The organism is Xanthobacter dioxanivorans, assembly GCF_016807805.1.
Taxonomy (GTDB): domain Bacteria; phylum Pseudomonadota; class Alphaproteobacteria; order Rhizobiales; family Xanthobacteraceae; genus Xanthobacter; species Xanthobacter dioxanivorans.
This window is the reverse complement of record NZ_CP063362.1, coordinates 6115021-6228859: the sequence shown is the minus strand read 5'-3', so window position 1 is coordinate 6228859 and position 113839 is coordinate 6115021. Positions and strand designations below refer to the sequence as shown.

Here is a 113839-nt window from a genome sequence, read left to right as displayed (position 1 = left end):
GGTAGTTTGATCGCACGACCATTTCCCGCGTGCCGTCGACGCGGCCGGGGCGGTAGAGCCTCGGATGCTCAGGCAACTTTGACGTCTTCGCCTCTATGTCATCCTTAAGCCGTTGGGAGGCATCGGGGTTGTCGTCGGAAATGAAATCGACAATCGCCAGCAGATCGGCGCGTGCGTCCTCGCGCCACTCAAGCCTTCGCACGGCGCTTCCTATCGATCAGCGCCTGTGTCTCATCCATCACCTGCCGGTGCGGCACCGATGGCCGGGTGTCGTCCAAGGCTTCTCGCACCTTGGCCCGAAACCACGCGTCATGCGCTTCCGGGTCCGTGGTCAAGCCCGCCGGCAACGCGCCCTCTTTTACGACGCGCGTGAGCAGAATCCGGACGGCATCGGAAACCGTCAGGCCGAAGCTGGCCAGCTTCTCGGTCGCGTCGGCCTTCAGCTTGTCGTCGACGCGGATGTGCAGCATCGAGGTTTGAGCGGCCATTTCCGACCCTCCTATGTTAAAAGCATTATGTCTCTCATTTGAGATACATTCAACACCTATTGGTGATTGAGGCGGATCCTTTCTTACCCCGCGTCGCCGACTTGAGAGGCATCCCCTGAGACGAAAAGTTCGCAGGCCATGGATCACACTTTGACGAAACGATTGGCCTTGGCCTGCTCGCTCATGTCCCTTCGCCGGAAATAGATTGCGCGCCCGCAGCGGATGGGGCTCCGCCCCTGCACGATGATAATTTGCTCGTCCTTGCGCATCGACTGGGTGATCTCGTGGGGCATGATGAGCGGCCGTCGTTGGAAGCTGATGCTTTCCGAGTTGCGGCTGCTATTACTCGAGCTGCTCCAGCCCACGTTGCGTGATCGGCCCTGAACCTCGACCGTCATCTCCCCGCACTGCGCCGAGACGTTGCGAGCGGTCTCGAGCGCCTTGATCGCTGCATAGGAGGCGAAGGCGCAGCCATCGATCCATGAGGTCGCGCCGGCCTTCCCGAAATGCTGCTCGAGTTGGCCCACCGACTGGTACATCAGCATCAGCGTGATGCCGTACTTGCGGCCGCGATCGCGAGCCTCCTCCAGCACCCGCATGTACCCCAGCAAATCCACCTCATCGAGCATGAAAAGGGTGCGCGAGGTGAAGGCGCCATCAGCCTGCACCATGGCGTTGATCAGCGAACCGATGATCACCCGACCGATCCCGGGATAGGACCTGAGGATCGCTGCCGGGATGTTCAGGAAGACGTCCTTCTTTCCGGAGACGATGTCGCGCGACCTGAAGGCATTGCCGCAGACCAGGGCGGCATAATTGTCGAGGGAAAGCCATTGGGTGTCCTTCGACGCGGTGGAATAGACGCCGGAGAAGGTCTGCTCGGTCATATTGGTGAAGACGCCGAGTGTCTCGCGAATGAAGGTCGATCCCGAGTGCTCCTGGATGTCTCGGAGCATGGCGAGGACCGAAGGCTCAGGCTCAGAAACGATCTGGCGCAGGCTGCGCAGAGTGCGACGGCCGGCATATTCCGGCGAGAGCATCACGTGCGCCAGCAGGCCGGTCAGAAGGTTGTGCGCCTGGTTCTGGAAATAGGCGCCGGTCGAGGATTCAAAGCGTGCGCTCTCGGACAGCAGCATGTGCGCGATCCCGACGATGTCTTCCTCCTTTTTCTGCGACGCCTCGATGCCGTCGAGCACGTTGAATCCGCCGATCGAATTGACGGGATCGAGCACCATCACCTCGCGACCGAGCGCGCGCATGCGATGCTCCCGCACCATCGGCGCGACCTCGGTCGAGGGGTCGAGGCAGATCAAGGGGCCGGAATAGCGCAACGCCGTTGGGATCACGTTGCTCGTGGTCTTGAAGCCCCCCGACCCCGCGAAGAACAGCATGTGGGTGCTGTCGAAATCCTGCTTATAGGTCAGGAGCGGAGCGCGGCCGCCCTGACCCCAGGTCGAGCGGTCCGCGGGGTCGAATGGCAGCTCATGGATGATCTCCCGGTCAACGCGATAGCGCTCACCGACCACGACTTCGCCGTCCGCGGGGAACAGCCGCGCGGCCGCCGACATGGGCAACCAGTCCGCGTCTCCGAAGGTTGCTCGCTTTGCGCGCCTGATCGGTACGAGGACGACGACGGAGATCCGTGCCGCCGTGGCCACGACGAGGAATCCGACAATGGCGCCTGCGACGGCCAAGGCATCGAGGTAGGAAAGGGCGCGGTCCCACGTAACCGCCCCGCTCTCGACGAAGGGTGCGAGGCGATCATATTCGCGCAGGGCGTAGAAGCCGGCCACCCCGAGAAAGCAGATGAGCGTGACCATGGCAATCGGCCGGCGCCGATGCATTGGTTGCGCCCAGACGGTCACGAGCCCGGCAAGGGGGCCGAACAGCAGGGCAGGGAGCGGCGACGCGCGCAAGAACCAATAGGCGATCTTGCCCGACATGCCGATGGCGAGGCCGTGCCATCGCCAGTTGGTGACGAAGACAGCCGCAGCTGTGACGACGATCGGAACGAGGACGAGGAGCAGCGCTGGGTGCAGACGTCCCTTCATGGCCGTCCCCCGTCCACTTGATCCGGCACCTGCAGATCCTCCATGGGCCGCTGTCTGAACGCCTCCAACCCGATCGCCTTCAGCCGTTCATGGTGATCGGATCCGGCCACGAAGCCGCTCGCTTCGATCAGCGCGCCGAACAAGAAGGCTCGATCGGCCTCAGCCAGTCCCGCGCGCACCACCAGCCCACCCAGCAGGAACTTCTGCCGAGCCTCACGCTTGCGTGCTTCGCTCATAATGGCCCTGCGTCGTCGCTCGAGCCGGGCCAGCTCCTGATCGATCCGCTCAAGGGGCTGATGGACCGGTGGGCGCCTTGCCTTTGGCGGTCTTGCGAAATCGGGCGGCGATTTCCTCGCAGATCGCGTCGAGCTGATCGTCGGGGATCTCCATCTCCACCAGGCCGGCCTTCGCGGCGGCCCGGGCGAAACGCTCGCCCGCTTTAACGACCAGAGTTTTCCTGCGTTCCCGCAGCTTCTCGATCTGGGAATCGATCTCGGAAAGTGACGATTTTACGCGCATTGAGAGACCTCACCTCACCTGAAATTAGGGCGGCATAGGTCGATTATATCGACTTATATAAATCAGTTAAATAGGCTAAATTGTTGGTGAGCCGAACGGCTCACTGGCGGCCGGTCCCCCGCAGGGCCGGCCGTTTGAAGCGGCATCGGCCCTGCGGTCCGATCTGTTTGAGGGCGCAATATACGTCGCTGGCGCGACGTGCTTGGGATGGGTGGAAGCGATAGTGGCCATCATGTTCGTCAGGGCGCAGGTGATCAGCCGGGGGACCGGGCGCAGCGTCGTCTCGGCCGCCGCGTATCGCCACCGCACCAAGATGATGGACGAGAAGGCTGGCACCACGTTCCGCTACGAGGGCGGGGCGTCCGAGCTGGTGCATGAGGAGCTGGCGCTTCCGGAGGAGGCGCCGGCCTGGCTCTCGGCCAGGATCGCTGGCAAGAGCGTCGCCGGCGCCAGCGAAGTCCTGTGGAATGCGGTCGAGGCCTTCGAGAAAAGGGAGGATGCGCAGCTCGCACGCGAGCTGATCATTGCGCTGCCGGAGGAGCTCAGCCGAGCTGAGAACATCGCGCTGATGCGCGAGCTCGTCCGGGAGCACTTCACCTCAAAGGGGATGGTCGCCGACTGGGTCTATCACGACAAGGATGGCAATCCGCACGTGCATTTGATGACGACGCTCCGGCCTCTTGCGGAGAACGGCTTCGGCCCGAAGAAGGTGCCGGTGCTCGGAGAGGACGGGAAGCCGCTCCGCGTCGTCACGCCCGACCGGCCGAGCGGCAAGATCGTCTATCGGCTGTGGGCGGGCGATCGCGAGACGATGAAGGCATGGAAGATCGCCTGGGCGGAGACGGCGAACCGGCATCTGGCACTCGCCGGCTTCGACATTCGCCTCGACGGGCGCTCCTATGCCGAGCAGGGCCGTGGCGGCATCGCTCAGAAGCATCTCGGGCCGGCGAAGGCAGCGATGGTGCGCAATGGCAGTCGAATGTTCCTGGCGCCGGCGGAGCTCGCCCGCCGGCAGGACATGGCCGATCGCCTTGCCACCGATCCGGGCCTTCTCCTCCGGCAGCTCAGCAACGAACGGTCCACCTTCGACGAGCGTGATATCGCCCGCGCGCTCCACCGCTATGTCGACGATCCCGAGGACTTCGCCAACATCCGGGCCCGGCTGATGGGTTCGCCCGATCTTGTCACGCTGCGCCCGCAGAAGCTCGATCCTGAGACGGGGAGAGCGGCGGAGCCTGCGGTCTTCACGACGCGCGAGATGCTGCGTGTCGAGCACGGCATGGCGCGCTCGGCGCTCAATCTGGCGGCGCGTGATGGCTTCGGTGTTTCCGCAGCGCGCGTCGCCGGAGCAATCGAGGTCATCGAGACACGAAACCCCGAAAAGCCGTTCAAGCTCGATGCCGAGCAGGTCGATGCGGTCCGTCACGTCACGTCGGATGCGGCGATCGCGGCGGTTGTCGGGCTTGCCGGCGCCGGCAAGTCCATCCTCCTCGCTGCGGCGCGCGTCGCCTGGGAAAGCAATGGGCGTCGTGCGCTCGGCGCGGCGCTGGCCGGCAAGGCGGCGGAGGGCTTGGAGGACAGTTCGGGCATTGCCTCGCGCACGCTCGCGTCCTGGGAGCTGGCCTGGGCCAGCGGGCGTGAGCAGCTCGAACGGGGCGACGTCTTCGTCATCGACGAGGCGGGGATGGTATCCTCGCAGCAGATGGCGCGGGTGCTGAAGGTCGTCGAGGACGCCGAGGCGAAAGTCGTCCTGGTCGGTGACGCGATGCAGCTCCAGCCGATCCAGGCGGGCGCGGCCTTCAGGGCGATCGCGGAACGGATTGGCTTCGCCGAGCTTGCCGGCGTGCGGCGCCAGCGGGACGAATGGGCGCGCAATGCGTCTCGGCTGTTCGCGCGCGGCGAGCTCGAGACGGCACTCGATGCCTATGCACAGCATGGCCATATCGTCGAGGCCGCAACGCGCGAGGATGCCATTGGCCGGATCGTCACGGACTGGACCGGGGCGTGGCGCGCACTCACCGGAAAGACGGCGGCCGAGGGTGAGCGACAGCCGCCGCGCGGGGATGAACTGCTTGTCCTCGCCCATATCAATGAGGATGTGAAGCGTCTCAACGACGCGCTGCGCAAGGTGCTGGCGGACGACGGTGCGCTTTCGGCGAATCGCACGTTCACGACGGAACGTGGAACGCGTGAATTCGCTGCCAGCGACCGCATCATCTTCCTCGAGAATGCGCGGTTCGTGGAGCCGCGGGCGAAGCACCTCGGACCACAGCACGTCAAGAACGGCATGCTTGGCTCAGTGACCTCCACCACCGATGAAAGGGGCCGGACGCTCCTCACAGTTCGTCTCGACAATGGACGCGAGGTCGTCTTCGGCGAGGACACCTATGGCAATGTCGATCACGGCTATGCGGCCACCATTCACAAGGCCCAGGGCGCGACGGTGGACCGGACCTTCGTGCTCGCCACAGGCACGTTGGACCAGCATCTGACCTATGTGGCGATGAGCCGTCACCGCGATCGGGCCGACCTCTATGCGGCCTGGGAAGATTTCGAGCCGCGTGGCGAGTGGGGGCGCAAGCCTCGTGTTGATCATGCCGGAGGCGTCACCGGCGAGCTCCTCGAGATCAGCCAGGCCAAGTTCCGGGAGAGCGAGGATATCGCGCCGAGCCCCTATGCCGATGTTCGCGCGGATGATGGATCGACGCAACGTCTGTGGGGCGTCAGCCTACCCGCCGCGCTTGAGAAGGGCGGCGTGAGCGTGGGAGACACCGTCACCTTGCGCAAGGACGGTGTCGAGACGGTCACCGTCAGGATCCCGGTGATCGACGAGGAAGCGGGTGAGAAGCGGCTTGAGGAGCGCCAGGTCGAGCGCAACGTCTGGACCGCGAAGCAGGTCGAAACCTTAGAGGACCGCACAGCGCGCATGGAACGGGAAAGCCATCGTCCGGATCTCTTCAAGCAGCTCGTGGAGCGCCTGTCGCGGTCCGGCGCGAAGACCACCACGCTCGACTATGAGAGCGAGCCGTCGTACCAGGCCCACGCCCGTGACTTCGCGCGGCTGCGCGGCATCGACCAACTCGCCGAGGCCGCATCCGGGATAGGGGAGGGGGCGGCGCGGCGGCTGGCGTGGCTGTCTGAAAAGCGGAACGAGCTGGCGAAGCTGTGGGAGCGGGCGAGCGTCGCGTTGGGCTTTGCGATTGCCCGCGAGCGCAGCGTCTCCTACAGCGACCAGCGCATCGAAGCGTCGGCCCGGGAGCCTGCCGACGAGAGGCATTATCTGTTGGCGCCGGCGACGCGCTTCGCGCGATCGGCCCAAGAGGACGCGCGTCTGGCGCAGCTCTCCTCGCCCGCGGCGAAGGAGCGGGAAGGGGCCCTATGGCCGGTGCTGGGGCGGATCTATCGTGATCCGGACGCGGCGATGATCAAGCTCCACGATCTGGCATCGGCGTCAAAGGTCGGCGCGCGGGGACTGGGAGAAGCCCTGGAGCGAGACCCAGGGCAGCTTGGCGCCCTGCGCGGCGGCGAGCACCTCATCGATGGACAAGCTTCTCGTCGCAAACGCGGCGATGTGCTGAAGGCCGTCACGGAGGAACTGGTTCCGCTCGCCCGGGCCCATGCCGCGGCTTTCAAGACGAGCGCGTCATCCTTCGAGATCCGCGAGGAGCAGCGTCGCGTACACATGGCGTTTTCGGTGCCTGCACTGTCGATAAAGGCGACGGCGCGGCTAGGTGAGATCGAGGCCGTGCGCGCGCAGGGCGGGGAGGGTGCCTACAAGGCCGCCTTTGCTCTGGTCGCCGAGGATCGCGCGGTCGTGCAGGAGATCAAGGCGGTCAGCGAGGCGCTGACCGCGCGCTTCGGCTGGAGCGCCTTCACCGAGAAGGCGGATGCCATCGCGGAGCGAAACATGGGCGATCGCGTGCCGGAGGACATGGACGCGCAGAAGCGGGCGGAGCTGAAGGCCATGTTCGAGTCCGTCCGCAGGTTTGCCGACGCGCAGCATCAGGCGGAGCGACAGGACCGCTCCCGCATCGTCGCGCCGGCGCCCTATCGTGCCGATGCCGGAAACACCGTTCCACCCATGCTTGCCGCTGTGACCGAGTTCCGTCAGCCGGCGGAGGAGGAAGCGCGGCAGCGGGCGCTGGACGCCTCTCATTATCGGCAGCAGCGGGCCGCATTGGGGGAAATTGCATCGCGCATCTGGCGCGATCCGGCGGCTGTGGTCGCGAAGATGGAGGATCTCCTTGTCAAAGGCTTCGCGGCGGAGCGCATCGCCGCCGCCATGTCCAACGCCCCCGACGCCTATGGCGCAGTCCGAGGCTCCGGGAGGATGGTAGATCGGCTGCTTGCAACCGGCCGCGAGCGCCGGGATGCCACGGCCGCGCTGCCCGTGGCGGCGGCGGAACTGCGTGCGCTCGGCTCAGCCTACGCCGGTGCCACGGAGGCCCAGCGACAAGCCATCGCCGAGGAGCGGCGGCTGATGGCGCTCGCCATCCCCGGTCTCTCCCGGCCGGCGCAGGACGCTTTGGAGAGGCTCACCGCCGAGGCGAAGCAGAATACCCGCGGCCTGAACGCCATGGTCGGCGCGCTCGATCCGAAGATCCGCGAGGAGTTCGCGGCCGTGAGCCACGCGCTTGATACGCGCTTCGGGCGCAATGCAATCGCGCGCGGCGAGAAGGATGCGGCCAACCGCGTGCCGCCGGCGCATCGGGAGGCCTTCGAGACAATGCGCGCCTCGCTGCGCGTGCTGCAGCAGTCGGTCCGGATCGACGCCGACGAGAAGATCCTCTCCGAGCGGCGGATACGGACGATCAACCAGGCCAGAGGGCTCACCAGGTAGAGAAGGAGAAGGCCATGGATGTAGAGACCTTTCACGAGGCGATCGGCCGTACCGAGATCCCGATCGAGATCCTCACTGTCCCGGCTATCTTACAGTAAATCGAGGCTGCGGCGCCGGGTTCGGCGATCTGCATCTCCCGCACTTGTCGCCTTCCGCATGCCGTTCATGTGGGCGGCGCGGTGAAGACGTGCCGGATCGGAGACGAGCGCCTTGGTGGCCTCGTCCAGCTCGGACGGGGCTGGATGCGGCCCAGCCGCCGCCCGACCGCGACCCGAGGGATATGGCGCGCGCTTCGACCCGGAGGGAATCGGGGCGCCTCGCGCCAACGGAAGGCCCTGACGCGGGCCGGCGTGGCCGGTCGCACCGCGACGACGACATGACGGGGCACGGAAATCGTCCGCCGCGCCGCCGATCTGGTCTCGCCGACAACAGTCTTCGCAAGTGCGAGACAGATCGAATGGGCGATCGAGAGGCCGCTGAACCGATCCGCATCTCCCCCATTGCGTAAATCGCACACTTATGTCGAGTGGCCGGAGTCCCTTGTCCAGGCTGCTGTCCCCCGGGAAGATTAAATCCGATACGCGGTTTCGGGAGAACACGATGAGATTTCGTCAATGCCTGCGTGCGAGCCTCATTCTGGCGGCGTCAACGCTCCTCGGCCAGGGGGCCCGCGCGGCGGAATCCATCCGCGTCCCGATGATCACGCCCCTGACCGGATCGATTGCCGTGCTCGGCCAGGATTCCAAGAAGGCCGCGGAAATCGCCCAGGAGACGATCAATGCGGCCGGGGGCATCGGCGGCAGGCCCCTGACGCTCGAGATCGTCGATACTCAGGGCCGACCCGAGATCGCGCGACGCGAGATGGAGCGGCTGACGCGCGAGGGGCGGGCGCCGGTCGTTCTCGCCTGCGACATCAGCGCCGGCACCTCGGGCGCCGCGCAGTTCGCCGAATCCGCGCAGGTTCCCTTGCTCAACGGCTCGGCCGTATCCGCCGACATTCTCGCCCGCGGCTACAAATGGTATTTCTCGCATCAGATCAGCAGCGATGACGAGGCGACCACCGCCTTCGCCTACATGCAGACCATCACGGGGGCGAAGCCGCTCGCCGACCGGCGGATCGCCTTGCTCTACGAAGACAGCCCGCGCGGCGCCGGGACCGGAGAACGCCTGCGCAAGCTGATGGATGCGAAGGGGATCAACGTCGTCAGCGAGACCACCTACAATCGCGCTGACCGCAACCTTCTGCCCGTCATGCGCAAGGTGCAGGACAGCACGCCCGAGCTCGTGGTCTGGATCGGCTACACCGAGGATGTGGTGGCCGGGCTGAAAGCGGCGCGGCAGCTCGACTTCAAGCCCTTCGTGCTCGGCATTGGCGGCGGCCTCGGCGATCCGCGCCTGCCGGAACTCGTGGATGCGGCCGTCATCGACCAGCTCCGTGTGGCCAACGTCGACTACTTCAATCCCGACATCAAGCGCGCGGCCGCGTTTCGCGAGGCCTACGTCAAGAAGTTCGCCAGCGAGCCGTCGAGCTACGCCGGCACCTGCTACGGCGCCATCATGACACTGAAGGTAGCCCTGGAAGCCGCGCTCAAGACCTCACCGGACCTCACTCCCGCCTCCGTCCGCGATGCGCTGCGCACCCTCGACATTCCCGGCGACGATACGATCACCCCGTTCAGGTTCATTCGCTTCGACCCGGCGAACGGCCGCAATCTCGGCGCCGAGGAGTTGGTGGCGGCCTGGGTGGACGGCAAGCGCAAGGTGACCGTGTTCCCGGCCGGCATCGCCGTCGGCAAGCCCGTCATGTTGCCCTGAACGAGCAAACCCAGCGCATGTCTTTCGCAACCCTCCTCCAGGCCGTCATCTCCGGTCTGCTGCTCGGCGGCATCTATGCGCTCGTCGCAATGTCGCTGGCTCTCGTCTTCGGCGTGATGCGAGTGCTGAACTTCGCCCATGGCGACCTCCTCATGGCCGGCATGTACGGCATCGTCATCCTCAACCACGCGTTCGGGATCAACCCGTACGCCGCCATCGTCCTCGTGGCTCCCGTTCTCGCCCTGATCGGCATGGCCGTCTATTTCGTGCTGATCCGGCGGGTGCTCGGCGCCGGTCCCCTGATGCAGGCGCAGGTGACGCTCGGACTGTCCTTTGCCATCCAGAGCACCGCGCTTCTGGTCTTCGGCGCAGACCTTCTGAACGTGCGCACATCGCTCGATGGTGCGGCGTTCCGGATCGCGGGCGTGGTGGTCGGAAAGCCGGAGCTGATCGGGTTCCTCATCTCGATCGTCGTTTGCGCGGCACTCACCTGGTTCATCCTGAGCACGGAATTCGGCCGCCGCCTGAGGGCGGTGGCTCAGGACCCGACAATGGCCATTCTCTGCGGCATCCCTGTCCGTTCGGTCCAGATGATGGTCTTCGTCGGGTGTACAGCGCTTCTCGCCGTGCCGGCAGGCTGCCTCATGGCCTTCTCGCAGCTCACGCCGACTGCCGGCATCCAGTACAGCCTGCTGTCGCTGATGGTCGTGGTGCTCGGCGGCCTCGGCGACCTGCGGGGCGCATTCGTCGGCGGCCTGCTGATCGGCATCGTCGAAGCCGTGACAAGCGCGCTCTTCAACAATCCCGCGGCGCCCGGCATCATCTACCTGGTGTTCGGTCTCGCTCTCCTGGCCCGCCCCCGTGGCCTGTTCGGACGCGGGAGCGAAGCATGAACATTCTCTCCCGTTTCATCCGCAGCCAGACGGCGGCGGCCCTCGTCGCCATGTGGCTGGCCATCACGGCTGCCGCGCTGTTCCTGGACGGCTACTGGATCGGCATCATGGTCGGCCTGCTCGGCTGGATCCTGCTGGCGGCGTCCTGGAACATGGTCGGCGGCCTGCTCGGTCAGGTCTCGTTCGGACATTCCGCCTTCTTCGGATTGGGCGCCTACACCGCCGTGTATCTCGCAACCGCCCACGGCGTGAGCCCCTGGCTCGGCATGCTGGTCGGCGGACTGCTGGCGGCCCTGTTCTCGATGATCGTGGGGTATCTGCCGTTCCGTCGCGGCCTCAGTCCCCTCGTCTTCTCGCTCCTGACGCTGGCATCGTCCTACGTCCTGCTTTTCGCGGTCAGCGGCATCCCGGCGCTTGGCGGAACCAATGGCCTGTTTCCACCAGCGGTGGGGCAATCCGTGTGGGACATGCGCTTCGACAGCCCGGTGAGCTATCTGCTCCTGGCGGGCGCCCTGACGACCTTCGCCCTGGCCACCATCCAGATCCTCTTTTCGGGCCGGCTCGGCTTCTACTGGCGCGCGATCCACGACAGCGAAGCCGCCGCCGGCGCCATCGGCATCAACACGATGGCGGTCAAGCTGTTCACGTTCGCGGTCAGCGCCTTCTTCGCGGCGATGGCCGGCACCTTCAGCGCCCAGCACACAGGGTTCATCGATCCGCAATCGGTGTTTGGCGTCGAGATCACCATCTATCTTCTTCTCTTCGCCGTCGTCGGCGGCGCCGGCAGCCTGCTCGGACCGGTGCTCGGTCCGCTGGTGCTGGTGCCTGCGGGCGAGTATCTGCGGACGGCGCTTGCCAATGCAGGCGGATCGAGCGCGCATCACCTCATCTACGGCATCGCGCTCATGCTCGCCATTCTGAGCTTCCCCGGAGGCCTCGTCGCCGGCCTCAGACGCTTCGGCGTGACGCGTGGCGCGCTCTCGCTTCCCGACCTCCCGCGGGCGGCAGGTCCCGCGCCGGATGTCCGTCGGAGTGATGCCGCCAAGGGCAAGGAAATTCTGAAGGCGAGCGGCGTGTCGAAGAACTTCGGCGGCGTGTTCGCGGTTCGCGATGTGTCGATCGAAGTGCGATCGGGCGAGATTCTCGGCATCATCGGACCGAACGGCGCCGGCAAGACGACCCTGTTTTCGCTGCTTGCCGGATCGCTCAAGCCCACGAGTGGCAGCATCACCTTTGACGGGCGGGAAATCGCCGGCCTGCCACCACACGAAATCTGCCGAGCCGGCATCGGGCGGACGTTCCAAATCACCCGCGCCTTTCCCACGCTGACCGTTGCCGAAACGGTCTATGCGGCGGCCCTGGTCGGCCGCCCGGAGGGTGAAGCCGCCGCCATCGCCGGCTCTGTCCTCTCTCTCACGCGCCTCGATCAGTATCGCGACATGGCGAGCGCGGATGTCACGCTCGCGGTGCAGCGCCGCCTCGAGATCGCGCGGGCGCTGGCGACCTGTCCCCGGCTCATCCTCCTCGACGAGATCATGGCGGGCCTCACCCCCCGCGAGATCAACGACGCGATCGAGCTGATCCGCTCCATTCGCGACTCGGGCGTGACGGTGATCTTCATCGAACACCACATCCGCGCTGTCATGGCCCTGTCGGACCGCATCGTTGTACTGGACGCGGGGGAGCTGATCGCGGAAGGGGTGCCGAGCGACGTCGCCCGGGACCCGCGCGTCGTGGAAGCCTATCTTGGCCGTCCGACCGAGGAGCCGGCTCTTCCCCCGCTCGATAAGGTCAAGGCACGATGACGCTACTCTCCGTCGAAGGTATCCGCTCCGGCTACGGATCGCTTCAGGTCCTGAGCGAGGTGTCCCTTGAAGTCGCGGAGGGCGAAGCGGTCGCGATCCTCGGCCCGAACGGCGCAGGCAAATCGACCCTGCTGCGCACGATTTCCGGTCTGATCACTCCGACCGCGGGCGCCATTTCGTTCGATGGCCATGACCTCCTCGCCATGCCCGCCCACCGTATTCCACATGCGGGCCTGGTGCAGGTGCCGGAAGCCCGTCATATCTTCCCGTCCCTCACGGTGCGCGAAAACCTCCTCGTGGGCGGCACGCCGCTGCCGTCGCGCGCCGCCAAGGAGGCCGCCCTGGAAGACATCTGGCGCATCTTTCCGATGCTCGTCGCAAAGCGTGATGCGCCGGCGGGAACCCTGTCGGGGGGCAGCAGCAGATGGTGGCCATTGGGCGCGCCCTGATGTCCCGGCCCCGGCTGGTGATGCTGGACGAGCCTTCCCTGGGGCTGGCGCCCATTGTTGTGCGCGAGCTCTACGAGGTTCTGCGCAACCTCGTTCTAAACGGCCTGACCCTGCTTCTCGTCGAGCAGGACGTCCCCATCGCGCTGGGATTGGTGTCACGCGCCTATGTCATCGAGAACGGAGCCATCGTGCTTTCGGGAACGGCCGTCGAGCTGCGGAACAGCGATCACGTTCGCCAAGCCTATCTCGGGATGTGACGGAGTTCCTTTGAAATCACCACAGCGCGGCTTCCCGAAGCGGGCGCCGCTTCTCCCGAGCTGAGACGTTGCGGTTCTCGCGCAAGCCCTCCGTCCGGCCGGCGATGCCCGGGAACCCGCTGATCGTCCACCAGGCAGCGCACCCTCCCGGATGCGGACCGGGCAGCCTGCGGCCGAGGTCGAGACGCGGCAGCGGATCAGGCGACGGCTTCGGCTTCCCGGTGGCCGAGCGCCTGTGACGCGCGGGCGGCGGCGCGGATCACTTCCTGGCGCAGATGGGCCCGGTTCTGCTCGGCGCGCATGGCCGGGGCGGCGACGAGAAGAGCCGCGACCACGGTGCCGTCGGCATCGCACACCGGCGCGGCGATCCCTGCCGCGCCATCCACCGCCTCGTTCGAGCTGTAGGCGATGTTGGTGCGCCGGATTTCGGCGATGATGGTGCGCAGCTCCGGCACCTTCGTCACGGTGCGCGCGGTGAGCGGCTTCAGCTCCGCGCGCTCGAAATAGGCGTCCCGCCAGCTTTCTGGCTGGAACGCCAGCAGCAGGCGGCCGGCGGCGGAACAATAGAGCGGGCGGGTGACGCCGGCCGGCACGGAATAGCGCACGAGCTGGGGGCTCTCGATCACGTCCACATAGGCGGCGAGGTCGGCGGCGAGGTCGAGCGCGGCGACGATGACCGTCTCGTGCGTCGCCTCCGCCAGTTCGTGGGCAAACTGGCGGATGAGCGAGGGTTGCTTGCGGACGCCGAGGATGCCCGACGCAAGGCTGAAAGCCCTCGGGCCGAGCGTGTAAACACCGTTGCCATAGGAGAGATAGTCTTGTGCGACCAAGGGGCGCAGCAAATTCAAGAGGCTGCTTTTGGGAGATTCGAGCAACAGGCTCAGCTTTGCGAGCGTCAATCCGCCGGACGCCTGCGAAATGACATCGAAAATGCCAAGAACCCTCAGCGTGGATTTAGGCGCGCTTTCGATCACCATGTTTCATCCATTGCGTCGACGGGCAGGCTATGCGTTTCGTCGGCCGGAGCGGCCGAGAGCACGATTAGCGCACCACCAATCCAGCAGCAAGCCGGGGCCCAATGCGTGGTTCAGGGACTTGCCGGCGGCAAATCGGGGAAGGACCATTCCAGATGGCGGCGCGGCTCTCGTCGGCGCGACGGGACGGGCCGCGCCAGCGCGCGTCGTCACCACCGAAACCCTTCAGGGTGCCGGCCGGCCCACGGGCCAGCCAGCATCCGCGACGGACCGGACGCGCGGGGACCCGCCGGCGGCAGGGCGCTCATGCGGCCTGCTCCTTGCCGTCGGTGCGCGCCTTCACCATGCGGGCCGGGGTGTAGACCATCACCACCTCGCCGCGCTGGTTCCTGACGGTGTTGCGCGTGCGCACGATGCCCCGGGTGGGGCGGCTCTTGGAGCGGCGGGATTCGATGACCTCGACTTCCACGTGGACGGTGTCCCCGGCGACGGTGGGCCCCTTGATATCGAGCTCCATCCCGAGGAAGGCGAAGCCTGTGTGCTGCATGGAGCACTGGGTCAGGAGGCCCTCGATGAAGGCGTAGACGAGCGCGCCGGGCGCGACACGGCCCTTGATGTCGGATTCCTTGTCCTGGAACTCGAAGTCCGTGAACAGAACCTCGACCATTCCGGTGCAGGTGACGAAATTGATGATGTCGGTCTCGGTTATGGTGCGTCCGATCGTCCTGAACGTGCGCCCTATCGGAAGATCTTCGTAGAAAAGCCCAAGGCCCAGGACGTCCATTTCGTTTTCTCCTTCAGGTTCGGTGCGCGGCCCCCGCTTGCTCAGTCGAGCACGTTGCGGGCGATGATGTTGCGCTGGATCTGATTGGTGCCCTCGACGATCTGGAGCACCTTGGCGTCGCGGAAGTAGCGGTTGATGGGATATTCGTTGGATATGCCCGCCGCGCCGAACAGCTGGACCGCGTCGGTGGCGACCTTCATGGCCGTGTCGGTCGCGTGGCACTTGGAGATGGCGGAGAGCTGAGCGAGCGCCTTGCCCTTCACCCCGGCATCCACCGCCGCCGCCGCCTCGTAGACCAGGTTGCGCGCCGCCTGGGTCTGGATCACCATGTCGGCGATCATCCAGCGCACCCCCTGGAAGTCCGAGACCGCCTGCCCGAACGCCCTGCGGGATTTGATGAATTCGATGGCGTGGTCGATTGCGCCCTGGGCCAGGCCGACGCCGCGTGCGCCGATGATGGGGCGGGAATCGTTGAGCGCCGCCATGGCCACGCGAAAGCCGGTCTCCTCGTCACCGAGCATGGCGTCCGCGGGCAGGTGGCAATTGTCGAGAAAAAGGGCGTGGGAGGGCACGCCGCGCGCGCCCATCTTGTCCTCCTTGCGGCCCACCTCGAAGCCGGGCGTGCCCTTCTCGACGATGAAGAGGTTGATCTTGCCGCGCTGGTTGTCCTCTCCGGTGCGGGCGGCCACCAGCACGAAGTCGGCCATGCCGGAGTTGGTGCACCAGATCTTCGATCCCGTCAGCCGCCAGCCGTCGCCGTCGCGCTTCGCCCGGGTGCGGATGCCGGCCACGTCCGAGCCGCTCTGCGGCTCGGTCAGGGAGAGCGCGCCGCGCAATTCGCCGGAGGCGAGGCCGGGCAGGTATTTCTGCTTCTGCTCCGGCGTGCCGCCGGCGAGGATCGCGCCGATGGGCACCCACTGGACGACCAGGAGATAGGCGGTATTGTAGCACACCCGGCCGAGCTCCTCGATGGCGACGCAGGCGGAGAGCATGCTGCCGGTTCCGCCGTATTCGGGGGGAAAGGGCAGGGTGAACAGGCCGAGCTCCTTGATGAGCTCGAACATGTCGTGGGGATATTCCGCCTTGAGATCGATCTCCTGCGCGCGTGCGGCGACGCGCTCGCGAGCGACGCGCCGCACGAGGTCCTGCACCTGAAGCTGGTCTTTGCTCAACCACCCGTTCACAGCCGTCCTCCCGACCTTCATCGCGCATCCCCCAGGGTGGCGCCGCTATGCCGCGAGGCGGGCCGGCGCGATCCGGAGGGAATGGCGTTCCTCCAATTCGTTAGCAAAGCAAACCGGGGGTAACCATGCCACCGCGCCATTCCGCGCATATGTGGCGGTTTCGTTCCCGCCGCGCCCCCGTGCCGTCGAAGGCGAACCGGCTTCATGGCACGCCCATCAGAACGGCATCGCGCAGACGGCCCGCGTGCTTGCGACCGGCCACTTTCCGACTTCAGTCGGCAGCGGGGGAGACCGCCGCGAGGGAATCCTTCGCGGCGGCCGCTCCGGCGCGCTCCGCGCGGAACTGGTCGATGACCTCGCGGGTATGCTCGCCGAGGCGCGGCGGCAGGCGGCGCACCCCCGCAGGCGTGCGGGAAAAGCGCGTGGGCACGGCCATGGTCACGAACCGCCCTTCGCTCGGATGCTCGACGCGGTGGAAGAAATCGGTCTCGGCGAGGTAGGGGTCGTCGTAGATCTGCTCGAGGGTCAGCACCGGGCCGTTCGGGATGTCGGCCGCGTCGAGGCGCTGGCGCCAGTCCTCGGTTTTGCGCGTCGCCATGGCCTCGGTCAGGATGCCGTAGAGCATGTCGATGTTCTGCGAGCGGGGCGTGATCTCGGCGAAGCGCGGATCGCCCACGAGGTCGGGGCGGTCGATGACGCGGAACATGCGACGCCACTGCTCGTCGGTGTTGGCGAGGAGGCAGATGTAGCCGTCGAGGGTGCGGTAGGGCCGCCGGTGGGGGGTCAGCATGCGGCTGTAGCCGAGGCCGAGCTCGGGCTGGTCGAGCACGCCGGCCCACAGGTGCTCCAGCATGTTGAAGCCGACCATGGTCTCCATCATCGGCACATGCACTTCCTGGCCGAGGCCGGTGCGCGCGCGGGCGTAGAGCGCCATGCCGATGGAGGAGGCGAGCACGTAGCCGCACAGCTTGTCGCAGATGACGGTCGGGAAGTAGCGCGGCTCGCCGGTGACATGGGCGTTCAGCGCGGCGATCCCGCTCACGCCCTGGATCACGTCGTCGAAGGCCGGCCATTCCGCGCGCGAGGAATTCTGCCGATAGCCGCCGGCCGAGGCGTAGACGATGTGCGGGTTGCGTGCCGCCACCGCCTCGTAGTCGATACCGAGGCGCCGTGCCGCCCCGAGCCGCATGGAGTGGACGAAGACGTCCGCGGTCTCGATGAGATCGAGCAGCGTCGCGCGGTTCTCCGGCTGCTTGAGATCGAGCATCACGGAGCGCTTGTTGCGGTTGATGTTGAGGAAGAACGTCCCCATTCCCTCGCTGCGGGAGGGACCCACGAAGCGCGTGTAGTCCCCTTCGGGCGCCTCGATCTTGATCACGTCGGCGCCCATGTCGCCGAGGATCTGGGTGGCGACCGGGCCGAGCACGTTCACTGTGAGGTCCAGTACCCGGATGCCGGAAAGCGGCCCGGCTCCCAGCTTGGCATCAGTTTCGTTCACGGGTGTGGCTCCCAACGTGGATGGCCCGAAGTGCTTCAGTGCGGCCGCCGCGAGCAGCCGCGCGGCCGGGTCCGCGGCGCCGGGTCCGCGGCACGGCTTCCGTGCCGCGTGGACCGCGTCCATGTGGAATGGGATCGCGCCCGCCATCGGGTCGTCGAACGCCGGGCCCCCGCCGCGGGAGAACACAGAACAATGGTCGGATCATCAAGCTTCGAAGCCCCTTCTTCGATTGCCGGCAGGCAGATGCCACGACACCAGAAGAAGTCCTCCGCCCGCCGCGATCAACCGGGAATGGACGCACCCGGGAGATGAACATGAATGTGTCGCCGGGCGGCGTGGCTCCAATTGAGCATATCCGTGCGATTGGCCCCGCCGCGATTGACTCGGCCGCGGGGCGATCCCCCAAATCGCACCGCATCTGCCCCGTTCGAGGCTGGACGACGATCCCTCGCCGCGCACGCGGCGAGGGGCAGGAGGCCCCGGCGCCCGCAGGGCCAGGCGAAGAGCGCATCGCGGGGTGGCTCCGCGGCGGGCGCGCGCCGTCCCGCCCCCTGTCCCAGGCCGAGACTGCGCCATCTGGAGTTTCGCACGATCGCTTTGGACGGGAGAGCGGCACCACGGGCGGGCACCGAGCCCAGGGGCGTGTTCGCCCCGGGTCCCGCACCGGCGAGGATGAAATGAGCATGCCCACGAGCGGAACCTTCTGTGACCTTGCCCGGATCCAGGCGCGGCTCGACCGCACGCCCTTCAATGCGTGGCTGGGGCTGCGCGCGGTGTCCGCGTCGGCGGACGGCGTGGCGTTCGAGCTTGAGGCGCGGCAGGAATTCGTGTCCACGCCGGAACGCCAGATCGTCCACGGCGGCGTGCTGGCGAGCCTTCTCGACGCGGCGGCGATCTACGCCGTCATCGCCGCGACGGGCCGCCTCCAGACTACCGTCGACCTGCGCGTGGACTATCACGCGTCCGCGACGGTAGGGCTGCTGCGCGCGCGCGGCACGGTGGTGCGTCTCGGCAAGACGCTGTGCTGCTCGGAAGCGCGGGTGCAGGACCATGCCGGCAAGCTCGTCGCCAGCGGGCGCGGCACCTTCCTCAATCTCGGCGTGCCGGCCTGATCCGTTCCTTCCGAGGGAGATCCACTTCCTCCCTCGCCTGCGGGCGGTGCGAAAGCGCCGTCCGCTTTTTTGCCTCCCGGGATTCCCGCCTGGCGGCACCGGCCCGCGGCGCATGGTGGCCAGATCGCCCCATGCGTGTCCGATCGAGTGTCTTGGCGCCGCGGCCCGGCCTGCGGCCTTCGCCCGTGTCCGGGCAGGCGGGAAGGTTCAGGCGATCTGCGCCCTGCCGTTGCCGATGGCGAGGACGCCGCGCTCCACCACGCGGGTCTCGAAGCTCACGACGTCCCCGTCGCGCCAGATGCTGACCGCGAAGGTCTCGCCGGGGAAGACCGGCGCCGTGAAGCGCGCCGAGATGGCGCGCAGGCGGCCGGGGTCGTAGCCGCACACGCCCTTCAGCAGGGCGTGGCCCGTCACCCCGTAGGTGGCGAGACCGTGCAGGATGGGCTGCGGGAAGCCTGCCTTCGCGGCCACGTCCGGGTCGCTGTGGAGCGGGTTGTGATCGCCGCTCAGGCGATAGAGGAGGGCGGCGTTGGCGTTGGTGCGCAGTTCGCAGACCATGTCCGGTGCGCGGTCGGGTACCTTGTGGAGCGCCGGCCTCGGCCGGGCCGGGCCGCCGAAGCCGCCGTCGCCGCGGCAGAAGGTGCTCTGGGTGATGCTGGCGATCAGCTCGCCAGTCACCGCGTCGGTCAGCAGGCGCTCCGACAGGACGACGGCGCCCTTGCCCTTGCCCTTGTCGATGACGTCCACCACCCGCGTGCGCCCCACCAGCGCGCCTTCCGCCGCCAGCGGGCGATGGAGCACGAGGCCCTGCTCGCCGTGGACCACCTTCACATAGTCGACGCCGGTGTGGAGCCGGCGCATCCACGGGCCGGGGCTCGCGAGCACCACCGCCATGGTGGGCAGAGCGGCGAGGTCCTTCTCACAGACGAAGCGCAGTTGGTCGCGGTCCGTCGGATCGTGGCCGAGTCCGACGCCGAGCGCATAGAGCATCGTATCCTTGGCGGTGTAGGAGTGGCGGGCATCGGGGATGGCCAGCGCGATGAGCTTGTCGTAGTCGATGGCCATCAGATCGGATCCCAGGTGAAGACGTCGCTCGATCGCTCCAGCGGCGTGAGGCTGGCGGCGAAGGCGCCCTTCGCGACCGTGTCCACCAGCTCTGGCGTCCACCCCGCGCCCATGTGAACCGAACGCATCGGGCGGGGTTGGTTGAAGAGGTAGATCTCGTTGTTGCGCACGCCGAAGACCTGCCCGGAGACGTCCTGTGCCCGGTCCGAGGCCAGCCACACCGCGAGCGGGGCGATCTTCTCCGGCGTCATCTGCTGGAAGCGCTCGACGCGGCGGCGCTGCTCCTCGGTCTCGGTGGGCAGCGAACTCGTCATGCGGCTCCAGGCGAACGGGGCGATGCAGTTGGAGCGCACGTTGTAGCGCCCCATGTCGAGGGCGATGGACCGCGACAGGCCGACGATCCCCATCTTGGCGGCCATGTAGTCTTACTGAGTCAGAAAGTCACGGGTGCGGGGGGATTCGCGCTGGTCGGGGATTTGTTAGGGTGCTGCTTCGTGATTAGGGAAGTGCCCCGCCATGCCCGACTGGACAGCCGAGAGTGAAGCAGCATTCGACGCTTATGTCGATGCTTTGATCGGGGTGATCGGCCGCGCCGACCGCGCCGAGCCGCTGAAGGATTATTGCCTGGGACTTCTGATGCCGATGGAGCGCAAGAGCGTGGAGCCGTTGGCTGCCGTCACGGCGCCATCGCGGGTGGCGGCCAAGCATCAGTCTCTGCTGCATTTCGTGGGACAGGCGCCGTGGTCGGACGCGGCCTTGCTGGCGCGGGTTCGCGACTGGGTCCTTCCACGGATCGAGCAGCGTGGACCGATCCGGGCGTGGATCGTCGACGACACGGGCTTTCCCAAGAAGGGCAAGCACTCGGTGGGCGTAGCGCGCCAGTATTGCGGCCAGTTGGGCAAGCAGGACAACTGTCAGATTGCGGTCAGCCTATCGATCGCAAATGACGCAGCCTCGCTTCCGATTGCCTATGAATTGTATCTCCCGCACAGCTGGGCGGAGGATCCGGAACAACGCAAGAAGGCCAAGATTCCGGCACAGATCACGTTCCGGACCAAGCCGCAGATCGCGCTCGAGCAGATCAGGACGGCCAAGGCCGAGGGCGTCGCGCCCGGCGTGGTTCTGGCCGACGCCGGATATGGCGCCGACGGCGGTTTCCGCGCGGGCCTGTCCGAGCTCGATCTGACCTATGTTGTCGGCGTCCAGCCCACACTCAGCGTCTGGCGCCCAGGCGAGAGCCCGCTGCCGCCCAAGCTTTGGAGCGGAAGAGGCCGGCCGCCGTCTCGGGTCGGCCGAACCGACAAACACAAGCCGATCTCGGCCAAGGCCCTGGCCGAGGAGTTCGACGCCGAGACCTGGCGCACGATCGCCTGGCGTGAAGGAACCAACACCGAGCTCAATTCCCGCTTCGCCGCCGTGCGCTTGCGGCCGGCATCCAGGGACTACAATCGGCCCGAGGCTCACGCCGAAGAGTGGCTCCTGATCGAGTGGCCTGAAGGTGAGGTCGAGCCGAGCAAGTATTGGCTCTCCACCTTGCCGGCTGACGCTACGATCACCCAGCTGGTCAACACCGCCAAGCTGCGTTGGCGGATCGAGCGAGACTATCAGGAGCTCAAGCAGGAGCTGGGACTGGGCCACTACGAAGGCCGAGGGTGGCGGGGCTTCCACCACCACGCCAGTCTCTGCATCGCCGCCTATGGCTTCTTGGTCTCTCTGAGGGAGACGATTCCCCCCTCAACTCCAGCTCTCGCCCAGGGCCGCCAAACACCTGGTCTTCCCGACCGTTATCGATCCCGCGGATCCTCCGATCCGACCAGAGCGGCACGTCCCGACCTCAATCCCGACCATCAGGCGACCCCTGACTGTGGCCCTGGCCAACCGTCTGCAACGATGTCCGTGCTGCACAAGAGCCATGGACAGTCCGCGTCAGCCTCGCAACTTATGACGCAGTAAGAGTAGTTGGCCTGGCCGAAATTGCCGATCAGCCCCGACGTGGAGGTCATGTGGACGTAGGCGCCGGCGTTCTGCTCGCGGAACTGCGCGGCCGCCGCTCGGCTGAGCAGGAAGCTGCCCGTGAGATGGACCTGCAGCACGTCGCTCCAGTCCACGAAGCTCATCTTGTGGAACATGGTGTCGCGCAGGATGCCGGCATTATTCACCACCGCGTCGAGGCGCCCGAAGCGCGCCACCGCCGCGGCGACGATGCGCTCGCCGTTGGCCGGCTCCACAATGGAGAGCGTGCTCGCGAGCGCTGCGCCGCCCATCGCTTCGATCTCGGCGACCACCTCTTGGGCGGGGCCCGCGTCCTCGCCGCCGCCCGCAAGGCTTGCGCCGATGTCCACCACCATCACGGCCGCCCCCTCGGCGGCCATGCCGAGGGCGATCGCCCGGCCGATGCCGCGTCCACCGCCGGTGACGATGGCGACCTTGCCGGCGAGCATGTTGGTTCCGCTCATCCCAGCCTCCTCACCCGTGCATCGTCAGGCCGCCGGAGACGCTGATGGTCTGGCCCGTGATGAAGGCGGCGTCGTCCGAGAGCAGGAAGACGATCATGCCGGGATAGTCGTCGGGCCTGCCGAGCCGGCCGAGGGGAATGGCGCGCGCGAGGCCTTCCGCGATCTTGCCGCCCGTGGGCGAGCTCCTGGTGAAGGCGTCGAACAGGGGCGTGTCGGTGGGGCCGGGGCAGACCACGTTCAGCGTCACGTTCTTGCGCGCCATCTCCCGCGCCACGGTCTTGGTGAAGGAGGCGATGCCGCCCTTGCAGGCCGAATAGACCGCCTCGCCGGACGAGCCCACGCGCCCCGCGTCGGAGGCCACGTTGACGACGCGGCCGAAGCCGCGCGCGGCCATGCGCGGCACCACAACGTGGTGCAGGTTGAGGGGGCCGTAGAGGTTGATGGCGATCACCTTGTCCCAGAACGCCCTGTCGGTGTCGACGAAGGGGATGGGCTGGTCCCAGCCCGCGACGTTGGCGAGCAGTTCCACGGGACCCGCCTCGGCCTCGAACGCGTCCACCGCGGCGGCGACTGCGGCGCGATCCGCGATGTCGCAGGCATAGGCATGGGCCTTGCCCGGGCCCGCCGCGAGGCGGACCGTCTCCTGTGCCCCCGCGAGATCGCGGTCCAGGATGCCGACGACGCATCCCTCCTCGACCAGGCGCAGCGCGGTAGCGCGACCGATGCCGCTCGCCCCTCCGGTCAGAATCACGCGCCGATCCTTCAGACCTCGCATCTGCTTCTCCCTCTTGTCCGGTCGCGGGCGCTGCGGCGCCCGCGTGCTGTCCGACGCCCGAGCCTCGCGGTCGGTGGCCCCTGCGACCGCGCTCAAGGCACCGTTCCCGCGCATGGGGCGATGCGCCGGAAGGTGACGGCCCGAGCCGGCTTCGCCAAGGGAGAGGTGCGGCGCGCGGCGCGTAAAACACGTATGTGCGGGTCTGTGTTGGCACGCCGGCTCCCCCTGTCGAGTGGCGGCGTGCCGACCTATCGTACGCCGCGTCCCACGGACGTGGGACGCGAGAGGAGGCATGCTCCATCGGAGCATTCGAGCCGCAGGTCGTGCTCATGCCCGCGCGCGGGAACGGCGCGGCGTTTCCCGCCTGCGCCCGGCGCAGGCTCTCGCGCGTCTTGTGGGACGGCATCATCGGGAGACAAGGATGGGACCCCTTAAGGGCATCAAGGTGGTGGAACTGGCGGGATCGGGCCCGGGCCTATGTGCGCCATGCTGCTGGCCGACCTCGGCGCGGCGGTGCTGCGGGTCGAGCGTCGGACGCCGGTGAAGCTCGGGATCGAGCGGCCGCTGAAGTACAATCTGCTGCTGCGGGGCCGTCCGCAGATCGCGGTGGACCTCAAGGATAAGTCCGGCATCGACTTCGTGCTTGCGCTCGTCGAGGAGGCGGATGCCCTCATCGAGGGCTTCCGCCCGGGCGTGACCGAGCGCCTGGGCCTTGGCCCGAACGCCTGCCTCGCGCGGAACCCGAAGCTGGTCTACGGCCGCATGACCGGGTGGGGCCAGGCCGGCCCGCTGGCGCAGGCCGCGGGGCACGACCTCAACTACATCGCGCTCACCGGCGCGCTCGCCGCCATCGGCCGCAAGGGGGCACCGCCGACCCCGCCGCTCACCCTCGCCGGCGACCTCGGCGGCGGCGCGCTCTATCTCGCCTGCGGCGTGCTCGCGGCCATCGTCGAGGCGGGCCGCTCCGGTGCCGGGCAGGTGGTGGACGCCGCCATCTCCGACTGCGCCGCCCACCTGATGACGAACTTCTTCGGCATGCACGCGGCAGGCATCATGTCTTTGGAGCGGGGGACGAACTTCTCCGATTCCGGCGCGCCGTACTACGATTCCTACGTCTGCTCCGACGGCCACTACATCTCCATCGCCCCCATCGAGGAGCGTTTCTTCGCGCAGCTGGTCGAGACGCTTGGTTTCAAGGCCGCGGCCTTCCCGCCGCAGAACGACCGCGCGCAATGGCCCCACATGCGCCGCCTCTTCGCGGAGCGCTTCCTGGAGCGCACGCGCGCGGAATGGTGCGCGCTCCTCGAAGGTACGGACGCGTGCTTCGCGCCGGTGCTCAACGTGGCGGAAGCGCCCGGCCATCCGCACATGCAGGCGCGCCGCGTCTTCGTCGAGATCGACGGCGTCACCCAGCCTGCGCCCGCGCCGCGCTTCAGCCGCACGCCACCCGCCGATCCCGTGGCCCCGAAGGCGGCCGCCGACACGCCGCCGGCGGAGGCCCTCGCCGGATGGCGCATCGCCGACGCCGTCGCCGATTGGATCGGGCGCGGCGCCATCGGCGGCGCGTAATCGAGGAGCAACTGTGCGCGGCGCCGTTTCGGACCCTGCGCGAGGCGGTGCTCATGGCGAGCTGGGGGCATGCAGGCCGGCGGATGGCCGCGCCGAAGTCCGGAAGGGTGCGGCGCCCTTCCGGGACAGGCGCGCCCCGCGCTTCGAGGCGCACGAGGAGGGACGGCGGTGATGGCGACTTTGATGCAGGCTCTTCTCGTGACCGGCTACGGTGGGGCGGCCGCGGTGCGGGTGACGCGGGTCCCCGTGCCCGCGCCCGGCGCCGGCGAGGTGCTGATCCGCACCGGGGCGGGCGCCCTCAATTTCCTCGATCTGCTGATGCTCGAGGGCAAGTATCAGGTGAAGCCCCCCTTGCCGTTCGTGCCCGGCCGCGACCTCGCCGGCGAGATCGTGGCGCTCGGCAGCGGCGTCGAGGGACTTTCGGTGGGGCAGCGCGTGGCGGCGCAGCCGCCGTTCGGAGCGTTCGCGGAATATGCGGTGGCTCCGGACCACGCGTGCCAGCCTCTGCCGGACACGGTGGACGATGTGGCCGGCGCGGCCAGTGGCATCGTCCTGGCCACCGTTGTCGGCGCGCTCAGGCTCAGGGGGCGCCTCGGTCCGGGGGAATGGGTGCTGGTGACCGGGGCCGCAGGCGGGGTGGGCACCGCGGCCATTCAACTGGCCCGCCACCTCGGCGCCCATGTGGTCGCGCTCGTCTCCTCCGCCGCCAAGGCCGAGGCGGTGCGGCGGCTCGGGGCGGAGGTGGTGCTGCGCTCCGATCTGCTCCCCGCCGGCACGACCGCCTTGAGGGACGCCCTCAAGGCCGAGGACATCGGGGGCGTCGACGTGGTGGTGGACATGGTGGGCGGGCCCGACGTGGACGGCCTGCTGCGCTGCCTCAGGCCGGGCGGGCGCTTCGTGATCGTGGGCTTCGCTTCCGGGCAGATCCCCCAGATCCCGGCGAACTACCTGCTGCTGAAGGACATCGAGGTCCACGGCTCGTCCCTGGACCGCCTGTTCCGCACCCGCGACCCGAGGCTCAGGGAGGGCATGCGCGCGGCGTTCGAGCTGTTGGGGGCCGGTCGCATGACCGCGGCCGTGGACGCGGTCATGCCCTTCCGGGACTTCGCCGAGGCTTCGCGCCGCCTGGTCCGGCGCGAGGTGGTGGGCAAGATCGTCTTCCAGGGGTTCTGAGGCGTGTGGCGAGATAGGCGAACCGCCCCATCTCGCCGGCGGATATTCAGACCGTCTCCTGCTCGGCCCGTGGCCGCACGGCGGCCGGCTGGTCCGACACGAGGCGCAGCCTGAAGCCGCCTTCGTCCCCGGGGCGCTTGCCGGCGAGATAATGGGCCATCTCCTCGCGCGCGACGGTGACCAGCTCGCCTTCGCGCGCCTGGAGCGCGTCGACGCAGCCGCCGATGCCGATGACGAGCAGCCGGGAGGTGAACTCGGACGGCAGCTTGACGGCGATCATGCCGTAATTCTCCACCACCCGGTGCTTGGAGAAGGCGTATCCGCGCCGCCGGACGCGGGCGAGCTGAGCCAGGAGCTCGGCGATGTCCACCTTGTCCTGCGGCGCGCCGGCATAGGCGTTCATACGATGGACGAGGCGGCGCACGTCGTGGTCCGGGAGCGCCGAGAGCAGCGCATGTCCAACGCCGGAGGTCGTGATCGGCCGCTTCATGCCGGTCTGGATGTGGTGGGCCACCGCCTGTGGCTGCTTGAGCACATGGACATACTGGGCGAAATCGCCGTTCCGCGCGCCGATGAGGACGAGCTGGCCGGTGCGGCTCTGGATCGCCCGCACCATCCGCAGGAGCGCGCCGTCCTCGAACAGCGGGGGGCAGATCCAGCTTCCGAGCAGGGAGACACGATCGGTGGGCATGTAGGTGCGCGCCCGTGCGTCATATTGCAGATAACCCATGGTCACCATGCTGCGCAGCAGGGCCGCCGTGCTGGACTGGGGATAGCCGAGCGCATCGGACACAGTCACCACGTTCGCCGGCCGCCGCACCTCGTCGAAGAACTCGAGGATTTCCAGGGTCCGGACGGCTGATTTCACCACATGTGTCTGATCTCCGCCGGTCGCGGATATCGGAACGAGCATCACAACCCTCCCTTGAAACCGCAGCTTGCCGCCGCTCTTATGAACGTCGTTTATATACGTGAATGCCGCCGCCAGGGGCTGTCAAGTTGCGGCCTGCCGGGGACGGCGTCCCGTGGAAGGCAATTGCGCATGGTTGTGTGTTTTGCTCTTCCGCGAGGTCCGCGCCTTGACGCGCGTGCTCTGTGATTATTTTGGGAGGCGATTCACCGAGCAAATCAGGGGAATCGGGTGAACGCCTTTAAGCGGCGATGAGGCTGATCAGGAACTCGTCGTCCCAGGCGGCGACCTTGCGTCTGAGGCGGATGGAGTCCTTGGACCTGGCACGTCGGATGAGGTTGAGGGCCATGTGTTTGAGGGTGGTGAAGTTGGCGGGGGCGTGGTCGGTGCGCAGGCGGCATTCGTCGTCGCGGAAGACCATGTCTAGGACCCAGTGGAGGCTGTTCTCGACGGCCCAGTGATCGCGGACGAAGGTGCCGATGTGGACGGCCATGAGGGTCAGCGAGGTGATATAGAAGCGGCTTTCGCGCTCGATCTTGTCGCCGGTCTCGCGGGTGCTCTCGACGATGACGAGGCTCGCCAGGCCGGGCCATTGGTGACGCTCTTGCAGCCAGCCGATGTCGTGAATGACGGTGACGGCGCGGGTCTCGATGCGGCCGTGGTCGCCGTCGATGCTCTCGTGCCGGCTGATGGCGGCGTCCTTGAAGTCATTGGCTTTCTGCTCGTTGGCGAACAGCTCGACATCCTGGCGCAGCGAGCCTTGATTGCCCTTCAGGGCGAGGATGTAGTCGGCCTTCTTGTCCAGGATTTTCTGGGCGATGGCGCGCTGGCAGCCCATGGCGTCGAGGGTCACGACGGCGCCTTCGATGGCCAGCATGTCCAGCAGCTTGGGGATGGCGACGATCTCGTTGGCCTTGTCGGACACCCTGACCTGACCCAGCACCAGGCGCTGGCGGGCGGCGAAGGCCGAGACCATGTGGATGGCCTCCTTGGCGTCCTTCGAGCGGCGAGAGGTCTTGCCGTCGATCGCCACCACACCCACGGGAACCCCGATCATGGCCGCCACCCAGGCCACGAAGCAGCGCTGGACCGCCTCGGCGTCGAGGGTGGCGAGGATGTCGCCCAGGTGGTCATGGGCTGGCGTGCCCGCGGCGAACGGCCGGAAGCGGCGCAAAAGATCGAGCTTCTTCTCACCAAAGCGGGCGATGTCGGTGATGGTCTCTGCCCCGGCCAGCACCGCCAGCAGACACAGGAGCAGCACCTCGGCAAGCGGATACATCACCTTACCAGGCTGGCGCGGATCCGGCAGACCCTCGAAATAGCTCAAAAATACAACCGTCTCGGCGACCGCCTCGTCGCCATCAGCCGCCAAATCCATCGAACCTGTCCTCTAGCGAATCAGAGGACCTCGACAGATTCAGCACTTCACCCGCATGTCACGCCCTTCTTCACCCGATTGCCCTGGGACATCACGCAAGCGAGCTTGGCAGTTGATTTGACATGGATTTTAATGCGGAGCGCAGGGGCTCTTGAAGCGACATCTTCCAAAAACCAGTCCCTCGCTTCGAGGCGGCAATCGGATGCGAGCGTTTCATGGCCCGCTCCCTCGCGCATCGGCGCATATGAATTTTGTCGGGCCCGCTCCCATCGCGTCAGCCTGCCACGAAACCAGTTGACGGCGCGACATGAAGGGGGCGTCGGATCGTCGGCGGCAGGGACCACGCCTCGGCATTTGAGCCCGCCCGCCGGCACCATTTGACGACCGCTGCCGCGGTCAGCCTTGGCGCCGTTGCCGGAGGCCACGGCGGAAGGCTTTCCCCGCCCGGATGCCTGCCTTTCAGGGCCGGCGCATGACCTTGACAGAGAATTCCCGCTCCACGGAGAAGCTACCGTCCGCGGCCGCGCGCTCACGGTAGGCGTCTTCGGTGGCTTGCCGCATCTGGGGGGTGATCGGCTGGACGAGGGTCGGCAGCGTCATCATGCGCCGCTCGAAACTCGCGAAATCCGGGAAGGCGATCGGCGAGAGGAAGATGAAATCCTCCATCACGCGCAAGGCGCCCACCCGCCGCAGCGCATCCTGCGCGGCGGCGCGCACCTGCGCCTCATCGTGAAAATTGCGCATGATCTCGTCGAACGGGCCACGGGCCACAGGCTCGGACACGTAGAGCGCACCGCCGGGTCGTAGCACGCGCGCCACTTCGGCAAGGGCTTCATCCATGTGATCCACCGGCACGTGATGCAGGGATTTCAGCATCAGCACGCCGTCGCAGCTGGCATCCGCCAGATCGAGGGCTTCGGCCCGCCCGGCGCGAAAAGCGACGCCCGCCACCGGTGCGGCCTGAACGGGCACGGCCGCCTCGATGTCCAGCCCCAGGGCCGAGGCCGCTCCGCCTTCCGTCACGAGGCGCCGCGTCATGTCCCCGCTGCCGCAGCCGAGATCGAGGAGATGGCCTCCCTGAACGGGCACGTGGCGCTTGATCAGCTCCAGCTCGTCCGTGATGCGCTCGGGATGGGTCATCTTGTTGTTTTCTCCCACACTTTTTTGGCCCGTCAGAACGCCTGGGCGAGCAGGCGGCGCGCCCGTTCCACCACTGGCCGGTCGATGAGCTGGCCGTTCAGCCGCACCGCGCCGTTGCCGGCGCTGTCGGCGGCAGCGACGATGGCGGAAGCCTTGGCGAGCTGGGCCGCATCGGGCGCGAAGCCCCGGTGCACCGCCGCCACCTGCTTGGGATGGATGCAGAGCTTGCCGGCGAAGCCGAGCCCGCGGGCGGCCCGCACGTCGGCCAAAAGGCGCTCCTCGTCGTCCAGGGCGACGGTGACGCCGTCCACCGGGGGCGCGATACTCGCCGCGGCGGAGGCGATCACAAGGCAGGAGCGGGCATAGAGAAGGCTGATGATATCATCCTCGATGCCGGTGTCCAACTGGAAATCCACCGAGCCGAACGCCAGCTGGCGCACGCCCTTCACCGCCGCCAGCGCGCGCGCCTCGCACAGGCCCACGGCGCTCTCGATGAGCGGGACGATGGGCAGCCCCTGGGGCAGCCGGGCGGCGAAGGCGGCCAGGGCCGCCGCGTCCTCCGCCTTGGGCAGCATGACGTGGGTGACCCCGGGGGTGGCGAGGAGTGCCACATCCTCCTCGTGCCAATGGGTGCCGATGCCGTTTATCCGGACCGCGGCGCGGCCGCCGGCCGCCAGCCAATCGCGGATGGCCGAGCGGGCACGCCCCTTGGCGTCCGGCAGCACGGCGTCCTCGAGATCGAGCACCGGCACGTCGGCACCGGCCGCCACGGCCTTGTCGAACCGCTCCGGCCGGTCGCCGGGCACGAAGAGATAAGTGCGATGGGTCAATGTCCTGCCTCCGCGGAGTGGTTCCGACGGTTCAGATGGGCTGCGGGCGCCGGCTGGGGCCGGACCGCGTCAGGATGAGGAAGAGGCCCACCAGCACCATGACGCTGCCGATGGCGAGATAGGCCACGGAGAAGCTGTCCGTGCGCGCCACCACCTGCGCGAAGGCCGGCGGACCGACCACCACGCCCGCATAGGTGATGAAGAGGCTCGCACCCGACACGGTCGCCGCCTGCCCGGCGGGGGCGAGATTGGCCACCTCCGCAAGGAAGACGCCGTTCCAGCCGATGGCGCTCGCGCCGAAGATGGCAGCGAGGAGCATGAAGGCGGCGACAGGCCAGGTGGTGCCGGCGGCGGCGAAGGTCATGCCCGCCGCCCCCATGGCAAGGCCCAGAAGGCCCAGAAGCCGGCGGGGCGGGATAAAGCGGTCGGAGAGCCAGCCCCAGCCGATGCGCCCCGCCACGCCCGCCACCTGCGCCACCGCGAGGATGGTTCCCGCCAGCGCGAGCCCCATGCCCTGGGCGGTGGTGAGGTAGATCACCAGGAAGGTGGTGAGACAGAGCTGCATGGCACCGAAGAAGAAGGAGCACACGCCCATGTCGCGGATGGCCGGCGTGGTCAGCACCAACTGGAGCGCGCGCAGCGGCGCCTTGGCGGAGATGGCCCGGGCGGGATCGCGGTCATCGTCCAGCCGCGCGCGGATGCTCTGGGTGACGATTGTCGCCACCACGCACAGGCCGGCCACCACCAGCGCCGCCATCTGCCAGCCCAGGCCGCCGATGAGCGGCGGCAGGAAGAGGCCGGCCAGCATGCCGCCCAGGGGCACACCCGTCTGCTTCAGGGAGAAGGTGAGCCCCATGCGGTGGCGCGGTGTGGTGCGCACCAGGATGTGCGAACTCGCCGGCGTCACTGGCCCGTAGCCAAGGCCGATCAGCACGGCCGCGAGGAGGATCATGGCGGGCGTACCCGTGGCCGCCGCAGAGAGCCCGAGGGCGCAGAGCAGGAGCGAGACCTGGCTCATGCGAATGGCGCCCCACCGGCGCACCATATCGCCCGAAACGAGGCTCGACAGGCTCGCAGTGGCGTAGGCGATCCCCACGAAGAGGCCCACCATCTCGGCCGCCAGCCCCGTGGTCCGCGCCGCTGCCGGCGCCATGACCGGCGCGGCAAGGGAGGCCAGGGACACCAGCGCCTGGATGGTGATGGTCACGGCGAGCGGAAACAGCGCCCCGCCACCCGGCGGGGTTACCCCTTGCGCCCTCATGCGCCGCGTCCCGGGGCCTGGTCGCTCTCGAGGCGCAGCGTCATGGAATGGCTGAAGCGGTCGCCCGGATGAAGGTTCACCGCGACCTCCATGATGTTGCCTGCCGCATTGAGATACTTGCGGATCACCCTGAGGCCCGCCGTTCCCGGCTCCACGCCCAGCACCCTGGCACTCTCCTCGTCGATGGCCACGGCGCTGATCTGCTGGCGCACCTCGGTGACCACCACCCCATAGCGCTGCTCGATCATGGCATAGAGCGGCAGGTCCGGCGCATTGACGCCCTTCAACACGTCGCGATAGGGCCACATGATGAAGACCTCGGAGAGCGCGATAGGCTGGTCTTCTCCGGCGACGCGGCGTTCACCCGCAACCTTGAGCCAGGCTTGGCCCGGCTGACACTCCAGAAGCTCCGCCAGATCCTCGTCGGCGATGACCTCGATCTGCTGCGCGACCACCAGCTTCACGTCGCGCACATACTGGAACAGGTCGCCCGATCCCGTGCTCGAATGCACATAGCGCGAGGCGCTCTTCATGGCGCGCACGCGCGTGCCCACCCCCGGCTGCCGCGTCACCAGCCCGAGATCCGCCAGGCGCCGGATCGCTTCGCGGACGGTATGGCGGCTGACGCCGAATTGCGCGCACAGCTCGTGTTCCGTCGGCAGAAGCGAGCCGACCGCATAGCGGCCGGAAGTGATGTCGTCGATCAGCGTCTGGGCGAGGGCATGGTAGCGGGGCTGCCCTGCGCCGAGGGGCTGGGGAGAGGACTGGGTCATGAGGCGTCGCCATACACCGGTTGTCTGGGCCGCGCCTTCGCTGTGTCGAGCGGCCCGAGGATTTCCTCGTTGTGCGCGCCGAGCCTGGGCGCCGGCCGCAGCGGCAGGTCCTCGCCGGGGCAGCGCACCGGGCAGGCGAGCGTCTTGATGGTGCCGCGCGCGGGGTGAGGCACGTCCGCGATCAGGCCCTGCTCCTGCACATAATCGCTATCCATCGCCTGCGCCACGTCATAGACGGGGGCCGCAGGCACCTTTCCGGCAAACAGCGCGATCCATTCGGCGGTGGTGCGGGTGGAAAGGGCGGCATCGAGGTCGGCGGTGAGCGCATCCCGGTTGGCAAGGCGCGCCTTGAAGCTGGAATAGCGCGGGTCGCTCGCCCATTCCGGGCGCTCGATGAGCCGCACCAGGATCGGCCAGAACTTCTCCTTGTTGCACATGATGAAGAGCCAGCCGTCCTTCGTCCTGTACATCTGGCTGGGCGTCAGTGAGGGGTGGGCGCCGCGCGGCAGGCGGCCGGTCTTCACCCCCTCGTTCAAGTACCAGGTGCCGAGATAGTTCACATTGTGGATCGCCACGTCGAACAGCGAGGTATCGATGTCGCGCCCCTTGCCGGTGGCACGGGCCGAAACCAGGGCCGCAAGCAGCGCCATGGCGGCGGTGGTGCCCGTCATCATGTCGATGATGGAAACGCCGAAGCGCGCGGGCGGCCCGTCCGGCTCTCCGGTGAGGGAGCAATAGCCGGCTTCGGCCTGCATCAGGTAGTCATAGCCCGGCCACGCCTTGCGCGAGCCCTCCCGGCCATAGGCCGAGAGGTGGCAGCACACGATGGCCGGATTGACGGAGGAGAGGGCGTCATAGGTGACGCCCAGTTTCTCCGGCAGGTCGCCGCGCAGGTTGTCGAACACCGCATCCGCCGTGGCCACCAGCGCCTTGAACATCTCCTGGCCCTCGGGGCTCTTCAGGTCCAGGGTGACGCTCTTCTTGTTGCGATTGAACGACTGGAAGAAGTGGCTGTCCCCCGGCTCGAAGAAATAGGGGCCCACCATGCGGCCCACGTCGCCGCCCTCCAGCGGGTTCTCGATCTTGATGACCTCGGCCCCCAGATCCGCCAGGTGCTGGGTGCCGAAGGGGCCAGCGCCATACTGCTCGACCGCGACGATGCGGACGCCCTCGAGTGGTAGGCTCATGCCGGGTTCCTTTCCACCAGCTGGCGGGCGATGATGATGCGCTGCATCTCGTTGGTGCCCTCCCCGATGGTCAGGAGGGGCGCATCGCGATAGAGCCGCTCCACATTGTACTCCTTGGAATAGCCGTAGCCGCCGTGGATGCGCAGGGCGTCGGTGGCGTTGGTGAGCGCCGCCTCGGTGGCGAAGTATTTCGCCATGCCGGCCTCCATGTCGCAACGCTCGCCGCGGTCGAAGGCCCGCGCCGCCTGCTCCACAAGGAGGCGGGCCGCCTCCACCCGCGTGCCCATCTCCCCCAGCATGAGCTGGATGGCCTGGTGCTCGCAGATGGGCTTGCCGAAGGTCTTGCGCACCTGGGCGTATTTCAGGGACTCCTCCAGGGCCGCGCGGGCCACGCCCACGCCGCGGGCCGCCACGTTGATGCGGCCGAGCTCCAGGCCGGAGAGAACCTGCTTGAGGCCGAAGCCCTCCTTGCCACCCACCAGCCGGTCCACCGGCACGCGGTAGTCCGTGAACAGCAATTCGCAGGTGTCGATGCCGCGATAGCCGAGCTTCTCCAGCTTGCGCACCACCTCGAAGCCCGGCCCCTTCTCGGCGATGAGAAGGCTCATGCCGGTGTGCCGCGGCTGGGCGGTGGGATCGGTCTTCACAAGGAGCGCGAGGCAGTTGCCGTACATGGAATTGGTGATCCATGTCTTGGCGCCGTTGACCACGTATTCGTCGCCCTCACGCCGCGCCACCGTGCGGATGGACTGGAGGTCCGTGCCCGCATCCGGCTCGGTGAGACCGATGCCGCCGCGCAGTTCGCCGGTGGCGAAGCGCGGCAGGAACTCGGCCTTCTGGGCCTGGGTGCCGGCCCGCTGCACGGCGGAGGCCATGATAAGATGCGAGTTGATGATGCCGGACAGCGACATCCAGGTGCGCGACATGCGCTCGATGATCTTCGCATAGGTGGAGGTGGGCAGGCCGAGGCCGCCATATTCCTCGCCGATGATGCAGCCAAAGAGGCCCATCTCCTTCATCTTCTCGACGATCTCGGCGGGATAGACGTCGTCATGGTCGAAATGGCGCACGTGGGGCGCCACCTCGGTCTCCAGGAACCGGTCCAGCATGTCGAGCATGAGGTCCTCCTGCTCGACCATTTCCTTCTCGTTCAACATCGCAGCCATCCTCACGCGCGGCCCGCCAGGAGCCGCGACAGCTCCCGCGCCGAAATCCCCTCGTCCAGGCCGAGCACGGCCTGCTTGATCCGCTCCACATGGGCGGAGGCGAGCGCCATGGAGGCGTTCTCCTCGAACTTCGCGATGATGTCGGCGGAGGTAAGCGGGCGGTCGGAGGCGCCGCGGTTCATGTGCTCGCGGTGGCGCACCTCGCGCCCGTCCGCCAGCGTCACGATGACCTCGCCGGAATAGTATTTGGGGAAGGCGGAGTTGGGGTCGGGCTCGTAATCCACCTTGTGGGCCACCGCGAGGGTGGTGGCGTCGTTGAGCGCATCCTGCTCCAGCTCGGCGAGGCCGAAGCGGCCATGCACCAGGCCCGAGGCCACGGCGAAGGGGATGGAGAACTGCGCGTCGTAGCTGTTCTGCGGCTTCTTCTTGTGGTGGACCGGCTCGCAGACGGTCTTCACCACCTCGGCCGGCACCAAAGCGCGGACGTGGGCGATCTGCTCGGGCCGGATGGCGTGGGCCGCGCGCAGGGCCATGGCGGCATCGGCGCAGGCATGGGTGAAGTGGCAGGCGGGAAGCGGCTTCACCGCCACCTTCTCCACCTCCCACACCTCCTCCAGGCCCTCCGTGGCAAGGGCAAGGTTGGCGGGATCGAAATAGGTGCCGAGATGGCTCGGAAAGAGGCCGAACCGCCCCTCATACACCGCCTTCGGGCCCAGGAAGCCGTTGCGCGCCAGCGCCGCCGCGGTGATGCCCGCGACACCCGCCCAGCCCGGATGCATCCTCTTGGTCCAGGCGCCGTCCTGCAGGAATTCAAGGCTGCCCGAGGCCATGGAGAGCACGATGCCCTGCGCATGAGCCAATTGCTTGGCGGTCATGCCCCTGAGCTTGCCGGCCACCAACGTGCAGCCGAAGGCGCCGACGAGGCCGGTGGGGTGGAAGCCCACCTGGTGGAAGCCGCCCTTGGCCACCGCGCCGAGGCGGGTCGCTACTTCCATGCCTGCCACATAGGCGGTCAGGAGATCGGTGCCGGAGGCGCCCACCTCCGCCGCCATGCCGAGGGCGGTGGGAAAGCAACTCGCCGTGGCATGGATGACGCCCGCCGTGTGGGTGTCGTCATAGTCGAGGCCGTGGACGAGGAAGCCGTTCATCATCACCGCGTCGCGCAGCGGCAGGCGGGCGGCAGGATAGCCGATCACATCGCCATCGCCGGCGCCGAACTCGCGCAAGGCGGCAAGGGTGCGGTGGGAGAAGTCATACTGGGTGGAGGCGAGCGCAATGCCCACCGCATCGAGGATGAGGTGACGCGCCCGCGCGCGCACCGCGGCGGGAATGGCTGCGCCGTCCAGCGTTTCCGTGAAGTCGGCGAGGCGCTGGCCGATGAGCTCGGCGGTGCCGATGCGGATATGTTCGTTCAAGGTCTGATCCTCCCTATTTGACCAGCGCCAGCGAGATCGCCGGGACATAGGTGATGAGCGCGAGCGCGGTCAGCCGGATGGCGAAAAAGGGCATGACGCCGCGGGCCACCTCGTGCACCGGCAGGCGGGCAATGCCGCTCATAACGAAGAGATTGAGGCCGATGGGCGGGGTCAGCGTGGCGATCTCCACATTGGCCACCATGATGACCGCGAAGTGGATGGGATCGATGCCGAGCGCCACGGCGGCGGGGAACAGCAGCGGCGCCGTCAGCACGATGAGCGCGATGCCGTCGAGGAACATGCCCAGGAAGAGAAGGAGCAGGTTCACCACCAAGAGAAAGGTGTAGTGGTTCATCTCCGCCGCGTGCAGCGCGCTGACCAGCGCTGCCGAAACGCCGATGCGGGCCATGACGAAGCCCACGAGGCTGCCGCCCATCACCACCGCGAAGATCATGGTGGTCTGCAGGATGGAATCCCGCGCCGTCTGCCACATGGCGCCGAGCGTCACCGTGCGATAGACGATGAGGCACAGCAGGGCGGCATAGCCGGCGGCGAAGGCGGAGACCTCCGTCGGCGTCAGGAAGCCGGAATAGATGCTGCCGATCACCAGCACCGGCATCAGCAACGCGGGAACCGCCATGGGCAGCCGGCTGGCGAAGCCCCTGAAGTCCGGCCGGTCGATCTTGTGGCCGTAATTGTTGCGGCGGGCCATGATGGCGACGCCCACCATCAGGAGGATGGCTTCCATGATGCCCGGCAGGATGCCGGCCATGAACAGCTTGTCCACCGGAAGCCCGACGATGGCGCCGATGAGGATGAAGCCCAGCGACGGCGGGATCATGAGACCCAGCGTGCCGCCCACCGCCACCAGGGCGGCTGCGAAGCGCGCGGGATAGTCCTCGCGCTTGAGGCCGTCGACGGTGGCGCTGCCGATGGCCGCCGCCGAGCCCACCGAGGAGCCCGACACCGCGGCGAAGAAGACGGAGGTGATGAGCACCGTCTGGGCGAGGCCGCCGCGCACCGCGCGGACGATGGAGCCGACGAGCTCGATCATCAGCTCGGCGATGCGCCCGCGCATCATGAGGTTGCCGGCGAGCACGAACATGGGGATCGCCATGAGGGAATAGGAATTGACCGACTTGAACGCGGTCTGGGCGATCACTGTTATGGGTACGCCGCCGAACAGCACCAGCAAGGTGGCCGCCACCAGGCCGAGGGCCACCGCCACGTGGCAGCCGATGGCGAGGAAGACGAGGACGGCAGGAAGGGCGAGGGCGGCGTTCATGCCTTCTCTCCGGTCTCGCTGAGGCCGGATTCCGGCAGGGGGAGGAACGGGTCTTTCCCCTTCCAGGCCCGCACCAGGCCGCCGGCATAATAGATGGCGAGCAGCACCGCGCCGATGGGCATCGCCAGGAACAGCGCCCACATGGGCAGATCGAGGGTCGATTCCGTCATCATGCCCATGGTGTAGTAGCGCTCCACCTGAGGCACGGACGCGAACAGCATGATGAGGGAGAAGACGAGCCCCGCGAGGCTCGCCAGCATGTTGCAGACCCACTGGCCCCACGGCGGCAGGGCGGCCACCAGCATTTCCGTGCGGATGTGCATGCCGTTGCGGCCGGTGGCGCCGATGGCGAGGAAGAACGCCCAGATCATGAGGTAGCGCACGCTTTCCTCAGCCCAGAAATAGCTGTGGCCGAGAAAGCCGCGGCTGAAGGCCTCGGTCAGCATGATCCCGGTGGCCGCCACCGCCAGCAGGGTGGCGACCGACAGCAGCAGGCCGCACTCGAAGCGCCCCCAGAGGGAGCCGCGCCGTCCGGCCTTGGCCGCAGCCGGCGCGCGGGCCGAAGGGCGCTGAGCGCCCGCGGTTTCAGCCGCCAACGCCACAGCTGGCCTCCAGCTTCTTGATCTTGGCGACGAGGTCGGGATGGGCCTTGTCGAAGGGCTCCACCGCCCGCTTGGCGAGATCGCGCCAGCGAGCGAGCTCGGCCTCGTCGGCCACGTGGAACTGCGCCCCCTGGGCCTTCATCTTCTCGATGAGCTTGTCGTCGGCGGCCTTGGCCTCGACCCACTCACGCTGGGCGATCTCATGGATGGAGGAGGACACCGCTTCCCGCAGGTCCGGCGCGAGCTTGTCATACCAGGCACCGTCCACCACCACCGCATAGGTGGCCAGCTGGAAGCCGGGCACGTACCAGGCATACTTGCCGCTGATCCCGATCATCTCCGCCCAGCCCGCCGGGGACGTGAACACGCCGTCGATGGCGCCCTGCGACAAGGCCGAGCTCATCTCGGAAGCGGCCATGGAGACCGGGCTGACGCCAAGCCGCCGCATGGTGTCGAGGAAGATGCGACCGCCGGTGACGCGCACCTTCGTACCCTTCAGGTCCTCCATCTTCTTCACGTCCTTGCCGGAGAAGATGAAGAAGAGATCGGCCGTGCGCAGCAGGGCCAGCACCTTGAGGCCGCGCGGCTCCACATAGGAGGAGATGATCTCCGTCAGCCCGCTGGAGAAGCAGGCATTGGTCATCATCTTGTCGCTGACCGCGAAGGGCAGGTTCAGGACGCCCGTCTGCGGCGCGATGGATTCGATGCGCACAGAGACGGGCCAGACCATCTGCACGGACCCGGTGCCGAGTGCGGCGAGCGCATCCTGCTCGTTATAGAGCTGGCCGGCGGGGAAGACCTGCACATCGATCTTGCCGCCGGTCTTCTGCTTCACCAGATCGCCGAACTGCTTCTGATAGTCGGTCTTCCAGTGGGTCGCGGCCACCTCGTTCGGCAGCACGAGCGTCTCCGCCGCAGCCGCCGGGCCGGCCAGCGCGGCCAGCGTCAATCCGGCAACCAGAAAGGATTTCGGGCTGAGCATCTTCATCTTGGCGAATCTCCCTCTTACATCTCCAGGAAAAGCCTCTCCATGATGGAGGTTTTTTCCCATTTCTTGCTTTGGATTGCCTTGACGCCGGCGCGTCAGTAGCCGGCCTCGGTATCGATGTTGCCCTCACGCTTCTGGATGAGGGCCGATCGATCGAACGTCATGAAGACGGTACCGTCCGCCTTCACGCCCTTGGTGCGCACCTTCACGATGCCGGCGCCGGGGCGGGACTTGGACTCGCGCTTATCCAGCACTTCGGATTCCGCGTAGATGGTGTCGCCGGGGAAGACGGGGGCGGTGAGCGTGATGGATTCCCATCCCAGATTGGCGATGGCCTTGCCGCTCACGTCCGGTACGGTCATGCCCAGCACGATGGCGACCGTGAGCCCGCTATTGACCAGGGGCTTTCCGAATTCCGACTTGGCGGCATAAGCCGCATCGCAGTGCATGGGATGCTGATTCATGGTCATCAGCGAGAAATTGATGTTGTCGGATTCGGTGATCGTGCGGCCTGGCCGATGCTCATAGACATCACCGATCTCGAAATCTTCGTAATAGCGGCCTATCTCGCCACGATAACGCTTTTCACCGATCTTTTTCACGGATGACCCTCCCGCGCCAGGAAGTTGAGCTTTTTTCTTTTTTGTCCGGTTGTCCAGACAAAGTTGGCAGACGAAAGGAGGCCTGTCAACGGCGCTGTTTGGCGCTTCGGAGCGGCTATGGCAGGGAGATGGTTCGAGATCGGGGCGGCTTGGGTGCCGGTCGCTGGACTGGCAGGCGACCGCATTCGAGATGCGTACGCTGGCGCGGCACGACAGACTTCAGGAGCGGACCGCGCCCGCTAAATTCGATGTCGGGCATCTGGCCGAGTCCGGCTTCATCGCCCCGAAAGTGGCATACCCATGTGCAGCAGCTGATTGACCTCCTGGATGAGGGCCATGCTGATCTGTCGGACCTGGCCCGGCAGATCCTCGCGCTCATCGTCCGGCTGATCGCATCGAGCCGCTAAACGAACAGATCCGCCAGATCGAGATTCGCCTGCCGGCCTGGCGCCGGGGAATGCTGCCAGCCGGCGCCTCGAGACCAGCCCCGGCATCGGCTTCATCACGGCCACGGCGCTGGTGGCGAGCGAGCCGCCACCATGGCGACGCTGATCCAGACAGCAAAGCTCAACGATGTCGATCCGCAGGCCTGGCTCGCCGACGTGCTGGCTCGCGCAGCCGGGCATCCGGTCCATCGGCTCGCCGTGTGAAGCGGCTCCTGTCGAGCGAGCACTTCAGCGTCGACGGCACGCTGATCCAGGCGTGGGCTTCGATGAAGAGCTTCAGACCGGTCGAAGAGCCAGGAAGAGGCTCCGGCCCGAACGAGCCGCCGCCAGCGTCGGGCGGGCGCAACGCCGAGGCCGACTTCCGCGGCGAGAAGCGTTCGAACGCCAGCCACGCCTCGACCACCGACCCGGACGCAAAGCTCTATCGCAAGGGGCCCGGCATGGAGGCGCGGCTCGCCTTCCTCGGCCATACCCTGATGGAGAACCGCTCCGGCCTCATCGTCGATGCCTGCCTGACGAAGGTGTGTGGCCATGCCGAGCGAGTGGCGGCACTGGCGATGATCGAACCGCATGCCGACCGGCCGCGGTCCATCACGCTCGGGCCGACCCGCGGCTATGACGCGGCCGACTTCGTGAACGAGCTGCGTTCGATGAACGTGCGCCCGCATGTGGCGCAGAACCTGACCCGTTGCCGCGGCCGCTCAGCCATCGACGGCCGCACCACCCGCCATCCCGGCTATGCAGCCAGCCAGCGGGTCCGCAAGCGCATCGAGGAGGGCTTCGGCTGGATGAAGGCGGTGGCCGGGCTCGACAGGCCGAAGCTGCGCGGCGTCGACCGGGTCGGATGGACCTTCCACCTTCGCGGCCGCCGCCTACAACCTCGTGCGACTGCCCAAGCTCATCGCGGGAGCATCCTGATGGCCGCCCACGACTGCGCCCTGATCGGCCGCTGGCGTATCGTCCAATCCGATCTGTGGGGGGCGGACGATCTCGACCTCCTCGGTCCTGCGACGATCGCCTTCGACGACCGCGGACACGGCGAGATCACAGTCGGGGCACTCACCGCGTCGCTCCGGCTCGAATATGCTCGGAGCACCGTCTTCTTCCGCTGGCACGGCTCCGACGACATGACCGAGGTCACGGGAGAGGGCTCCGCCGAGCTCCAGGATGACGGCACCATCGAGATCGAGTTCACCTACCACGACGGCGATGACGTGATCCTCAAAGCCATCCGCAAACCCACTTCTTCAACAGCCTGCTAAATGTGGTGCCCGGCACCGGCGCTTTTATGAGGACCAGACTGCGCGGATATCCATCTTGGCCAGGGCATCAGCCTTGAGACCGAATACGTTGATGCAGACCATCGTGCCGTCTTTTGACAAACCTCTTGCGGACGGGGCGGGCCATACGTTTATACCGATCTGGACCGGACCTTCATCGATGTGCGCGAGATCGAGAAGATGGGCCGCAAGGCGGTCGACTCGAACGAACTGTTCATCGATGGGCTGCCGATCCCGGCGGAGGACCTGATCGGCGAGGAAGGACGGGGTTTCAGGCAGATCCTGCACGGGCTCAATCCCGAGCGCATCCTCGTGGCCGGGGAATGCGTGGGCATTGCCCGGATCGCTCTAAAACGCGCCGCCGCCTATGCCAAGGAGCGGCAGGTTTTCGGACGCCCGATCGGACAGAACCAGGGGGTGCAGCACCCACTCGCCAAGGCCTGGGCGAAGGTCGAGGCTGCGAACCTGATGGTAATGCATGCGGCGGCGCTCTACGACGCGGGCGAGCCGTGCGGGGTCGAGGCCAATGCCGCCAAGTTGCTGGCGGCCGAAGCTGCGGTCGAGGCGACGCAAACGGCGCAGATGACATTTGGCGGCTTCGGCTACGCCAAGGAATATCACGTCGAGAGGCTGGTGCGCGAAGCGCTTCTCTTTCACATCGCGCCGGTCACGCCGCAGATGCTGATGTCCTTCATCGCCGAGAAGGCGCTGGGTTTGCCCAAATCGTACTGAATCCGAAGGAAGCGGAGCCGTTCCAGAGTTGGGGGTTGCCTACTTTTCGAACGTGCGTTAGGTTTTCGCCAGATCAAGGACAACAGTCCGATCCGCTTTGGGAGGAACGTCAATGCCGGAAGCCGGTTACGGGTTTTCCCGTGAACGACTGCGCGATCATCCAACGGTCTATGCAAACGGCTTGTTTTCCGGAAAAACCGTTGTCGTGACCGGCGCGGGTGGCGGGCTGGGGCTGGCGATCGCCACCCTGTTCGCACGTCTCGGGGCCGATCTGGCCATCAACGGGCGGAACGAGGAAAAGCTCGAAGAAGCCGCGAAGTTTCTGCGTGGCTTTGGCGGACAGGTGCTGGCTCGTCCCATGACGATCCGGGATCCCGCACAGGTGCAGAATTTCGTCGATGGCGTGGGCGATCATTTCGGCGGGTTCGACATTCTGGTGAACAATGCGGGCGGACAGTTTCCGCAGCCCGCCCTTGAATATACGCCGAAGGGCTGGAACGCCGTTATCGATACCAACCTCAATGGCACCTGGTGGATGATGCAGGCCGCGGCCCGGAACTGGGTCAAGTCCGCGCGTCCCGGCGCCATCGTGAGCATTGTCGCGGATATCTGGCGCGGGCTGCCTGGTATCGCACATAGCTGCGCCGCGCGCGCCGGGGTCATCTACCTGTCCAAATCGGTGGCTGTCGAATGGGCGCCGCACGATATCCGCGTCAACTGCGTGGCGCCGGGATGCTGCGAAAGCACCGGGTTCGCGCGATATCCCGAGGAGGGGGCGGCGACGTTTGAGGAGTCGAACCCGATGCGCCACGCCGGCGACGAATGGGACGTCGCCGAGGCGGTGGTCTATTTGGCCGCGCCCTCCGGCAAGTTCATTACCGGCGAAGTGTTGACCGTGGACGGCGGGCAGCAGCTGTGGGGCGATCCCTGGCCGACGGGCCGGCCCGACTATTTCCGTATCGCGTGAGACCAGAACAAGAGCTTCGACAGCGATATGCATGAAATGACAAACAATTACACCCTAGAGCAACAACATTCCAAGGCTCCTCCCGTGTTGGAGTGCCGCGGGATCGAACGTCGATTCGGCGGTATTGTTGCCGTTACCGGCGTGGACTTCGGTATTCATAAGGGCGAGATATTTGGGCTCGTCGGACCGAATGGGAGCGGAAAGACGACGGTGACAAATGCGATCACCGGCTTTTATCCGCCGAACAAAGGCTTGATATGTCTCGATGGCAAGGACATCACGGGCGCCGCGCCTCACAAGGTGGCCAAGCTCGGCGTCGCCCGGACCTTTCAGAACCTCGCGCTCTTCAACGGCATGAGCGTGCTCGAGAACATTCTTTTGGGGCGCCACATCCACATGAAGCCCGGAGTCCTTCCCACTGCGTTGTACTGGTGGGTGGCGCGACCGGAAGAGATCAAGAATCGAGAAATCGTCGAGGAAGTGATCGAGTTCCTCCAACTCGAGAGCATCCGCAACGAACTCGTGGACGGCATTCCGATCGGCCTCAAGAAACGGGTCGAACTGGCGCGGGCGCTGGTCGCCGAGCCTCATCTTCTCATTCTCGACGAGCCCATGGCCGGCATGAACCAGGAGGAGAAGGGGTACATGGCCCGTTTCATTCTCGATGCGAGAGCCGAACGGGGCATTAGCGTCCTGCTGATCGAGCACCACATGGACGTCATTACCGGTATCTGCGACCGGATGCTGGCGCTCAATTATGGCGAGATGATCGCCAGCGGGATTCCGAAGGAGGTCGTCAAGGATCCGCGCGTCGTTGAGGCGTATATCGGGGGCGCGCATGGCTGAGAGCAGCAGACAAATCCTGACGATCGCGGGTGAAACCATTGCCTCGGTTCTGATGCAGAACGCGTCCAAACACGGCAGCGACATCGCATTGCGTGAAAAAGAGCGCGGGATCTGGAAGGCAACTACGTGGGCTCAATATGCGGAAGAAGTGCTGGCCTGCGCGGCCGGCCTTGACGGGCTCGGCCTAAAGCCGGGAGACGCGGTGCTCATTCTCGGCGACAATCGAGTACGCCTCTATTGCGGAATGCTGGCGCTGGCCACACTCGGGGTCTACGCCATGCCGGCCTATCCGGGCACCACACTCGAAGAGCTCCAGCATTTCGTGGACGAGGCGAACATCGTGGCAGCCCTGGCCGAGGACCAGGAGCAGGTGGACAAGATATTGGAACTGCGTGACGCCGGGGCCGCGCAGCTGAAGTACATCGTTTATGACGACGACCGGGGCCTCGGCTTCTACGAGGCGCCCGGGCTGATGTCATGGGAGCATCTCGTCGAGATCGGCAGCCACCGTCTCAACGGCGAGCCGGCGCTGCGCGAGAATCTGCTCGGCCGGGCCAAGCCCGACGATCCGGCGGTTTTCCTGCATTCGTCGGGCACGACGGGCAAGCCCAAGGGCCTTGTGCTGAGCCAGAAGAACGTGTTGGCGGCGGCGCGGAACGGCCATGCCGCCGGGGCCTTCGATTTCGGAGAGGAGGTGCTGGCCTATCTGCCGATGGCCTGGGTGGGCGATTATACGATCACGGTAGCCGCCGCGCTTCTGCTGCGCTTCATTGTCAACGTGCCGGAACGACAGGAAACCGTGCTGCGTGATATGCGAGAAATCGCGCCGACATTCTATCTGGCGGCTCCACGCAGCTGGGACAACATTCTGACCACCATTCAGGTAGGCATCGAAAATTCGACGCCGCTGAAGAAGCGGCTCTATCACGTGTTCATCGAACGGGCCATGGCAGCCGAGCGTCGCAAGCTCAACGGCATGAGCGCTGGCGCGCTGGAGCCCCTCGGCCGTTTCATTGGTGAGATGCTGATCTTCGGCCCGATCAAGGACCAGTTCGGCATGCACCGTCTGAAGAACGCCTTCACTGGCGGTGAGGCGATCGGAGAGGACACATTCGTATTCTACCGAGCGCTCGGGATCAAACTGCGCCAGCTGTACGGTCAGACGGAAACCAGTGCCATCACCGCGATCCAGGCGCCTGATGAGGTGCGCCTCCACACCGTGGGCAAGGCTGCCCCGGGGGTCGAGGTGAAGATCGCCGACAATGGCGAAATCCTCCTGAAGTCGGACAGCGTTTTCGCAGGATACTACAACAAGCCCGAAGCCTCGGCCGAGACGCTTTCCGCTGGCTGGTTGCGTTCAGGCGATGCTGGCTACCTCGAAGACGATGGCCATCTCGTGGTGCTTGGCCGCGTTTCAGAAGTGATGCACACAAAAGCCGGTGAACGCTATGTACCCAATTATATAGAGAACCGCCTGAAGTTCAGCCCATACATAAGGGACGCGGCTGTGATCGGCGCCGGCCGCGACGAATTGGCGGCAATGGTGTGCATCGATCTCGATGCCGTGGGACATTGGGCCGAGGTGAATGGCATACCCTATGTGTCCTATGCCGATCTGTCTCAGCGCGAGGAGGTGGCTACGCTGCTGCACGAGGCATTTCGGCGCGTTAACACAGTCCTCCCCGAGCCTCTGCGGATCAAAAGGTTCGTCAGCCTGCACAAGGAATTCGATCCCGACGACGGAGAGGTCACGCGCACCCGCAAGCTGCGACGAAACGTGGTCGAAGACCGCTATCAGAACGTGATCGCGGCTCTTTATGACGGATCAAAGCACGTTCATGTCAGCGCCGTCGTGACTTACGAGACGGGTGAGACGGGAAGGGTCGACCGTACCCTCCCAATAAGGGAGGTTTAGATGGAACTGAGTTTCCTTGCCGAACTCGCGGTAAACGGAGCTCTCACCGGGCTGCTTTACTCACTGTTCGCAATCGGCCTGGTACTGATCTACAAGGCCTCTTCCGTGCCGAACCTCGCGCAGGGCGGGCTCACCATGGTGGGAGCCTATGTCGTGCTGGCGCTGGCCCGCGATGCGGGCCTTCCGCTCTGGGCGGCCATCCCCCTGGCTGCCGCCGCCATGTTCGGTCTCGGTATGGGGATCGAGCGGGTTGCGCTGCGCCGGCTCGCAGGCCGACCGATCGTGATGCTCCTCATGATGACGCTCGGGATCGACATCTTTCTGCGCGGCACGACGCTTGCTATCTGGGGCGGTACGTCGCGATCGGTCGAACTAGGCGTCGGCTATGACCCGCTTTTTATCGGCGACGTTCTGATCAGCCGCATCCATTTGGTTGGCGCTGCTGTGGCCCTCTCGTTGTTTGTGGTCTTCGTCCTGTTTTTCCGCAGCCGCCTGGGTATCCGCCTGCGCGCAATAGCCGACGATTACATGGCCTCATGGTCTGTCGGCATTTCGGTCGAGCGCGGGGTCGGTCTGTCCTGGGGATTGGCTTCAATCGTCGCGGTGGCCGCAGGCATCGTATGGGGAGAGATTCAGGGCGTCGACCAGTCGCTGTCGCTCTTGCTGCTCAAGGGATTGACGGTAGCCGTTCTAGGCGGGCTGGACAGCATATTTGGCGCGGTGCTCGCCGGACTAATTCTAGGCATGGTCGAGAATGTGGGGTCCACTTATCTGGATCCGTTTGTGGGCGGTGGCAGCCGCGACCTGATTGTAGCCGCGGTGCTCATCCTCACTGTCATGCTTCGGCCGCACGGCCTGTTTGGCCGTCAAGACATCGAAAGGGTCTGATGTAATGTTTTACCGGCTCTCTGGTATTCATCATGCCAACTACGTATCCGACAGTCGGCTCTACAGGGTACCGGCCGACAGGAATCTCGCAGTGCTCTTCCTGGTGCTCGGCTTGGCGGCACCGTTCCTTGTTGGGTCGCTGTACCTCAACAGCTATATGTTGCCTTGGCTCCTTTGGACGGCAGCGGCGCTCGGGCTCAACCTAGTGACGGGTTGGGCCGGCCAACTGCACCTCGGCTATGCGGCGGTGATGGCCGTGGGCGCGTATTCGGCTGTTCACGCGGCCAAGTACGGGTTGCCGTGGGAATTCGCGCTCCTGATCGGTGGGATCTCCGCTTCGGTTATCGGCAGCCTGTTCGCCTTCGCGGCCCTGCGGGTGAAGGGCCTCTATCTGGCTTTGACCACGCTGGCGATGCAGTTCGCGATGGACTGGGTGTTGACCCACTCGCCGGCAATCTCGGGTGGTTCACATGCATCGCTGCAGGCCCCCACATTTGCTCTTCTGGGCCAGCCGATCAGCTCGGACACGGGCCTCTACTACGTCGCCTTCGGCTGGTGTCTCCTGGTCACCATTTTTATGCTGAATCTGCGCCGTACCGGTCTGGGCCGCGCGCTGGTGGCCGTCCGCGAGAAGGACTATGCGGCGGCCATTCTCGGAGTGAACAGCTTCTACTACAAGTTCGTAGCCTTCGCGACCTCCTCCTTCATTGGCGGAGTCAGCGGAGCGATCCTTGTCGTTACGTTCCTTTTTCTCGTCGCGCCCGAGCAGTTCTCGGTCGCCGTATCGATCCAGGTTCTGGCCATGGTGATCGTTGGCGGCCTCGGCAGTATCATCGGCACCTATTTTGGCGTCGCGCTGATCTTGCTGGTGCCCGGCGTCGTCAATGGGATCGTAGCAGAAGGCGCGGGAACTCTCGGGCTTCAACTGAATGTCGAAGCCTTGGCCCACATCCCGAACGCGGTTTACGGAGCACTCATCATCATCATCTTAATCATAGAGCCGCTGGGATTGGGCAAGCTCTATGGCAACATCCGGGACTACCTGATGGTGTGGCCCTTTGATCAACTCAAGAAATAGGCCGCAGATGACCCGCGCTCCCGATAAAGAAGCAGCCAACATCCTGTCGATGAACAGTATAGAAGTCCTCTATGACAACGTCGTGTTGGCGATCAAAGGGGTCTCCATCAAGGTTCCACAAGGAGGAATGGTAGCACTTCTCGGGTCCAATGGGGCCGGAAAGAGCACGACGTTGAAGGCGATCAGCGGCCTTCTCAAGGCCGAGCGCGGCCGCGTCAGTCGGGGCGAGATCAGCTTCGACGGCACGGCAATCACCGGTTTGCCCGCGCAGCGGCGTGTGGAGATGGGGATTTGCCATGTGATCGAAGGCCGTCGTGTTTTCGAACACCTGACGCCCGATGAAAACCTCGAAGCGGCTGCGCCGATGTCGATGAACCGGGCCACGCTGAAAACGGAAAAGCAGAGGATCTACGAGTATTTCCCGCGCCTCGCTGAACGGAAGAACTCCCAGGCGGGATATCTTTCAGGCGGCGAGCAGCAGATGCTGGCGATCGGTCGCGCGTTGATGACCCAGCCCCGTCTCCTGATGCTCGACGAACCGAGTCTAGGCTTGGCGCCTTTCCTGGTGGCTGAGATTTTCAGCATCATCGAGAAGATCAACAAGGAAGTGAGGTTGTCTGTTTTGCTGGTCGAGCAGAATGCACTCGCAGCGTTGGAGATCGTGTCGGACGGTTATCTGATCGAGAATGGCCGCGTTGTCATGCACGACACAGCGCAGGCATTGAAAGCGAATTCAGACATTCAGGAGTTCTATCTGGGGGGAGGGTCGGGCACGAATTTCCACGACATCAAACATTACAGCCGGCGCAAGCGCTGGCTGAGCTGACTCGATCGTTCCAAGCGAGAGCGGGAGGAGAAAATGCAGTCCATTGGAAAGACACTGGCTTTGGCCTTGCTAGCCGCAGGCCTCCTGTCGGCTTCCGCCAAGGCGGCGGATCCCGGACTGTTCAGGATCGGCGTTTGCTACGATTTGAGCAAGGCCTACACCTTCGCTACGCCACAGGTCTCGCAGGCGGCGCTCGATCTTGCCGGTCTCGTCAACATAAAGGGTGGGATCGAGGGGGCGCAGGTGGAAGTGATCGTGCGCGACCATGGCAATGAGCCGCAGCGCGTCATCGAATGCTACCGCAGGCTCAGCCGCGAGGGCGTGTTCGTTTTCGACACGCTTTCCACGCCCGCTTCGCTCGCGATCCTGCCGCGCGCCATGAAGGACCGGCGCATTCTGATGCAATCGCTTGTCGGGCGAGCCGACGCGGCCGACGGGGCGGTGTTCAGCTGGGTCTATCCGGTCGGACCGACCTATTGGGGCCAGGCCGCCAACGACATCGTCTGTATCAAGCAGCTGCATGGCGGAAATCTCTCGGATGTGAAGGTGGGCTTCGTCTACTTCGACTATCCCTTCGGGCAGGAGCCGATCGAGATCCTCAAGACGCTGTCGGCGAAGGAAGGATTCGAGCTGATCCTCTATCCGGTTCCGCTGCCCGGCAGCGACCAGGCGGGGGTCTGGTCCAAAGTGCGCCGGGACAAGCCCGACCACATCATCAGCTGGATGCTTGCCGGTGCGCACCGGGTCGCGTCAAAGGAAATGAAACGCAGCGGCATTCCAATGGAGAAGTGCATCTCGGTCAAGTGGCTCAACGAGGTGGATATCTCCAATATCGGCGCGGAGGCGGCGAGGGGGCTCAAGCGCGGCACGAATGTCGCGGGCGGTCAGGACATCCCGCTCTACAAGGAAATCATGACCGAGCTTTACGACAAGGGCAAAGGCAATGGCCCGGTCGAAAAGACGCGGGACGTTCTATACAATACCGACCTTGCGATGTATTCGATCGTGTTTGAAGCGGCCCGTCAGGCGGTTGCGTTGCATGGCCATCCGATCACCGCCGAAACCTACAAGGCCGGGCTGGAGGCGATCAAGAATTTCGACGCAAACGGTCTCATGGCGCCGATCACGTGACGGCGGAGGATCACGGCGGCGGCGGCCGCGCACGCGCATTGAAATGTGGGATGGGGCCACATGGGTGCCGCAGACCGACTGGATCGCCGCCTATCAGGATGTCGTCTGGAAGGTTGTGAAGGAGAGCTCGTCGAAGTTCGACGGCAAGTGATGCGAGGAGGTGGAGGCCGCGCCGTGCGGCCTGTGAAGCCGGCCCGGCGGAGTGGGCCGACATTGAGGAAGCGATGTCCAACAGGGAGGTTCGAGATGACGATCTTCAACAGAGTGGCTGCCGCTGTACTGGCAGCGGCGCTGGGGCTGGCAATCCAGGCAGCCGCGGCACAAGACAAGAAGCCGATCCGCTTCGGCCTTTGCTTCGATCTGAGCAAATCTTACACCTTCGTCTCGCCGCAGGTCGCCCAGGCTGCGCAGGATTTGGCCAAATACACAAACGACAATGGCGGGATAGCAGGCCATCCAGTCGAAATAATGGTGCGCGACACCGGCAACGAACCCCAGCGCGGTGTCGAATGCTATGAACAGCTAAGGCGCGAGGGCGTGTTTCTGTTCTACTTCCTTTCGACGCCGGTGACGAATGCCCTTCTTCCACGCGCCATGAAAGATGGCAACATCGTGCTGCAGTCCTTCGTCGGAAGAGGCGACGCAGCCGATGGGAAGGTATTCGATTGGATCTTCCCGGTCGGTCCAACCTACTGGCAGCAGGCAGCCAACGACGTCGCCTTCATCAAGAAGCAGATGGGCGGCGATCTGAGGAAAGCCAAAATTGGCTTCATCTATCTTGATTACCCTTTCGGTCAGGAGCCGATCGAGATCCTCAAGACGCTGTCGGCAAAGGAAGGCTTTGAGCTCAAGCTCTATCCAGTGCCGCTGCCCGGGAGCGACCAGGCGAGCGTTTGGACACAAGTTCGTCGCGACAAGCCCGATTACATGATCAGCTGGATTCTTGCCGGCGGTCACGTCGTGGCCTCGAAGGAGATGAAGCGCAATGGCTTTCCGATCGATCGCTACCTGTCGGTCAACTGGCTGAACGAGGTTGATATCAAGAATATCGGGGCCGAAGGGGCCAAGGGAATCCTGCGTGGCACCAACGTGGCCGGCGGCCAAGAGGTGCCCCTCGTCAAGACCATGCTTGGGACCTTCTACGCGAAGGGCAAAGGCAGCGGCCCGGAATCGCTTGTCCACGACGTCTATTACAATTTGGGGTTGGCGGTCTTTTCAGTGGGTTTTGAGGCCGCCCGGCTGGCTATCGAGAAGAACGGCTCGCCGCTGACCCCCGAAAGCATGAAGGTTGGTTTAGAATCGATTAAGGATTTCGACGCCAACGGGCTCATGGCTCCGGTGACCGTGACACCTGAGGACCATGGAGGAGGCGGCAAGACCCGTGTCGAGCGGTGGGACGGCTCGACTTGGGTGCCGCTCACGGATTGGAGCGCGGACTATACCGACGTGGTGTGGAAAGTGATCAAGGAAAGCTCGTCCAAATTCACTGTCAAGTGACTTGACGGCGCGCCTGCGGGTCAAGTTGACCCGCAGGCACAAGCCGGTTCACCAGTCATGCAAGGTCAATCTGCGAGGGATCGAGCGATGGAAGACAGCCCGATCGAGGTGTCCGTCGAAGGTGGCGTGGCCACTGTCCTTATCAACCGGCCCGAGCGCAAGAACGCGCTCTCGGTCGCCGCCGCGAACGGATTGGCCGATGCATGGGAGCGGATCGAGGCCGACGCCACGGTTAGCGTTGCGATCCTGACCTCGGCGGATTGCGGTGTCTTTAGCGCCGGGCTAGACCTCAAAGAGGCGGCGGAGATCGCGCGAAACGAGGGCGTCGACATCCTTAGCAAGATGCGCGACCCCTTTCACGACACGATGCGCGCCTGTCGCAAACCGATCATTGCCGCGATGACCGGTTCTCTGATGGCTGGCGGCATGATGCTGGCGCTGAACTGCGATTTGCGGGTCGGTCTCAAAGGAACCAAGATCGGGATCACCGAAGTCAAGATCGGACGCGGCTCGCCCTGGGCCGCGTCGGCGCTGTGGATGCTGCCGCAGCCGATCCTGATGGAGATCGTGCTGACCGGCGATCTCATGCCGATCGAGCGGCTGCACGACTACGGTTTCACCAATTACCTCGAAGACACGCCTGATCTAATTCGCGAACGGGCCCGCGACCTCGCACGTCGGATCGCCAGTGCCGCACCGCTTTCGGTAGTCGCGGCGAAGGCCAGCGTGCGCGCGACCATGGATCTGGGCTGTGCCGGCGGGCTGGAAGAGGGCAAGCGCCTGCACGAGGTGGTCTATGCCAGCCAGGATGCCATCGAGGGCCCGCGGGCCTTTGCCGAAAAACGTGCGCCCGTCTGGCAAGGCCGGTAAGGGAGACGAGAGGCATGGGCGACCTGATGCGGCTTGATCGGGATGGGCCTGTGGGCGTTCTGCGCTTTCTCCGTCCCGAACGGCGCAACCCGTACAGCATTGCGTTCGTCGAGGCGCTCATCGCCAATCTGCGGCAGGCCGAGAAGGACGGCGCGATTCGCGCCGTGGTGATGACCGGCGGCGAGCATTTCTCAAGTGGCGGCGATCTTATCGGCTTCCGCGCCGAGATCGCCAAGGGCGCCCGCGCGACCTCGGAGATGGTCGACATGGTCCACGCCGGCGGTCGCGCCGCCTATCAGTTCAAAAAACCACTGATCGCCGCGGTGAATGGAATTGCCTATGGCGCGGGGCTGAGCCTGGCGCTGTCGGCCGATATTGTCGTGGCTGCCGAAGATGCGCGCCTCTGCGAGGTCTTTGCCAAGGTCGGCGGCTGCCCCGACACCGGGTCGAGCTGGCTTCTTCAGCAGCGCGCCGGCGCTGGGGTGGCCCGGATGCTGGTGTTCACCGGCCGCGAGATCGGTGGACGCACGGCCCGCGAGCTGCGTGTTGTGGAGGAATGCGTGCCGGCCGGCGAGGCCGAGACCCGGGCCATCGAGATCGCGCGAGAGATCGCCGCCCACCCCGCCTTCGGCATGCAGACAGCCAAGCGTGTCATGCGGGCTGCTGCCGAATGCTCCTACCTCGAGGCGCTGGAGATCGAGCGCGATGCGCAAAGTGTGCTCCTTTGCGCCCATGATTTTCCCGAGGCCATGAAGGCCTTCCAAGAAAAGCGACCGCCGCAGTTCAAGGACTGCTGACTGCGGCAAAGCGGTCCAAACAGTAATGGGAGAAACGCCGATGAAGGTGCTCGTGCCCGTCAAACGCGTGATCGACTACAACGTGAAGGTTCGCGTGACCGGACTTGACGTGCGCTTTTCCGCCCCGGTCCATCCGGGCGAGACGGTGCGGTTCCATATCTGGCGGGAAGGCGGCGAAGCCCGGTTCAGCGCCTCGATCCCCGAGCGTCAGGTCGTTGTGCTGAACAACGGCGCGGCCGGCTTTGCTTGAGGTCAGCGATCATGGCTCAGCCGCTCAGCGATATTCTCGTGCTCGATTTAAGCACGCTTCTGCCTGGCCCCCTGGCGACCCTGATTTTGGCCGAGGCCGGGGCGGAAGTCGTCAAGCTGGAGCGCCCCGGCACGGGCGAGGACGCGCGCCATACGGCGCCGAAAATCGACGGCGTCAGCATCGGTTACGCGATCTTGAATCGCGGCAAGAAATCGATTGCGCTGGATTTGAAGGTTGAAGGTGCGGTGGAGAGCCTCCGTCCGCTGATCGAGAAGGCCGACGTCCTGGTCGAGCAGTTCCGCCCCGGCGTGACGGACCGGCTGGGCCTGGGATATGAGGCGGTGCGTGCCATCAATCCGGGCATCGTCTATTGCTCGATCACCGGCTACGGACAGACCGGGCCGAAACGGGACTTTGCCGGCCACGACCTGAACTATGTCGGCGAGGCCGGAATCTTGCCGCTCAGCCGCGGTCCAAACGAGCAGCCGACAATGCCGTTCGCGCTGGTGGCCGACGTTGGGGGCGGCAGCTACCCGGCGGTGCTCAATATCCTGCTCGCCTTGCGCGAGCGCGACCGTACGGGGCAGGGCATCCATCTCGATATCGCCATGACCGAAGGTGCCTTCGCTTTCGCCTATTGGGCTCATGCCAAGGGCGTTCTCGCCGGAGAGCCGATTGGCAACAGCGCCGACCGGTTGACGGGCGGACTGGCGCGTTACCGGCTCTATTCCGCAGCCGACGGGCGTCAGATCGCCGTGGCGGCACTGGAAGAGAAGTTCTGGCAGGCCTTCTGCGATGTGATCGGACTGAGGGCGGAGCTGCGCGACGACCTCGCCGATCCGGAAGCAAGCACTGCCGAAGTTGCCCGCCTGCTAGCGGCGCATCCGGCCTTGCATTGGGCCCCGCTTCTGGCCGAGGCCGATTGCTGCTGCACGGTGGTCAAGACCCCGGCCGAGGCGGCATCCGACGACCATTTTGCCAAGCGGGGCGTCTACGGCCGGCAGGTGCGAATCGGGGAACGGCGCGTGCCCGCCCTGCCGCTGCCGATCGCGCCGGCTTTTCGCGCGCCGCCCTCCCGCGACGAGGCCGCGCCCGATCTCGGCCGTGACAACAGGTATTTCGGGCTGCCCGACCCATGAGATACCGCCAAGAACGCCGAAGATTGACGGTGCCAGTGCGGCCCGCTAATCTAACAGGTGTTAGAATTGCTCCTTCCAGAAGGTGAATATGATGACGATCTCCCAAGAAGCGCTTCCGGAAGAGGCCACAAGATACGTCGTGCCCACGTATTTCGTGAACAGCGACAGCCCCGAGGTCCAGCAGTTAGTCGCCCGGGCTCTGCGCGATCTACGCGACGATGCATCGCAAACCGACAAGGCCATCCGCCTGTTCGAGGCGGTGCGGGACGGCATCCGCTATGATCCCTACACCTTCGCCTTGACGGCCGATGCTTATCGCGCGAGCGCCATCGCCGGAGCGGAGGCCGCCTTCTGTGTGCCCAAGGCGATCCTCTTGGCGGCCTGCCTGCGCGCGGCCGGCATTCCCGCAGCGCTGGGATTCGCCGATGTGCGCAACCATCTGAACACGCCCAAGCTGCAGGAGCTGATGGGCACCGACCTGTTCGTCTATCACGGCTACGTGCAGCTCTGGCTCGACGGCAATACCTATAAGATCACGCCTGCGTTCAACATGGAGCTGTGCGAGCGGTTCGGGGTCAGGCCGCTTGTCTTCGACGGCAAGAGCGACGCGCTGTTTCATGAGTTCGACGTCAAAGACCAGCGGCACATGGAATATGTGAACGATCGGGGGCTCTACGTTGACGCACCGATGGAGGAATTCCTGCGCGTTTTCAAAAAGACCTATCCCCGGCTCGAGCAGTTCAATCGCGAGCGCATCTCGCGCAGCGCCGAAGGGGTGGATGCCGGGTTTGCTGCAGCGGGCAAGGCCTCATGAAATATCTGGAAGATTTCCAGCCGGCTCAGATCTACAGGTTCCGCGCAGAGCCGCTGAGCAAGGAGGAGATCATTGCGTTCGCGCAGGAATGGGATCCGCAGCGGCTGCATACTGACGAGGCCTATGCCACCGGCATCCACGGCAGCCTGATCGCCTCGGGCTTTCAGACGATGCTGCAGGTGTTCAAGCCAGTCATGCACGGAATGATGCCGGAGATCGCCAATATCGGCGGGCTGGGTTTCGATTCGCTGAGATGGCCTCGGCCAATTCGGCCCGGCGAGGCGCTGGACATCGAACTGGAAGTCTCTTCGGTCACACCTTCGAAGACCAAACCGGACAGGGGCGTGCTGGCCTATACGCTCAGAGCCATGAATCCCGCAGGACAGGTCGTGTTCACTGCCGATACTCCCGTGATGATCAAGCGCCGGCCCCCGGAGGAAAAATGATCAACGCTGCACATCACGACCACGACGATCTCCGCCTATTGCGCGAAAGCGTCCGCACGCTGTTGGAGCGCGCGGGCGGCGTGGCGCGGGCGCGTAAGATCAGGGACGAAGACGGCGGCTGGGATGCGCCCGTAATGACGGAACTGGCCAAGGCCGGCGTGTTCGGCGCCGCGGTGCCGGAAGAGGCGGGCGGCCTCGGCATGGGGCTGGCCGCCGCCGGCATCATCGCCGAAGAAGTAGGCCGGGTGATCGCGCCCGAGCCTGTCGTCGCCTCGGTCGGGCTTGCAATTGGCCTTTTGCGCCGGCTCTGCCCCGAGCATGCGCTTCTGACCGAGGCGCTGGCCGGCACGACGGTCCTGGCAACAGCATGGCAGGAGCGTGACGCCAAAGGTTTCTCCGACACCCTGTCATCTCGGTTCGAGAACGGAGCTCTGACCGGGACGAAATCCTGGGTCGCGGGGGTGGCTGCTGCAAGTGGCATCCTCGTGGTGGCGGAGGCGGGCGGCGGACCGGCTCTCGCTTTGGTTGAACCCGGCGGCAAGGGCGTTTCCATCGACAAACGGCGTCAGTCCGATGGCAGTATACTGGCCGAACTACACCTGTCGGGCGCGCCAACCGAATTGCTCGCCGAAGGTCCGGTCGTCGCAAAGGCTCTGGAAGCTGCCGTCAGCGACACGACGGTGCTGACGGCGGCCGAGCTTGTCGGGGTCAGCGCCAAGGCGCTGGAGATCACGCTCGACTACATCAAGACGCGCGAGCAGTTCGACAAGCCGATCGGTTCGTTCCAGGTCATTCAGCATCGCGCGGTGGACATGCATGTCATGCAGGAAGTGGCCGAAGCGAGTGTGCGTGACGCGCTAGGCCTGATGGACGCCACAGAAGCCCCGCGCCTGCGTGCACGCCAGGCCAGCCGGGCCAAGGCCCGGGCTTGCACCACGGCCAGGAAGATCACGCGCGAGGCGATCCAGCTGCATGGCGCGGTCGGCTACACCGACGAGTTCGACATCGGGCTTTACCTGAACAGGGCGCTGGTGCTCTCGGCCTGGCTGGGCGACGACGTCTATCATCGTCGGCTCTGGCTGAACGCCCGCAACGCAGAGGAGGCCGCTGAGTGATCGACTACAACGCCATGAGCGACGCCGACTTCCGCAGGCAGGTCCGGCAGTTCTTCGAAACCGAGTACCCCGAAGAGCTGCGCAATCTTTCGCATCGCCCTAAGTTCGCCGAGATCGAGCACTGGCACCGCAAGCTCCATGCCAAGGGTTGGGTCGCACCGGCTTGGCCTGCGGAGTTCGGCGGCATGGGGCTGAACGCGGCCAAGCTTCTCTTTTTCTACGAGGAACAGCAGCGTTGGGGGGTCGTGCGTGGCCGAGACATGGGCGTGCAGATGGTCGGCCCGCTCATCATCAAGTTCGGCACCGATGCTCAGAAGGCATACTGGCTGCCCCGCATCCTAAGCTGCGAGGACATCTGGTGCCAGGGCTATTCCGAGCCGGGCGCAGGGTCCGATCTGGCGAACCTGCGCACGAACGCCGTCATCGAGGGGAACGAGTTCGTGATCAACGGACAGAAGATCTGGACGACGATGGCGCATGACTCGACGCACATTTTCATGCTGGTGCGCACCGATCCGAAAGCCCCAAAGAAACAGCAAGGGATCAGCTTCATTCTCGTCCCGATGGATCAGCCGGGGGTCGAGGTCCGAACGATCACCACGCTGGCAGGCGAAACCGAGTTCTGCGAGGTCTTCTTCGACGATGCCCGCACCCCGTGCGAAAACCTGGTGGGCGAACTGAACAAGGGCTGGACCATGGCCAAGTCCCTGCTCAGCTTCGAGCGGGTGTTTATCGGCGCACCGAATCTGGCCCAGAACGCGCTTGGTCAGCTTGAAACCTACGCTCGCGGTGCCGGCCGCTTCGACGACCCGGTCTTTTGCGACCGCTTCGCCGAGGTCGCGCTCGATGTCGAGGATCACGCGGCGCTTTACGCGCGCTTCGCCGATCAGCTCAAGCGGAGCGAACCGCTGGGCGCGGATGTCTCGATGCTCAAGATCTGGGTGACCGAGACATTTCAGAAGATCACCGAACTCATGATCGAGGCGGCAGGACCCGATGGCGGCACGCTGGGGCCGCTACAGGTCGGCAATGTTGGTCTCGATGTTCTGGCGGTCTTCTACAAGGCCCGGCCGACCACGATCTACGGCGGGTCGAACGAGATCCAACGCAACATTCTATCGAAAGCTGTCCTAGGCCTGCCGGGCTGACCATGAGGGAGGATTTACGATGTCCGATCGTTACGCAAAATACGACAAGCTGAAATTCGATTACCCGGCCGAGCGCGTGCTGCGCATCACCTTCGACCGGCCTGACACCTTCAACTCGGTCGATGCCGAGACCCACACGCAGATGACCGATATATGGATCGATATCGACCGTGATCCCGACATCAATGCGGTGATCGTCACCGGTGCAGGCAAGGCGTTTTCGGCGGGCGGCGATTTCGGCCTGATCGAGAGCATGATCGGCAATTCGCATGAGATCATGAAGACGTGGAAAGAGGCCAAGAACCTCGTCTACAACATCATCAACTGCAACAAGCCGATCATCTCGGCGATCAACGGTCCCGCGGCGGGTGCCGGCTTGGTCGTCGGCATCCTGGCCGACGTGTCGATCGCCGGCAAGAAGGCCAAGATCGTTGACGGCCATCCGCGTCTCGGCGTCGCCGCCGGTGACGTGGCCGCGATCATCTGGCCGCTGCTTTGCGGAATGGCCAAGGCGAAATACTACCTGATGACCTGCAAGCCGGTCTCGGGTGAGGAGGCTGACCGGATCGGACTGGTGTCGATGTGCGTCGAGGATGACGTTCTGCAGCAGACCGCGCTCGACATTGCAACCGAACTTGCGAATGGCTCGCAGAGCGCGATCCGCTGGACCAAATACGCGCTCAACAACTGGCTGCGTCAAGCCGGACCGATCTTCGACGCCTCCACCGCCCTCGAGATGCTGGGTTTCATGGGCGAAGACGTGAAAGAGGGCGTACTGTCGCACCGCGAGAAGCGCGCGCCGAACTTCCGCAAGGATTGTCCGATCTGAGCCAAGCTTGTGGATCAATCGAAACGGGTGGGATCCGTCCGTTTCGGAAAGTAGATCCACTCGATCAAAGAATTGTGGCTCGACCTGCTGGCGACAGATGGGTTCCATCTGTCGCGGTCGAACCACTTGGCAAAGGTGATCAGAAGCAATGCCCAGTGACATCTATCAGGACATCGCGACCGCCTACAGCGCGGCTGCAACGAAGGCACCGGGACTGAAGGCACGGTTCGCTGCGGCCGGGTTCGACCCGGCCAAGATTTCGTCGCTGGCCGATCTCTCCCGTCTGCCGGTGATGAAGAAAGAGGAGTTGCTGAAGCTCCAAAGAGAGACCCCGCCTTTCGGAGGGTTCCTCGCCGCCGATCTGAAGGAAATAGCGCGCATCTATGTCTCGCCCGGCCCGATCTTTGAACCGGCGCTGCCCGGCGGCGGCGGCCATGGGTTGGACCTGCTGTTCAAGACGGCAGGAGTCGGCAAGGGGGATGTGATCCTGAACACCTGGATGTATCATCTCGTGCCGGCTGGTCTTCTTTTTGACGAGGCCGCGCAGGCTGCGGGCGCCACCGTCATTCCCGGCGGCGTCGGCAACACTGATTTGCAAGCCCAGATCATCGTCGAGACCGGCGTCACTTCCATCTGCGCGTCGACAGCATTCTTCCTGACCCTGGCCGACAGGGTGATCGAGACATATGGCCGCGGCGCCTGGAATGTACGGACGGCTTTCCTGGGCGGCGAAATGGGCGACTGGATGGCCAAGCGCCGCAGAATCGAGGCTGACTACGGCGTTTCCACCTGGGCGGCCTACGCCACAGCCGATCTCGGTGTCGTCGCGTATGAGGACGGGGGCAACGGCTATGGGGTGCATCCGGACCGCGTGGTGCAGATCTGCGATCCAGTCAGCGGCGACCAACTCCCCCACGGCGAGACGGGCGAGGTCGTCGTGACCTCACGCCATGCCGAATGGCCGATGATCCGCTTCGGTACTGGTGACAGCGCCTTTGCACTAGAGAGTAACCAGGACGGCAGTGTGCGCCGGCTTTCAGCGCTGCAGGGCCGAGTAGGGGCGGCGGTGAAGGTGCGCGAGATCTTCGTCTATCCGCGCGCGATCGAGGAGGTGGTGATTGCCACACCCGGCGCAATAGCGGCTCAGGCCGTGGCGACGCGCAAAAACAACCGCGACCTTATCCGCATCTCGATTGTGCTCCAGGACAACGCGGACCGTGCCACCGCTGAACCCGCCGCCAAGAATGCGTTTGAGCTCCATGCCCGCCTGCGCGCGGACGAGATCATCTTTGTCGATGTGCTCCCTGCAGATGCACCACTGCTTGTCAACGACAAGGACAGCTGAAACGAAACGGCCCTGCGGTGAACCGACCACGTCACTCTTCGGCGAGCGCCAACAGAACCCAACCATGGATGAGCGTCACCTTTTGTGTGTTTCGGCATGGAAGATTGGGTCTGATACCAAAGCTCGCGGGTCGTGACTCTTGAGGGCTTGCCAGTGGCATCGGGCGCTGATTCAAGATGGCAAACGGATTGGAGTTTGCCATGCCCATCGCGCTTCGCACCGACTTCGACGCCATCGCGGTAAGGGCCGCCGCCAGACGGTCGAAGGATGGTGCGCAAGCCCGGCGCTTGCTCGCGCTGGCCGCGATCTATGAGGGGGCGAGCCGGACGGAGGCAGCGCGGATCGGCGGGGTCACGTTGCAGATCGTGCGGGACTGGGTGATGAAGTTCAACGCGGCGGGTCCTGACGGGCTGATCGACCGAAAGGCGCCAGGGCCGCAGTCGCTGTTGAAAGCTGCTCATCGCGCGGCGCTGGTCGAGGCGATCGAGCGAGGCCCCATACCCGCCGTTCACGGGGTCGTGCGTTGGCGGATCAGCACCCGCGCCACCCGCCGGCCCGAGACGGAGGTGTCTGGGATCGCCGCCAGGCATTCGCGGGTGACGTCGTCCACGACATTGAGGATCCGGAACCGACGGCCACAGGCGAGTTGGTCGTGCACGAAGTCCAAGGACCAGCGGGCATTGGCCTTGGCCTCCACCAGGATCGGCGCCCGCGCCCCCACGGCTCGGCGTCGCCCCCGGCGCTTGCGCACGCTCAGGCCCTCCTCGCGATAGAGCCTGTAGATGCGGTTCTTGCCCGAAGGCTCGCCTGCCTGGCGCAGCAGCACGAACAGCCGTCGGTAGCCGAACCGCCGGCGCTCGGCCGCCAGCGCATGAGCGATGCGCACCGCCCAGGCCTTCATCGGTGACCAGCGTGTGCTCGGTCGCAGGATGACGTTGGCGGCCTCGAACAGCACAGTTCGCGTCTCCCCGTCGCCCACTTTGGTGATCCGTCCGGTCCGATCGATCTCGCCCGATTGATACCGCCGAGGTGTGAGCCCGAGATAAGCCCCGACGGACCGGGAGCGGGCAAAACGCTCGGGCGCATCGATCGTTGCTCTGAACGTCAGAGCGGAAACCGGCCCGATCCCGGGCATGGTCGTCAACAGGCGGCAGACCGGATCATTCCGGACAGCCTGGACGACCAGGCGGTGAAGGCGCTGGTACTCCTGCATCAGTGCGTCCCGGGCTGCCAATAGGGGAGCCATCACCTCAGCCAGGATGGCGTTGTTTCCAACCAGATCTCGGACACGGGAGGCAAATCCGGCCCGCGACACGATGCCAACCTTCAAGCCGAAGGGACGGAGCAATCCGCGAAGTGTCTGCTCTGACGCGGTGATGGAGCGGATCAGGTGCTTGCGCGCCGCCACCAACGTTCGCGCATGCTGGCTGCCGATGCTCTTCACGTGCACGATCTTGTACCAGCCAGCCCTGACCACCTGGGCAATACCGCGCGCGTCGTTCCGATCGGTCTTGACGGGCATTGCCGACAACGCCGCTTTCACCTGCCGCGCCTCCAGACTGATGGCGGGAAAACCAAGCTCCGCCAGACCCGCAGTCAGCCATTCCGACATCGGCCCAGCCTCAAGCCCAATCTTCGCAATCCGATCCCGCCAGGGCTGGAGACACTGCGAGATGGCGGACGCCTCCGACGCCACGCTCGCCTCCTTCAGGATTTGACCTTCCCGGTCGATGACACAGACGGCTACGGAGTTCAAAGAGACATCAAGGCCGACGTACACCATGGGGACCTCCCGGCGCTGGGTTCAGGCCCCGATCGTCCTCTTCGCAGCGGAACGCTGCAAACGGCTCAAGAGATCAGGACCGAATACCCCATCTCTTCCGTGAACCGTGATCGCTTCATCCGTCCGTCCCCTCGTCGGGCCGGACTCTAGCTTCGCTTGGAGGAAAAAATCAGGGGCAGGTCAGCTGCTCTGTTCCAACGACACATCGATCCCGACATAGTGGTCCATGGCTGTCCCTCGATGTTGCATGGGGCCGATCACCTCGGACCCCGTCTTCACACCATCACTCTGAGGGACAGCCGCCCCGCCAGGCTACACCCCGGCGGTAGGCCCATTACGGCATCTAGGGGCGATGGAGGGCTTCCCGAGATCGGCGCCGCGTCTGCGGCTCATGTCAGGCGACCGGCTGGTGTGCGAACTCAGCCCGGATGGCCGCGCTGTTCTGGCCCAGCGCTGGCACATGATGACCCGTGCGGCGCATCCCATCCATCACTGGAGCGGGAGCCGGGATGGCCTGAAGACCAGCTTCGGTCTGCACCAATGCGGTATTGAGGTGCGGATGATGAATCAGATCGGTGATAGAGTTGACGTCGGCAAAGGCCGTGTCCGCTTCCAGCAGCAGCGCCACCGCCTGGGCGTGGTCCAGCGCGGCGAAGCGGGCACTCAGGATTTCGTCCACGTCAGCCCGGTTCATCACCCGCTGATTGTTAGTGGCAAAGCGCGGGTCTGAGATCATGTCCGGCCGCTCGAGCAGGTTACGGGCGAAACTGCCCCATTCCCGGTCGTTCTGGATGGAGATCAGCAGCTCCCGGCCGTCGCGCGTGGAAAAAACGCCGTAAGGCGAAATGGACGGATGGGCGAGGCCGACCCGCGCCGGCGGATTGCCCGCCTTGGCATGCAGGAAGGGCACCGCCAACCAATCGGCGATCACATCGAACATGGAGATGCGGATGTCCAGCCCGCGCCCCGTCGCCTCGCGCGCGATAAGCGCCTCGAGGATGGCCGCATAGGCAGTGGCGCCGGTCGCGATATCCACCAGGGAGATGCCGACGCGCGCCGCCGCTTCCGGCCCGCCCGTGATGCTGCACAGGCCGCTATCGGCCTGGATGAGGAGGTCATAGGCCTTGCGCCGCGCATAGGGACCGACCTCGCCATAGCCGCTGATGGAGCAGCACACAAGCTCCGGCCGCCGCTTCAGCATCGCCTGCGGGCCAAGCCCCAAGCGGTCGAGCGCGCCTGGTTTGAGGTTTTGAACCAGCACGTCGGCGCGGTCGATCATGGCAAGCAGAAAAACCCGATCCTCCTCTGCCTTGAGGTCGAGCACCAGCGATTCCTTGCCCCGGTTGAGCCAGATGAAATAGCTAGAAAGCCCCTGCGCCGCGCGATCATAGCCGCGGGCAAAGTCCCCTTCCGGCCGCTCCACCTTGATGACCCGTGCCCCGGCGTCGGCCAGTCGGGAGGTGCAGAACGGGGCGGCAACGGCCTGTTCGATCGCGATTACGAGTTTGCCTTCTAGAGCGCTCATAAAGTCACCTGTCGAAACGAGCACGGCGCAAACTGGAAGATTCGCCGCCGGGACGGCATGAGGGAAGGCGTGGCACACAAAGGCCCATATCCGGACGGGCCGCCCGTGCGCGCACAGTCGAAAAGCTGAAGCCCTCCTGGCAATTGATGCTCTGAATACTTTTCACCCCTGCTTCTACCCAAGCTACGGCTCCCTCAGAGCGCCGACAAAAGCCGTTTCTGAATTTCAGCGATAACAATCCAGTATGTATCACCCTGGTAGGATTCCAACATCAAAGCTTGGTGCCCGGCCATTCACCGGCGGCGACGAGCCGGCACACTGTGTCGCCGAGCATCGTCGTGAAGGGACCAGTTAGGCGGCTGCCCGGCCGGTTGAGAGGCGTCCACAGGACCAGCGTGCGGTCGAGCACCGGGGATTCGATGGGACGGGCGACGAGGCGGCCCTCATTGACCCGCTGGAAGACGCTGACGAGCGGCAGGATCGTGCTGCCCGTGCCACGCTCGACGAAGGCGAGGAGGGTGGGTAGGATGTCGATATCGAGGATCACCTTAGGCGCGATGAGCGCCTGGCGAGCGGCATCATCGACCAGCTTGCGCAGCCCGTGGCTGGGACTGGGCAGAATGAGCCTGCGTGAAAGTGCTTCCGGCAGCGTGATGGGCTTCGCAGGCGCGCCCGGCGGCTCGACTAGGAACAGCCGCTCGAGCAGAAGCGGATGGGTGCGCACCAGCGGCACCTTCGCGCCCTGATAGGTCACACCGATGTCGATGGTGCCGCTCAGTAGCCAGTCCTGCACATGGCCGGAAAAGCCCGCGACGACCCTCAGCTTCACATCCGGATAGACGCGCAGGCTCTCGGTCACCAGCGGTGTCGCCAGAACCTCCGCCACCGTCGGCGGCAGGCCGAGGGTCACAGTGCCGCGGAGGCGATGATCTCGTGCCATCACGTCATGCACCATGGCGTCGACATCACTGAGAATCGGCCGGGCACGGTCGGCCAGCATCCGCCCCGCCTCGGTCGGAATGACGCCCCGCCCGTGCCGGCACAGCAGAGGCACGCCGAGCTCTTCCTCTAGCAACTGAACCTGCCGGCTGAGTGCCGGCTGGGCCACTCCCAAGCGCTCGGCGGCGGCGGTGATGCTTTCCAGTTCCGCTATCTGCACGAAGCTGCGCAACTGTCGCAGGTCCATGATGCCGTTTCCTTATGACTGATATGCTAAAAATACGCTTGAAACATACCTTAGAGCAAACCAGCATGAAAAAGCTCTATCAAGAAGGCGCAGTGCTCCAGCTAAAATTGAGGGGCACGAAGCGCCGCCAGCGACTCCAGTCGCTTTCAGGGGAGGCGATGATGAGGTGTTTCAAGGGGGGAGACCCGTTCGCGTGGCTGCTCTCTCAGGGGTGACACTTCTTGCGACGGGCGTTTCGCCAACTGCCAAAGATCATGGTCCGGTCGAGTTCTGGCGTCGACTCGCCTGGCTCTGCCAAGGCAGCGCTTTTGCCAATGTTGCGGCAGAATTTTGGCACCAGATTGCGTTCGGCCCTCCGACAGCGCCATCGGACGCCTCAGCCGCTTTCCCGAAGAACCGCGCCAACAACAGTTTCCTGGCATGCATCAGCAAGATCATTCTGAGATTCGCGAGGGAATTGCGAAGCAGTGCGCCGGCTTTCCCGGTGAATACTGGCGCAAGCTCGACCGCGAGATGGCCTATCCGACCGAATTCGTGACGGCGCTGACCGAGAGCGGCTTCCTCTCGGCGCTGATCCCCGAGGAATATGGCGGCGCCGGGCTGCCGCTGTCGGCGGCCGCGGTCATCATGGAGGAGATCCAGCGGCAGGGCTGCAACGGCGCGGCCTGCCATGCCCAGATGTATGTGATGGGCACGGTGCTGCGGCACGGCTCGCCGGAGCAGAAGGCGCGCTACCTGCCCAAGGTGGCCTCGGGCGAGTTGCGCCTGCAGGCGTTCGGCGTCACCGAGCCTACCAGCGGCACCGACACCACGGCGCTGCGCACCACCGCCCGCCGCGAGGGCGACCATTATGTGGTCAACGGCCAGAAGATCTGGACCAGCCGGGCGGCGCAATCCGACCTGATGCTGCTGCTCGCCCGCACGACGCCGCGCGACCAGGTGGCGAAGCGCACCGAGGGGCTGTCCGTGTTCATCCTCGACATGCGCGAGGCGCTGGAGGCCGGGCTCACCATCCGCCCCATCCGCACCATGATGAACCACGCCACCACCGAGGTCTTCTTCGACAACGTGCGGGTGCCGGCGGAGAACCTCGTGGGCGAGGAGGGCAAGGGCTTCCGCTACATCCTCTCCGGCATGAATGCCGAGCGCATCCTCATCGCCTCCGAATGCGTCGGCGATGCCAAATGGTTCATCGACAAGGCTTCGGCCTATGCGAAGGAACGGCACGTCTTCGGTCGCCCCATCGGCCAGAACCAGGGCATCCAGTTCCCCATCGCCAAAGCCTACGCCAACATGCGCGCCGCGGAGCTGATGGTGCGCGAGGCGATCCGGCTCTATGAGGCCGGGGAGAATCCCGGCGCCGAGGCCAACATGGCCAAGATGCTGGCCGCCGACGCCTCCTTCGAGGCGGCCAACGCCTGCATCCAGACCCATGGCGGGTTCGGCTTTGCGGAGGAGTACGACGTGGAGCGCAAGTTCCGCGAGACGCGGCTTTACCAGGTGGCGCCGATCTCCACCAACCTCATCCTGTCCTACCTGGCCGAGCATGTGCTCGGCATGCCGAGGTCCTATTGATGGCCCCGTCCGATCAGCCGGTGATCGACATGGATCACCTCAGATCCTGGATCGGCCGCGAGGACATCGGCGCCGAAGTCCTCAGCGAGGATCTCGCGCGCAAATACCACGCCATGTTCGACATGCCGGGCGCACCGCCGACCCATGGCGCGGCGGTGCCGCAGCTCATCCACTTCTGTCTCGCGCAGCCCGCGGTCCCCACCTCGGGGCTCGGCGCGGACGGCCATCCCGCCCGCGGCGGCTTCCTGCCGCCGGTGCCGTTGCCCCGGCGCATGTGGGCGGGCGGGGCGCTGACATTTCACGGCGACCTGAAGGTCGGCGATGCGGTGCGGCGGGTGTCCCGCATCGCCGACGTGGCGCTGAAGGAGGGACGCACCGGCCCGCTGTGCTTCGTCACCGTCGAGCATCGCGTGGCGGCGAACGGCACGCTCGCCATCGAGGAGCGGCAGGACATCGTCTATCGCCGTGCCGATGCCGGAGCGGCGGGAAAGGTGCCACCGGCGGCCGAGAGGGGCGCATTCGTCAAGCCCATGACGGCCGGCACGCCGCTGCTCTTCCGCTACTCGGCGCTGACATTCAACGCGCATCGCATTCACTACGACCGGCCCTACGCGACCGAGGTGGAGGGCTATCCGGCCCTCGTCGTGCAGGGACCGATGCAGGCGGCACTTCTGTGCACCTATGCCGCCGAGATCCGGGGCGCGCCACCCCGGCGCTTCGCCTTCCGTGGTCTCTCCCCGCTGTTCGACACCGACGCCTTCGCCCTGCATGCGACGGCGGATGGGGAGGGGCTGAAGCTGTGGACGGCGCGCGAGGGCGGCCCCGTATGCATGGCTGCGGAGGCTTCCTGGTGATGGGCGCGCCGCTCGATTTCACCGTCCCCCTGTTCGTTCCGGCCGATCGCCCGGACAGGTTCGCAAAGGCGGCGGACGCCGGGGCCGACGCCGTGATCCTCGACCTGGAAGACGCGGTGGCGACGGACGCCAAGGACGCGGCGCGCGCGGCCCTGCGCTCGGACTTCGCGTCGGTGCCGCTGCTTGTGCGCGTCAACGGCCTCGGAACGCCGTGGCACGCCGCCGACATGGCCGCCCTCGCCGGGCGCGCGTTCGCCGCCGTCATGGTGCCCAAGGCCGAGGCCGGGGAGGCCTTCGCGGCCTTGTGCGCGGCCTCGCCCGTCCCGGTGATCGCTTTGGTCGAGACGGCGCGCGGGCTCGCCGGTGCCCGCCTGATCGCGCAGACGGCGCATGTCGCGCGTCTCGCCTTCGGCAGCATCGATTTCTGCGCCGACCTCGGGTGCGCCCATGTGCGCGAAGCCCTGCTGGCGGCGCGCAGCGAACTCGTTCTCGCCTCGCGCCTCGCCGGCCTCCCGCCACCCATCGACGGCGTGACCACGGCCATCGACAATGCGGAGGCGGTAGCGGGCGACGCGCGACATGCGCGCGACCTCGGCTTCGGCGGCAAGCTCGCCATCCATCCCCGCCAGATCGCGGCGATCCGCGCCGGCTTCGCCCCGGACGAGGCCGAGATCGCCTGGGCGCGCAAGGTGCTCGCCAGCGGGGATGGTGCGGCAGCCGTCGATGGCACCATGGTGGATGAACCCGTGCGCATCCGGGCGCGGGCCATCCTCGGCCGGACGGCCGAGCCTCTGGCTGGCGTTGCCCCACCTGCATCCCACGAGAGGCGACAGCCATGAAGATCCTGGTGCCCGTTAAGCGGGTGGTGGATTACAACGTAAAGGTCCGGGTGAAGTCGGACGGGTCGGGCGTCGAATTGGCGAACGTCAAGATGTCCATGAACCCGTTCGACGAGATCGCGGTGGAAGAGGCGCTGCGCCTCAAGGAAGCCGGCAAGGCGACCGAGGTGGTGGCGGTTTCCATCGGACCGGCCCAGGCTTCCGAGACCCTGCGCACGGCGCTGGCCATGGGCGCTGACCGCGGCATCCTGGTGAAGACCGCCGCCACCGTCGAGCCGCTCGCGGTGGCTAAGATCCTCAAGGGCGTGGTGGGCGAGGAAGCCCCCGGCCTCGTGATCCTCGGCAAGCAGGCCATCGACGACGACTGCAACCAGACCGGCCAGATGCTGGCGGCGCTGCTGGGCTGGCCTCAGGCCACCTTCGCGTCCAAGGTCGTGGTGGAGGACGGCGGCGTGGTCGTCACCCGCGAGATCGACGGCGGCCTGCAGACCATCAAGCTCAACGGCCCGGCCATCGTCACGACGGACCTGCGCCTCAACGAGCCGCGCTACGCCTCGCTGCCCAACATCATGAAGGCGAAGAAGAAGCCCATCGCCGAGAAGACGCCGGCCGATTACGGCGTCGACGTCGCCCCGCGGCTCGAGGTGCTGAAGACCCAGGAGCCAGCCGGCCGCAAGGCGGGCGTGAAGGTGGGCTCGGTGGCCGAGCTGGTGGCGAAGCTCAAGGACGAGGCGGGGGTGATCTGATGGCCGTTCTGCTCATTGCCGAACACGACAATTCGGCCCTCAACGGCGTCACCGCCAAGGCGCTGACCGCTGCCGCCGCGATCGGTTCTCCCGTGCATGTGCTGGTCGCCGGCCAGAACGCCAGGGGCGTGGCCGAAGCCGCAGCGAAGCTCTCTGGCGTCGAGAAGGTGCTCCTCGCGGACGACGCGCTCTATGCACACCGCCTCGCCGAGCCGCTGGCGGCGCTGATCGTTTCCCTCGCCGGCTCCTACGACGCCATCGTCGGCCCCTCCACGGCGTGCGCCAAGAACGTGCTGCCGCGCGTGGCGGCACTGCTCGACGTGATGCAGGTGTCCGACATCATCAAGGTGGTCTCGCCCGACACGTTCGAGCGGCCCATCTATGCCGGCAACGCCATCCAGACGGCGAAATCCAACGACGCCAAGAAGGTGGTGACGGTGCGCACCGCCTCCTTCGCGGCGACCGGCGAGGGCGGCTCCGCCGCCATCGAGGCGGTGGGCGCGGCGGCCGACCCGGCGCTCTCCACCTTCGCGGAGGAGAGCATCGCCGCGTCCGACCGTCCCGAGCTGACCGCGGCGAAGATCATCGTGTCGGGCGGCCGCGCGGTGGGCTCGCGGGAGAAGTTCGCCGAGCTCATCGAGCCCCTGGCCGACGCGCTGGGCGCGGCGGTGGGCGCCTCGCGTGCCGCGGTGGATGCGGGCTATGCGCCGAACGACTGGCAGGTGGGGCAGACCGGCAAGGTGGTCGCCCCCGAGCTCTATGTCGCCCTCGGCATCTCCGGCGCCATCCAGCATCTCGCCGGCATGAAGGACTCCAAGGTCATCGTCGCCGTCAACAAGGACGAGGAGGCCCCCATCTTCCAGGTGGCCGACTACGGCCTCGTCGGCGACATCAATACCGTCATCCCCGAGCTTATGACGGAAATCGCCAAGGTGAAGGGCTGACGATTCCTTCCTCGGCCGATCGCTTGGACGGGCAATCTGGCCGGAGGTGTTACTTCCTCAAACGGACATTGCCTCATCCCCGCTTCGCCCGGAGATATATAGAGACGAGGAAGGGAGCGGAGCGATGACGATCGTGGTGTTGGGAATCGATCTCGGCAAGAACGTCTGCAGTCTGGCGGGGCTTGACGAGACGGGAGCCGTAGTCCTGCGCCGTTGGATGAAGCGTGATGGAGTGATAGACTTCATCGTCAAGATGCCGGCGCCAATCGTGGCGATGGAATCCTGCTGCGGGGCTCATCTCATCATCTTAGCCGGGTTCTTGCCGGCAATGGAGATGTGGTTCTTGTAGCCGAACACCGGGATGGCGATCTCGACCTTCGCCTTGGTGCCATCGTCCTTGGCCTTGCGGGCCTTTACCCGCTTCAGCGTCCAGCGGGCGTCCCGATCCTTCTGGGCAAGGTTGGCCGGGTTGGCGGCCCAGTCTTCGGGAATCCGCCCCTCCTTCAGCCCGCCTTCTCGGCGTCGGTGTTCCTCTGGCGCGGCGATGATCGAGGCGTCGACTATCTGGCCGGACATCGCAAGATAGCCGCGCCCCTTCAGCCAAGCGTCGAAGTCGGCGAACAGTTCGGTGATCGCACCGGCGCGGGTCAGCTGCTCGCGAAAGAGCCAGATCGTCCTGGCGTCCCGCACTGGATCTTCCAGACCCAGCCGGAGGAAGCGCATGTTCTTGTGCGCCCGCGTCGACAAGCTGTGCGCCCATCGACCCAGTGGTGTGTCCTGGGCAAGCACACGCGGCAGTACCGCTCTGGCCCCGTGGATCAGGTTCGCCCGCAGCTGTCGGTTGCCGCGCTTGGATCTGCCGAGCAGTTTCGGTCGGCCACCCATCGTCGCCTGCCGTGGGACGCGTCCCAGCCATGCGGCAAGGTCTCGGCCTCGCCCGAAGCTCTGCGCAACCCCGACCGCCGCCACAAGAGCCGTGGCGTTGATGGGCCCAATCCCTGGGATCGTCGAAAGACGACGGGCGAGCGCATCCTCGCGTGCCATCGCCATAAACTCCGCATCGAAGGCCGCGATCCTATCGTCGAGGCCGCGCCATTCCGCCCTCAAGTCCTCTACCAGCTGGCGCATGCGCGGGGACAGCCTGCCGTCCTCCTCATCGGCGAAAACGCTCAGAGCCTTATCCGAAATTAAGTTGAGCGGTGTCAGCGGGTTAGCTTGACGCCCGCCATGATCGTTGGTTCAGCGGTTTGGCAACGAACCAGAGGAAATCAACGATGTGGACCGACGCCGCTCGGGCGCAGTATGCCCGTGCGGACCTTGCTTTGCCAAGCGATTTGACCGATGCCAAGTGGGCGCTGCTGGAGCCGTTCTTTCCGCCTCCCTCGCATGTGGGGCAACCGCGCAAGCGGCCACTGAGGCGGATTGTCGAGGCGATCTTGTATCTGCTGCGGGGGGCCCGCCATGACGGATGCTGCCGCCATGTTTTCCACCGGTCTCGACAGTACGACGCTGGTTTTACCTGTGGTGGGACAACAGGCTGTGGTTGTCATTGAACCACGCGCTGCTGTTGATTGGGCGCGAAGCGGTTGGTCGCGAGGCCTCGCCCAGCGCCGGGGTGATCGACAGCCAGAGCGTGAAAACCACGGAAAGCGGCGGACCTCGGGGCTATGACGCGGGCAAGAGTGCGCCTCGAAGGCGCGTATCACCAGTGGAGGAAGGTCCCACCCAGAGAGTTGTCGATTGATCTGGAAGCTGACGAGCGGTTCGGCTGGGTAACTGGTCGGATCGAAGCCTCGTGACAAAGGCCGCCTTGGGTGGCGGAGCGATCCAGCGGGCCGTAACGCGAGTGAAGCCTGAGCAGGCCTCGAAAGAGTCAATGCAGACGCCGACCCGCCTCTTGCTCGGGGAAGGCCGTGCGGACAGGGAAGCAATCGACACACGCACCTGTCCGGTCTGCCGGGGTATTGGGCACGGCACGTTGGAAGGGTGATGCGGGTAATCGGGGGAGGCCCGTCCGGTCGGAGGTCGCGGCTTCGACATCGCGGTTGGCGATGGACCGGGCGGGAGTCGGACAGGGTCATACGACCGTTGAGGCCGGGCAACGCCGGCGGAGGAAAGGACCCCGACTTCTGGTGTGCTTTCGAAGTTGGTGAGGAAGGGGTGATTGGCGATGAACCTCGAAACACCCGAAAAGATCAGGAACCTGCAGAGGAAGCTCTATTGTAAGGCGAAGGTGGAGCCCGCCTTCCGCTTCTATGTGCTGTACGACAAGATCTGTCGCGAGGACATGCTGCGCCATGCCTATGCGCTGGCCCGCGCCAATGCGGGTGCGCCGGGCGTGGACGGCGTGACCTTCGCACAGATCGAGGCGGAAGGCGTGGAGAGGTGGCTGGCGGGCCTGCGCGAGGAACTCGTCACGAAGACGTACCGGCCACAGCCGGTGCGGCGGGTGATGATCCCGAAGCCGGGGGCGGCGAACGCCCGCTCGGCATCCCGACCATTCAGGATCGGGTAGTCCAGACCGCCGCCAAACTGGTGCTGGAACCGATCTTCGAGGCGGACTTTGAGGACAGCGCCTACGGCTATCGACCGCGTCTGCCGCGCACGCGACGCGGTCAAGGAAACGCACCGGCTGATCTGCCGGGGCTATACCGACGTGGTAGACGCCGATTTGTCGAAATATTTCGACACGATCCCGCATTCGGACCTCCTCAAATCGGTGGCCCGACGCATTGTCGACCGGCACGTGCTGCGGCTGATCAAGGTGTGGCTGAAGGCGCCGATCGAAGAGCGGGACGGTGATGGGAAACGGCACATGAGCGGGGCAGGCGAGCCAAACGCGGCACGCCGCAAGGCGGGGTCGCAAGCCCGCTGCTCTCGGTCATCTATATGAACCGCTTCCTGAAACATTGGCACCGCACCGGACGCGGCGAGGCGTTCCGTGCACACGTCATCTCCTATGCCGACGACTTCGTCATCCTGAGCCGCGGACACGCGGATGAGGCGCTGTGGACGAAGGCTGTGATGACGAAACTCGGGCTGACACTCAACGAGGCCAAGACCTCGGTGAAGGATGCCCGACACGAGCGCTTCGACTTCCTTGGCTATTCGTTGGGACCACACTACTTCCCGACGGCGGCCGGTGGTATCTGGGCGCAAGCCCGTCCAAGAAGAGCGTGCAACGGGTCAAGACGAAAGTCAGCGAACTCCTGACGCCAGGCAACAAAGGTGCGTGGCCGGAGGTGCGGGCTCGACTAATACCAAGATCCACTGATCAGAACCTGCGGGTCCAATCGCGGAGGCCGAGCGACATGATCCGCCAGGGTTGCTCGACGAGCTTGTTCCAGGCGTCGGAGCAATGGTCGACGATCTCGTCGTAGGAGCCGAACACGCGGTTCGACAGCCAGTTGTCGCGCATGAACTGCCACACGTTCTCCTGCGGGTTGAGCTCCGGGCTTTTCGATGGGATCGCGACGATCGAGATGTTGGTAGGCAGCTCGAGCTTCGGCGTCAGGTGCCAGCCAGCCTGGTCCATGAGCAGCACGGCGTGAGCGCCGGGGGCGATATGCAGGGCGATCTCCGCCAGGTGCAGGTTCATGGCGTCGGTGTTGCAGAACGGCAGAACGAGGCCGGCGGCCTTTCCCTCCTGCGGGCATATCGCGCCGAAGATGTATGCGGATCTGGTGCGCTGGTCGTGCGGTGCGCAGGGCCGCGTTCCTCGCTTCGCCCATCGCCTCGTGATCTTGTTCTTCTGCCCGATCCGGGCCTCGTCCTGGTATCTCTATGGGAGTGCCTCGCGGGAGAGACGCCCTGACCTTGTCCAGCTCGGCGGCAAAGCCCCCTTTTTGAAGGCTTCGATCGCGTCCGGATCCTGGGCATGGGGCCGGGGCCGGGCCGAAAGTTTGCGGTAGCCGAGCGCGCGTAGCTCGCGGCTCAGCGTCGGCCGCGATACCGATAGCGAGAAGTCGTCCCAGAGCATCTGTGCCAGATCGATGATCCGCCAACGCACGACCCCGTGAACGGCGGGTATGGGGCCTCGCTCGATCGCCTCGACCAGCGCCGCGCGATGAGCAGCTTTCAACAGCGACTGCGGCCCTGGCGCCTTTCGGTCGATCAGCCCGTCAGGACCCGCCGCGTTGAACTTCATCACCCAGTCCCGCACGATCTGCAACGTGACCCCGCCGATCCGCGCTGCCTCCGTCCGGCTCGCCCCCTCATAGATCGCGGCCAGCGCGAGCAAGCGCCGGGCTTGCGCACCATCCTTCGACCGTCTGGCGGCGGCCCTTACCGCGATGGCGTCGAAGTCGGTGCGAAGCGCGATGGGCATGGCAAACTCCAATCCGTTTGCCATCTTGAATCAGCGCCCGATGCCACTGGCAAGCCCTCAAGAGTCACGACCCGCGAGCTTTGGTATTAGCAGGGCGATGAAAAAGGCCCTTCCCAGGGGGAGCTTGGCGTGATTCCGTCGTGTTGAGGGATGACGGAGTGGTTCGATGCGCGGTTCGACCGAGAAGTCGGGGACGCTGTTCAGTTATGTGGATCTGGAGAGCCGGATCCCGGAGAAGCATCCGCTGCGAACGATCCGGACGATCGTGAACGAGGCCCTGACGGCGCTCGACGGCGACTTCGGTGAGCTTTACTCCGAGATCGGTCGCCCTTCGATCCCGCCCGAGCATCTCCTGCGGGCGATGCTGCTGCAGATCTTCTACGCGCTGCGCTCCGAGCGGCTCCTGGTGGAGCGGTTGGATTTCGACCTGTCGTTCCGCTGGTTCGTCGGCCTGGGCATCGACGATCGGGTCTGGGACGCCTCGACGTTCTCGAAGAACCGCGACCGCCTGCTCGATGGAGACATCGCGATGCGCTTCCTTGCCGCCATCCTCGACCGGCCGAAGGTGAAGCGCCTGGTCTCCACCGAGCACTTCTCCGTCGACGGCACGCTGATCGAGGCCTGGGCTTCGATGAAGAGCTTCCGCCGCCGCAGCGGCGACAGCTCGGGCGGACCTCCCGCCGACGACGGTTCCTCCGGTAAGCAGCCCGACGGCCGCAATGGCGAGGTCGATTTTCACGGTGAGAAGCGCTCGAACGCGACGCACGCCTCGACCACCGATCCCGACGCCATGCTCTATCGCAAGAGCCCCGGCGCCAGCGCGATGCTCTGCTACATGGGTCACGTCCTGATGGAGAACCGCAACGGCCTCGTCGTCGATGTCGAAGCCACCCGGGTCTCCGGCCATGCCGAGCGGATGGCGGCGGTCGAGATGGTCAAGGGCATCTCCTCGGCGTCAGGCACGCGGCGCGTGACGGTCGGGGCCGATCGTGGCTTCGACGCCCGCGACTTCGTCGAGGACATGCGCGAACTCGGCGCCACGCCGCACGTCGCGCAGAACACGTCGGGGCGCCGATCGGCGATCGATGGGCGCACGACACGCCATCCCGGCTACGCGCTCAGCATCAGGGTTCGAAAACGCATCGAGGAGGTGTTCGGCTGGGTCAAGGCGGCGGCCGGGCAGAGAAAGACCAAATTCCGAGGGCTTCCGAAGGTGCGTTTCGCCTTCACCTTCGCCGTGGCCGCCTACAATCTCGTCCGATTGCCCAAGCTGCTCACCGAATAAACGAGGAAAGGGGCAGAAGGCCACGGCTTGGACGGCAAAGCCGGCCAGATACCCGGCCGAGCCTCCAGCCAAAACCGACGATCACGAAAAACAACGCCGGCACACAGGGGCTATTTCATCACCCTGCTAAGTGGACCAGAATCAGCTCAGCCATCTCTTGCGCCGCTTGTAGGTCTTCACATTGCGGAAGTTACGGCTCTCGGCGCCGGCGGTGCCGAGATAGAACTCCTTCACGTCCTCGTTCTCGCGCATGTCCGCGGCCGGTCCGTCCATGACGATGCGGCCGGTTTCCAGGATATAGCCGTAGGTCGCGTATTTCAGCGCCATGTTGGTGTTCTGCTCGGCCAGCAGGAAGGAGACGCCGCGCCGGTTGAGGGCACGGACGATCTCGAAGATCTCCTCCACCACCTGCGGGGCGAGGCCCATGGAGGGCTCGTCCAGGAGGATCATGCGCGGCTTCGACATCAGCGCGCGGCCGATGGCGCACATCTGCTGCTCGCCGCCGGAGAGATAACCGGCCTGCGCCTTCCTGCGCTCGCGCAGGCCGGGGAAGGTCTCGTAGATTTCTTCCAGGTCCCGCCGGACGGCGCCTGCGCCATCGGCGCGGGTATAGGCGCCGGTCAGCAAATTCTCTTCCACCGACAAGTGGCCGAAGCAGCGCCGCCCTTCCAGCACCTGGATGCAGCCGCGGCGCACGAGGTCGTTGGCGGTGAGGCGGTCCACCCGCTCGCGAGCGAACATGACGGAGCCCTTGGTGACGTCGCCCCGCTCGGACTTGAGTAGGTTGGAGACGGCGCGCAGCGTCGTGGTCTTGCCGGCGCCGTTGGCGCCGAGGAGGGCGACGATGCCGCCCTCCGGCACGGTGAGGGAGACGCCCTTCAGCACCAGTGCGACATGGTCGTAGATCACCTCGATGTTGTTGACCGAGAGGATGGGCGGCGCGGCATGGCCGGCCGGGGCTTCGGGCGTCATCGCATGGCTCTCCAGGAACGGGCGGCGTTCAGGATTCCTTGCCGCAGTCGCGGGGCGTGATGCCCTTCTCCTTGGCGTAGCGGCCGGCCGCGTCCTTCAGCATGGGCTTGAGCAGGGTCTCGTCGGCCGTGTACCAGTCGGAGATCACCTTCCACTGCTTGCCGTCCCATTGCTGGACGCGGGAGGTGTGGGTGCCCTCGTGGTCGGAGCAGGTGATCTTGATGGGGCTGATCATGCCGTCGAAGCCCAGCTCCTTCAGGCGCTCCTCGTCCAGAGTCAGGTGCTCGATGCCCCACCGCACCTCCTCGCCGGTGAGCGGCTTGTTGCCAAACTTGGCCATGGCGGTGCGGATGCCCTCCACCCCCAGCATGGCGCCCACCATGCCGCGGTTGAACAGGACGCCGCTGGAATCGGTGGGGTTCGATTTGCCAAGGCCCCGGCCATAGACGTACTTGTCGAGGTCGTCATGGACCCGGGCCCGGCCCGCCCCGTGCTGCAGCATGAGCGCCTTGTAGCCGATCGCCTGGGTGCCCGCCGGGATCACGTCCGGCTCGGCGCCGGCGAACCAGAAGCCGATCATCTTCTCGCGCGGGAAGTTGACGTTGGCGGCTTCCTGGATGGCGGTCGGGTTCATTACCCCCCAACCCCACATGACCACATAATCGGGACGTAATTGGCGGATCTGGAGCCATTGCGACTTCTGTTCCACGCCCGGATTGGCTACTGGGATGAGGGTGAGCTGGAAGCCGTATTTCTTGGCGAGCGCCTCCAGCACCAGGATCGGCTCCTTGCCGAACGGGGAATCGTGATAGAGTAATATAATTTTGCGGCCCTTCAGCTTGTCGGGCCCGCCCAGTTCCTTGGCGATGTGCTGGACGGCGACGTCGGCGGCCGTCCAGTAGGTGCCGATGAGCGGGAAGTTCCAAGTGAAGACGCTGCCGTCCTTGGATTCCGAGCGACCGAAGCCGGCGGTGATGAGCGGGATCTTGTCCACCGGCGCCTTCTCAGTGAGGGCGAAGGTGATGCCGGTCGACAGCGGGTTGACGAAGGCGGCTCCGGTCGGCCCCTTGTTCTTGAGGCGCTCGTAGCATTCCACGCCCCGGTCGGTGGCGTAGCCGGTCTCACACTCCTCGTAGATGATCTTCACCCCGTTAATGCCGCCGTCCCGCTGGTTGATCAGCTCGAAGTAGTCGACGATGCCGTTGGCCCAGGGGATGCCGTTCGGCGCGAACGGCCCGGTCCGGTAGGACAGGACGGGGATGAACTGTCCGTTCTCCTCGCTGTGCGCCACCGCCGGCAGGGCCAATGCGACTGCCGCCAGAAGCGCGCCCAGCTTCACCATGTGTGTCTTCATCGGCGTTTCCTCCCAGGGAGTTTGGCCGGCTTTGGCCGGCTCTGGTGCTCCGCTTGCCGGCCCTCAGTAGGGGAACGGCCAGCGTCGGAGTTTGTGCTTGGCGACGGCCCAGATGCGGGCGAGGCCATGGGGCTCGAAGATCAGCGTCAGAAGGATGAGGGCGCCGAACACGCCGAGCGTCAGGTTGGACGCCGCATCCGCCGAGATGGGGATCGAGAGCCAGCGCGGGACGCCTTCCACGGCGAGCGGCAGCAGCCAGATGAAGGCCGCGCCCAGGAAGCAGCCGATGATCGACCCGAGCCCGCCGATGATGACCAGGAACAGCAGCTGGAACGAGCGGTCGATGGAAAAGGCGTAGGGCTCCCACGAGCGCAGGTTGACGAAGGCCCACAGCGCCCCGGCCAGCCCCAGGATGAAGGAGGAGACGGCGAACGCGGTCAGCTTCGCCTGAACGGGCCGGATGCCGATGATCTCGGCGGCGATGTCCATGTCGCGGATCGCCATCCATTGCCGGCCGAGATTGCCGCGCACGAGATTGGACGCGCCCAGCGCCACGAGCGCGGCGATGGCGAGCACCAGCAGATAGCGCTCCACCGGCGTGTCCACTTGCCAGCCGGCGACGGCGAGGGCCGGGGCGGTGACCGAGCCGGAGGGGGAATAGTTGGTGATCCAGCCGACCCGCAGGAACGCCCAGTCCAGGAAGAACTGCGCCGCGAGCGTCGCCACCGCCAGATAAAGACCCTTGATGCGCAGCGAGGGCATGCCGAAGACGAGCCCGATCACCGCGCTGGCGGCGCCCGCCAGCAGGAAGGTCGCGATGAGCGGCATGCCGGGCAGGTGCACGCTCACGTCGTAGGCGGCATAGGCCCCCACCCCCATGAAGGCGCCGGCCCCCAGCGAGATCTGCCCGCAATAACCAACCAGCAGGTTGAGGCCGATGCCGGCGACGGAGAGGATCAGGAGGGGGACCAGCACCGCACTGAACAGATAGTCGCCGGCGAAGGGCGGCACGCCTGCCACGTGGAGCAGCGGCACCGCGACGAAGGCGATGGCCAGGAGCACGCGGATGCCGATGCGGTCCTCCCGGATGGGGAAGATCGCCATGTCCTCCCGGTAGCGATCGTGGAAATGACCGGCCTCGCGATAGAACATGATCAGATCCGCTCGATGATGCGGTCCCCGAACAGCCCCTGCGGGCGCACCAGGAGGACCAGGAGGGCGACGACATAGGCGAACCATTGCTCGATCCCGCCGCCGATGGCGGTGCCAAGATAGACCTCGGCCAGCTTCTCGCCCGCGCCGATGAGGAGGCCGCCAACGATGGCGCCGGGGATGGAGGTGAGCCCGCCGACGATGATCACCGGCAGCGCCTTCAGAGCGACATAGACGAGGGAGAACTGCACCCCCACCTTCGAGCCCCACGCCGCCGCGGCGGCGATGGCCACGAAGCCCGCCACCATCCACACGATGAACCAGACGCGCGTGAGGGGAATGCCCACCGACTGTGCGGCGGCGTGATCGTCGGCCACCGCCCGCAGGGCGCGGCCCACCTGCGTCCGTTGGAAGAAGACGGCCAGCGCCACCACCAGCAGCGCCGCCAGCACCGCCGACCATAGGTCGAGCTGGTTCAGCAGGATGCCGCCGTCGAACACGCTCTCCAGCACGAACAGGCTTTCGCGCGGCAGGCCGATGTCGAGCTTGTAGACCTGGGCGCCGAAGATCTGCTGGCCGAGGCCCTCCAGCACGAAGGTGATGCCGATGGTGGCCATGAACAGGGTGAGGGCGGTCTGGTTGACGAGCTTGCGCAGGGCGAACCGCTCCACTCCCCAGGCGATGCCGGTCATCAGCGCGCCGGAGAAGGCGATAGCGAGCATCAGCGCCGGCCAGAAGGGTGCCCGGGGCTCCAGCCAGCCGAGGGCGCGCACCAAAGCGAGCCCCGCCACCAGTACCATGGCGCCCTGGGCGAAGTTGAACACGCCGGAGGCCTTGAAGATGAGCACGAAGCCCAGCGCCACCATGGCATAGAGGACCCCCGACAGGAGCCCGGAGACGAGCACCTCCACGAAGAAGGCGATCTTGGCCGGATCGAGCCCGAGCATCACGCACCTCCCTTTCCCAGATAGGCGTCGATGACGCGCGGGTCGCTCTTGACCTCCGCGGGGGTGCCGTCGGCGATCTTGCAGCCGTGGTCGAGCACCACGATGCGGTCGGAGAGGTTCATCACCACGCTGATGTCGTGCTCGATGAGGGTGATGGTGGTGCCATAGGCCTGGTTCGCCTCGATGATGAAGCGGCTCATGTCCTCCTTCTCCTCGAGATTCATGCCCGCCATGGGCTCGTCGAGCAGGAGGAGGCGCGGCTCCATGGCGAGGGCGCGCCCCAACTCCACCCGCTTCTGAAGGCCGTAGGGCAGCTTGCCCACCGGCACCTTGCGGATGGCCTGGATCTCCAGGAAATCGATGATCTCCTCCACCTTGCGGCGGTGCTCGATCTCCTCCCGCATGGCCGGCCCCACGCGCACCAACTGGCTCAGGATGCCGCGTTTCATCTTCAGGGCGCGGCCGGTCATGATGTTGTCGAGGGTGGTCATGCCCCTGAAGAGCGCTACGTTCTGGAAGGTGCGGGCGACCCCGCGCCTGGCTGCGGACCAGGGCCGGGGCTGGGCGCGGAGCTCGCCGTCGAGCACGATGCGGCCGGCGGTGGGGCGGTAGAAGCCATTGATGCAATTGAGCATCGAGGTCTTTCCGGCACCGTTGGGACCGATGATGGCGCGGATCTCGCCGGCGCGGACGTCGAAGGAGACATCGTTCAGGGCTCTCACTCCGCCGAAGCTGAGACTGACATGGTCGATCTCCAGCAGCGGGGCTGGCCCGGCCGCGCTGCGTGCCAGCGGGGCAGCGGTGGCGGATGCCATCCCCGTCAATGGTCGGGCGGCGGCGGTCGGGGAAGGAAGCGCGCTCATGCTGCCAGCGTCTCGGCTTTTCGGTGGTGTGCGCGGCCCGTTTCGTCCACCTCGGCAAGGGCGAGGGTCGCCTCGATGCGGCCCTTGCGGCCGTCCTCGAAGGTGACCTCAGTGCTCACGAAGCATTCGCGCGCGTCCCCATAGAGGGCGGCGATGAGGCCGGCGTATTTTTCCTGGACGAAGGCGCGGCGCACCTTGCGGGTCCGCGTCAACTCGCCGTCGTCGGCATCGAGCTCCTTGTGGAGGATGACGAAGCGAGAGATGGCCGCGCCAGCCATGGCAGGCTCGGCGGCAAGATCCCGGTTCACCTGGCGAATATGGCTACGGACGATGTCATAGACTTGCGGCAGCGCCGCAAGCTCCTGGTAGGAGCCGTAGGTCACGCCGTTGCGCTCGGCCCAGTTGCCCACCGCGGTCAGGTCGATGTTGATGAAGGCGGCGACATAGTCGCGCCCATCGCCGAAGGCCACCGCCTCCTTGATGTTGGGAAAGAACTTCAGCTTGTTCTCGATGTATTTGGGGGCGAATAGGGTGCCGTCGGTGAGGCGCCCCACGTCCTTGGCGCGGTCGATGACGCGCAGGTGCCCGTCTTGGCCGATGAAGCCGGCATCGCCGGTGCGCACGAAGCCGTCGGGGGTCAGCGTCTCCGCGGTGCGGTCCGGATCCGCGAGATATTCCACGAACTGGCCGGGCGAGCGGAACTGCACCTCGCCATTCTCCATGATGCGGATCTCCACCCCCGGCGCGGCCGGGCCCACCGTGTCGGAGCGGATCTGCCCGTCCGGCTGTGCGGAGATGTAGAGGAAGGCTTCGGTCTGGCCGTAGAACTGCTTCAGGTTGACGCCGATGGAGCGGTAGAAGGCAAACAGGTCCGGCCCGATGGCCTCGCCAGCCGTGTAGGCGACCTTGATGCGCGAGAAGCCGAGCACGTTCTTGACCGGTCCGTAGATCAGGGCCTCTCCTAGGGCGTAGAGCAGGCGGCCGTGGAGCGGCACGCGCCGTCCGTTGAGGATCGGCTCGCCCCAGCGCCGCGCCACGCCCATGAAGCGGGCGAACAGCCAGCGCTTGGCGCAGCCCGCATCCTCCATGGAGATCAGGATCCGAGTGAGCAGGTCCTCCAGCACCCGCGGCGGCGCGAAATAGAAGGTGGGGCCGATCTCGAAGATGTCGATGGCCACGGTTTCCGGCTCTTCCGGGCAGGACATGCAGAAGCCGGCCACAAAGGCCTGGGCGTAGTTGAGATAGTGGTCGCCGGCCCAGGCGATGGGCAGATAGGCGAGCACCTCCTCGGTCTCGTCGAGGCAGTCCGCCGCCACCGTCTGACGGGCGGCGCTGAGGGCCCGCTCGGAGGAGATGACAGTCCCCTTCGGCCGACCGGTGGTGCCGGACGTATAGAGGATGATCGAGGTGTCGCCGCCCCCGGTGCGGGCGACTAAGTCGGTGAAGGCGCGGCTGAGGCGTGCACCGGCAGTTTCCTGGCGGCCGGAGGCCATGATCGCGTCGAGGCTGGTGAGCGCGCAGGCCTCGCAGACATAATCGCGCATGCCGCGGGGCTCGTCATAGGCGATGAGCCGGAGCGCCGGCAGCTCGGGGAGCATGGACAGGAGCTTGTCCACCTGCTCCTGGTCCTCAACGATGGCGGCGGTCGCTTCCGCGTGGGCGAGCAGATAGGCCATCTCTTCGGCCACAGCGTCCGGATAGAGCGGAACCGGCACGGCGCCGGCGCACTGGGCGGCGAGGATGCTCCAGTAAAGGCGGGAGCGGTTGACGCCGATGACCGCCACGCGCGCGCCGGGTGTGATGCCCGCCGCCTTCAGGCCGAGTGCCAGCGCCTCGATCTCACGGGCGAGATCGGCCCAGGTCCAGGTCTTCCAGATGCCGTACCGCTTCTCCCGCATGGCGGGGCGGGCCGGGCGGCGGGCTGCATTGTCGAGCAGCAGCTTGGGAAAGGTGTCTGCGGCGTAGGTGTCGGCCACCTTGCATCCTCCCTCGACCTTCCTTGGATTTTGGATGGTCTTTCAACCATCGGAGGGGAGCCTAGCAGCGGCCGTCGAACTAAACAAGTGTTCAATCAGCTTGTCGGCATGAACGCTGTTGGCTGCCCCATTTGCTCCAGCTTGGCCGTTCTCCCGGCGGGCTCTGGCGACCGTATGGGGGAGCCGGGAGGCGTCGCCGGGCCGGTAGGTCCGGCGGAGGTCAAGAAGGAACGCCGGTTACCTGTCGGCCGGCATGCGGCCCTTCAGGGCCGGGTCGCAGGCATGCGCCTTTTCAAAGGGCGATTGCCCGTTGCGTGTTCGAGTGCAGGCGTCCGCCGGGCGCTGGCGCGCTGGCGCGTTGGCGGGGTGACCGGGGCGCCTTCGCGATCGCCGGACGCCGGTGCTCAGCGCATGTCGACGATGGCGCGGCCGTCCGGGGCCAGGGTGCCCGGGGGCACGAGCAGGACCTCGCCGCCGAGCTTGGTGATGTCCCTCAGCGCCTGCGCGATGGCCTGATCCAGGCCCGCGCCGGCGCTCGCGCATTCCGCCTCGAGCCGCAGGGCGTCCTGCTCCCGTGCGCGAAGGACCACGAGACGCACATTGGCGAGCTCGGGAAACCTCAATGCGAGCTCGGCCACCTGCGAGGGGTGGACGAACATTCCCTTCACCTTGGCGCTCTGGTCGGCGCGGCCCAGCCAGCCCGCGAGCCGCTGATTGGTCCTGCCGCACGGGGAAAGGCCGGGCTTGACGGCTGAGAGGTCTCCGGTGGACAGGCGGATCATCGGGTAGTCGGCGTCGAAGCGCGTGACCACCACCTCGCCCACCGCTCCCGGCTCCACGGACGTGCCGGTGGAGGGATCGACGATTTCGACGAGGCGCTCCTCGTTGAGGACCAAGCCGTCGTCCGGCACGCTCTCGTAGGCGATCAGCCCGACATCGGCGGAGGCGTATCCCTGAAGGACCGAAACGCCGCGGGCCGACAGCGATGCCCGCAGGGAGGAGGGAAGCGCCGCGCCGGAAACGAAGCCCTTCGTCAGCGTCGGCATGTCCCTGCCCAGGTCCGCCGCACGGTCGAGCAGCAGCTTCAGGAAGTCGGGCGTGCCGAGATAAGAGGTGGCGCCGTAGCGGCAGATGGCTTCCACCTGCTGGTCGGTGTTGCCGACGCCGCCCGCAATGACGGCAGCACCGATGGCGTGCATGCCGCTCTCGACGAAGCGGGCGCCCGGAGTGAAGTGGTGGGAAAAGCAGTTGATGGCGATGTCGCCCCGCCGCATGCCGGCGATGTCGCCCACCAGTCGGGACCATGGCCTTCCGGCTCTGCCACCGGTCCCGGGGACAGAAACAGGCGCCTGAAGGAGGAGACCGGCGCGCAAGCGAGCCCACCCAGCGGAGGGCATTCCGCCTGGAGCCGCATTAGGTCCGCCTTCCGCAGGATCGGCAGGCACGCGAGTGCCTGCCGATCCCTCACGCCGCCCGGATCGATGCCTGCGAGGTGGCGGCGCCAGCCGGGGGCCTGCATGGCGCGCGCGACTAGGCCGGGGAGCCGGCCGAGGAGGTTCCACTCCCGCGCTTCGGGATCCATGACCTCCCGGGCGCTGAAATAGATGTCGGAGATCACCGGCTGTTCCAGTGCCGTCATGCTGGTGTCACCCCGTCTCAGGTGGCCGGACCGAGGGCATATGGCCCGCGATGGTGCGGGAGTGGCCGCGGAACTCGGCGACCACCTTGCCGGTGGCGCCGTTGACTACGGCACAGTCATAGATTGCGGTCCGGGCGGTGCGGGCGCGCTCGCTGGCGCGAGCGATCAGCCGATCGCCGGCCTGCACGGGCCTCAGGAAGGCGATGCTGCAGGTCTGGGCGACCGATTGCTGGCCCCGGCTGTTGCAGGCGATGGAAAGAGCCGCGTCGGCCAGGGTGAACAGCACGCCGCCATGGCAAGTGCCGAAGGCGTTGAGCGCCACCGGGGGCACCGTCATCGCCAGCTCGGCCGCGCCCGGACCGGCGGCGACGAGCTCAAAGCCGAAGGCACCGGCCGGCCGGTCGCCCGACAGCATGAACCACGCCCAGCGCCACGCCTCGGCGGCCGGGTCCTCCGCGCGATCGGCGGGCGCGTTCATCGGGCCCTCCCATCGGCCTTCTGCGGAACCGCGACAGGAGGTGGAAGGCAACCGGGCTGCGCCGCCATGGCGGCGCGCGCGGCGGTGTCGATGTCGATCTCGCCCCGCTCCGTCCGCGCGAGCGTCTCGATGAAGGCAGCGTCATCCCAGGCGAGGATGCGGCGCCGCATCTCCCCTGCCGCGCCTTCGGCCACGAGGCGGCGAATGCGGGCGCGCCGCCGGGCCGCCGCATCTTCCGGCTGCCGGGTCGCGCAGGCGTCCACCGCGGCAAGCAGCTCCGCCACGCCGCGGCCCTCGCTAGCGGTGGTCTCCAGCACAGGGACGTCCGCCTCACCCTTCCGCCGCAGGCTCAGCATGGCCTTGAGCTGCCGGACCGTGCGGGGCGCGAGTGGCAGGTCGGCCTTGTTCACCACCAGGATGCTGGCGATCTCCAATATGCCGGCTTTGATGGCCTGCACGTCGTCACCGAGGCCGGGCGCGTTCACCACGACGCGCACGGCGGCCACGTCCGCGATCTCCACCTCGGACTGTCCCGCGCCCACGGTCTCGATCACGATGGCGTCGCGGCCGGCGGCGTCGAGCACGTCCACCACATGGTGGATGCTCCGCGAAAGCCCGCCCAGATGCCCGCGTGAGGCGATTGAGCGGATGAAGACGCCCGGGTCGTCCGTGTGGCGGCCCATGCGGATGCGATCGCCCAGCACCGCCCCGCCCGACAGGGGGCTCGACGGGTCCACCGCCACCACCCCCACGGTGCGGCCGCTCTTGCGCAGCTCGGCCACGAAGGCGTCCACCAGGGTTGACTTGCCGGCGCCGGGCGGCCCGGTGAAGCCGACGGTGAGCGCCCGGCCGGTCGCCGGCAGGATGGCGGCGTGGAGCGCGGCGGCGGCGCTGCCGCCGTCCTCCATGAGGCTGATGGCTCGCGCCACGGCACGGGGATCGCCGGCGCACAGCCATTGCGCCAGCGAGAACGGGGACGGGGCCATGACAGTCCCGTCAGGCGATGATCAAGGGATGGCCGAAGCCCAGCTCGCGGCGCAGGCAGCCCACCATCTCGCCATGGGTCACGCCGGCCTCGGCCGCCTCCACCACCTTCTCGAACACATTTTCCCGCTCGCTGCCCGCCGCGCGGGCCAGCGCGTCGAGGGCGCGCGCCACCGCCTCCTGGCTGCGCTCGCGCTTGAAGGCCTTAAAGCGAGCCACATGCTGCTCCATGGCCTCCGGGTCGGGGCGCTCGGCGGGCGGAATGGTGGTGTCCTCCTCCACCTGATAGCAGTTGACCCCGATGATCTTGCGCTCCCCTGTCTCCAGCTGCTCCTGGAAGGCGAAGGCCGAGTCGCCGATCATGGTCTGCACCAGCCCGGCCTCGGCGGCCTTGTACATGCCGCCCGCCGCGTCGATCCGCGCGATCACCGCGTTGATCTCCGCCTCCATCTGGTCGGTCAGCCGCTCCAGGTAATAGGAGCCGCCTAGGGGATCGATCACGGCGCAGAGCTGCGCCTCGTCGCGCAGGATGTTCTGGGTGGCGACCGCGATGCGCGCGGTCTCTTCGCTGGGGCAGGCGATGGCCTCGTCATAGGCGTCCGTATGCATGGATTGGAGCCCGCTGAGGATGCCCGCCATGGCCTGGACCGAGACGCGGGCGATGTTGTTCAAGGGTTGCTGCTGGGTCAGGTCGACGCCCGAGGTCTGGCCGTGGAACTTGAAGCGCCAGCAGGCGGGATCCTTTGCGCCGAGCCGCTCGCGGGCGATCCGCGCCCAGATGCGCCGCCCGGCGCGGAACTTGGCGATCTCCTCAAAGAAGGAGATGGAAATATCGAAGAAGAAGGTAAAGCGGCGCAGGACGTCGTCCACGTCCATGCCGCGCTCGATGCAGTCCTGCGCATACTGGATCGCCGAGGACAAGGTGAAGCCCATGGTCTCGGCGGGCGTCGCTCCGGCCTGCTGCATGTGCTGGCCGACTACCGACAGGGGATTCCAGTTCGGCACCGCACGCCGGCAGAATTCGATGTGGTCCAGCAGCACCCGCCGCGACCCCGGCAGGGACAGCCGGTAGAACTGGTGGTTGGCGATGAAATGGGAAATATAGTCGCTCTGGTTCGACGTGCCGGTGATGCTGCACCAGTCGATGCCGCGTCGGCGCGCCACCCCGAGCGTGAAGGCGAGAAGCGTGAACGGCGAGGGATCGTTCATGGCGGTGGAGATGGAGCCGAGGGGTACCCCGTCCAGTGCCTCCTCCATGTGGTCCGTGGTGTTCACCACCGTGCCGCAGGTGCCGAGCAGCACCGGATCCACCTCGTCGCAATCGATGCCGCGGAAGCCTGAGCAGCACGGCAGAAGGCTGATGGCGGTGGCGCCCGCATCGATGATGCGGCGCACGCGGACATTGTAGTCCTGCGGCGTGCCGAGGCCAATGAGCTGGCGCTGGGTCCAGGTGCGGCCGCGATGCATGGACGGGTAGATGCCGCGCGTGAAGGGGTATTGGCCGGGAAAACCGAGATCGTCCAGATAGCGCTCGCCCGTCCAATCGCGCGGCGTATAGAGCGGCTGGAGCTCCAAGCCGGAGCGGTTGCGGACCGGCTTCTCGCCGGCCATCTGGCGCGAATAATCGGAGCGCCACTGGGCGGAGGCATGCTCGAATCCCGGGAGTGGAAGCTGAACAGCAGCTTGGTTCATGGGTTTGCCTCCGAATAGTCATCGACACGCTCGGCGCGCGACTTCTGGCCGAGGGCCGTCACGCACTCCACGATCTCCTCGCGTGCAGCGCCTGGGCCGAACACTCTGTTGACCCCGGCGGCGGCGAGCGCCGGCTGTTCGGCCTCCGGCACGATGCCCCCCACCACGACACCCACATGATTGAGCCCTGCGGAGCGTAGCGCCTCCATCATTTTCGGGACGATCAGGTGGTCGGTGGCCAGCGAGCTGATGCCAATCACGTCTACGTCCTCTTCAATGGCAAGCTTCACGACACCCGGGATGGTCTGCCAGGGTGGCGTGTAGATCACTTCCATGCCAGCGTCGCGCAAATAGGCGGCGACGATCCGGCTGCCGCGATCATGGCCATCGAGGCCGATCTTGGTGACGAGGACACGGAGGGGGCGCATGCCGGCATCGATCATTTCTTGCTCGTCCTTCGTGTGGGCTGGATGCCGAACGAGGCGACCATCTCATTGACGACAGGGTCGAGGCCGCCGACAGATCCGCGATACCAGACCGGGGTCCAGTTCAGAGCGCCGATGAGCAGCAGCCGCATCAGCTTGGGATTGCGGCTCTGAGGAAGATGGAGGCCGTCGATCAGCGCGCGGAAGCGCTCCTCATAGCGCTCGCGCTGGCGCTTCAACTCTTCCGTTGCTTCCGGCACATCTTCGGGCAGCACACGGATGATGACGCGCGCATAGGCGCTCTCGTCGAGGATGGATTCAAGGTGGGCCCGGATGGCGCAGCGGAAGCGCTTCACCGGATCGTGCTCCTCCGCCATTGCCTCATCGAAGTTGCGGATGATGCGGTCCACGCCCTCCTGATAGACGGCCACGAGCAGCGCGTGCTTGGTCGCCACGTGGAAGTAGACCGCCCCCGGCGTGACGTTCACCACATGAGCGATGTCCCGCATGGTCGTGGCGTGGTAGCCGCGCTCGGCGAAGAAGACGGCGGCAGCGTCCAGCAAGGCAGGCCATCTGCTTGGTTGACGTTTCGAGGCTGTCGAGGTCAAGGTATCACCCATCTAACTAAACGATCATTTAGCATTCTCTGGATAGATTGGCAAGTCTTCCACGCCCTTGCCCTCCAGGCTCGGAGCATCGCCCCCTCAGCCTCGCCGGCGAAAGGTGCGGTCAGGACGCCGCTTACCGCTGAGTGACGCAAATCGTTGAGCATTGTGAGTATGGACAGCCATACTGACAGTGTCTTGAAGCGTCTCGGGGTCACGGGGAAGCTCTGGAGGGAGCGAGGCCATGACGCCGATTCAATCATATTCGTCAGATGCTTGCGAGCGCTTTCAGCTCGCCGCGACCGGTGCCGCCGTCCGCTGCGGTTCATGGACCCGGCGCCAGTCCAGCCCTTCGAACAGGGCCTGAAGCTGGGCTGCCGTCAGCCGCAGGGCCCCGTCCTCGATTTTGGGCCCGCGGAACTCGCCATTCTCCAGACGCTTCGAGACCAGCACCACGCCGGTGCCGTCCCAGAACACCAGCTTCACCCGGTCCGGGCGCTTGGCGCGGAACACGTAGATCGTGCCCGAGAACGGGTCGGCGCCAATCGTCTCGCGCACCAGCGCGGCCAGGCCCTCGGCGCCCTTGCGGAAGTCGACCGGCTTCGTCGCGACCATGACGCGGACAGCGCCGGTCGGGCCGATCACGACCCGGCCTTCAACGCGCCGAGCACTGCCGCTATGGTGGCCGGCGAGGCCCCGTTCTCGATCGTCACCTTCACGCCGGCGACGTCGATCTCTATGGCCGCCGCGCGGCGCTGCCGAGTGCGCCGCTTCGGGCGTGACGACTGCATCGTCCGCTCCGGTGCAACAGCAGGTTCCGGCACGACCACCGCCGGCACGAAGGCTGGCACCGCATCCGCGGCCTTGCGGAGCTCGCGACGCCAGGTGAACAACTGCTGTGGCGACAAGGCGTGACGGCGGGCGACGGCACTCACCCTCGCACCAGGCTCGAAGCTCTCCGACACGATCCGCGCCTTGTCCTCGGCTGACCAGTCCCGCCGGCGCCCCGCGCCCGTGAAGACCTCGAACCGCCGAACCGGCTCGTCGATCTCGGCGCTCGATTTAAGCGTAAGCTCTGAAATCGTCATATGTCCAAGCCCCTCTCGGCTCGGAACATCAACCTTCACGCCTCATCCCGAAAGGTGGGCTCGGGACGACGGCACACCTCTCGGTCTGACAGCGGTGAAGTTCTGGACATGAAAGAAATTCAAGGGAACGCTCGCGCTCAAGCGGCACATCAATCCCACGCGCGTGCCGATCGAGACGAAGGAGAGCTACCGCTGGCTTGAGAACCTGCGCCAGTCCATCGCGCTCGTTGGCGCGCCCGAGCGCTGCGTGCATGTAGGTGACCGGGAGAGCGACATCTACGAACTCTATTGCACCGCGCAGGGCCTTGGTACCAGCTTCCTCGTGCGGGTGCAGACGAACAGGTTGGCCGAGCGGCCTGCCGATGCCGCCCCGCACGATCCTGCTCATCGCGTCTTTGCCCAACTTGCGACGGCGCCTTGGGCAGGACGTCATCGCATTACCGTTGATCAGGACGAGACGACCTGGCTGCAGGTGAAGTTCGCCGCCATCAACACCTTGCCGCCCGTGGGCAAACAGAAGCGCTACAGTCCGCAGGTTCTGACTTACATCCACGCCCTCGAAGAGAATCCGCCGGCCGGTCGCGAGCCGATCGACTGGAAGCTAGTAACCAACCTGCCGGTCGACGATCTCTCTGCGGCGGTCGAGAAGCTCGGTTGGTACGCCCTGCGCTGGAAGGCGGAGGTGTTCCACAAGGTCATGAAGTCCGGCTGCCGTGCCGAGGAGGCGAGGCTCGAAACCGCAGAGAGGCTGGCGAAATTCCTCGCTCTCATCGCGGTGGTCAGCTGGCGAATATTCTTCGTCACTATGTCGGCGCGAGCCAAGCCAGACGCCGCGCCCGACAGTGTTCTCACCTTCGCCGAGATCACTGCGCTCGACCAGATCGACGCATCCCGAACGCGACCGCGCCTCCAACGGCCTACGCTCGCCGCCTACCTGCTGCAAATCGCAATGCTTGGCGGCTACCTCGCCCGCAAACATGATCCGCCTCCAGGCAACATGGTCGTCTGGCGCGGCATGACCCGCTTGCACGACATCGCCTTCGGCATCTCCATTGGATCAAGCCGACGATGTGGGGAATCGAAAGCTTCCTCGGATGCGTACAGCGCGCCACCGCCGACACCACAGCACCCGGTGCCAGCGTCTCCTCAAGGATAAGCACCCGGTCGTCGGCCGACCAGCGCCGACGGCCCATCGCACCGTTGGTGACCTCGAAGCGCCGGATCTCACTCTCCGGCTCAAGTCTATGGTCAAGTCCAGACACAAAACAATCCTCCATATCGGATCGTCAAGGTGCCCCGTCAGACCGCCGCAAAGTAGGTGGGGTCGGAGCCGCGCTCTTACGCTTGGCCGCAGAGTAGTTCGCCTGCGCAGAATTGCCGATCAGGCCCGAGGTCGAGGTCATATGCACCAGCGCGCCGCTTTGCTGCTCGCGGAAATAATCGGCGGTGGCGCGGCTGGTGTTGAAGGCGGCATAGAGATGTACCTTCACCACCGCGTCGAAATCGTCATATGTCATCTTGTGGAAGAAGCCGTCGCGCAGGATCCCGACATTGTTCACGACTGCGCCAATGCGGCCGAATCCTTCACGGCGGCCTCGACCATGGCTCGGGCAGCGTCCGGGTCGGTTACGCTGCCGCCATCAGCGATGGCATCGCCGCCGGTGGCCCTTTGATCTCGTCCACCACCGTTTGCGCAGCGGTGATAGCTTGCCCGATGCCCTTGAGCGTCGCGCCCAAATCGTTGACCACGACCGCCGCTCCCTCGGCTGCCGCCATTAGCGCGATCTCGTGGCCGATCCCGCCGCCCGCGCCGGTGACCAGCACCACCTTTCCATCCAGCGTCTTTCCCATATCAATCCTCCTCATTTCGCCTTGCGAAATCTGTCAAGTCCGCCGGAATGCATCACCCGGGCCATCAGAGGCGCGCCGATGATCTCTTCGGCCTTGACCGCGGCGGCGATCAGCTTGTCCAGGTCGATGCCCGTCTCGATGCCCAGCTCGTGGCACAGAAAAACCGCGTCCTCAGTGCAGACATTGCCCGCGGCGCGGGCGTTGCCGTGGCCGGCGAAGGGGCAGCCGCCAAGGCCGGCGACCGAGCTTTCGAACATGTCCACCCCCATTGACAACGCTGCATAGATGTTGGCGATGCCCAGCCCGCGCGTGTCGTGAAGATGCATTCCGATGCGCGCCCCGGGCGCAAGCTCGCGCAGGGCGCCGATCATGCGCTTGACCGCCTCGGGGTTGCCCCAGCCCATCGTGTCGGCGATCACGAGGATTGGTACGGGGATCTGCTCTTCCTTGCAAAGGCGCACGACAAAACGGAAATCATCCAGCACCCGCTCCTGCGGAATAGGTCCCTGCAGGTTGCAGCCGAACGCGGTCATCACATAGGCCGCATCCACGGTGTAGCCCGCTTCCTTGTAGAGCCGCACCCACTCGCGCTGCCGCTCGCGCATCTGCGCTGAGGAGCAGTTGTTGTTTGCCTGTGCGAAAGCTTCAGACGGATAGAACAAAAGACGCGGGTCGATATCGACCTCATGCGCGGTCAACGCCTTGCGGAACCCCTTCTCGTTGAGCCAAAGCGAGGTGTATTTCACACCCGGCTTGCGCTTGATGCGCTGGAACAGCTCGCCCGTGTCGGCCATTTGCGGCACGTATCTGGGGCTCACGAAGCTGCCCACCTGGATACGCTTCAGTCCCGTATCGCTGAGCATGTCGATCAGTTCGATCCGCTGTTCGATCGGGTAGATCTTGCTTTCGATCTGAAAGCCCTCGCGCGGGCCTTCTTCACGAAACTCTACGGACTTGGGAAAATCGCTCATGCCTCTTCCTTTTCAGGCGGTATAATCTCGGCGATCATCTGGCCGCGATCCACCATCATGCCTTTGGAGACCGCAATATTCGCGGCGATGCCGGAGGCAGGTGCCTTGATGGAGATCTCGAGCTTCATTGACTCCAGGACCGCTATGACATCGCCTTCCGCTATCGCGTCGCCCTCGGACGCTTTGACGTCGACGATCATTCCGGTCAGCGGCGAGGCAACGGTCCGTTCGGCAGCGGTGTCGCCGCCGGCCGCGGCCAAAGGTGGTGCCGGGCGGAAGACAAGCCGGCCCGGCTCGGCGTCGATCTCGATCACCCCGGCATGAAGGCGCGCGGTTGCCACGTCTACCGTCTCGCCCTGCGCCACGCGCCACCGGCCCGGCGCGATCTCACGGCAGGAGAAAGTGAGGGCGGCACCATCACTGCCGTAGACCGTGTAGGTGTCGCCGGAGCGGACCGGGCCGACGCAGAGCTCCTCGACGCTTCCCGCTGCGTCGGTCAGCATCACGCGCTGGCCCGCCTCCATCGCGTCGCCGCCAAGGCCGAGCCGCCAGTTGGTGAAGAGGTCGCGGTTCGACCACGGTTCGGCGGCACCGTCTGAGCGCCCGCGGGTGACGAAGAGCACCGCTGCCATGGCCTTCCAGAGCCGGGTGCCCGGCACTTTCGCCGCCGCAGTCAGATCGTCCAGCCGCTCGTCGATCCAGCGGGTGTGGACGTTCATTTTCTCGAAATCGGCGTTGCGGGCGAGCGCGGCGAGGAAGGCGCGGTTGGTCTCGACGCCTTCGACCGCGACATGATCCAGCGCCAGCGCGAGCCGCGCCAGCGCCGTCTCGCGGTCGGGCGCGTGGATGATCAGCTTGGCGATCATCGGATCGTAATAGGGGGTGACGGCATCGCCTGCCTCGACGCCGCTGTCGATGCGGAGACCATCGGGCAGGCTCAGCGTGGTCAGCGTGCCGGTGGAAGGAGCGAACTGCATCGCCGGGTCCTCGGCATAGAGCCGTGCCTCGATGGCGTGACCGTCAATCGTCAGATCGCCTTGCTTCAGGCCAAGGCCCGCACCCTCGGCAATACGCAGTTGCAGCGCCACGAGGTCGAGCCCGGTGATCGCCTCGGTCACGGGATGTTCCACCTGGATGCGCGGGTTCACCTCGAGGAAAAAGTATTCCTCGCCCGAGACCAGGAACTCCACCGTGCCCAGGCCGCGATAGTGCTGCGTCTCGCCCAGCCGCACGGCGTCGTGGGCGATCCGTTCGAGCAGGTCGCGGGGCAGGCCCCAGGCGGGGGCTTCCTCGATCACCTTCTGATGCCGGCGCTGCAGCGTGCAGTCGCGCTCGAAAAGATGCACGACGTGGCCCTTGCCATCGCCGGCGATCTGCACCTCCACATGGCGGGCCTCGGGCAGGAACCGTTCCAGCAGGAGACCTTCCGAGCCGAAGGTAGACTTCGCTTCGCGCAGCGCGCCCTCGATGTCGGCCATCAGGGTCTTTTCGTCTGCCACCAACCGCTGTCCACGTCCGCCGCCGCCGCCCACAGCCTTGAGCAGCACGGGCAGCCCCATCCGGCGCACTTCGGCGGCGATTTGATCGGGACCGAACAGGGCGCCCGCGGCGCCCGAGATCACCGGCACGCTGGCCGCGATGGCGGCATCCTTGGCGCTGGCCTTGTCGCCGAAGCGTTCCAGGGTTTCCGGCGTCGGCCCCATGAAGATCATGCCGGCGGCCTCGACCGCGCGGGCGAATTCGGAGTTCTCGGCGAGGAAGCCGTAGCCGGGATGGACGGCGTCGGCCCCGGCGGCCTTCGCCGCGGCCAGCGCGGCGTCGATGCGCAGATAGCTTTCCGAGGCCGGCCCGCCGCCGATGCAGATCGAGTGGCCGATCTCGCGCACGTGGAGCGCGTTAACGTCGGCTTCGGAATGTATGGCGACAGGCCGGACGCCCCGTGCCCGCGCCGTGCGGGCGATCCGGCAAGCGATCTCGCCACGGTTGGCGATGAGAAGCGTCTTGATCTTCACTATGGCCGCCTCACATCCTAAACACGCCGAAATGGGTTTCGACCTTTGGACGCCGTGAGGTGATGTCGAGCAGCAGCGCCATGATGTCGCGGGTCTCGCAGGGTTCGATCACGCTGTCGACCCAGAGGTTCGAGGCGAAGTTGTAGGCGCCCTGGAAGTCCTCGTATTCCTTGCGGATCGGTGCCTTGAAGGCCTCTTCCTCCTCCTTCGTCCATGTCTTGCCCTCGCGTTCGTTGATCTGAGCGCGCACCTGGGCCAGGACGCTCGCCGCCTGTTCCGGCCCCATGATCGCAGCGCGGCCGGTCGGCCAGGCGAACATCGCGTCGGGCTGGAAGGGGCGGCCCAGCATGGCCAGGTATCCTGCTCCGTACGAACCGCCGGTGATGATGGTGAACTTCGGTACCCGCGCCGAGGACATGGCGGTGATCATCTTGGCGCCCGCCTTGGCGATTCCCATCTGCTCGACCTCGCGGCCCACCATGAAGCCGTTGACATCGGCCAGGAACAGCAGCGGGATGTCGCGCTGCGCGCACAGATTGATGAAATGCGTGGCCTTCAGCGCCGCTTCGACGAACAGCACGCCGGTATTGGCGAGAATTCCCACCTCATGCCCGTGAATGCGGCCCCAGCCGGTCATCAAGGTGTCGCCGTAGAGCGGCTTGAACTCGTGAAACTCGCTGCCGTCGACCAGCCGCGCGACGATCTCGCGGTTCTCGGTGGGTACTTTGGGGTCACGGCTGACGATGCCGTAGATCTCTTCCACCGGGTAGGCCGGGGGGCGCGGCGGCGCCGGGGTCTTGCGCGGGGAGGGCTTCTCGCCCAGGTGCGTGACGATCTCTCGCGTGATGGCGAGCGCGTGGGCGTCGTCCTCTGCGAGATGGTCGGTCACGCCCGAGACCGAGCAGTGCATCTTGCCGCCGCCGAGGGTCTCGTTGTCGACCTTCTCCCCAGTGGCCGCGAAGGTGAGTTCCGGCCCGCCGAGATACATGAAGCCCTGGCCGCGCACGATGACCACCTCGTCGCAAAGCGCCGGGATATAGGCGCCGCCGGCGGTGCAGGGGCCCATGACCACGGCGATCTGCGGCACGCCGTCGCCCGACATCCCGACCTGGTTGTGAAATATCGAGCCGAACTGGCCTTCGTCGGGGAAGATGTTCTCCTGGTCAGGCAGAAACGCGCCGCCGGAATCGACCAGTGTGACGACCGGCAGGCGATTGGCCCAGGCGATCCGCTGGGCGCGCACGTGCTTACGGCAGGTCATGCCGAAATAGGTGCCTCCCTTCACGGTGGCGTCGTTGGCGATGATCATGCAGTGGCGGCCCTCGATCACGCCGATGCCGGTGATGATCCCCGCGCCGGGCGGCAGGCCGTCATACTTATCGAGGCCGGCGAGTTCGCCGAGTTCGAGGAACGGCATGCCCGGGTCGATCAGCCGCTCGACGCGCTCGCGCGGCAGGATCTTGCCCTTCTTCGCGTGGCGCGCCCGTGCGCTTTCCGGCCCGCCGACGCGCTGGCTGCGCCGCAGCGCGTGCAGCTCGGCCACCTTGGCGCGGTAATGCGCGGCGTTGGTCCGGAAGTCTTCCGACCCGGTGTCGAGCAGGGATTTCAGCTTTGTCATGGCAGGTCAGGGTACCTTTTCAACACGAAGGCCACCTTGGCCGCGCCCGGCCTTTCGAAGGTGCCGGCATCGACGATCCGGACATCGGCCCTGAACACCAAAGCGTCGCGCAGGCGCTGCTCGACCGTCTTCTTCAGCTCCGCGTCACCGTCTGGGTCCCGGTCGGGGCCGCGTTCGACTATGATCTTCAGTGCTTCCTGCGTGGTGTGGCCCTCGAAATCGGCCACCACACGCATCACGCCGTTCGTTTGCGGCACCATCTCGTTGATGATGCTGTTGATCGCCGAGGGAAACACGTTGGCCCCGCGCACGATCAGCATGTCGTCGGTGCGCCCTGTGCAGCGGATCTTGGGACCCGTCCGGCCGCAGGCGCAGGTCGTGCCCAGGACCTCGATGAAATCGCCCGAGCGGAAGCGCACCAGCGGGCTCGCCCGGCGTCCGAGGGCGGTGTAGATCAGCTCGCCCCTGGCGCCCTCCGCCCAAGGGATGATCTTGCCGGTCTCGGGGTCGAGCAGTTCGGTCAAAACATAGTCCATGTTGACCATGTGCATGCCCGACCGCTGGTCGCACTCGGCCCAGTAGGTCACGCCCAGGTCGGTGCCGCCCATCATCTCGGTGCACGTGGCGCCCCAGAGTTTTTCGATCTTCGCGCGGATCGCCGGAATGCCGCCGCCCGGCTCGCCTCCGACGACGACTCGTTCCACGCCCAGCCTGCCCGCTGGGGCGCACAGCACCTCTTCGGCCTTTTCGGCCAGGTGGATCACGAAATTCGGCGCCCCGACGACGCAGCGAGGGCGCGTGTCGGCGCAGGCGCGCAGGAGCCGGTCGACGCCGCCGTCGGCGCCCACCGGCACGTCGATGGCGCCCATATATTGCAGGCCCTGCATCACCGGGATGCCGCCCACGAAGCCCTTGGCGAGCGAGAAGGCGTGCAGCACCATGTCGCCGGGCCGCACGCCGTTGGCGAAGAAGCAGCGCGCCGTCATCTCGTGCCACATCTCGGCATCGGATTCTGTCAGCGCCACGTAGGAGGGGCTGCCGGTCGTCCCCGAGGACGCCTGCATCTGGATGATGTCTTCCATCGGCGCGGCGCGGTGGCGGCCGAAAGGCGGCTCGGCCGACAGGCTTTCGCGGATCTCGGCCTTGTAGGTGAAGGGCAGCCCCTGCAGATCCTCAATGGTGCGGATCTCATCGAAATCGACGCCGGCCGCAGCGAATTTGTCCTGGTAGAAAGGCGAGTTGGCCCTGAGATAGGCCATTTGCTTGACCAGCCGCTCTTCCTGGATGCGGCGCACCTCGTCGAGCGGCATGCCCTCGATCTCGTGCCAGAACCGGCCGTTGGCCTTCGCGCCGGCATCGGCCCGCCGGAAGCGCATTCCATGTTGCATTCTTTCCTCCCTGGGCTCTCGCGGTCAATACGAACGCGGCAGACCCATCACCTTCTCGCCAATAAAGCTGAGGCACAGTTCACGATTCACCGGCGCGGTGCGCAGCAGGCGGACCAACGGATAAAGCTCGTACAGCCCGGTATCTTCCGTGAAACCCGACCCGCCATGCGCCTGAAGGGCGGCGTCCACGGCTTCGATCCCGGCCTCGGCGGCGGCATATTTCGCCATGTTCGACGAGGCGCCGGCGGGAAGCTTGTTGTCGAATTCCCAAGCCGCGCGGCGGGTCATCAGGCTCGCCATCTCCACGGCCGTGTGGGCCTTGGCCATCGGATGCTGCACGCCCTGATGCGCGCCGATCGGCTGGTCGAAAACGTTGCGTTCGCAAGCATAGGCCACTGCCTTCCGTAAGGCGAACCGGCCAATACCGCAGCAAAGAGCCGCCAGGATGATACGTTCGGGATTGAGCGAATCGAACAGGATCGAAAATCCGTCGTCCACCTCGCCCACAACGTCCTCGGGGCCGAGATCCACCTCGTCGAAGAACAGCGTCCATTGTTCTTCCGGCAGTGGGATCGAGACCTTCACGCGCTGCATTTCTACGCCCTTCTTCTTCAGGTCCACGGCGAAAAGCGTGAAGCCGTCGGTCTTGCGGGAGACCTCGGTGTGAGCCTTGGTGCGCGCCACCACGAGGCAGTAGTCGGAGACGTCGGCGCCGGTGATGAAGGTCTTTTCCCCCGTTAGCCCAAAACGGTTGCCATTGCGCCTGGCGAGCGTTGTGGCCTTTATCGTATTCGAGCCCGCACCGGGTTCGGTAATCGCGAAGCAGAACTGGATCTCGCCTCGGCAGGCGGCCGGCAAGAGCTCTCTGCGGTGGAACTCGGTCCCGTGGCGGGCGATATGAGCCAGCGACATGGTGGGGCCGACCACCATCATCAGGAGCGGGATGCCGTGGTTCGCCGTGCCCTCCATGAAGAGCGCCATCTCGGTCATGCCGAGACCGGCGCCGCCATATTCCTCGGGCACCATGATGCCCAGGAAGCCGTCCTCGGCAATCTGCTGGAACATCTCTTTGGGAAAGGCATGCCGGCGGGCGTGATCCAGCCAGTAGGCATTGTCGAATTTCTGCGCGAGCAGGGCGCCGTATTCGTAGATCTGGCGCTGCTCATCATTTAGCGTGAAGTCCATCCCGCACCTCTTGTCAGGCTTTGAAGGCCGGCACGCGCCGGCTTTCGAACGCATCTAGCCCTTCGGCCACGTCCTCGCTTCGTAGCGCACGCACGGCAGCGTCGCGCTCCAGCCGCATCTGCTGGTCGAGGCCCATGTCGGCGCCTTCGCGTGCCAGGCGCTTCATCTCGGCAATGCCGGGGCGTGAGCGGGTGCCGATCGTCACGCAGTAGTCCAACGCCGCTTGGCGCAGCTCTTCATCCGGCACGACGTAGTTCACCAGTCGGGCCTCCTTCGCCTCGTCCGCCTTCAGCCAGCGGGCCGAGAACATCAGATCGAGCGCCCGGCGCAGGCCCATCAGCCGGGTCAGCCGCTGGCTACCGCCCCAGCCGGGGATCAGCCCGAACTGCGCGTGCTGGTCGCCGAACTGAGCGCTATCCGCAGCGAAACAGACATCGCAGGACAGCATCAGCTCAAGCCCGCCGGCCAAGCATAGGCCCTGCACCGCAACGACCACGGGGAGATGGCTCTGTTCCAGCCTACGAAGCCCTTCCATGCCAAAGGCGATGAAATGGTCCAGCGCCTGCGCGTCCTTAATCTTACTTTTCACCTCGGTCAGGTCGGCGCCGGTGCAGAAGTGCTTTCCCTGTGCGCAGATCAGGATCGAACGAATGTCGCGGTCCGCCTCAAATTTCTCGCGGGCCCTGGAGATGCACTCATGGACCTCCAGCGACAGGCAGTTGAACTTGTCCGGGCGGGCGAGCTCGATAATGCCGATGCTGCCCTCGACACGGACATTGACGGGAACGCTCACTTCGCGCCTCCCTTGGCCTTCTTGTCGTATTGCAACGCCATGCGGCCGACCTTCTCGCGCGCGATAACGAGCTTCTGGATTTGCGCGGTACCGTCGCCGATCTGCAGGCCCAGAACATCGTTGTAGCGCTGATGGTGAGGCAGGTCGACGGTATAGCCGTAATGGCCGTGCAGGATCAGGCACTGATGGATGATCTCGCACGCGGTTTTCGGCACGTACCACTTGCACATCGCCGCCTCCTTGGTATGCGGCAGGCCACGGTCGCGCAGATCGAGCGTGTAGTAGCAAAGCTGCCGCATCATGGTGAGCTGCGTTTCGGCCTCGGCCAGCGGGAAGCTGACCCCCTGATACTGCGCCAGCGGCGCGCCGAAGGCTTCGCGTTCCTGCACATAAGTCCAGGTTTCGTCCACCGAGGCCTGCGCTGCGCCTAGGCATTCCAGCCCGATCAGTGCTCGGGAATAGTCGAAGCCCGCCATGATCGTGCCGAAGGCACGGTCCTGCTCGGCCATCATGCATTCAGACGGCACAAAAACGTCATCAAAGAAGACCGAACCGCGCCCCACGGGCTTGGTGCCTATGTCGTCGAAATGCGTACGGCTAATGCCCTTTTCGTTCAGGCCCACAAAGAACGCGCTGACGCCCCGCGATCCGCCCTCGGGATCGCCGGTACGGGCAAAGACTACTGCCGCATCAGCCTGCGCGGCGAAGCTCATCGAGGTCTTCTCGCCGTTCAGTCGCCAGCCACTGCCGGATTTGACGGCCCTGAGTTGCAGATTCGCCGCGTCCGATCCGCCACGCGGCTCGGTCAATGCCAGCCCTATCACCGCCTCACCCGACGTGACACGGGCCACCCATTCCTTGGCGATTTCGGGGGACGCGTGTTTCGCGACCATGCCGCCCATCAGCGACCCCAGAAGCTGGATGTAGCTGACATTGAAATCGGCCCGAGCGATTTCCTCGACGATCAATCCCGCCGTGACCGAGCTTTCGCCCAGCCCGCCGAACTCCTCTGGCAGATCGGCGCCGATCAGTCCAAGCGCTCCCATCTCCTTGATGAGCCCACGATCCATCACGTGTTCGGTGGCCCGCTTCTGATAACTCTCGGCGAGTTTCTCACGCGCGAAACGCTGTGCCGTCTCTCGAAACGCCTGCTGGTCATCTGTCGGTTGAAACTGCACGTGCTGGCCCTCCCGCCTGTGAATCCCGCTTTTCAAAAAACCTAACAAACGTTAGAATGTCTGGCAAGATGCAATGGGAGGGAACGTGGATATGTCCGACAGGCGCGGAAGAACCTTCGAGAAATTGCTGTCCCCGATCCGGGCAGGCGTCCACGACCTGCGGAACCGGGTCCTTATGGGCTCGATGCACACGCGGCTTGAAACCGAATCCAACGGTATCGAAAGACAGGTCGCGTTCTATCGTGAACGCGCGCACGGCGAAGCGGCAGTCATCGTGACTGGCGGCTTTGCGCCCAACGCCGAAGGCATGTTCGATCCGGAAGGTCCGCGGCTCGACGATCCGCAGCAGGTGCTGAGCCTCAAGCCGATTTGCGATGCGGTCCATCAGGAAGGCAGCCTGATCTGCGCGCAGATCTGCCACGCGGGCGTTATGCCAAGTTCGAAGGTTGCGTGGCACCTTCGCCGATCCGGGCGCCGATAAACCGCTATTCCCCGCGCGAGATGACCGATGCGGACATCCGACGGACCATAGAAGATTTCGCGACCGCCGCGGCAAACGCGCAGGCCGCAGGGTTCGACGGGGTCGAGATCATGGGCTCCGAAGGCTATCTCATTAATGAATTCACCGTGACCCACACCAACAAGCGCGAGGACGAGTGGGGTGGCAGCGCCGACAACCGGCACCGCTTCCCGGTCGAAATCGTGCGCGCAGTGCGCGACCGCTGCGGACCGGATTTGCTGGTCATCTATCGGATCTCTGCGGCCGATCTTGTCGAGGGCGGCGCGCCCGCTGAAGAGATCGCCGCGCTCGCCCGCAAGATCGAGGCCGCCGGCGCCGACATTCTGAACACCGGAATCGGCTGGCACGAGGCGCGCGTGCCAACGATCGCGTATCCAGTGCCGCGTGGTGCCTGGCGGAAGGCGGCGGCCAACGTGAAGGCGGCGGTGTCGATCCCGGTCGTGGCCTCGAACCGAATCAACACCCCCGAGGTCGCCGAGGACATCCTGGCCTCGGGAGATGCCGACTTGGTCTCGATGGCGCGGCCCTTCCTCGCCGACCCTCATTTCGTGCGCAAAGTTCGCGAGGGTAGGGCCCATGAGATCAACACCTGCATCGCCTGCAATCAGGCATGTCTGGATTTCATCTTCTCGGACCGTCCGGTAAGCTGCCTTGTCAATCCGCGCGCCGGCCGCGAGACGGAATTCCGTGACACGCCGAGCGAGACCCCGAAGAAGGTGGCGATCGTCGGCGGCGGGGCGGCGGGTATGGCCACGGCGGCCGAGGCCGCGCGACTTGGCCACGCGGTCACACTTTTCGAGGCAGAGAACCGGCTGGGCGGGCAACTCAACCTGGCGCGTGCGGCCCCGGGCAAGCAAGAGTTCGACGAAACGCTGCGTTATTCCGCCGCTCAGATGGACAGGCACGGCGTCACCCTGCGGCTGGGCTGTCGCGCCACTGCCGACGATCTTGCCGGGTTTGACCATGTGGTGATCGCCACCGGCGTGACCCCTCGCATCCCTGACCTTCCGGGCATAGACCATGCCAAGGTCGCTACCTATGCCGAGATCCTCTCCGGCGCGCGCGAGGCTGGACAGACCGTGGCCATCATGGGCGCGGGCGGGATCGGCCATGACGTGGCCGAATTCCTTGTCACCCATCCGGCCGAGGCCAATGAGAACGAGGTCTTTTTCGAGACATGGGGCGTGGATGGACAGTTCAGGAATGTCGGCGCGCTGGCGGGCGATCCGCTGGCCGCGGTGCCTGCAAAGCGCAAAGTGGTGATGCTGCAGCGCAAGACGAGCAAGCTGGGACAGGGGCTTGGCATTTCGACGGGCTGGATCCTGCGCAACGCATTGCGTAAACATGGAGTCGAGACCTTCGCGGGTGTGATCTATCAGCGTATCGACGATGAGGGGCTCCACGTCATTTGGAACGGCGAGACAAAAGTTATCGCCGCCGACACGATCGTTCTCTGTACGGGACAGGAACCCGAGCGGACGCTGATCGAGGCGCTTGCGGTCCGTGGCATTTCCGCCACGATGATCGGCGGTGCGGCCGAGGCGGCTGAACTCGATGCGTTGCGTGCGATCGACGAAGGAGTCCGCCTCGCCCAGTCTTTGTGAACAGCCAGGATCGATTGTCGGGGAGGAACATCATGCTGCCCGAGGTGGCCCGCGCCGGGCAGGCGGATGTCTATTCGATGTTTCGCACGGGAGCGCGCGCAAAAACGGGTACTTGCGCTCGAGCCCCGAATGCCGAATGCTGATGAGCTGATGCGGTTTTGCCGCGAGCAAATGGCCGGCTATAAGCGGCCGCGCAAGATCCGCTTCATCGCTTCCGAAGACTTCTCCCGCTCGACCAGCGGCAAGATCCAGCGCCACGTCCTGGAAACCTGGATCGAGCGCGAGGCCAACTGAGGCCTGCCTCGACTGCGCCTATCCGCTGACGCCCGTCCGTCCGAACAGCGCCATCAACGTACCGGTCATCGTGGCGACCAGCTTCTCTGTCCCACCCTTCAGCGCATGGGCGCGCGCCTCGCAGATGGTGAGGGTGCGACCGGGCTTGACCACCTCGGCCTGGAAGCGGAAGCGCTCGCCCTCGGCTGGGTTGAGGAGGTTGATTTTGAACTCCACGGTCAGCACCGCCGCTTCGGCCGGCATCAGCGAGAAGGCGGCGTAGCCGCAAGCGCTGTCGAGCGCTGTCGAGACGATGCCGGCGTGAACGAAGCCGTGCTGCTGGGTCAGCGCTTCGTTGTGCGCCATCTCCAGAACGATGCGCCCGGGCGACAGGTCGGCAATGGTGATGCCCAGCGTGTGCATCACCTTTTGGCGTCCGAAACTGTCGCGCACGCGTGCGTCGAAATCGGGGGTCCTCGGCTCGAAACCGGGCATGGCCTGTCTGCTCCTCGTCAGGGATCAATAACCAATCTTAGGCGGGTTTCGAGTCCCTGATCTTGGAAGAAACGGCCAGAGGGCCGCGCACCGGCAAGGCGGCGGAGCACGCCCGGTGGGGCGCCGGCGAAGGCGCGGCAGGCAGCCGACATGTGCGACTGGTCGTAGTACCCTGCATCAAGCGCCAGTTCGCTTAACGCCTGATCGCGCGCCGCAAGCCCGTCCAGCAGGGTCCGGAAACGCCGGGTGGCGGTAAGCCGCCGTCGCGACATGCCGGCGGTCGCGCGGACGCAACGCCGTTCACTTCGCGCGCTGGCGGGGGCGGAGTGGCTACCGGAGAAGGTCAGGTCGCAGGCGAGCTGGTCGAGTGCCGCAACAAGCGGCGCCCAGGCCTCACCGTTCTCCGCCACTGCCAGAAGAGCAAGGGTCAGCGCGTCCAGATTACCTTCGGAGGGGAGAAGGTGGGGCGCGGCGTCGAGGCGCATTCCGGCGATCACGCCCTTGAAGGGCGCGTGGCGCGGGCTGAAGGCGGGGCGGGGCGGTTCGAGGTCGAGGCGCGGGCCGCGATCGGCTCCGCCGCGCAGCGTCAGGGAAAGCGTAAAGAGATCGGTGGCGAAGCGGCCGGTGCCGGGACCCGACAAGAGGCCGCAATCGCAGTAGACGAAGAAATGGTCGATCTGGGCGGGGGCCCCGGCCGGCGGCGCGAGCTCGAGATAAAGCGGCGCGGGCGCCGCCTTATCCGACGTAGGCATGCCTGTTCCCGGCCACAAAGTCGCGGAAGCGGCGCGCTGGGCGGCCGAGCACCTCGCTGACCGTGGTCTCAATGCCGGCGAGATAGCCCTTGGCTGCGAGCGAGGCCAACTCCACCATGGCGGCGGCGACGTCGGGGTGCATGCCGTTCGCAATCATGTGCGCCTTGGCCTGATTCGGCGGCAAGGAGGCGCATGTCACCGCGCGGCCTGTCGCCTCGCTGAGGAGAGAGGCGATCTCCTCGCCGGTCAACGCCTCCGCGCCCGTCAGGCCATAGGCCTTGCCAGCATGGCCCGCGCCAAGCAGCGCCTCGACCGCCACATCGGCGATGTCACGGGCGTCGACCCACGCCACCGGCCCACCCAGATCGTCATAATAGACGCCATCGGAGACGATATTTTCAGCCTGCCACAGAAGGTTTTGCATGAAATAGGTGGGCTGAACCAAGGTCCAGTCCATGCCGCTGTCCTTCAGCAGTTCCTGGCTTTCGGAATGCCACATCCCGAAGGTCAGCCGCGCCCTGGGCGAAGCACCGAGTCCGGTGGACATGACCACATGGCGCACGCCCGCCGCCTTGGCCGCGGCGATGGCATTGGCCTTCCAGCGGCGCATGTCCTGATGCGGCGGCGTCACGAGATAGGCCTTCTCCGCTCCTTGGCAGGCGCGTTCCAAAGCGTCGCGGTCGCCGAAATCCGCCACGGCGGCATCGCAACCCTTCGCCACCAGCGCCGCAGCCTTCGCAGGCTGGACGGTGACGGCACGCAGCCTCGCGCCCCTGGTGAGAAGCGCTTCCACCAGTGGGGCGCCGGTGGTGCCCGTGGCTCCGAAGACCGTGATCATGGCTTGTCCTTTCTCAGGGCCGCGATGGCCTCCATCGTTTCGGGATTGCTGATCGAGGAGAGGTCGCCCGGATCCTCGTCCAGGAAGGCGGCGCGCACGATCCGGCGCATCGTCTTCATGCTGCGGGTCTTGGGCAGCGCCTCGACGAAATGGATCTCGCTCGGGCGGAAGGGCCTCGAAACCACCTCGCCGACGCGGTCCTTGAGCTGCTCGACGAGCCTGTCATCGGGCGTCACACCGGGCGCCGTGACGCAGATGCAAATCACCATTGTACCCTTTATGGGGTCGGGGACGGGTATCGCCGCTGCATCCACAACTTTCCCCGTTTCGGTCAGCGCCGCCTCGATCTCCGGTGGCCCGATGCGCTTGCCGGCAATGTTCAGCGTGTCGTCGGAACGGCCGAGGATAAACCAGGTGCCGTCCGGATCGCGCCGCGCCCAGTCGCCATGGCGCCAGATGCCGGGAAACGTGGACCAGTAGGTGTCGAGATAGCGCTTTTTGTCGCCCCAGATCGTCGGCGTCAGCCCCATCGGCGGCTGGGTGACGACCAATTCCCCGACCTCGCCCGGCGCAGCCTCGCTGCCGTCCACGCGCAGCACCTTGGCGCCGACGCCCAGCGCCTGACCCGAAAAGCCGCCCGGCTTCACCTCGTGCAGCACGGTAGAGGTAAGGATTGCGCCAAAGAGCTCGGTTCCACCCGAAATGTTGAGCGGTACCGCGTGGTGCCGGCAGATATGCTCCAGGTGCCAAAGCCAGGCATCGTCGGTCCAGCGCTCGCCGGTCGAGGCGACGATACGCAATGCGGAAAGATCGTACCCCCGCAGCGGCGCGGGATCCTGCGTCAGGAATTGCCGCACCAGCGTTGGTGCAACGCCTATATGAGTAACTTTGTTCTCGGCGGCCAGCCGCAGTAGGCGGAAGGGATCGCCCGGCATCGAGGGCGCTCCTTCGGCGAGCACCAATGTGGCGCCCGCAAGCAGCACCGAAGTCAGCGTGAGGGGCCCCATCACCCAACCCATGTCCGTCATCCACAGGTGGCGGTCGTCGTGCTTCATGTCGAGACACAGCAGAAAATCGGCCGTGGCCTTGGCCTGTACGCCCAAATGCGTGTGAACCACTCCCTTGGGCTTGCCGGTCGTGCCCGAGGTGTAGGCGATGAGCAGCGGTGCATCGGTCTCCACCGGATGCGCCGGCCGCGTCGCGTCGGCTTTACCGATGGTTTCCTGCCAGTCGAGATCGCGGGCCGGATCCGCCACTGGGCCGCCGAAGCGCCGCAGGCTGAACACGGTATGCACCGAGGGCACCTCCGCCAGTGCCTCTGCCAGGGTGGCCTCCATCCAGACCGGCTTGCCCCGCCGGGGCGTCGCATCCGCAGTCAGCACGGCGACGGCACGGGCGTCGTTCAGGCGGGTGACGATGGCATGCGGCGCAAACCCGGAAAATAGCGGGACCGCCACGGCGCCCAGCCGCGCGATGCCCAGAAGCACGGCCTCGATCTCGGGGATCATCGGCATGTAGATGCCGACGCCCTGGCTGGGCTTCACCCCACGCGCCGAGAGGGCGGAGGCAACGCGCGCGGCTTCCTCGGCAAGCCGGGAATAGCTCCATTGCTGGCGGCTGCCGTCTTCGCCCACCCAGTCGATCGCTGTCTTATCGCCGAGCCCCTTCTCGATGTGCGCGTCGAGACAGGTTTCGGTGAGATTCAGTGCGCCGCCGATTCCCCAGCGGATGTTCTCCGGTCCGGCGCCGATTTCGCGCAGACGGTCGTACGGGCGGGCGAAACGAATGCGGGTGAGGTCGAGAATTTGCGTCCAGAACCAATCCGGGTCACTGCATGCGCGTTCGACCAATTCCTCGTAGTTCGCGACGTCACAACGGTTCATGAATGCCGCGAGCGCACTTGTTTCCTTGATGGTTTGGTCGGCCTCGAACATCACCGATCTTCTGACCTAATAAAAAGGGGCCGCACTGAAATGCGGCCAAGTGGGGAGGAAGCCTTGACATCGTTCGGAACCGGAAAGCACCGTGCGGCCTCTCAACCGTGCATTGACAGCCCGCCCGATACGGAAATGACTTGTCCGGTTATGAATCCGGCATCGTCCGAGGCGAGGAAGCACACAATCCCGGGATAGTCCGTCGGCTGGGCGAGACGTTTCATGGGGATCGCCCGTTTCAGGCCTTCCGCAATCTTTTCTCCGGCCTCGCCCTTGGCGACTTCTGCGAATAGCGGGGTGTCTGTCGGACCGGGCGCGACCGCGTTGAGTTGAATGCCCTTGCGGGCCAGTTCCCGCGCGACAGTCTTGGTAAAGGAAATGATGCCGCCTTTGCAGGCCGAATAGACCGCCTCGCCCGAAGAGCCGACGCGGCCCGCATCCGAACTGATGTTCACGACGCGGCCGGACCCATTCCTTACCATGCCCGGAAGAACAGCATGATGCATATGAAGGGGGCCGTAGAGGTTGATGTCTATGATCTTCCTCCACAGATCAACATCGGTCTCGAGGAACGGCTTGATCTCATCCCATCCGGCATTGTTAACCAAAACGTCGATCGGCCCACCGGCCTCAAACTCGGCCACTGCGGCGTCCACGGCCTTGCGGTCGGTGATGTCGACGGTGTATGCACGCGCCCTGCCGCCTGCATCTTCGATCGTTCCGACGGTTTGCCGGGCGCCGTCTTCATTGAGGTCGAAAACCGCAACCTCGGCTCCTTCCTCGGCGAAGCGGGCGCAGATCGCCCGCCCGATTCCGCTTCCGCCACCCGTTACGATCACCCTCTTGCCTCTCAGTCCGCGCATTCCCGTTTCTCCTTTTGCCGGCGTCGCAGGCACGGTGGAATGGTTGCGCATTCTAACGCTTGTTCGAATTACCTCAACTGATAAACTGACGTCCAGCGTCGAAAGACAGATCCATGGAAGAAAACCTCCCCCATAGCCCCGGCGACGAGCCGTATGGGAAATCGGTGCAGACGCGTCGCGCGATCCTCCTGGCGGCGGCGAAGCTGTTTAGCAAAGAGGGATACAACGCGACCACCATGCGGCGGATCGCCGAGGCGGCGAACCTGGAAGCCGGCAGCATCTATTACCATTTCAAGTCGAAGGATCAGATCCTGGACGAGGTCCTCGATATTGGGGTTAGACAACTCTACGAGCAGATTCGGAGGAATGTTGAACGGGCGCGGGCGGAAGATGACCCATTCCGGAAAACGTTCGCGCAGCTTGTCGATACTCACCTTTGTTTCCTTCTGAAGGAAAGTGATTTCACTTCGGCGAATATCAGGAACTTCCCTATATTGTCGGACAAGCGCCGCAGAGCGCATCGACCCTTGCGAGAGGCCTATGCGCAGCTCTGGCGATCATTTTTGCAGCACCATCAGGACGCCGGCAATCTGCGCGGTGACATCTCTGTCACCCTGGTCAGCCAGTTCATCCTCGGGGCCATGAACTGGACAGCGGAATGGTACGACAGCGAACGTTATCCGGTCAGTCTGCTGTCGGAACGCTTGTCGGAACTGCTGCTCGACGGCATGTGCACCAAACGTGGCGGGACGGTCCGAAAATCGGTCGAATTTATTGACCTAACGGATGGACTCGAACCAGCAGGGAAGGCCGAACGAACCCGCCATCAGATCCTTCGCGCGGCCGCGCGAGTCTTGCGAGAGAGCGGGTACAAGGCCGCAACAATGCGCCGAGTCGCATCGGAAGCGGGCCTTGAGGCAGGCAGCGTCTATTACCATTTCGGCTCGAAGGAGAAAATTCTCGACGAGGTGCTCGACCTGGGCCTGCGTGATCTCTTGAACGGCGTCAGTCATGCGACCGCCATATGGACGAACAAGGAGGATCATAGAAACCGCATCACGACCGCAATCGCGACACACATGGCATATTTGTTCCGTGCCAGCGAGTTTACCTCCGCCAACATCCGCATCTATGGGATGCTGCCGGAAGGAATCCGCTCGCGCCACCGGCCTGTTCGACACCAATACGCGGAGTTCTGGGATCGGCTGTTGCGCGAGGCGCAGACGACCGGAGCCTTGCGCTCCGACATAGAGGTGGTTCCGCTACGGCAGGCCATGCTGGGCGCGCTGAATTGGACGGTCGAATGGTTCGATCCCGGCAAGGGCGACCAACACGAATATTATACGCTTTCAGCTTTCACGGATCTGCTCATCAGAATGCTGTTGGACGGCATTTCCGCCAACGGCTCAGCCCCGAAGATCACATAGTCGGGGCGCGACGAGAGTACGCATCCGGCGTAGGCCGCAGTCAGGCAGCTACGGCTTGATCCTGATGGGGTGCCGCGGCCCAATTCCATGGCAGGAGTTCAGGCAGCCGGCTTTGGGGCATGTCGGCAATGCGGGCGAGGACGTCGGCGAGCCAGGCCTGCGGATCGACATCATTGAGCTTGGCGGTGGCGATCATCGTCAGCATGAAGGCACAGCGATCGGCGCCGCGCTTCGAACCGGCGAAGGTCCACGAGCGGCGGCCAAGGGCGATGCCGCGCAGGGCTCGCTCCGCAGCGTTGTTCGACAGGCAGATGCGCCCGTCGGTCGTGAAGCGGGCAAAGGCGTCCCACTTGGTCAGCATGTAGTCCATCGCCTTGGCGACGTCGGCGTGGCGCGACAGGCGCGCCCGTTCGGTGCGCATCCAGTTCTCGAAGTCGGCGAGGAGCGGCAGGGAGCGTTCGCGGCGGATCGCCAGACGCTCGGCGGCATGCAGACCGTTCGCCTCGCGCTCGATTGCGAACAGTGCATCGATGCGCTTGACCGCCTCCAGCGCCATCGGCGAGATCGACGCCGCGTTCTTTCCGCGCCGGGCATTCTTCGCGATGTCGGCGAGCTCGAAGAACTTCCGTTTGGCATGGCTCCAGCAAAGCGCCTGGATGAGCGGTCTGGGACTTCGATCCTCAGCATAGAGGCGACCATAGCCCGAGTAGGCATCGGCCTGGAGAATGCCAGTCCATCCCGCCAGATGCTCTTGGGGTTGCTCGGCCGTGCGGTCCGGGGAGGCATAGTATAGGGCCGCCGGCGGGCCCTGGCCGTCGAAGGGACGATCGTCGCGCACATAGGTCCAGATCCGGCCCGTCACGGTCTTCCCCTTGGCCAGGATCGGCACCGTCGTATCGTCGCCATGCAGGCGCTCGGCGGCGAGGACGTGGGCGGCAATGAGGTCGTGCAGCGGCTGAAGGACATGAGCGCAGGCGCCTACCTGGTCGGCCAGCGTCGACAGCGACAGCTCGATCCCCTCACGGGCATAGCGCTCCGACTGCCGGTTCAGCGGCTGGTGTTGTCCGAACTTGTCGAACAGGATCATCGCCAGGAGGTTGGGGCCGAGGAACCCTCGCGGGGTCGGGTGGAACGGTGCCGGCGCCTGGCTGATCCGTTCGCAGTCCCGGCAGGTGAACTTCTCGCGTACCGTCTGGATCACCTTCCACCGGCGGGGGATCGCCTCCAGCGTCTCAGTGACGTCCTCGCCAAGCTTGCGCAGGCGATCCGAGCCGCAGCAGGAGCATGCGGAGGGACCGGGTACCACGACGCGCTCGCGCGGCAGATGCTCGGGGAACGGCTTGCGGCCGCCGCGGCGACGGCGCTCGAAGGAGGCCACCGTCGTCGTCTTCACCGCGGCATGCTCTGCGGCGAGTTCGTCTTCGCTCAGAGCCGCCTCGGCGTCCTCAAGCTGCATCTCCAACTGATCGAGAAGTCGGGCCGTGCGCTCGGAGCGCGTGCCGTAGAGCTCGCGCTTCAGCTTCTCGATCCGCAGCGTCAGATGGGCGACGAGGGCTTCGATGCCGGAGGCCTTCGCCTTCGCATTGGCCGCATCCGCGAGAGCCTCGTCCCGCTCGATCTCGGCCAAGTCGGCACGCCGTTCCGATGCCGCCAGCGCGGCCTTCAGGGCGGTGATGTCTTCCGGCAGATCGGCCATGCACAGCGCTCGAAAGTTTCGTTCGCGACAGACAGATTCTGTCACGCAAGCCCTGCAATGCAAAGACTTTTGTGCGCTATCCCACCGCTTCCGGACGCCACGTCCTCTGCGGGTTCCTCCAGTCGATCCCGTCGAGCAGGCAGGCGAGATCCGTGTGGGTCAGAGCCACGACGCCGTCCTTGGCCGAGGGCCAGACGAAGCGTCCGCGCTCCAGCCTCTTGGCGTAAAGCGACAGCCCAACCCCGTCATGCCAGAGGATCTTCACCAGCGATCCGCTGCGGCCCCGAAAGACGAAGAGATCGCCACCGTTCGGATCGCGCTTCAACCCCTCCTGGACGAGGAGCGACAGACCCTGCATGCCCCGCCTCATGTCGGTGTGACCCATCGCGATCCAGACCCGCGCCCGCGACGGGATCATCGCAGCGCCCTCAGGACCGCAGCCGCCAGCGCCGGCGGCGTCGAGGCGGCAATCCGCAGCCGACTGCCACCCGGCAGGTCCACTACGATCGCCGTGTCATCGGCGGCCGCAAAGGGGTCGGACATAGCCCCAGGGGCCATCAGAACCGGAACGAAGGCCGGCTCCGGCTTTGTGGCAGGCTGCTCGGTGCGAAAGCTGCGCAGCCACGTCCCCAACTGGGAGCGCGAAATCCCGTGACGCCGCGCCGTCGCCGACACCAGACGCGGTGCCGACTGGCTCTCCATCACGATCCGGAGCTTCTCGTCTTCGCTCCAACGGCGACGACGACCCGTCTCCACGATCTCCAAACGCTCGAAGGCACTGTGCTTATGGACGTCCATACGCGCAGTCTCTTACCGCGCCGGTCAGTTCGAAAGGCGGTTTAGACCGTAGGCGTACCGACGAGAAGCAGGCTTCAGACCATCAGAAAATGATACAACCCTTCGGCCACCGGCCGGGGGTCGTCACCCTGCCAACAGACCGCCCGCACGCTTGCGATGCGCCTGCCCTTCCGCTTCACGGTGGCCTCGGTCATCAAGGACCCTTTGACCGCCGGGCGCAAGTAGTCAACCGTCAGATTGATCGGTTTGGATAGCTGCAGATCGGGACCATGGCTTACGCTGATCGCGGCGACCGCCTCCATGAAGCTCGCGATGATTCCGCCATGGTAGTATTCCATGATTGGATTTCCGATCAGTCGTTCGGCGAACGGCATTGTCGCGGTCGCGTGCGTTTCATCAAGCTCGGTGATCGTGAAGTCGAGAAACTGGAAGAACGGTACTTTCCTGAGCTGATGAGTTGCAAGATCCGGCGTCATTTGGAGGACCTGCTTTGCGTCATCGCATCGAAAATGCTGATCTCGCCCCGCGTGAGCGCAAAACTCGCGGCGCCACGGGCCACTTCGGCCTGATCCGGCTCATCGAACCAGATCCTGCCCGAATTGAATGCGATATGCCGGGTCTGCCGAATGCATTCTGCGCGCACCATGATGTCGGCCTGCGATCTGACCGGGCGCAGATAATCGACGCGAAGGTCGAGTGTCGCCATGCTGCTGATCCCGTCGATCGCCACGAAATTCGCTAGTCCGAACACGCTGTCGAGAAGGGCCGTCAATACCCCGCCGTGCAGCAGGGTCTTGTCCTCGTCGGCGCAGAAGGAGGGGTTGAACGGCATCCTGACCAGAACGCCATCGATCGTCACCTTTTCGATCTTCAGGTTCATCTCACTAATCAGACCACGTCCGCGATGGTTCCACATCCTGGCGATCTGATGAAGTTTCTTCTGGTCTGAGCGGGTCATCTGCAAGGCCGATCTGTCGGTCGCCAAAGAACGCCGGTTTTCGTTTCTCGAGGAACGCGGCAAGAGCTTCGTGGTGGTCCTTGGTCTGGTGCATCAGTGCCTGGTAGGCGGCGGCGGCGTTCAGGAAATCCGGCAGGTCCATGCGTTCGGCATTGCGCATCAGCCGCTTGGCGACGCGCACCGCGCGGGGCGGCTTGGCCGCAATCACCGCCGCGCGCTCCCGCGCCCGCGCCATGAGATCGCCATGAGGCACGACCTCAAGCACCATTCCAAGCTCCAGCGCCTCCTCGGCCCCGACCACCCGGCCGGTGAATGTCAGTTCGGCCGCTTTCTGGTGACCGAGCCGCCGCGTGAGGAACCAGCTACCTGCGTCGCCAGGAATGATCCCGAGGTTCAAAAACACCTCGCCGAATTTCGCCTTCTCCGACGCGATGCGCATGTCGCACATCATCGTCAGGTCGCAGCCCGCGCCCACGGCCGGGCCGTTGACAGCTGCGATCGTAGGTATGTCGAGATTGTAGAGCGCGAGCGGTATCCGCTGAATGCCGGTGATGTAGCTGTCCGCCGCGGCCAGCGGATCTTTGCGGAACACGCTTTCGGGGTCTGACATTTCCTTGATGTCGCCGCCGGCGCAGAAGGCCGGGTCGGCGCCGGTCAGGATCATGACGCTCACCTCAGGATCGCGCTGCGCCTGGTCGAACGCGTTGAGCAGCCCCGCGATCATCTCGTTGCCGGTGACGGGATTGCGCCTGTCGGGGTCGTTGAGCGTCACTGTCGCGATGCGATCGGCAATCTCGAGCAGGACGACGGATTCACTCATTCTTTCCGTCTCCCCGCTGACGCTCCTGGAACATGTCAGGATGGATCATGTCGCGGGCGTCGTGGCCCATGTGCAGCGTTTCTCCCCGTCCACATACACATCCTCGCCGGTAATGAAGGAACCGAGCTTGGAGGCAAGAAAAACGATTGTCCCTGCGACGTCTTCCGCCGCGCCCATGCGGTTAAGAACTGACCGGTTTAGCTCGTGCCACTTTTCCAGCGGTATCGGGTAGCGGCCGAGCGCCTCTGTCTTGATCGTACCGGGAGCGACGCAGTTCAGGCGGATGCCGTATTCACCCCATTCGGCGGCGAGCGTCTTCATCAAGCCTGTGACGCCTGCGCGCGCGGCAACGGTATGGGCGAAGCCCGTCAGTGCGGTGCGGGTCGAGATCGCAGTTACGAATACGATCGAGCCGCCGTTCTCGAACATGAAGTGGTCGGCGGCGGCGCGCGTCATCTGCCACGAGCCGATCAGATTGTTGCGGATAACCGCCTCGAACCCTTTGTTGGTGATGTCGCGGGCGGCAGCGATATACTGGCCGCCGGCATTGTTCACAAGCACGTCGAGCCGACCGTAGTAATCTTTGATCTTCAGCATTGCCGCCTCCACGCTCTTCTCGTCGCGGGTGTCGCCCGGCACGACGAAGGCTTCGCCGCCCATGGCGCGGATTATCTTGGCGGTTTCCTGAAGCGGCTCCTCGCGACGGGCCAAAAGCGCCAGTCTGGCCCCGCAGGAGGCCATTTCAAGCGCTGTGACGCGGCCCATGCCGGAGCCCGAGCCGGTCACGAGAGCCACTTGCCCTGCCATGAGGTCGGGGGCGAAACGGCGCTGCACTTGTTTCTCTGCCATGTGCCGAGCCTCAGTTCTTCAGAAGTTCGCCGGAAATAATGAGCTTGCGCACTTCTTGCGTGCCCGCACCCACCTCGAGCACCCGCCCCGTCCGATAGAGGCGGTTGACCTCGGTGTCGCGCATGTAGCCCGATCCGCCGTGAATCTGCACCGCGCGATCCAGCACGAATGAGG

The 113839-nt window shown here is 65.6% G+C and carries 105 protein-coding genes and 13 pseudogenes (2 of these 118 running past the window's edge); 48 read left to right on the top strand and 70 right to left on the bottom strand.

Going from position 1 to position 113839, the window contains the following annotated elements:
• From EZH22_RS29165 to EZH22_RS29145, 5 genes are all read right to left on the bottom strand, one after another.
• Window positions 1-202 carry the 5' portion of a type II toxin-antitoxin system RelE/ParE family toxin gene (locus EZH22_RS29165; protein ID WP_203193771.1) on the bottom strand. Its footprint begins 98 nt before the window's first position, so the window shows 202 of its 300 coding nt (coding positions 1-202); the start codon lies at window positions 200-202; its stop codon lies off the left edge, out of view.
• On the bottom strand, window positions 189-488 hold the full coding sequence (relB, locus tag EZH22_RS29160; RefSeq protein WP_203193770.1) for a type II toxin-antitoxin system RelB family antitoxin: 300 nt from the start codon (window positions 486-488) through the stop codon (window positions 189-191). The genes EZH22_RS29165 and relB overlap by 14 nt, the downstream gene beginning before the upstream one ends.
• A 143-nt stretch (window positions 489-631) precedes the next feature.
• Window positions 632-2539: a Ti-type conjugative transfer system protein TraG gene (gene traG / locus EZH22_RS29155; protein ID WP_203193769.1), complete on the bottom strand. Its 1908-nt coding sequence runs from the start codon at window positions 2537-2539 to the stop codon at window positions 632-634.
• Entirely contained in the window at window positions 2536-2775 is a 240-nt protein-coding gene (locus EZH22_RS29150; protein ID WP_203193768.1) for a conjugal transfer protein TraD, read from the bottom strand. The genes traG and EZH22_RS29150 overlap by 4 nt, the downstream gene beginning before the upstream one ends.
• A gap of 49 nt (window positions 2776-2824) precedes the next feature.
• Window positions 2825-3058 (bottom strand): TraC family protein, encoded by a 234-nt coding sequence (locus EZH22_RS29145; RefSeq protein WP_203193767.1) that lies wholly within the window; start codon window positions 3056-3058, stop codon window positions 2825-2827.
• A gap of 223 nt (window positions 3059-3281) precedes the next feature.
• Here EZH22_RS29145 and traA point away from each other — a divergent pair, with 223 nt between their 5' ends.
• The 5 genes and pseudogenes from traA (at window position 3282) to EZH22_RS32715 (ending at window position 13117) form a co-directional block, all read left to right on the top strand.
• On the top strand, window positions 3282-7898 hold the full coding sequence (gene traA, locus EZH22_RS29140) for a Ti-type conjugative transfer relaxase TraA (protein ID WP_203193766.1): 4617 nt from the start codon (window positions 3282-3284) through the stop codon (window positions 7896-7898).
• Between the two features lie 600 nt (window positions 7899-8498).
• A complete protein-coding gene (locus EZH22_RS29135) occupies window positions 8499-9713 on the top strand; it encodes an ABC transporter substrate-binding protein (RefSeq protein WP_203193765.1) in 1215 nt (404 codons plus the stop codon).
• Window positions 9714-9730: 17 nt separating this feature from the next.
• The gene (locus tag EZH22_RS29130; RefSeq protein ID WP_203193764.1) at window positions 9731-10606 is read left to right on the top strand and encodes a branched-chain amino acid ABC transporter permease; all 876 of its coding nucleotides are present in this window, start codon (window positions 9731-9733) and stop codon (window positions 10604-10606) included.
• Window positions 10603-12411, top strand: a complete 1809-nt coding sequence (locus EZH22_RS29125) for a branched-chain amino acid ABC transporter ATP-binding protein/permease (protein ID WP_203193763.1) — start codon at window positions 10603-10605, stop codon at window positions 12409-12411. The genes EZH22_RS29130 and EZH22_RS29125 overlap by 4 nt, the downstream gene beginning before the upstream one ends.
• A pseudogene (locus EZH22_RS32715) lies at window positions 12408-13117 on the top strand (ABC transporter ATP-binding protein). Before EZH22_RS29125 ends, EZH22_RS32715 begins: the two are co-directional and overlap by 4 nt.
• A gap of 197 nt (window positions 13118-13314) precedes the next feature.
• Here the strand turns inward: EZH22_RS32715 and EZH22_RS29115 are convergent.
• From EZH22_RS29115 to EZH22_RS29100, 5 genes and pseudogenes are all read right to left on the bottom strand, one after another.
• On the bottom strand, window positions 13315-13965 hold the full coding sequence (locus EZH22_RS29115) for an IclR family transcriptional regulator (protein ID WP_231711218.1): 651 nt from the start codon (window positions 13963-13965) through the stop codon (window positions 13315-13317).
• A gap of 18 nt (window positions 13966-13983) precedes the next feature.
• Window positions 13984-14094: pseudogene (locus tag EZH22_RS33080) on the bottom strand (hypothetical protein); the annotation flags it as partial.
• Between the two features lie 301 nt (window positions 14095-14395).
• Window positions 14396-14875 carry a MaoC family dehydratase gene (locus tag EZH22_RS29110; protein WP_203193761.1) on the bottom strand — a complete coding sequence of 160 codons (480 nt, stop codon included), beginning with the start codon at window positions 14873-14875 and terminating at the stop codon, window positions 14396-14398.
• 41 nt (window positions 14876-14916) lie between these two features.
• Window positions 14917-16047, bottom strand: coding sequence for an acyl-CoA dehydrogenase family protein (locus tag EZH22_RS29105; protein ID WP_231711217.1), 1131 nt, complete (start codon window positions 16045-16047; stop codon window positions 14917-14919).
• A 283-nt stretch (window positions 16048-16330) separates the two neighbouring features.
• Window positions 16331-17557 (bottom strand): CaiB/BaiF CoA transferase family protein, encoded by a 1227-nt coding sequence (locus tag EZH22_RS29100; protein WP_203193759.1) that lies wholly within the window; start codon window positions 17555-17557, stop codon window positions 16331-16333.
• 677 nt (window positions 17558-18234) lie between these two features.
• On the opposite strand from EZH22_RS29100, the gene EZH22_RS29095 reads away from it, so the two are divergent.
• Complete coding sequence (locus EZH22_RS29095) at window positions 18235-18669, top strand: PaaI family thioesterase (protein WP_203193758.1); 435 nt, start codon at window positions 18235-18237, stop codon at window positions 18667-18669.
• Between the two features lie 207 nt (window positions 18670-18876).
• Here EZH22_RS29095 and EZH22_RS29090 read toward each other — a convergent pair whose 3' ends face one another.
• A complete protein-coding gene (locus tag EZH22_RS29090) occupies window positions 18877-19734 on the bottom strand; it encodes a MaoC/PaaZ C-terminal domain-containing protein (RefSeq protein WP_203193757.1) in 858 nt (285 codons plus the stop codon).
• A complete protein-coding gene (locus EZH22_RS29085; protein ID WP_203193756.1) occupies window positions 19734-20153 on the bottom strand; it encodes an SDR family oxidoreductase in 420 nt (139 codons plus the stop codon). The genes EZH22_RS29090 and EZH22_RS29085 overlap by 1 nt, the downstream gene beginning before the upstream one ends.
• Window positions 20154-20250: 97 nt before the next feature.
• Here EZH22_RS29085 and EZH22_RS29080 point away from each other — a divergent pair, with 97 nt between their 5' ends.
• Window positions 20251-21687, top strand: a complete 1437-nt coding sequence (locus EZH22_RS29080) for an IS701 family transposase (protein ID WP_231711216.1) — start codon at window positions 20251-20253, stop codon at window positions 21685-21687.
• Here EZH22_RS29080 and EZH22_RS29075 read toward each other — a convergent pair.
• Together EZH22_RS29075 and EZH22_RS29070 are read right to left on the bottom strand one after the other, a co-directional pair.
• The gene (locus tag EZH22_RS29075; protein ID WP_231711215.1) at window positions 21582-22190 is read right to left on the bottom strand and encodes an SDR family NAD(P)-dependent oxidoreductase; all 609 of its coding nucleotides are present in this window, start codon (window positions 22188-22190) and stop codon (window positions 21582-21584) included. The two genes, EZH22_RS29080 and EZH22_RS29075, sit on opposite strands and share 106 nt — an antisense overlap.
• A gap of 10 nt (window positions 22191-22200) precedes the next feature.
• The gene (locus tag EZH22_RS29070; RefSeq protein WP_231711214.1) at window positions 22201-22941 is read right to left on the bottom strand and encodes an SDR family oxidoreductase; all 741 of its coding nucleotides are present in this window, start codon (window positions 22939-22941) and stop codon (window positions 22201-22203) included.
• A gap of 501 nt (window positions 22942-23442) precedes the next feature.
• Between EZH22_RS29070 and EZH22_RS29065 the strand changes: the two genes are divergently transcribed.
• Window positions 23443-24534: a CaiB/BaiF CoA transferase family protein gene (locus tag EZH22_RS29065; protein ID WP_203193754.1), complete on the top strand. Its 1092-nt coding sequence runs from the start codon at window positions 23443-23445 to the stop codon at window positions 24532-24534.
• Between the two features lie 171 nt (window positions 24535-24705).
• A complete protein-coding gene (locus EZH22_RS29060) occupies window positions 24706-25707 on the top strand; it encodes an NADPH:quinone oxidoreductase family protein (protein WP_203193753.1) in 1002 nt (333 codons plus the stop codon).
• A gap of 46 nt (window positions 25708-25753) precedes the next feature.
• Here the strand turns inward: EZH22_RS29060 and EZH22_RS29055 are convergent, their stop codons facing one another.
• The 13 genes from EZH22_RS29055 to EZH22_RS28995 all read right to left on the bottom strand — a co-directional run bounded on the left by EZH22_RS29055 (window position 25754) and on the right by EZH22_RS28995 (window position 39244).
• Window positions 25754-26575 carry an IclR family transcriptional regulator gene (locus tag EZH22_RS29055; protein WP_203193752.1) on the bottom strand — a complete coding sequence of 274 codons (822 nt, stop codon included), beginning with the start codon at window positions 26573-26575 and terminating at the stop codon, window positions 25754-25756.
• A 283-nt stretch (window positions 26576-26858) separates the two neighbouring features.
• Window positions 26859-27995, bottom strand: coding sequence for an ISAs1 family transposase (locus tag EZH22_RS29050; RefSeq protein ID WP_203193644.1), 1137 nt, complete (start codon window positions 27993-27995; stop codon window positions 26859-26861).
• A gap of 459 nt (window positions 27996-28454) precedes the next feature.
• On the bottom strand, window positions 28455-29135 hold the full coding sequence (locus EZH22_RS29045) for a class I SAM-dependent methyltransferase (protein ID WP_203193751.1): 681 nt from the start codon (window positions 29133-29135) through the stop codon (window positions 28455-28457).
• 32 nt (window positions 29136-29167) lie between these two features.
• Window positions 29168-29965: an HpcH/HpaI aldolase/citrate lyase family protein gene (locus EZH22_RS29040; RefSeq protein WP_203193750.1), complete on the bottom strand. Its 798-nt coding sequence runs from the start codon at window positions 29963-29965 to the stop codon at window positions 29168-29170.
• Between the two features lie 31 nt (window positions 29966-29996).
• Window positions 29997-31226, bottom strand: coding sequence for an MFS transporter (locus tag EZH22_RS29035; RefSeq protein WP_203193749.1), 1230 nt, complete (start codon window positions 31224-31226; stop codon window positions 29997-29999).
• Complete coding sequence (locus tag EZH22_RS29030; protein ID WP_203193748.1) at window positions 31223-31999, bottom strand: GntR family transcriptional regulator; 777 nt, start codon at window positions 31997-31999, stop codon at window positions 31223-31225. The genes EZH22_RS29035 and EZH22_RS29030 overlap by 4 nt, the downstream gene beginning before the upstream one ends.
• Window positions 31996-33186: a CaiB/BaiF CoA transferase family protein gene (locus EZH22_RS29025; RefSeq protein ID WP_203193747.1), complete on the bottom strand. Its 1191-nt coding sequence runs from the start codon at window positions 33184-33186 to the stop codon at window positions 31996-31998. The genes EZH22_RS29030 and EZH22_RS29025 overlap by 4 nt, the downstream gene beginning before the upstream one ends.
• Window positions 33183-34343, bottom strand: a complete 1161-nt coding sequence (locus EZH22_RS29020; RefSeq protein ID WP_203193746.1) for an acyl-CoA dehydrogenase family protein — start codon at window positions 34341-34343, stop codon at window positions 33183-33185. Before EZH22_RS29020 ends, EZH22_RS29025 begins: the two co-directional genes overlap by 4 nt.
• A gap of 11 nt (window positions 34344-34354) precedes the next feature.
• A complete protein-coding gene (locus EZH22_RS29015; protein WP_203193745.1) occupies window positions 34355-35767 on the bottom strand; it encodes an MmgE/PrpD family protein in 1413 nt (470 codons plus the stop codon).
• Between the two features lie 13 nt (window positions 35768-35780).
• Window positions 35781-37052, bottom strand: coding sequence for a TRAP transporter large permease (locus EZH22_RS29010; protein ID WP_203193744.1), 1272 nt, complete (start codon window positions 37050-37052; stop codon window positions 35781-35783).
• Window positions 37049-37654, bottom strand: a complete 606-nt coding sequence (locus EZH22_RS29005) for a TRAP transporter small permease (RefSeq protein WP_203193743.1) — start codon at window positions 37652-37654, stop codon at window positions 37049-37051. The genes EZH22_RS29010 and EZH22_RS29005 overlap by 4 nt, the downstream gene beginning before the upstream one ends.
• Window positions 37638-38642, bottom strand: a complete 1005-nt coding sequence (dctP, locus tag EZH22_RS29000; RefSeq protein WP_203193742.1) for a TRAP transporter substrate-binding protein DctP — start codon at window positions 38640-38642, stop codon at window positions 37638-37640. Before dctP ends, EZH22_RS29005 begins: the two co-directional genes overlap by 17 nt.
• Before the next feature lie 95 nt (window positions 38643-38737).
• Window positions 38738-39244, bottom strand: coding sequence for a MaoC family dehydratase (locus EZH22_RS28995; RefSeq protein ID WP_203193741.1), 507 nt, complete (start codon window positions 39242-39244; stop codon window positions 38738-38740).
• 512 nt (window positions 39245-39756) lie between these two features.
• On the opposite strand from EZH22_RS28995, the pseudogene EZH22_RS28990 reads away from it, so the two are divergent.
• From EZH22_RS28990 to EZH22_RS32210, 23 genes and pseudogenes are all read left to right on the top strand, one after another.
• Window positions 39757-39894, top strand: a pseudogene (locus EZH22_RS28990) (transposase domain-containing protein); the annotation flags it as partial.
• Window positions 39888-40608, top strand: a pseudogene (locus tag EZH22_RS28985) (transposase); the annotation flags it as partial. The pseudogenes EZH22_RS28990 and EZH22_RS28985, both read left to right, overlap by 7 nt.
• Entirely contained in the window at window positions 40608-40952 is a 345-nt protein-coding gene (locus EZH22_RS28980; protein WP_231711213.1) for a hypothetical protein, read from the top strand. The pseudogene EZH22_RS28985 and the gene EZH22_RS28980, both read left to right, overlap by 1 nt.
• Before the next feature lie 150 nt (window positions 40953-41102).
• Window positions 41103-41702 (top strand): annotated as a pseudogene (locus EZH22_RS28975) (acyl-CoA dehydrogenase family protein); the annotation flags it as partial.
• Window positions 41703-41814: 112 nt separating this feature from the next.
• A complete protein-coding gene (locus EZH22_RS28970; RefSeq protein WP_203193740.1) occupies window positions 41815-42669 on the top strand; it encodes an SDR family oxidoreductase in 855 nt (284 codons plus the stop codon).
• Window positions 42670-42705: 36 nt separating this feature from the next.
• A complete protein-coding gene (locus EZH22_RS28965) occupies window positions 42706-43515 on the top strand; it encodes an ABC transporter ATP-binding protein (RefSeq protein WP_203193739.1) in 810 nt (269 codons plus the stop codon).
• Complete coding sequence (locus EZH22_RS28960) at window positions 43508-45430, top strand: AMP-dependent synthetase/ligase (protein WP_203193738.1); 1923 nt, start codon at window positions 43508-43510, stop codon at window positions 45428-45430. Before EZH22_RS28965 ends, EZH22_RS28960 begins: the two co-directional genes overlap by 8 nt.
• Window positions 45431-46318, top strand: coding sequence for a branched-chain amino acid ABC transporter permease (locus EZH22_RS28955; RefSeq protein ID WP_203193737.1), 888 nt, complete (start codon window positions 45431-45433; stop codon window positions 46316-46318). It begins immediately after the preceding gene.
• A gap of 91 nt (window positions 46319-46409) precedes the next feature.
• A complete protein-coding gene (locus tag EZH22_RS28950) occupies window positions 46410-47396 on the top strand; it encodes a branched-chain amino acid ABC transporter permease (protein WP_231711211.1) in 987 nt (328 codons plus the stop codon).
• A gap of 7 nt (window positions 47397-47403) precedes the next feature.
• Entirely contained in the window at window positions 47404-48222 is an 819-nt protein-coding gene (locus EZH22_RS28945; RefSeq protein ID WP_203193735.1) for an ABC transporter ATP-binding protein, read from the top strand.
• A 33-nt stretch (window positions 48223-48255) separates the two neighbouring features.
• A complete protein-coding gene (locus tag EZH22_RS28940; RefSeq protein WP_203193734.1) occupies window positions 48256-49353 on the top strand; it encodes an ABC transporter substrate-binding protein in 1098 nt (365 codons plus the stop codon).
• 246 nt (window positions 49354-49599) lie between these two features.
• Window positions 49600-50850 (top strand): ABC transporter substrate-binding protein, encoded by a 1251-nt coding sequence (locus EZH22_RS28935; protein ID WP_203193733.1) that lies wholly within the window; start codon window positions 49600-49602, stop codon window positions 50848-50850.
• An 87-nt stretch (window positions 50851-50937) separates the two neighbouring features.
• A complete protein-coding gene (locus EZH22_RS28930) occupies window positions 50938-51720 on the top strand; it encodes an enoyl-CoA hydratase-related protein (protein WP_203193732.1) in 783 nt (260 codons plus the stop codon).
• A 14-nt stretch (window positions 51721-51734) separates the two neighbouring features.
• The gene (locus EZH22_RS28925) at window positions 51735-52517 is read left to right on the top strand and encodes an enoyl-CoA hydratase/isomerase family protein (RefSeq protein ID WP_203193731.1); all 783 of its coding nucleotides are present in this window, start codon (window positions 51735-51737) and stop codon (window positions 52515-52517) included.
• 40 nt (window positions 52518-52557) lie between these two features.
• A complete protein-coding gene (locus EZH22_RS28920) occupies window positions 52558-52767 on the top strand; it encodes a MaoC/PaaZ C-terminal domain-containing protein (protein ID WP_203193730.1) in 210 nt (69 codons plus the stop codon).
• An 11-nt stretch (window positions 52768-52778) separates the two neighbouring features.
• Window positions 52779-53906: a CaiB/BaiF CoA transferase family protein gene (locus EZH22_RS28915; protein ID WP_203193729.1), complete on the top strand. Its 1128-nt coding sequence runs from the start codon at window positions 52779-52781 to the stop codon at window positions 53904-53906.
• 88 nt (window positions 53907-53994) lie between these two features.
• A complete protein-coding gene (locus EZH22_RS28910) occupies window positions 53995-54720 on the top strand; it encodes a transglutaminase-like domain-containing protein (protein WP_231711210.1) in 726 nt (241 codons plus the stop codon).
• Window positions 54717-55166, top strand: a complete 450-nt coding sequence (locus EZH22_RS28905; protein ID WP_203193728.1) for a MaoC/PaaZ C-terminal domain-containing protein — start codon at window positions 54717-54719, stop codon at window positions 55164-55166. The genes EZH22_RS28910 and EZH22_RS28905 overlap by 4 nt, the downstream gene beginning before the upstream one ends.
• Window positions 55163-56281: an acyl-CoA dehydrogenase family protein gene (locus EZH22_RS28900; RefSeq protein WP_203193727.1), complete on the top strand. Its 1119-nt coding sequence runs from the start codon at window positions 55163-55165 to the stop codon at window positions 56279-56281. The genes EZH22_RS28905 and EZH22_RS28900 overlap by 4 nt, the downstream gene beginning before the upstream one ends.
• A complete protein-coding gene (locus EZH22_RS28895; RefSeq protein ID WP_231711209.1) occupies window positions 56278-57429 on the top strand; it encodes an acyl-CoA dehydrogenase family protein in 1152 nt (383 codons plus the stop codon). Before EZH22_RS28900 ends, EZH22_RS28895 begins: the two co-directional genes overlap by 4 nt.
• Before the next feature lie 19 nt (window positions 57430-57448).
• The gene (locus EZH22_RS28890; protein ID WP_203193726.1) at window positions 57449-58258 is read left to right on the top strand and encodes an enoyl-CoA hydratase/isomerase family protein; all 810 of its coding nucleotides are present in this window, start codon (window positions 57449-57451) and stop codon (window positions 58256-58258) included.
• Between the two features lie 148 nt (window positions 58259-58406).
• The gene (locus EZH22_RS28885) at window positions 58407-59603 is read left to right on the top strand and encodes a phenylacetate--CoA ligase family protein (protein WP_203193725.1); all 1197 of its coding nucleotides are present in this window, start codon (window positions 58407-58409) and stop codon (window positions 59601-59603) included.
• Between the two features lie 176 nt (window positions 59604-59779).
• A pseudogene (locus EZH22_RS32210) lies at window positions 59780-60136 on the top strand (helix-turn-helix domain-containing protein); the annotation flags it as partial.
• Here EZH22_RS32210 and EZH22_RS32205 read toward each other — a convergent pair.
• The 4 genes and pseudogenes from EZH22_RS32205 to EZH22_RS28860 all read right to left on the bottom strand — a co-directional run.
• A pseudogene (locus EZH22_RS32205) lies at window positions 60130-60471 on the bottom strand (IS3 family transposase); the annotation flags it as partial. The pseudogenes EZH22_RS32210 and EZH22_RS32205 overlap by 7 nt on opposite strands.
• A gap of 69 nt (window positions 60472-60540) precedes the next feature.
• Window positions 60541-61386: pseudogene (locus tag EZH22_RS28875) on the bottom strand (IS110 family RNA-guided transposase); the annotation flags it as partial.
• A gap of 394 nt (window positions 61387-61780) precedes the next feature.
• Window positions 61781-62911, bottom strand: a complete 1131-nt coding sequence (locus EZH22_RS28865) for a CaiB/BaiF CoA transferase family protein (protein WP_203193723.1) — start codon at window positions 62909-62911, stop codon at window positions 61781-61783.
• A 271-nt stretch (window positions 62912-63182) separates the two neighbouring features.
• A complete protein-coding gene (locus EZH22_RS28860) occupies window positions 63183-64097 on the bottom strand; it encodes a LysR family transcriptional regulator (protein ID WP_203193722.1) in 915 nt (304 codons plus the stop codon).
• Between the two features lie 420 nt (window positions 64098-64517).
• Here EZH22_RS28860 and EZH22_RS28855 point away from each other — a divergent pair, with 420 nt between their 5' ends.
• The 6 genes from EZH22_RS28855 (at window position 64518) to EZH22_RS28830 (ending at window position 69404) form a co-directional block, all read left to right on the top strand.
• Complete coding sequence (locus EZH22_RS28855) at window positions 64518-65672, top strand: acyl-CoA dehydrogenase family protein (protein ID WP_203193721.1); 1155 nt, start codon at window positions 64518-64520, stop codon at window positions 65670-65672.
• Window positions 65672-66526: an FAS1-like dehydratase domain-containing protein gene (locus tag EZH22_RS28850; RefSeq protein WP_203193720.1), complete on the top strand. Its 855-nt coding sequence runs from the start codon at window positions 65672-65674 to the stop codon at window positions 66524-66526. Before EZH22_RS28855 ends, EZH22_RS28850 begins: the two co-directional genes overlap by 1 nt.
• The gene (locus EZH22_RS28845) at window positions 66526-67365 is read left to right on the top strand and encodes an HpcH/HpaI aldolase/citrate lyase family protein (RefSeq protein ID WP_203196820.1); all 840 of its coding nucleotides are present in this window, start codon (window positions 66526-66528) and stop codon (window positions 67363-67365) included. The genes EZH22_RS28850 and EZH22_RS28845 overlap by 1 nt, the downstream gene beginning before the upstream one ends.
• Window positions 67362-68111 (top strand): electron transfer flavoprotein subunit beta/FixA family protein, encoded by a 750-nt coding sequence (locus EZH22_RS28840; protein ID WP_203193719.1) that lies wholly within the window; start codon window positions 67362-67364, stop codon window positions 68109-68111. The genes EZH22_RS28845 and EZH22_RS28840 overlap by 4 nt, the downstream gene beginning before the upstream one ends.
• On the top strand, window positions 68111-69055 hold the full coding sequence (locus tag EZH22_RS28835; protein ID WP_203193718.1) for an electron transfer flavoprotein subunit alpha/FixB family protein: 945 nt from the start codon (window positions 68111-68113) through the stop codon (window positions 69053-69055). The genes EZH22_RS28840 and EZH22_RS28835 overlap by 1 nt, the downstream gene beginning before the upstream one ends.
• A gap of 124 nt (window positions 69056-69179) precedes the next feature.
• Window positions 69180-69404, top strand: coding sequence for a hypothetical protein (locus EZH22_RS28830; RefSeq protein ID WP_203193717.1), 225 nt, complete (start codon window positions 69180-69182; stop codon window positions 69402-69404).
• Here EZH22_RS28830 and EZH22_RS33075 read toward each other — a convergent pair.
• Together EZH22_RS33075 and EZH22_RS33070 are read right to left on the bottom strand one after the other, a co-directional pair.
• A pseudogene (locus EZH22_RS33075) lies at window positions 69383-69778 on the bottom strand (IS5/IS1182 family transposase); the annotation flags it as partial. The gene EZH22_RS28830 and the pseudogene EZH22_RS33075 sit on opposite strands and share 22 nt — an antisense overlap.
• Before the next feature lie 126 nt (window positions 69779-69904).
• Window positions 69905-70099, bottom strand: a pseudogene (locus EZH22_RS33070) (transposase); the annotation flags it as partial.
• Window positions 70100-70329: 230 nt separating this feature from the next.
• Here EZH22_RS33070 and EZH22_RS28820 point away from each other — a divergent pair.
• The 4 genes and pseudogenes from EZH22_RS28820 to EZH22_RS32190 form a co-directional block, all read left to right on the top strand.
• A pseudogene (locus tag EZH22_RS28820) lies at window positions 70330-70754 on the top strand (transposase); the annotation flags it as partial.
• A 471-nt stretch (window positions 70755-71225) separates the two neighbouring features.
• Window positions 71226-71570 (top strand): reverse transcriptase family protein, encoded by a 345-nt coding sequence (locus EZH22_RS32200; RefSeq protein WP_231711208.1) that lies wholly within the window; start codon window positions 71226-71228, stop codon window positions 71568-71570.
• Window positions 71571-71618: 48 nt separating this feature from the next.
• A complete protein-coding gene (locus EZH22_RS32195) occupies window positions 71619-71948 on the top strand; it encodes a hypothetical protein (RefSeq protein ID WP_231711207.1) in 330 nt (109 codons plus the stop codon).
• On the top strand, window positions 71927-72268 hold the full coding sequence (locus EZH22_RS32190) for a reverse transcriptase domain-containing protein (RefSeq protein WP_231711597.1): 342 nt from the start codon (window positions 71927-71929) through the stop codon (window positions 72266-72268). The genes EZH22_RS32195 and EZH22_RS32190 overlap by 22 nt, the downstream gene beginning before the upstream one ends.
• Window positions 72269-72329: 61 nt before the next feature.
• Here EZH22_RS32190 and EZH22_RS28810 read toward each other — a convergent pair.
• Window positions 72330-73406, bottom strand: a pseudogene (locus EZH22_RS28810) (IS630 family transposase).
• 142 nt (window positions 73407-73548) lie between these two features.
• On the opposite strand from EZH22_RS28810, the gene EZH22_RS28805 reads away from it, so the two are divergent.
• Entirely contained in the window at window positions 73549-74667 is a 1119-nt protein-coding gene (locus tag EZH22_RS28805; protein ID WP_203193716.1) for an IS5 family transposase, read from the top strand.
• 141 nt (window positions 74668-74808) lie between these two features.
• On the opposite strand, the gene EZH22_RS28800 is transcribed toward EZH22_RS28805, so the two are convergent.
• The 14 genes and pseudogenes from EZH22_RS28800 to tnpA (EZH22_RS28735) all read right to left on the bottom strand — a co-directional run bounded on the left by EZH22_RS28800 (window position 74809) and on the right by tnpA (EZH22_RS28735) (window position 88842).
• Window positions 74809-75639: an ABC transporter ATP-binding protein gene (locus EZH22_RS28800; RefSeq protein WP_203193715.1), complete on the bottom strand. Its 831-nt coding sequence runs from the start codon at window positions 75637-75639 to the stop codon at window positions 74809-74811.
• Window positions 75640-75667: 28 nt separating this feature from the next.
• Window positions 75668-76993, bottom strand: coding sequence for an ABC transporter substrate-binding protein (locus tag EZH22_RS28795; RefSeq protein WP_203193714.1), 1326 nt, complete (start codon window positions 76991-76993; stop codon window positions 75668-75670).
• A gap of 63 nt (window positions 76994-77056) precedes the next feature.
• Window positions 77057-78145, bottom strand: a complete 1089-nt coding sequence (locus EZH22_RS28790; RefSeq protein WP_203193713.1) for a branched-chain amino acid ABC transporter permease — start codon at window positions 78143-78145, stop codon at window positions 77057-77059.
• Between the two features lie 2 nt (window positions 78146-78147).
• Window positions 78148-79092 (bottom strand): branched-chain amino acid ABC transporter permease, encoded by a 945-nt coding sequence (locus EZH22_RS28785; RefSeq protein ID WP_203193712.1) that lies wholly within the window; start codon window positions 79090-79092, stop codon window positions 78148-78150.
• Complete coding sequence (locus EZH22_RS28780; protein WP_231711596.1) at window positions 79092-79907, bottom strand: ABC transporter ATP-binding protein; 816 nt, start codon at window positions 79905-79907, stop codon at window positions 79092-79094. Before EZH22_RS28780 ends, EZH22_RS28785 begins: the two co-directional genes overlap by 1 nt.
• Window positions 79908-79951: 44 nt before the next feature.
• Window positions 79952-81931: an AMP-binding protein gene (locus tag EZH22_RS28775; RefSeq protein WP_203193710.1), complete on the bottom strand. Its 1980-nt coding sequence runs from the start codon at window positions 81929-81931 to the stop codon at window positions 79952-79954.
• A gap of 404 nt (window positions 81932-82335) precedes the next feature.
• A pseudogene (locus tag EZH22_RS28770) lies at window positions 82336-83570 on the bottom strand (phenylacetate--CoA ligase family protein).
• A gap of 7 nt (window positions 83571-83577) precedes the next feature.
• Window positions 83578-84048 (bottom strand): hydroxyphenylacetyl-CoA thioesterase PaaI, encoded by a 471-nt coding sequence (paaI, locus tag EZH22_RS28765; protein WP_203193709.1) that lies wholly within the window; start codon window positions 84046-84048, stop codon window positions 83578-83580.
• Window positions 84045-85034: a methylmalonyl Co-A mutase-associated GTPase MeaB gene (gene meaB / locus EZH22_RS28760; protein ID WP_203193708.1), complete on the bottom strand. Its 990-nt coding sequence runs from the start codon at window positions 85032-85034 to the stop codon at window positions 84045-84047. The genes paaI and meaB overlap by 4 nt, the downstream gene beginning before the upstream one ends.
• A gap of 10 nt (window positions 85035-85044) precedes the next feature.
• On the bottom strand, window positions 85045-86724 hold the full coding sequence (locus EZH22_RS28755) for an acyl-CoA mutase large subunit family protein (RefSeq protein ID WP_203193707.1): 1680 nt from the start codon (window positions 86722-86724) through the stop codon (window positions 85045-85047).
• Window positions 86721-87167 carry a cobalamin B12-binding domain-containing protein gene (locus EZH22_RS28750; protein WP_203193706.1) on the bottom strand — a complete coding sequence of 149 codons (447 nt, stop codon included), beginning with the start codon at window positions 87165-87167 and terminating at the stop codon, window positions 86721-86723. The genes EZH22_RS28755 and EZH22_RS28750 overlap by 4 nt, the downstream gene beginning before the upstream one ends.
• Window positions 87164-87712 (bottom strand): TetR/AcrR family transcriptional regulator, encoded by a 549-nt coding sequence (locus EZH22_RS28745; RefSeq protein ID WP_231711206.1) that lies wholly within the window; start codon window positions 87710-87712, stop codon window positions 87164-87166. The genes EZH22_RS28750 and EZH22_RS28745 overlap by 4 nt, the downstream gene beginning before the upstream one ends.
• A gap of 330 nt (window positions 87713-88042) precedes the next feature.
• Window positions 88043-88399, bottom strand: a complete 357-nt coding sequence (gene tnpB / locus EZH22_RS28740; protein ID WP_203193705.1) for an IS66 family insertion sequence element accessory protein TnpB — start codon at window positions 88397-88399, stop codon at window positions 88043-88045.
• Complete coding sequence (gene tnpA, locus EZH22_RS28735; protein WP_203193704.1) at window positions 88396-88842, bottom strand: IS66-like element accessory protein TnpA; 447 nt, start codon at window positions 88840-88842, stop codon at window positions 88396-88398. The genes tnpB (EZH22_RS28740) and tnpA (EZH22_RS28735) overlap by 4 nt, the downstream gene beginning before the upstream one ends.
• 163 nt (window positions 88843-89005) lie before the next feature.
• On the opposite strand from tnpA (EZH22_RS28735), the gene EZH22_RS28730 reads away from it, so the two are divergent.
• A complete protein-coding gene (locus tag EZH22_RS28730) occupies window positions 89006-89998 on the top strand; it encodes an IS4 family transposase (RefSeq protein ID WP_231711205.1) in 993 nt (330 codons plus the stop codon).
• 130 nt (window positions 89999-90128) lie between these two features.
• On the opposite strand, the gene EZH22_RS32510 is transcribed toward EZH22_RS28730, so the two are convergent.
• The 9 genes from EZH22_RS32510 to EZH22_RS28685 form a co-directional block, all read right to left on the bottom strand.
• Window positions 90129-90401, bottom strand: a complete 273-nt coding sequence (locus tag EZH22_RS32510) for an SDR family NAD(P)-dependent oxidoreductase (protein WP_203193703.1) — start codon at window positions 90399-90401, stop codon at window positions 90129-90131.
• A 67-nt stretch (window positions 90402-90468) separates the two neighbouring features.
• On the bottom strand, window positions 90469-90693 hold the full coding sequence (locus EZH22_RS32505; RefSeq protein WP_203193702.1) for an SDR family NAD(P)-dependent oxidoreductase: 225 nt from the start codon (window positions 90691-90693) through the stop codon (window positions 90469-90471).
• 11 nt (window positions 90694-90704) lie between these two features.
• Window positions 90705-91664, bottom strand: a complete 960-nt coding sequence (locus tag EZH22_RS28715) for a hydroxymethylglutaryl-CoA lyase (protein WP_203193701.1) — start codon at window positions 91662-91664, stop codon at window positions 90705-90707.
• Entirely contained in the window at window positions 91661-93676 is a 2016-nt protein-coding gene (locus EZH22_RS28710) for an acetyl/propionyl/methylcrotonyl-CoA carboxylase subunit alpha (protein ID WP_203193700.1), read from the bottom strand. The genes EZH22_RS28715 and EZH22_RS28710 overlap by 4 nt, the downstream gene beginning before the upstream one ends.
• 10 nt (window positions 93677-93686) lie before the next feature.
• Window positions 93687-95294: an acyl-CoA carboxylase subunit beta gene (locus tag EZH22_RS28705; RefSeq protein ID WP_203193699.1), complete on the bottom strand. Its 1608-nt coding sequence runs from the start codon at window positions 95292-95294 to the stop codon at window positions 93687-93689.
• Window positions 95291-96604 carry a phenylacetate--CoA ligase family protein gene (locus EZH22_RS28700; protein WP_203193698.1) on the bottom strand — a complete coding sequence of 438 codons (1314 nt, stop codon included), beginning with the start codon at window positions 96602-96604 and terminating at the stop codon, window positions 95291-95293. The genes EZH22_RS28705 and EZH22_RS28700 overlap by 4 nt, the downstream gene beginning before the upstream one ends.
• A 102-nt stretch (window positions 96605-96706) precedes the next feature.
• Window positions 96707-97867 carry an acyl-CoA dehydrogenase family protein gene (locus EZH22_RS28695; protein WP_203193697.1) on the bottom strand — a complete coding sequence of 387 codons (1161 nt, stop codon included), beginning with the start codon at window positions 97865-97867 and terminating at the stop codon, window positions 96707-96709.
• Window positions 97868-97880: 13 nt separating this feature from the next.
• On the bottom strand, window positions 97881-98660 hold the full coding sequence (locus EZH22_RS28690; protein ID WP_203193696.1) for an enoyl-CoA hydratase/isomerase family protein: 780 nt from the start codon (window positions 98658-98660) through the stop codon (window positions 97881-97883).
• Entirely contained in the window at window positions 98657-99838 is a 1182-nt protein-coding gene (locus EZH22_RS28685) for an acyl-CoA dehydrogenase family protein (RefSeq protein ID WP_203193695.1), read from the bottom strand. The genes EZH22_RS28690 and EZH22_RS28685 overlap by 4 nt, the downstream gene beginning before the upstream one ends.
• Window positions 99839-99929: 91 nt before the next feature.
• On the opposite strand from EZH22_RS28685, the gene EZH22_RS32500 reads away from it, so the two are divergent.
• The 3 genes from EZH22_RS32500 (at window position 99930) to EZH22_RS28675 (ending at window position 102256) form a co-directional block, all read left to right on the top strand.
• Window positions 99930-100319, top strand: coding sequence for an oxidoreductase (locus EZH22_RS32500; protein WP_269902922.1), 390 nt, complete (start codon window positions 99930-99932; stop codon window positions 100317-100319).
• On the top strand, window positions 100289-101962 hold the full coding sequence (locus tag EZH22_RS32495) for an FAD-dependent oxidoreductase (protein WP_269902900.1): 1674 nt from the start codon (window positions 100289-100291) through the stop codon (window positions 101960-101962). Before EZH22_RS32500 ends, EZH22_RS32495 begins: the two co-directional genes overlap by 31 nt.
• A gap of 129 nt (window positions 101963-102091) precedes the next feature.
• Complete coding sequence (locus EZH22_RS28675; RefSeq protein ID WP_203193694.1) at window positions 102092-102256, top strand: hypothetical protein; 165 nt, start codon at window positions 102092-102094, stop codon at window positions 102254-102256.
• A gap of 18 nt (window positions 102257-102274) precedes the next feature.
• Here the strand turns inward: EZH22_RS28675 and EZH22_RS28670 are convergent, their stop codons facing one another.
• The 5 genes from EZH22_RS28670 to EZH22_RS28650 form a co-directional block, all read right to left on the bottom strand.
• Window positions 102275-102730, bottom strand: a complete 456-nt coding sequence (locus EZH22_RS28670) for a PaaI family thioesterase (protein WP_203193693.1) — start codon at window positions 102728-102730, stop codon at window positions 102275-102277.
• Between the two features lie 17 nt (window positions 102731-102747).
• Window positions 102748-103482, bottom strand: a complete 735-nt coding sequence (locus EZH22_RS28665; protein WP_203193692.1) for a helix-turn-helix domain-containing protein — start codon at window positions 103480-103482, stop codon at window positions 102748-102750.
• Window positions 103466-104320, bottom strand: coding sequence for an NmrA family NAD(P)-binding protein (locus tag EZH22_RS28660; protein ID WP_203193691.1), 855 nt, complete (start codon window positions 104318-104320; stop codon window positions 103466-103468). Before EZH22_RS28660 ends, EZH22_RS28665 begins: the two co-directional genes overlap by 17 nt.
• Window positions 104317-106254 (bottom strand): AMP-binding protein, encoded by a 1938-nt coding sequence (locus EZH22_RS28655; protein ID WP_203193690.1) that lies wholly within the window; start codon window positions 106252-106254, stop codon window positions 104317-104319. The genes EZH22_RS28660 and EZH22_RS28655 overlap by 4 nt, the downstream gene beginning before the upstream one ends.
• A gap of 101 nt (window positions 106255-106355) precedes the next feature.
• A complete protein-coding gene (locus EZH22_RS28650; RefSeq protein ID WP_231711204.1) occupies window positions 106356-107168 on the bottom strand; it encodes a glucose 1-dehydrogenase in 813 nt (270 codons plus the stop codon).
• A gap of 62 nt (window positions 107169-107230) precedes the next feature.
• Between EZH22_RS28650 and EZH22_RS28645 the strand changes: the two genes are divergently transcribed.
• Entirely contained in the window at window positions 107231-108544 is a 1314-nt protein-coding gene (locus EZH22_RS28645) for a TetR/AcrR family transcriptional regulator (RefSeq protein WP_203193689.1), read from the top strand.
• Window positions 108545-108584: 40 nt separating this feature from the next.
• On the opposite strand, the gene tnpC is transcribed toward EZH22_RS28645, so the two are convergent.
• The 8 genes from tnpC to EZH22_RS33195 form a co-directional block, all read right to left on the bottom strand.
• On the bottom strand, window positions 108585-110240 hold the full coding sequence (gene tnpC, locus EZH22_RS28640) for an IS66 family transposase (RefSeq protein ID WP_203192850.1): 1656 nt from the start codon (window positions 110238-110240) through the stop codon (window positions 108585-108587).
• 76 nt (window positions 110241-110316) lie between these two features.
• Complete coding sequence (tnpB, locus tag EZH22_RS28635; protein ID WP_408647643.1) at window positions 110317-110598, bottom strand: IS66 family insertion sequence element accessory protein TnpB; 282 nt, start codon at window positions 110596-110598, stop codon at window positions 110317-110319.
• 56 nt (window positions 110599-110654) lie between these two features.
• On the bottom strand, window positions 110655-111038 hold the full coding sequence (gene tnpA / locus EZH22_RS28630; protein WP_132036247.1) for an IS66-like element accessory protein TnpA: 384 nt from the start codon (window positions 111036-111038) through the stop codon (window positions 110655-110657).
• Window positions 111039-111112: 74 nt separating this feature from the next.
• The gene (locus EZH22_RS28625; protein WP_203193688.1) at window positions 111113-111514 is read right to left on the bottom strand and encodes a PaaI family thioesterase; all 402 of its coding nucleotides are present in this window, start codon (window positions 111512-111514) and stop codon (window positions 111113-111115) included.
• The gene (locus EZH22_RS28620) at window positions 111511-111918 is read right to left on the bottom strand and encodes a PaaI family thioesterase (protein ID WP_203193687.1); all 408 of its coding nucleotides are present in this window, start codon (window positions 111916-111918) and stop codon (window positions 111511-111513) included. Before EZH22_RS28620 ends, EZH22_RS28625 begins: the two co-directional genes overlap by 4 nt.
• Window positions 111919-111922: 4 nt before the next feature.
• Window positions 111923-112816 (bottom strand): enoyl-CoA hydratase-related protein, encoded by an 894-nt coding sequence (locus EZH22_RS28615; RefSeq protein ID WP_203193686.1) that lies wholly within the window; start codon window positions 112814-112816, stop codon window positions 111923-111925.
• A gap of 45 nt (window positions 112817-112861) precedes the next feature.
• Window positions 112862-113665 carry an SDR family NAD(P)-dependent oxidoreductase gene (locus EZH22_RS28610; RefSeq protein WP_203193685.1) on the bottom strand — a complete coding sequence of 268 codons (804 nt, stop codon included), beginning with the start codon at window positions 113663-113665 and terminating at the stop codon, window positions 112862-112864.
• Between the two features lie 10 nt (window positions 113666-113675).
• Window positions 113676-113839, bottom strand: partial view of an acyl-CoA dehydrogenase family protein gene (locus EZH22_RS33195; RefSeq protein ID WP_203193684.1) — the end only. It continues 1033 nt past the right edge of the window; 164 of the gene's 1197 nt are visible here — the last part of the coding sequence; its start codon lies off the right edge, out of view; it ends in the stop codon at window positions 113676-113678.

Coding starts and splice junctions, on each gene's coding strand:
- EZH22_RS28665 (WP_203193692.1), bottom strand. CDS start 103,482: ATGCCTACGTCGGATAAGGCGGCGCCCGCGCCGCTTTATCTCGAGCTC.
- EZH22_RS28935 (WP_203193733.1), top strand. CDS start 49,600: ATGACGATCTTCAACAGAGTGGCTGCCGCTGTACTGGCAGCGGCGCTG.
- EZH22_RS28750 (WP_203193706.1), bottom strand. CDS start 87,167: ATGATCGATGCCGGCATGCGCCCCCTCCGTGTCCTCGTCACCAAGATC.
- EZH22_RS28835 (WP_203193718.1), top strand. CDS start 68,111: ATGGCCGTTCTGCTCATTGCCGAACACGACAATTCGGCCCTCAACGGC.
- EZH22_RS28930 (WP_203193732.1), top strand. CDS start 50,938: ATGGAAGACAGCCCGATCGAGGTGTCCGTCGAAGGTGGCGTGGCCACT.
- EZH22_RS28885 (WP_203193725.1), top strand. CDS start 58,407: ATGCCCAGTGACATCTATCAGGACATCGCGACCGCCTACAGCGCGGCT.
- EZH22_RS28800 (WP_203193715.1), bottom strand. CDS start 75,639: ATGACGCCCGAAGCCCCGGCCGGCCATGCCGCGCCGCCCATCCTCTCG.
- EZH22_RS28965 (WP_203193739.1), top strand. CDS start 42,706: ATGACAAACAATTACACCCTAGAGCAACAACATTCCAAGGCTCCTCCC.
- EZH22_RS28660 (WP_203193691.1), bottom strand. CDS start 104,320: ATGATCACGGTCTTCGGAGCCACGGGCACCACCGGCGCCCCACTGGTG.
- EZH22_RS29085 (WP_203193756.1), bottom strand. CDS start 20,153: ATGGCCGCCAAGATGGGGATCGTCGGCCTGTCGCGGTCCATCGCCCTC.
- EZH22_RS28980 (WP_231711213.1), top strand. CDS start 40,608: ATGGCCGCCCACGACTGCGCCCTGATCGGCCGCTGGCGTATCGTCCAA.
- EZH22_RS28675 (WP_203193694.1), top strand. CDS start 102,092: ATGCCGAATGCTGATGAGCTGATGCGGTTTTGCCGCGAGCAAATGGCC.
- EZH22_RS28900 (WP_203193727.1), top strand. CDS start 55,163: ATGATCAACGCTGCACATCACGACCACGACGATCTCCGCCTATTGCGC.
- EZH22_RS28905 (WP_203193728.1), top strand. CDS start 54,717: ATGAAATATCTGGAAGATTTCCAGCCGGCTCAGATCTACAGGTTCCGC.
- EZH22_RS28650 (WP_231711204.1), bottom strand. CDS start 107,168: ATGCGCAACCATTCCACCGTGCCTGCGACGCCGGCAAAAGGAGAAACG.
- EZH22_RS29030 (WP_203193748.1), bottom strand. CDS start 31,999: ATGACCCAGTCCTCTCCCCAGCCCCTCGGCGCAGGGCAGCCCCGCTAC.
- EZH22_RS29010 (WP_203193744.1), bottom strand. CDS start 37,052: ATGAACGCCGCCCTCGCCCTTCCTGCCGTCCTCGTCTTCCTCGCCATC.
- EZH22_RS28610 (WP_203193685.1), bottom strand. CDS start 113,665: ATGGCAGAGAAACAAGTGCAGCGCCGTTTCGCCCCCGACCTCATGGCA.
- EZH22_RS28625 (WP_203193688.1), bottom strand. CDS start 111,514: ATGACGCCGGATCTTGCAACTCATCAGCTCAGGAAAGTACCGTTCTTC.
- paaI (WP_203193709.1), bottom strand. CDS start 84,048: ATGAACGCGCCCGCCGATCGCGCGGAGGACCCGGCCGCCGAGGCGTGG.
- tnpA (WP_203193704.1), bottom strand. CDS start 88,842: ATGACGATTTCAGAGCTTACGCTTAAATCGAGCGCCGAGATCGACGAG.
- EZH22_RS29145 (WP_203193767.1), bottom strand. CDS start 3,058: ATGCGCGTAAAATCGTCACTTTCCGAGATCGATTCCCAGATCGAGAAG.
- EZH22_RS29045 (WP_203193751.1), bottom strand. CDS start 29,135: ATGACCCATCCCGAGCGCATCACGGACGAGCTGGAGCTGATCAAGCGC.
- EZH22_RS28920 (WP_203193730.1), top strand. CDS start 52,558: ATGAAGGTGCTCGTGCCCGTCAAACGCGTGATCGACTACAACGTGAAG.
- EZH22_RS28840 (WP_203193719.1), top strand. CDS start 67,362: ATGAAGATCCTGGTGCCCGTTAAGCGGGTGGTGGATTACAACGTAAAG.
- EZH22_RS28910 (WP_231711210.1), top strand. CDS start 53,995: ATGATGACGATCTCCCAAGAAGCGCTTCCGGAAGAGGCCACAAGATAC.
- EZH22_RS28705 (WP_203193699.1), bottom strand. CDS start 95,294: ATGACAAAGCTGAAATCCCTGCTCGACACCGGGTCGGAAGACTTCCGG.
- EZH22_RS28845 (WP_203196820.1), top strand. CDS start 66,526: ATGGGCGCGCCGCTCGATTTCACCGTCCCCCTGTTCGTTCCGGCCGAT.
- EZH22_RS28960 (WP_203193738.1), top strand. CDS start 43,508: ATGGCTGAGAGCAGCAGACAAATCCTGACGATCGCGGGTGAAACCATT.
- EZH22_RS29035 (WP_203193749.1), bottom strand. CDS start 31,226: ATGAGGGCGCAAGGGGTAACCCCGCCGGGTGGCGGGGCGCTGTTTCCG.
- EZH22_RS28865 (WP_203193723.1), bottom strand. CDS start 62,911: ATGAGCGCTCTAGAAGGCAAACTCGTAATCGCGATCGAACAGGCCGTT.
- EZH22_RS29025 (WP_203193747.1), bottom strand. CDS start 33,186: ATGAGCCTACCACTCGAGGGCGTCCGCATCGTCGCGGTCGAGCAGTAT.
- EZH22_RS28645 (WP_203193689.1), top strand. CDS start 107,231: ATGGAAGAAAACCTCCCCCATAGCCCCGGCGACGAGCCGTATGGGAAA.
- EZH22_RS28715 (WP_203193701.1), bottom strand. CDS start 91,664: ATGAGCGATTTTCCCAAGTCCGTAGAGTTTCGTGAAGAAGGCCCGCGC.
- EZH22_RS28890 (WP_203193726.1), top strand. CDS start 57,449: ATGTCCGATCGTTACGCAAAATACGACAAGCTGAAATTCGATTACCCG.
- tnpA (WP_132036247.1), bottom strand. CDS start 111,038: ATGGACGTCCATAAGCACAGTGCCTTCGAGCGTTTGGAGATCGTGGAG.
- EZH22_RS28805 (WP_203193716.1), top strand. CDS start 73,549: ATGCGCGGTTCGACCGAGAAGTCGGGGACGCTGTTCAGTTATGTGGAT.
- EZH22_RS28860 (WP_203193722.1), bottom strand. CDS start 64,097: ATGGACCTGCGACAGTTGCGCAGCTTCGTGCAGATAGCGGAACTGGAA.
- EZH22_RS29110 (WP_203193761.1), bottom strand. CDS start 14,875: ATGGACGTCCTGGGCCTTGGGCTTTTCTACGAAGATCTTCCGATAGGG.
- EZH22_RS28790 (WP_203193713.1), bottom strand. CDS start 78,145: ATGTTCTATCGCGAGGCCGGTCATTTCCACGATCGCTACCGGGAGGAC.
- EZH22_RS28915 (WP_203193729.1), top strand. CDS start 52,779: ATGGCTCAGCCGCTCAGCGATATTCTCGTGCTCGATTTAAGCACGCTT.
- EZH22_RS32200 (WP_231711208.1), top strand. CDS start 71,226: ATGAACCTCGAAACACCCGAAAAGATCAGGAACCTGCAGAGGAAGCTC.
- EZH22_RS28850 (WP_203193720.1), top strand. CDS start 65,672: ATGGCCCCGTCCGATCAGCCGGTGATCGACATGGATCACCTCAGATCC.
- relB (WP_203193770.1), bottom strand. CDS start 488: ATGGCCGCTCAAACCTCGATGCTGCACATCCGCGTCGACGACAAGCTG.
- EZH22_RS28945 (WP_203193735.1), top strand. CDS start 47,404: ATGACCCGCGCTCCCGATAAAGAAGCAGCCAACATCCTGTCGATGAAC.
- EZH22_RS28755 (WP_203193707.1), bottom strand. CDS start 86,724: ATGAACCAAGCTGCTGTTCAGCTTCCACTCCCGGGATTCGAGCATGCC.
- tnpB (WP_408647643.1), bottom strand. CDS start 110,598: ATGCAGGGTCTGTCGCTCCTCGTCCAGGAGGGGTTGAAGCGCGATCCG.
- EZH22_RS29075 (WP_231711215.1), bottom strand. CDS start 22,190: ATGAGCGGAACCAACATGCTCGCCGGCAAGGTCGCCATCGTCACCGGC.
- EZH22_RS28955 (WP_203193737.1), top strand. CDS start 45,431: ATGGAACTGAGTTTCCTTGCCGAACTCGCGGTAAACGGAGCTCTCACC.
- EZH22_RS29065 (WP_203193754.1), top strand. CDS start 23,443: ATGTGCGCCATGCTGCTGGCCGACCTCGGCGCGGCGGTGCTGCGGGTC.
- EZH22_RS28795 (WP_203193714.1), bottom strand. CDS start 76,993: ATGAAGACACACATGGTGAAGCTGGGCGCGCTTCTGGCGGCAGTCGCA.
- EZH22_RS28620 (WP_203193687.1), bottom strand. CDS start 111,918: ATGAACCTGAAGATCGAAAAGGTGACGATCGATGGCGTTCTGGTCAGG.
- EZH22_RS28925 (WP_203193731.1), top strand. CDS start 51,735: ATGGGCGACCTGATGCGGCTTGATCGGGATGGGCCTGTGGGCGTTCTG.
- EZH22_RS28970 (WP_203193740.1), top strand. CDS start 41,815: ATGCCGGAAGCCGGTTACGGGTTTTCCCGTGAACGACTGCGCGATCAT.
- traG (WP_203193769.1), bottom strand. CDS start 2,539: ATGAAGGGACGTCTGCACCCAGCGCTGCTCCTCGTCCTCGTTCCGATC.
- EZH22_RS29135 (WP_203193765.1), top strand. CDS start 8,499: ATGAGATTTCGTCAATGCCTGCGTGCGAGCCTCATTCTGGCGGCGTCA.
- EZH22_RS28655 (WP_203193690.1), bottom strand. CDS start 106,254: ATGTTCGAGGCCGACCAAACCATCAAGGAAACAAGTGCGCTCGCGGCA.
- EZH22_RS28855 (WP_203193721.1), top strand. CDS start 64,518: ATGCATCAGCAAGATCATTCTGAGATTCGCGAGGGAATTGCGAAGCAG.
- meaB (WP_203193708.1), bottom strand. CDS start 85,034: ATGGCCCCGTCCCCGTTCTCGCTGGCGCAATGGCTGTGCGCCGGCGAT.
- EZH22_RS32505 (WP_203193702.1), bottom strand. CDS start 90,693: ATGGGAAAGACGCTGGATGGAAAGGTGGTGCTGGTCACCGGCGCGGGC.
- EZH22_RS29090 (WP_203193757.1), bottom strand. CDS start 19,734: ATGGCCATCGACTACGACAAGCTCATCGCGCTGGCCATCCCCGATGCC.
- EZH22_RS29060 (WP_203193753.1), top strand. CDS start 24,706: ATGGCGACTTTGATGCAGGCTCTTCTCGTGACCGGCTACGGTGGGGCG.
- EZH22_RS29130 (WP_203193764.1), top strand. CDS start 9,731: ATGTCTTTCGCAACCCTCCTCCAGGCCGTCATCTCCGGTCTGCTGCTC.
- EZH22_RS29020 (WP_203193746.1), bottom strand. CDS start 34,343: ATGTTGAACGAGAAGGAAATGGTCGAGCAGGAGGACCTCATGCTCGAC.
- EZH22_RS28615 (WP_203193686.1), bottom strand. CDS start 112,816: ATGAGTGAATCCGTCGTCCTGCTCGAGATTGCCGATCGCATCGCGACA.
- EZH22_RS28940 (WP_203193734.1), top strand. CDS start 48,256: ATGCAGTCCATTGGAAAGACACTGGCTTTGGCCTTGCTAGCCGCAGGC.
- EZH22_RS29095 (WP_203193758.1), top strand. CDS start 18,235: ATGAGCATGCCCACGAGCGGAACCTTCTGTGACCTTGCCCGGATCCAG.
- EZH22_RS28830 (WP_203193717.1), top strand. CDS start 69,180: ATGACGATCGTGGTGTTGGGAATCGATCTCGGCAAGAACGTCTGCAGT.
- dctP (WP_203193742.1), bottom strand. CDS start 38,642: ATGAAGATGCTCAGCCCGAAATCCTTTCTGGTTGCCGGATTGACGCTG.
- EZH22_RS28780 (WP_231711596.1), bottom strand. CDS start 79,907: ATGGCATCCGCCACCGCTGCCCCGCTGGCACGCAGCGCGGCCGGGCCA.
- EZH22_RS29150 (WP_203193768.1), bottom strand. CDS start 2,775: ATGAGCGAAGCACGCAAGCGTGAGGCTCGGCAGAAGTTCCTGCTGGGT.
- tnpC (WP_203192850.1), bottom strand. CDS start 110,240: ATGGCCGATCTGCCGGAAGACATCACCGCCCTGAAGGCCGCGCTGGCG.
- EZH22_RS29050 (WP_203193644.1), bottom strand. CDS start 27,995: ATGGATTTGGCGGCTGATGGCGACGAGGCGGTCGCCGAGACGGTTGTA.
- EZH22_RS29125 (WP_203193763.1), top strand. CDS start 10,603: ATGAACATTCTCTCCCGTTTCATCCGCAGCCAGACGGCGGCGGCCCTC.
- EZH22_RS28785 (WP_203193712.1), bottom strand. CDS start 79,092: ATGCTCGGGCTCGATCCGGCCAAGATCGCCTTCTTCGTGGAGGTGCTC.
- EZH22_RS29080 (WP_231711216.1), top strand. CDS start 20,251: ATGCCCGACTGGACAGCCGAGAGTGAAGCAGCATTCGACGCTTATGTC.
- EZH22_RS28695 (WP_203193697.1), bottom strand. CDS start 97,867: ATGGACTTCACGCTAAATGATGAGCAGCGCCAGATCTACGAATACGGC.
- EZH22_RS32500 (WP_269902922.1), top strand. CDS start 99,930: ATGTCCGACAGGCGCGGAAGAACCTTCGAGAAATTGCTGTCCCCGATC.
- EZH22_RS28700 (WP_203193698.1), bottom strand. CDS start 96,604: ATGCCGCTCGACGAGGTGCGCCGCATCCAGGAAGAGCGGCTGGTCAAG.
- EZH22_RS28670 (WP_203193693.1), bottom strand. CDS start 102,730: ATGCCCGGTTTCGAGCCGAGGACCCCCGATTTCGACGCACGCGTGCGC.